Origin of the sequence: Pseudomonas sp. AP42, from assembly GCF_001728935.1 — a bacterium.
GTDB lineage: Bacteria > Pseudomonadota > Gammaproteobacteria > Pseudomonadales > Pseudomonadaceae > Aquipseudomonas > Aquipseudomonas lactis.
The window spans coordinates 1-91305 of sequence record NZ_LYSO01000014.1 but is presented as its reverse complement, the minus strand read 5'-3'; the positions used below and the strand labels follow the sequence as shown (position 1 = coordinate 91305).

The following is a 91305-nucleotide window of genomic DNA, read 5'->3' as shown; positions in this document are numbered from 1 at the left end:
CTACCCGGTCCAACGGTGTTGACTGTTAGGCCGCCTTCGCAGGCAAGCCAGCTCCCACAGTTTGATCGCGGGGTGCCAGGTAGATGGGTGTTGGCTGTGAGGTCGTCACGGGAGCAAGCTCCCTCGCCACAGGTTTAGCGTTGTGCCGAAGTTGTGTAGATACCTCTGCTGCGATGGCCATATACCAGCGCCCGATGGGTAGACTGCCAGGCCGCCTTCGCAGCCAAGCCAGCTCCCACATTTGACCCGTGGCATGTCAGTTAATAATTGTTAAGGCACATGCGCTGAAATGGAGCCGGGATTAACCGGCGCCAGGCAGGTACAATAGTGGCCCCCTTTTGTTACGGCCCTTGTCATGACTGACCCCATACGCCTCTCCAAACGCCTTATCGAACTGGTCGGTTGCTCCCGTCGGGAGGCTGAGCTGTTTATCGAAGGCGGCTGGGTCTCGGTGGACGGCGAAGTGATCGACGAGCCGCAGTTCAAGGTCACTGACGAGAAAGTCGAGCTGGACCCGGAAGCTAAAGCCACCGCGCCAGAGCCGGTGACCATCCTGCTGCACGCCCCCGCAGGCGTGGATGCTGAAACCGCCATGGCCTCGATCAGCGCCGATACCCTCTCTGAAGAACACCGCTTCGGCAAGCGTCCGCTCAAGGGCCACTTCCTGCGCCTGAGCGCCAGCGCCGACCTGCAAGCCAAGGCCAGTGGCTTGCTGGTGTTCACCCAGGACTGGAAGATTCTGCGCAAGTTGACCGCCGATGCCGCCAAGATCGAGCAGGAATACGTGGTGGAAGTCGAAGGCGACATGGTTGCCCACGGCCTCAACCGCCTGAACCACGGCCTGACCTACAAAGGCAAAGAGCTGCCTGCCGTCAAAGCCAGCTGGCAGAACGAAAACCGCCTGCGCTTTGCGATGAAAAACCCGCAACCCGGCGTCATCGCGCTGTTCTGCGAAGCGGTTGGCCTGAAAGTCATCGCCATCCGCCGCATTCGCATCGGCGGTGTGTCCATCGGCAAGGTGCCGGTGGGTCAATGGCGTTACCTGTCCGGCAAAGAGAAGTTTTAAGCCGTTCCCCTTTTCCCGACACCGCCTGATTCCGGCGGTGTCATCCGTTGAATACCAGGATTGCCCACCATGATTCACAACGACGTACTGCGCAGCGTGCGCTACATGCTCGACATCAGCGACAACAAGATGGTCGAGATCATCAAGCTCGGCGGCATGGACGTGACCAAGGACGATCTGCTGACCTACCTCAAGAAAGACGAGGAAGAAGGCTTCGTGTTCTGCCCGGATGACGTCATGGCCCACTTCCTTGATGGCCTGGTGATTTTCAAGCGCGGCAAGGACGAAAGCCGTCCACCACAGCCGATCGAAACCCCGGTGACCAACAACATCATCCTGAAAAAGCTGCGCGTGGCCTTCGAACTGAAGGAAGACGACATGCATGCCATCCTCAAGGCAGCGGAGTTCCCGGTGTCCAAGCCAGAGCTGAGCGCGCTGTTTCGCAAGTTTGGTCATACCAACTACCGCACCTGTGGCGATCAGTTGCTGCGTAACTTCCTCAAAGGCCTGACCTTGCGGGTCCGTGCCTAAGCCATGAGTTACCAAGTCTCGCCCATCGGCTTCGTACGCTCCTGCTTCAAGGAGAAGTTCGCCATCCCGCGCCAACCGCAACTGGCACCGGCTGCCCGTGGCGTGCTGGAGCTGGTGGCGCCGTTCGACCAGGGCGAGGCGGTGCAGGGGCTGGAACAGGTCAGCCATGTGTGGCTGCTGTTTCTGTTTCATCAGGCCCTGGAAGACAAACCACGCCTGAAAGTGCGCCCGCCACGCCTGGGCGGCAATACGTCCATGGGTGTGTTTGCTACCCGTGCGACCCATCGTCCCAATGGCATCGGCCAGTCGGTGGTGAAACTGGACAAGGTGGAGCCGGGGCGGCTGTGGATTTCCGGCATAGATTTGCTCGATGGCACGCCGGTGCTGGATATCAAACCGTATGTGCCGTATGCCGATAGCGTTGATGCGGCCACCAACCACATCGCCAGCGATGCGCCCGCGCTGATCGGCGTGCAATGGCTCAAGGCTGCACTGCAACAGGCGCAAGGTCACGCCCAACGCCTTGGTGAACCGTTGGTAGAGTTGATTGATCAGTGCCTGGCGCAAGATCCGCGACCGGCCTACCAAACGCCCGGCCCTGAGCGTGAATACGGTGTGCGCTTCTGGGACGTGGATGTGCGCTGGCACTACCCGGAGCCGGGGATGATTTGTGTGCTGGAAGTGGTTCCGGCGCAGTAAATCGCAGAAACGCAAAAGCCCGCGCTGCCTTCACAGGCAACGCGGGCTTTTCTTTGCAAACGCATTCAACTGTAGGAGCGAGCTTGCTCGCGAAAAACGAGCAGGCACCGCGTTCAGTCAAGATGCCAGCGTTATCGTTGGCGCCCTTCGCGAGCAAGAACTAGGCGTCCCCTCGCTCCTACAAGTGAGCCGAGGTTACTTTTCGACGAACGCGCGCTCAATCAGGTAGTCACCCGGCTCACGCATCCGTGGCGAAACCTTCAGGCCGAAGCTGTTCAACACCTCGCTGGTCTCGTCCAACATGCTTGGGCTGCCGCACAGCATGGCGCGGTCGTCCTCGGGGTTGATGGGTGGCAGGCCGATGTCGCTGAACAGCTTGCCACTGCGCATCAGGTCGGTCAGGCGGCCTTCGTTCTCGAACGGTTCGCGGGTCACGGTCGGGTAGTAGATCAACTTGTCACGCAGGGCCTCACCGAAGAACTCGTTCTGCGGCAGGTGCTCGGTGATGAATTCGCGGTAGGCGACTTCGTTGACGTAGCGCACGCCGTGGCACAGGATGACTTTTTCGAAACGCTCGTAGGTCTCTGGGTCCTGGATCACGCTCATGAATGGGGCGAGGCCAGTACCGGTGCTGAGCAGGTACAAATGCTTGCCCGGCTTCAAATCGTCAAGCACCAGGGTGCCTGTCGGTTTTTTGCTGATGATGATCTCGTCGCCTTCCTTCAGATGCTGCAACTGGGAAGTCAGCGGGCCATCGGGCACCTTGATGCTGAAGAACTCCAGATGCTCTTCCCAGTTCGGGCTGGCAATGGAGTAAGCGCGCATGAGCGGGCGGCCGTTGGGCTGTTGCAGGCCGATCATCACGAACTGACCGTTCTCGAAGCGCAGGCCCGGATCGCGGGTGCACTTGAAGCTGAACAGAGTGTCGTTCCAGTGATGAACACTGAGGACACGCTCGTGGTTCATGTTGCTCATGTACGGGGGACTCCTGGAAATGGGTCTGCGCCAAAGGTAAGGATGCGCAATTGCACAGCATTCTAATGGCGGCGACAATATCTGTTAACTGGATTATTAAGATAAGGGTTATCGGTTATATCGATATGCGATTTACTCTCCGTCAACTGCAAGTTTTCGTCGCCGTCGCCCAGCAGGAAAGCGTCTCGCGCGCTGCTGGCCTTCTGGCCTTATCTCAATCCGCCGCCAGCACCTCGATTACCGAGCTGGAGCGTCAATCCAGCTGTCAATTATTCGACCGCGCCGGCAAACGCCTGAGCCTCAACGCCCTTGGTCATCAGCTATTGCCCCAGGCGGTGGCATTGCTGGACCAGGCCAAGGAGATCGAAGACCTGCTCAACGGCAAGTCCGGCTTCGGCTCCCTGGCGGTCGGCGCCACGCTGACCATCGGCAATTACCTGGCGACACTGTTGATTGGCAGCTTCATGCAGCAACACCCCGAGAGCCAGGTAAAGCTGCATGTGCAGAACACTGCGCATATCGTGCACCAGGTGGCGCACTACGAAATTGACCTGGGTCTAATTGAAGGCGACTGCAGCCACCCCGATATCGAGGTGCAAACCTGGGTAGAAGATGAGCTGGTGGTGTTCTGCGCCCCCCAGCATCATTTGGCCAAGCGCGGCGTGGCCACCATGGACGAATTGACCCACGAAGCGTGGATCCTGCGGGAACAAGGCTCGGGCACGCGCCTGACCTTCGACCAGGCCATGCGTCATCACCGCAGCGCACTCAATATCCGCCTGGAGTTGGAGCACACTGAGGCGATCAAGCGGGCTGTGGAGTCGGGCTTGGGCATTGGCTGCATTTCGCGGCTGGCGCTGCGCGATGCGTTCCGCCGTGGCAGCCTGGTGCCGGTAGAAACCCCGGACCTGGACCTGGCGCGGCAGTTCTACTTCATCTGGCACAAACAGAAGTACCAGACCTCGGCGATGCGCGAGTTTCTCGAACTGTGCCGCGCCTTCACCGCTGGGGTGCAGCGCAGCGACGAGATCGTGCTGCCGAGTATCGCGTGATCCTTAGATAAGGATCACGGCCCATACCAGGGTGATCATGGTCAGTGCCACGAATTGCGCGGCGCTGCCCATGTCCTTGGCGTTCTTGGACAGCGGGTGACGGTCCAGGGAAATACGATCAATGGCCGCCTCTACCGCTGAGTTGAGCAATTCGACGATCAGCGCCAACAGGCACACTGCAATCAGCAACGCCCGTTCAACCCTGCTGACCTGCAGGAAAAAGCTCAGGGGGATCAGGATGACGTTCAGCAACACCAACTGGCGGAATGCCGCCTCGCCAGTGAAAGCTGCACGCAGACCATCCAGGGAATAGCCCCCTGCGTTGAAGATACGTTTGATACCGGTTTGACCCTTGAAAGGCGACATAGATGTAGGCAACTGAACCAAAGAAGTGGGGAAGCTAGATCACGCAAAGTCAAAAAAGCGTGAAGCGGCTGTAACTTAATGTTGCGAGATCGACTCAAGTTGCTGCAACAGCAACGCCGCCTGGGTGCGCGTACGCACGCCCAGCTTACGGAAAATCGCCGTAACGTGGGCCTTGATGGTCGCTTCGGACACACTCAACTCGTAGGCAATCTGCTTGTTCAACAACCCTTCGCAAACCATGGTCAATACCCGGAACTGCTGGGGCGTCAAGCTGGCCAGGCCATCGCGGGCGGCCTTGGCTTCATCGGACACATTGATTTCTTCAAACGCCTGGGGTGGCCAGGACACATCGCCGTCCAACACCGTACGCACGGCTTTCTGGATATCTTCCATCGCGCTGGACTTGGGAATGAAACCGCTGGCGCCAAACTCTTTGGAGCGCACCACCACATCGGCTTCTTCCTGGGCCGAGACCATCACCACCGGTATTTGCGGGTATTGCCCACGCAGCAGCACCAACCCGGAGAAACCGTAGGCGCCCGGCATGTTCAGGTCGAGCAACACCAGGTCCCAGTCGGATTTTTCGGTGAGGCGGGCTTCCAGTTCGGCAATGCTGGCCACTTCGACCAGACGTACATCGGGGCCAAGGCCCAAGGTTACGGCCTGATGCAGTGCGCTGCGAAACAGCGGGTGGTCATCGGCAATCAGGATTTCGTATGTGGCCATTGGTTAAATGATCCTGTTTTTTATGGGAGCCCTGATGGGTTCAGGGTTCACCAATACACGAGGCGACGGCCAGGCAGCGATCGCCACAGGGCCCGTTCAACGTCAAAAACACCTGAAACGACGTCGATAATTCACGGTTGCACCCAATCGGCGCACAGCATGCCCAGCGTAGCCTGGAGGGTCAAGCACTACGCCCGTGGGGATTTTAGCGGGTTGCGGGCTTACAGTGCCATCATGCAAACGTCGTCTGGTTATCCCGCTGGGATGTAGGGTGCAAGGCGGGTATGCACGGTGTCCGCCGCATCCAGTGGCAACTGGAACTTGGCAGCCAGGTAATGGGTGCTGAACACATCAAGGTAGGCATCCAGCACTTCGCTGGCGGCCAAATCATCGGCCAGCTCCAGGCACAGTGCCGCCACCTCGGCGGTGCAGAAATGGTCATCGCGCTTGGAGCGCCGTAGCTTGTAACGCGACAGCTGCTCGGGCGCCAGGCTCAGCACGGGTAAATGTTCCAGGTAGGGGCTTTTGCGAAACATCTTGCGCGCTTCGCTCCAGGTACCGTCCAGCAGAATGAACAGCGGGCGCTTGCCCACCTCCACGCACACTTCACTGATCACCCGTTGCGGCGCCACAAATTCACCGGGGAATACGATGTACGGCTGCCACTGCGGGTCGGCCAGCAACCTGAGCAGCTCGGGGTCGACTTCGGTGCGCGACCAGGCGAAGGCGGTGGTGTCGTGTATGACATCGGCGATCAGCCAGCCCGTGTTGCTGGGTTTCATCGGCTCTACGTCATGCATCAACAGGCACATGGCGGACTTGGCTTCTACCTGCGGCCGCCAGGCACATAGGCAGTATTCAGGAATGACCCGACAGCCGGGACAGCGCTCAGCACGCGAACCCCGATTGAGAAACGGCCTGACGGCACGCGCCAGACGCTGGGTACGCAAACGGGAGACGGCGTGGCTCATCGGGCACGCGGCGAAGAAAAGGAAATCGACACGGAACAAACTCGTGAAAAACAGAAGTCCCGCAGTTTACCAGCGATACGCCTGGCTGTAGTGGCAAGGGCTCACCTATAATTGCGCGCCACTGAACGCACAGCCCAGTGGCTGGTCTATGCACCAGTAACCGAATCAGGAGAGTTTCATGCTGCGTTCCATGCTGCGCCTTGTTGCCCCATCCGTCGCCCTTGCGCTGGCCTTGCCTATGGGCGCCCATGCGGCCTCGCTGCTGGAGGCTCAAATGAACAAGAAGCTGCAAAGCGTCGCGGCTGAAAGCAACAAAGACCTGCCCCGGGAAATCGATGAAAAAACCCTGGAAGTCGCCTACACCGTTGAAGGCATGCAGTTGATCGATCACCTCAGCGTGCTGCCTGACCGTGCCGAACAAATGCGCGCCAACCCCAAGGCTGTGTATTTCCAGCTGGGCCGCAGTGTGTGCACCAACCCAGGCTATCGCGAGCTGATGGCCAAGGGCGCAGTGATGCGCTATGAAATCACCGAGAACAAGACCAATCGCCCGGTGGCTTCGGTCAAGTTCGCAGAGTCCGATTGCCCGGCGCCAGCGAAGAAGAAAAAGTAACCTCTGCTTGACCCTCCCGCGCTGCTTCCCGGCGGCGCGCACGCTTGCTCTGCGTTTGCCACCAACGACTAAACTGCGTAATGAGCCACCAATAAGCGGTTGCCAGCCAAGGGTTTTTCGGCCCATGATCAGTTCATCCCAGATGCCCGCCCACCACAGCTTTTAATGCTGTTCTGTCATATTTTCAGGGCAAAAAAGGCCTGCCCTCCTGCGGCATGCCGCGACACAAGCAGTGTCGTGGCCCAGGCGACGTTTTCGTCGACTACCCAGGCCCTGTAAAGAAGGAGAAATTGAATGCCTTATGAATCAGATGATTTGCTGCTTCGTCATTTTGAAGAAAACGGGACCGACCTCACTCAGCAGGTCGACGCACAAATTCAGTTGATCGCCCCCAACAGCCCAAATATCCCTCTTTATCGAGACATGATCCTCACCGTCCTGCGCATGGCCCAGGACGACCGTGACCGCTGGAACGCCAAGATCACCCTGCGCGCCATCCGTGAACTGGACCATGCCTTTCGCGTTCTCGAACAATTCAAGGGCCGGCGCAAAGTCACGGTATTCGGCTCGGCGCGTACACCAGTGGAAAGCCCCCTGTATGCGCTAGCCCGAGAAGTGGGTGCGGCGTTGGCACGTTCCGACCTGATGGTCATCACCGGTGGCGGTGGCGGCATCATGGCTGCTGCCCACGAAGGCGCGGGCCTGGAGCACAGCCTGGGGTTCAATATCACCCTGCCCTTTGAACAGCACGCCAACCCGACCATTGATGGCACCGACAACCTGCTGTCATTCCACTTTTTCTTCACCCGTAAGCTGTTCTTCGTCAAAGAAGCCGACGCGCTGGTGTTGTGCCCTGGCGGTTTCGGCACCCTCGACGAGGCATTGGAAGTGCTGACCCTGATCCAGACCGGCAAAAGCCCGCTGGTGCCGGTAGTGCTACTGGATGCGCCGGGCGGTGGGTTCTGGCAAGGCGCCCTGGACTTCATCCGCAGCCAGTTGGAAGCCAATCGCTATATCCTGCCCACCGACCTCAAACTGGTCCGCCTGGTCTACAGCGCCGAAGAGGCCGTGGACGAAATCAACCAGTTCTACGCCAACTTCCACTCCACCCGCTGGCTTAAGCGTGAGTTTGTGGTGCGCATGAATCATCCCCTGAGTGAGCGCGCCCTGGCCCATATGCAACAAGCGTTTGCCAGCCTGCGGCTCAGCGGCGAGTTCCAGCAACTCGCCTACACGGGCGAAGACCATGACGAACCGAGGTTCAGCCATTTGACGCGCCTGGTGTTCAATTTCAACGGTCGCGATCAGGGGCGGCTGCGGGAGTTGGTGGATTACATCAACCTGCCGGAGAACTGGGCGCAGGCTCAGGGCAAGGCGCAGCAACGGATGACGCCAGAGACAGCGTGATTTTTTACAGGCGAAAAAAAAGGCCCACTATTTTCATAGTGGGCCTTTTGTTTTTTGGTGTTCAGTCGTCCATACCCCGACCGCTCAATAAGCGGCTGATCATGTCCATCGAAAACCCGCGATAACTCAAGAAACGACCTTGCTTGGCACGCTCCCTGGCATCAATTGGAAGGTGGCCCGCAAACTTGCGGCGCCAGGTTTCCTCCAACTGCGACTGCCAACTGATACCGCACTCACGTAGCGCGAGGTCGATATCGGCACGTTGCAGGCCACGTTGGCTCAGCTCTTCACGAATCCGCGCAGGGCCGTAACCGGAGCGCGCTCGGTAAGACACAAAGCTTTCAAGGTAACGGGCTTCCGACAACAGCCCTTCTTCCGTCAACCGGTCGAGGGCTGTTTCGATCATCTCAGGCTCTGCACCGCGCTGACGCAGCTTACGTGTCAGCTCGACTCGACCATGCTCGCGGCGAGCGAGCAGGTCCATCGCGGTGCGCCGAACGGCGACGAGTGTATCTAGTACAACAGTCATCGTTTGCTTCAGATGTCAGTGTCGGCTTCTTCCACTTCTTCAACCGGCTCACGGTTGGCAGCCGCTTTTACATCTGGCGCGGCAGTCAGCAGCTTGTCGCGGATCTGCTTCTCAAGCGTGGCAGCGATATCCGGGTTGTCCGCCAGGAACTTGGCCGAGTTGGCCTTGCCCTGACCGATCTTGCTGCCGTTGTAGGCATACCAGGCACCGGACTTCTCGACGAAACCGTGCAGCACGCCCAGGTCGATCATCTCGCCGTTCAGGTAAATACCCTTACCGTAGAGAATCTGGAACTCAGCCTGACGGAATGGCGGCGCCACCTTGTTCTTCACAACCTTGACGCGGGTTTCGCTACCAACAACCTCGTCGCCTTCCTTCACCGCGCCGGTACGGCGGATATCCAGACGGACCGAAGCGTAGAACTTCAGCGCGTTACCACCAGTGGTGGTTTCCGGGCTGCCGAACATTACGCCGATCTTCATACGGATCTGGTTGATGAAGATCACCAGGCAATTGGCGTTCTTGATGTTACCGGTGATTTTACGCAGCGCCTGGGACATCAGGCGGGCTTGCAGGCCCACGTGCATGTCGCCCATTTCGCCTTCGATTTCAGCCTTGGGCACCAGGGCAGCCACGGAGTCGACCACGATCACGTCGATGGCGTTGGAGCGCACCAGCATGTCGGTGATTTCCAGGGCTTGCTCGCCGGTGTCTGGCTGGGAAACCAGCAGGTCATCAACGTTGACGCCCAGCTTACCGGCGTATTCAGGATCCAGGGCGTGCTCGGCGTCGACGAACGCACAGGTGGCGCCCATTTTCTGCGCCTGGGCAATCACCGACAGGGTCAGGGTGGTTTTACCGGAAGATTCAGGACCGTAGATTTCAACGATACGGCCTTTTGGCAGGCCGCCAATGCCGAGCGCGATGTCCAGACCCAGAGAGCCAGTGGAAATAGCCGGGATCGCCTGACGGTCGTGATCGCCCATACGCATTACGGCACCCTTGCCGAATTGACGTTCGATCTGACCCAGGGCCGCAGCCAAGGCTTTCTTCTTGTTGTCGTCCATTAAAGTCCTCACGTAATCAATAAGGCCTGACGGCCAACACCTGTATAAGTAGACAGTATTGTTCCACAAAGATCGGTGATCGCCTACCCCTGATTGTCTATTTCTGCTGCAGCTCGTCGCAACAAGCCCTCCAGCGCGGCTTTCACCGTTTGTCGGCGGACCTCGTCGCGGTTGCCGGGGAAGTGCGCAAGCTCGGCCGTAATTTCGTCGCCCACGGCAAAGGCCAACCAAACGGTGCCCACCGGCTTGTCCGGCGAGCCGCCATCGGGGCCCGCGACACCGCTGACCGCCACGGCAAATCGGGCCAGGCTTTTTTCCTGCGCACCGCGGGCCATCGCCTCCACCACTTCCTGGCTGACGGCCCCGACTTTGGCAAACAGCTTTTCCGGCACATTCAACTGTCGGGTCTTCTGTCGGTTGGAATAGGTGACATAGCCCGCCTCGAACCAGGCCGAACTGCCCGGGATCCGCGTGATGGCTTCGGCAATACCGCCGCCGGTACAGGACTCGGCAGTGGTGACGTGGGCACTGAGCACCTGCAAACGGCGCCCCAGTTCGGCAGCCAGTTGAGTGATTTCCTTCACGGTCGTCTCCAGGAATGGGCGGGGGTTCGCCTACCCTACAGGAGCCTATCGGCCATGCAAGATACAGAGTGCATCAAGAGGCTAATGCGCGACGGCCTGCACCTGCCACACATGCACCATGCGCCGGCACACACCGACCGAGCGAAACGCACCTAGGAAACGCATAGCACTGCCTTCGCCCGCGCCCACAACTGCAAACGGTCGTCCAGGCCATTGAGGCCGCCATTGATGCGGCGGGTGATGGTGGTGAACTGGTCTTTGTCGGCGAGCTCGTTGAGACCGTTGCTTTGCCAGAACCAGGCGGCGGATTCGCAGGCCCATTGTGGCTGCTCCAGCAACTGCGGTTGTCCAAGCAAGCGATCGTCACCGAACAGCGCTTGGCTGCATGCCATGTAATTGCGGCGCCCGGTGATCTGGATCAGCCCCCTGCCCCGATACATTTGCCCATCTCCGTCCGCTTCGGGGGTGTTGCCCAACCGCGCGGCCAAGCTGCCAGTGTCGTACTTGCTCAGGTATTGATCACTGCCCAATTCGCGCACGTACTGCAACTGGGCAGACTCGTGGCCAACTTGGGCGAGGAAGGCGGCAACGCGACGGGCCGTATTGATCTGGTGTGCAGCGAAGGCCGCATTTAGAAAGGTTAAAAAAAAGCCCGCGCGAAGGCGGGCTCCAGGCATGACACCCAGAAGCTGAGCATGTGTGATGACCATGGGTTTTACTCTAAGGAAGCCTCTACACCGACAAACCGCTGGCCTGGACCGTACTCCGATAGCCACCTTTGCGTTCGCCCCTGGATTTCACCGTTTTAATCGACCAGCGCCCTTGCATGAACCCCGGCCACGACTCATCCAGCAGCAACAGGCCTTCAGCAGCCAACGAAGGATTGCCAGGGCAGACCACATCAATCTGCAACCCTTCACGCCCCACGCGGCGCATCTCTCCCTGCGCCGCTGAGCGCGCTTCGTCCTCGCTCTGGTATCGCTGTGTCACCACTTTGAAGGGAGCGACGCCCACCTGGACGACATGCTGTTTGCCGCCTGCGGCATCCCACCATGAGGTTTGCGCGCCGTTGTATTTGGCACGGCTGGTGTCGGTGAAACTGGCGCTGATGAACGCACGCTCGCCTGGACGATTGTCATGAGTAATCGACAACCGCACATCCGGCATTGCCTTGCCCGACAGTGTCTTGATCTGGCCTTTACGCCCCAGTACATACAGCTCATCGACAGGCTTGGCCACCGCATCGAAGCGCTTGGCCAAGCGCGTGAGAAAAGCCATGTCGCTTTCATTGGTCTGATCGATGTGTGCGATGGGCTCACCGTCGAGTTCAGGCGCCACACGCGGTGAAAAACCGTACCGAGTGGTCAGTTGACGAAACAGCGCACCCAGGGTTATCGGCCCATGGCTGGCGGTGCGGCGCTGTTTGAATTCGTGCTCGTCGAACGGTGCCGCCGTGGCCACCAGCACCAGTCGCAATGGGAACATCGAGGGCGTGCGCTGGGTGATCTTGAACACGCCCTTATCCACCAGGCCCGATTCCAGGTAGCCGATACGCAGGCCAATTTTGCCGCCCAGATCGGGCAGCCCTTCAAGCCCCTCGATATCGAGGGTCAACTTCAGTTGATCAGATACAAACCCCGCTGCGTCGGTGTGTTCCCATTCCAATAGCCGCTCGTTAAATAGCGCGGCATTGGTTCCGTAAAGCTCCACTACAGGTGTAAAACCGAGTGCCATAATGGCTCCTTAATCCCAGGCGGAAACCGGTCGACTTGCGACCGGTTGCGCATCCAATTCGGGCACCAGCACACTGACGCCCGCAGGCAGTACTGCGCCCTGTTCGGCCAACTCCGGATTCAAGCGCCACAACGCCTCTTCTGCGGCATCATCACTGCGCCCCAGTTGGCGGTAGAGCAACAGGTTCACCGAGTCGCCGGCAATACTTCGAACCCTACGCATTGACGAACTCCTCCAGTACCAACGACCAATTGATCACCATGGCCGTACCGTCGTCGATCACGCTGGTTTGTTTTTCACTGATCGACTTGATGGTCCATAGCCCCCAGTTACGCCCTAATCCGTCCACCAAAGGCAACGGCGTCCGCAGGGCCTGCAGGGCGCGCAATTCATCCAGGCGCGCCATGCCCTTGGCGCGCGCAGCCTTGCCGCCCAATGCCAGCGTTTCGAGCCCCTGGCCGACCTGGCTGGATTTAGGTTTGCCGGCAATGATGTCGAGACTGACCCAGCCCCCGCTGCTACCACGATCAAGCGTGTCGTAGGCGAATCCACGGGACAGCCCGAAAATAAAAGTACCCAAGACCATCTGTTGTCGCATCACACAGCTCCATCGGTGAGTGCTGCGCCGCGTCGGGTCGCCAGCAGGTTGTCCATCGACAGCGGGGTAAATTGCGCTTCGATCTGTTGCACCACGAGCGCCGCCAGTTGTTGATGGCTGGCTTGCTCAGGCGCGGTGATGGTGATTTGCGGGGCGAAGTTGATTTGGCGGTTGTCGGCTTGAGGGGCGTTGAGGTTTTTGCTGACCTCTGTGGGGGATGGCAGGCGATCACCCGTCCCCATCACTTTTTCAGCCAGCCACGCACCGACGTCGCTGCCCACGAAAGTGCCCACGGCACCACCGACTACCTTACCGATTGCGCCCCCGGCGACGCCGCCCATCACACCGCCCAACACTGTGCCGGCACCCGGAACGACCGAACCGATAACAGCTCCCGCCAGCGTGCCGACCGCACGACCAATCGCCATCCCCGCCACATCACCAACGACACCGCCGGCAACACCGCCGCCGATAGAGCCCACGCTGGTGCCAACCGCTTGACCCAGGTTTCCGGTCATCGCGCCTCGCGTCATCTCGACACCGGCCTGGGCCACCACCAAACCCAGGCCCCCCCCTTTGGCCAGCGTGCTCACCTTCGCCGCTTTGCCAGAGATGCCAGGGCCGGAAGCAGACGGGCGATTACCGTTGTGCTCGTCATTGCCCGGGGCTTTGCGCTGGCTGTCCGGCGGTGTGGTTTTATTCCCTGCTGCCGGTCCCTCTCCGAGCACTTTCCCTGCGACCTTTTCGAAAATCTTGTCCTTCACGGCACCGAAAACACCGGAAACCACCGGGATCAGCACCGCCCCCGCCAGGGTGACGGCTGCGGCAGCCTTGGGCAGGCCTTCCGCGAGCCAAGCCACGCCACTGACCAGGCCGTTCCTTGCGGTCAGCGAGGTATCCACAACGGGGGCCAACGCTGTATCAGAGGCGGTGCTCAAGCGTGTGGTACTGGCCTCGTAGGCTTGCCGACGTGCGTAAGTAGAGTCCGCACGAACCGCGGCCGAACGCAGCACCGAACCTTGGTCGCCCAGCGTCGAAGTGGCGTAGGTGGATTTTTCTGCGACCAGCGAAAAGGCCTGTTTCACGCTGTCGATCACCGGTACCAGGCTCAGAATCGTCTGGTTGCCGTCGAACAACTGCGTCGCCAGCACCGCCTGCCTTTCAGCGGGTTGCGACTTGAGCGCCTCCAGCACCGTAAGCACGGCCTGTGGGGCGTCCTGTTTCATGCCCGCCGCGAGTACTTTTGGATCAAGCTTGAGCTCTGCCCAGGCACTGCGTTGCCCTGCAGAGGCGTTGTCGCCTTTAGCCAGGACGGCGCTGATTTTTTCCAGCCCGGCACCAGCAACAGCCTTGCTGTTACCTGCGCTCAATAATGCCGCCGAAAGCGCTGCTGCCTGTTCGGGGCTCATGCCCGCAGCCTTCGCGGCAGCGCCCTGGAGTTGCACAATAGCGCCGATATCCGCCGATTCGGCCTTGAGCGATACCTGAGTGCCCAGCACGTTTGTTGCGTCGGCAAGGTCCAAGGCTTGTGCGCGATCAAGGTGCATTGACTCGCGCCAGCCGCCCATGAGTTCGCCGGCATTTTTGACGTCGATCTTGAACGCCGTCGCCATGATCGCAGCGTCGCGAGCGAACTGCTGCAGGTCTGTCCGGCGCCCAACGGGGTCGATATTGCCCGAAGCGTCCTTACGATCACTGCCGATACCGGAACGGGCGGCGGCATACTCGACCTTCGCGAGGTCGACGGCACTGGCACCACTGGCAGCCACCACCGGCTCGGACGCCATGGCAAGGTTGGCTTCACGCAATGCCTTGCGCTCATGCCGGGCAAACATCAACAGTTGATCAATATCGGTCATCGCGGCGTCCAGCGCCTGCGAGGGTGTGCGCTTGTCTGTAGCCGCGACGGTCTTCGTACCCTCTGCGTTCCCGGCAGTTTGAGCTTGCCGGGCGTCCATCACCTTGAGCAACGAGACGTTGAACAGCTCCAGCGTATCGACCAACCGTACCTGCCCGTCCGCCAGATGCTTGATCTGCAAGCTGGCATCGGCCAATGCCAATGCCAAATTCGCCGTACTCCCCGGTGCCTCCAGCGGGCTCGCCAGAGTTTGCGCCATAGGCTTGAGGCTGGCTTGTGCCCCTGCCATTGCAAGTGAGCCCTGAGTCATCACGCCTTCCTTGGCAATGGCTGACCCCGCTCCATGATTACCGTCTGCCATTGCGCTCTACTCCTGTTTAACGCCAAGACGACTGATTGCGATGTCGTAGCGGCGCATTGCTTTGCCGGCTTCCCAGTCGAGGATTTCCGCTTCGCTTACCGAGTAAACCAGCGGCACTACATCGAGGATCACTTCGATGTCGCGTTCCGAAAGAAGTCCGCCGGTTTGTTTAAAAAATCGTCAATGCGCTCCTGCAGTTCGGTCCAGTCGGGCACGGTCAGGCCGGCAAGATCGGGAATCATCAGGCCGGTGCAGTGAGCGGTGATAAACTCGGCCCGGTCTTTGTTAGTGGCGAGTTTTTTCATCACCTTGGTAGCGCGCAAGGCGGGCATTTCCAGGGTGACGCTGGTGAGAGTGCGACCGCTCGCGTCCAGCGGCAGCAGCAGGGCAACCTGTTCGCACGTCAACGACTCGCGCGGGCTATCGGTTTGCGCGAGAAAAAACGATGCAGGTCGGGTCGACATTTCGTGTACGTACTGCGCAATGCTCACGTAGTCCGGGCGCTTGAGTTGGTCGAGCTCTTTTTCCGACAGGCCGGTGGCGAGTTTCGCCAGTTCAAAGAACTGGTCGTCCTCGTCGTCACCGGCCCGGGCCAGCGCGTCTTTTTGCGCGGCGTAGAACAACGGTTTGAGTTGAACCTGCTCGATCGTCGCGCCGGTGTCGGCGGTAATCGGGGACAGCAGGACGTGCAACGGAGGCATCCAGGCCATGGGGAATTCCTTGTTGAGCGGTGTTGAAAAGTGCGAAAAATCTAAACCTGAGCACGGCCCCTGTGGGAGCTGGCTTGCCTGCGATGGCATCCACTCGATGCTCCAGGGAGACCGAGTCGCCTGCATCGCAGGCAAGCCAGCTCCCACCTTGACCGTGCTCGCTTCAGATTGCGCCGGCCCTTAAGGCATCAGCACGGCGCGGCGGGCATCGCCCAGAATGTCGACGCCGTTGAGCACGAACTTCTGAGTGCGTACGTCGATGTCGATCACAGGAATGCCATTTTCCAGACGGTTGTAGGTACGGCAGGACAGTTCCAGAGTGGTGACTGGCTTGGCGTTCATCGTCAGCGCTGTCTCGGCCAGGGACTTCAGCTTGCCGCCCACGGTGTGGTAGGTGAAATAGGTCTTGCCGTCCTGATCCTGACCGGCTTCACGCACGTTCAACAGGATGTCGTCACCCTGGGTGACGCCAAGCGCCAGCAGGACTTGGGCGCCAACACCTTGCAGTACCAGGGTTGCATTCAGCACCTTGGCGCTTTTGGCGACCTCCTCGGCGATGAAGCGCCCACCGGTCATCGGGTCCATCTCGAACTCGATTTTCGGCGGCGTAAAGGAATCGACGGTTGCCGACAACGGCAGGCCTTGAAGGGTGGCCGCAATGGCCTGTCTGACTCGGTTGGTAAACATTAGAGAACGTCCTCCAGGAACTGCTCGATGATTTCATCGCGGGCGTTGAGTTGATAAACCATGTGTTCGTTCGGCGCGTAGCGGCCGTAGTCGATGACGATGAACCAGGTGCCATTCTTGTACTTCTCGACGCTGTTCAGCTCCGGGTGCAGGTACACGCTGCCGCCGGGAATGGTTTCGTCGGCCACCAGGGTTTGCAGCCAGTCATTGATGCGCTTGACCTCCTGGTCCATGAAGGACTTGGTGAGGTTCTTGGCCATGGCTTTCTGGCCGGCCTTGACCAGCTTGCGGCTGATGGCATCTTCCAGGCCGACGTAGCTGATGAACTTGCCGGTGATGGAGCGGTTACCCAGCAGCGAGAAACCGCCGAGGATGGTGCGGGCGTAGTAGCTCACGCCGTAGCGGTTGAGCAGGTCGCCTTCGGTGGAGGTGTCGAGGATGTTGTACTCGACCACGCGGGAAACGTCCTCGGCGAAGGTCACCTGATTACCCGGGCTTTCCCACTGCTTGACCTTGGCCAGTGCGGCGATGGCCAGCGAGGATGGCGACAGGAACACATTCTTCTTCGCGGCCTTGGAGTACACCGACGGCATGTTGTGTACCAGCAGGCAACGGTCGAAGCCCAGGTCGGCACCGCCGAGTTCGCCGCTGTAGGTCACTTGGTCGGCGACGGAAGCGTCCTTGCCATCGAGCACCACACGGGCCTTGATGCGTTTACCGAACGAGGCGAACTCACCGGCTACGGCTTTGGTGCCCGTGAAGCCTGGAGCGCCGATGATGGTCAGGTCTTCAGGGACGCTGCTCAGGGCAGCCAGGCCCAGCTTGCGACCGGTGACCGGGTCGTTGCCGCCGATCACATTGTTGATCGTGTCGGCCGGGGTGGCGCCTTCTTCGACGATGACCACATAGACCGGCACCTTGACCACTTTGAGGATCTGGTACACCGCCTGGAACAAGGTGCCCGACTCGGTGCCGGTAGGGTCCAGCAGCGCCTGGGTGGTGAAGCTGTTGATGCGAAACGGCGCGTTTTTCGGGATCGACGCATGGGCATTCGGCGCAGTGCCGACCAGGCCAATGACGTTATCGCCAAGGCCACCCATGGCCTCGGGGGATTCAGTGGCATTCACAGTGATGCCGTTGTGCTCGAAGTTCAGGACTTCTGCCATGGTTATTCAGCCTTCTTGGGGGTGGAGTTGAGGACGCTGGTCAGTTCCAGACGGCCGGCGGTGCGCAGGGCGGATGCTTCGACGTCGAGCAGTTCCAGTTCCTCGCCGGCGGTGGACCAATGGCCGTTGCCGATGGGGAATGGGATGAGGACGGTGTAGGTTTGGCGGGTGGGCATGGGTGGAAATCTCCGGGTGGGAAAATGCAAAAAGCCCCTGCGGGGAGGGGCTTGGGGGAGGCGAAAAAAAAACGCTTTCGCGGTGGGGGTTACTTATCTTCTGGCAAGGGGTAGCGCGCCTTGATTTCAGCTACTTTGGCTCGCCATTCTTTTTCCTTCTCAGCCGTACCGTCGAATTGCCATTCGAGGTACATCGGGTCAGCTTCGCTGACATAGGCAGAGCGGCGGGCAGCAATAGTGCTAGCGAGCGCGGCTGCGGCCGTGGCGTTCTCGATCAGCGTCTGAGCGGCCTCATCGCTAAAGCCCAGACCTTTGAGGGTCTGCGGGCTGGCGGGTACGTTGATCAACGAGTCGCCCGCAGGGGTTACCAACTTTTCGATAAACAAAGTCATTTGATCACTCCTTAAACCTTGGCGGTATAGCGAATGTCGTTATCGTGGGAATAAGCCAAACGCTTCTCTTCGAGGGTTTTACCGAGCGCAACCTCTGCCTGAGCCAAGGAATAAGGTTTCACCGCCCAACGAACTTCCCAATCGGCGTTAACGTCATCCTTCATAGTCACTTCAGTGTCTAACTTGCTGTAATTAACAGGATAATCAAATGTTTTGGTGATGGTATAGCTCAGCCCACCCCTCAGGTACATCCCAGAAAACTGCGGAGCATTCGTTAGTTGTCCAGCGACCAAACCCAAGTACATGGGCTTGAGCCCAGTAACGGCACGTGCTGTACAAACCATGCCAAACGAAACACCTCTCACCGTTTCACGGTAAGTCTGGGAGATGCGCTTGATAGCTAGGAAGTTAGCATCACCGTTCCATATATACCCGACGCCCTCGAGTTGCAAGTTCAAGCCAGCGATGTGATAAATCCCCTCACCGAAGGGTGCTTTGTCACTGTCTCGATAAAATACCCGCGAGACGGTAATTTCTGTTTCACCCGCCTCGTTACCAGGCATAGTCCACCAAACAGGATAAAACACCTCGGTGGACAATCCAGTGAGGTCAATATCCTGTTTATAAAGCGCACGACCATTAATATCCTTAGCCTGCACACTATTACGCCAAGCAGTAAACTGACTCGAAGCGGCCTCTACCCGCGCATCAATCTTCCCAATTTGGTTGGTAACCGTCTCCGTAAGCTTGTTACATGCATCCACAACCTTCGTGATAGTCGTTTCAAGTCCCATCATCAACTCCCTGTCAGTTAATCTTTCCAGCACTTTTGTCAGTGCTACTACTTCGCTTCAAGATGCATAAGCCGAAACATCAAATCAACGTGGCGGGACATATTGCCAACCGAAGCCGCGGCCATAATCGCGATCTCCTCCGCCAACAACAGATTCAAGTTCTCACTCCCCACCACAATCGTCACGCTATCCGCCGGCAACGGCGAAACATCCAGCGTAAACTTCTGCAGCACCCGCGCCGCTGCTGCTTTATACGTCAGCAACTTCCCCGCCACGGAATACACCGCCAGCAAGGTCCCACTGGCGAGGTAAAACCCGAACTCGCCAATCTCATACTCGCCGTCGCCATCAAACAGCGCGGCCATCCTGAGTTGGCGCTCGCCCAGGTCTTCGTAATCAACGATGGCCACCCGTTGGCGCTCGTCACGCAAGGCCACTTCGCTGCCGTCGGGGTTGTAGCGGCCGGTGCCGGCGCCGATGTGGGTGATTTCGCCTTTGAGGCCCTGGTTCTTTGCCTGCAGCACTTCATCCAAACCTTTGGAGGTGAAGCGCACCAGGCGCGTGATTTCATCTGTCATGGCTGCGCCCTGAGGTCGTAATCGTTAATGGTGTAGTGCTGGGTAACCCCGGCACTGTTGAGCCGAGCCACCAGCGCCAATTCCGGCAACGCGCCGTTCAGATAGAACTCGCCGTCGCTTAAAGGCGCGTCGAGCACTTGCGTGAGCGCGAGCTGGCCTTCGGTCTCATGCACGATGGTGATCGTCGCCTGATCGCGCTCACTTTTTGCCGCGTTGATGCGGCGGATCAGCCGGTTGTGGTCGCCGCTGGACCAACTGCGCCCGATGATCGCCTGCACGTCGAAGGTGTAAGGCACGCCGAGCGGACGTTGCTGGTACCAGGCGCTGATATTGGGCGTGAAGCCCAATGACTCCACCGCGTGGCTCAGCGCCTTGGGTGTGCCGGCCTGGCGCTGGATCTGCCAGGACAAGGCTACGGTCAGGCGCTTTTCCGCTTCGCTGGCCTCGGCATCCCATTCGCTGACGCCGCGGTCGGCGGCCAGGTAAGGCAGGAATTCGCTGGGCGTGTACAGCGGGTTCATCAGCGCCGGAAACGGCGGGGTGACGCGCTCAAGCAATCTGCCGAAGCCCAGGTCCAGGGCCTTTTCCAGCGGTGAGCTGTTGGCGGGCAGCAAACTCGCTTTGGGTTCACTCATAGCGTGCGCACCTCCACCTCGACGCCCGTGCAATACGGGGCCTGGAACGCGGTACTGACAATCGGCGCCAGCGGTTCGAGGATGTGCAGTTGCGCAGCGCCGGCACTGTGGATGGCGTAGTCGATCCAGCTGGGGTCCACCCGCCCTTCCAGGCGGTGGCAGGACTCTGCGTAGTCTTGCAGCAGTTTCTGCGCCGCCACTTGGGTCAGCCCCGAGTCCGGGCCGGCGTTGATCTTGGCCACCACACGAATTTTATAGGGTTGAATCTGCGCGCCTTGGACGCTGACTAGATCGGTTTCCGGCCTTACATCTGGCCGTGCGAAATGTCGACGTACGCCGTCAAGCAAGTCGATAGATGGCGTGCCGTCGCCTTCCCTGGAAAGCACGGTGACCATGACTTCACCCGGTGCGGTGCGGCGAGCGTTGCCGTCCTTGACCTGGGCCGCGTAGCCGTCGGGGTCGAAGGTGTAGGTGACCGTGACCACACCGGGTGTCGCGCTTTGTACTTTCACTGCTGGGCGCTCGCCCAAGGTGAACACTTCGCGGCGATACTGCATGCGCGAGCCCGCCGCTGGGGCGTGGGGTGCCAGGTAGTAGCGCAGGCGGGCGTCGTCGTCGCTTTCCAAGGTGGGCGGCACCGGCGGGAACGCGGCCGGGTCGCCTGGGTCGAGTACTTGGCGTTCCAGGCCCATATCGGCCAGGCGCGCATCGAGGTTGCTGCCGGTGGCCCACCACGCCAGCATCTGCTTGATGCGGGCGTTGTATTTGCGCTCATGGGTTTGCAGACGCACGCAAAAGGCTTCCAGGGCCAGGGTCAGCAGTTCGCTTTCGTTGTCGAGGCTGACCTGGAGTTTGGCTGCGCTTTGCGGCGCGCGGGTGGCGACATAGTCGATGACAAACGCTTTGAATTCGGCCAGCAACGGTTCGAACTCATCGACCTTAATGATGGCCGGTTCCGCCAGTTGGTTCTGGCCGGGGATCAGCATGCTCATGTCACGACCTCGAAGGATTGTTGGCGGTTTTTCCAGGTGCCGGCAAACCGCAACAGCAGGCCGGCGCCTTGGCGAGTGGCGACGATGACCTGAGGGTCGAAGTCGCCGATACCGTTGTGGGTGTTGTAGAAGGCCTGCGCGGCGTGGCTCTGGGCGAGGATCAACAGGTCGTCGCCGAGGTTCTGGCCGAGCAACTGTGGGATCAGCGAGCCGTACAACGGGCGCTTTTGCCGCGTTCCGATGGGGGTGGTCAGCGCTCGGGTGGCGCGCTGCACAAATTGCAGCCAGTCGTCGACGGCCGCCCCGGTGTTCCTATCGATTCCAAGCATGGGATGTCCTTATCGGGGGCTGATGACGCGTCCTTGATGGTCCACCACCGGGCCGCTGAAGTGCGCGCCGCCGGCATCCAGCAACAGGCTGGTACCGCCGACTTGCAGGGTGATGCCCTGGGCGCTGAGGGTCAGGCTGGTGGCGCCGACTTTGACGTCAACCTGTTCGCGGGAACCGCTGAACGTGGTCGGGCCGTTGACCCAGTTGAAGGTGTGGCTGGCGTCGTCGTAGTCGCTTTGGGTGCCGTCTTGATGTCGGCGCCGGGTCAGCGTCGCCACGCTGGAGACCGGCGGGAAGCGATCACTGTTAAGGCCGAACAGGGCCACGGATTGCACACCACCCTCCCCCCCGCCGTAGTTGAGCAGCAGGCATTGCTCACCCACCGTGGGAATGCGGGTTTCGGTTTGTGCACCGGCACTGGGGTTGAAAAAGCGGATCGCCGGGGTGAGCAGGTCACCGTGGCTGACCTTGCAGGTGTTGCTGGCCGCATCGACCTGCTGGCAAATGCCGATCCGACAAAAGCTCTCGGCGCGGCGGTAGAGGTCCTCGAGCTGGGACTCCATCTCGGCCAGGCGTTCGACGATCGGTCCCAATTGCATGCGTAACAGCGCGTCGAACATGGGCTACTCCACCAGTGGCTTGTAGTGAGCCGGGTCGTCGATGTTGGAGACGTCCCAGGTGCAGGCAAATAGCGGTTGGCCTGTGGGATCGTCGAGTAACGCCGGCCCCAGATAGAGGGTTTGCGTGAAGGAAACCGTCCAGGTGTCGTAGTCCGTTTGCACGGAAGTGCGCACAGCGGGCGCAGCGACGATATTCGCCGGCAAATCGCACTGTGCCTGGGGTAGGTTCCAACGGTTATCCAGCACCAGGTCCATCAGTTGGCTGGCCAGGTCGCAGGCATCGAACGGCAATGCACCGGGGGCGACCATGGCCCTGAGTGAAATGGCCAGAACGTGGGCCTTGCGCCCTTCACGGGAGCGAATGCCCGGGCCATTGCCTTCGACCGTAACCATTACGCCGGTTTGTTCAGCATCGCCTTGAAAGTCCTGGTGACTGCCAACCTTGATGTCCGGGAAGGCCGCATGCAGCGCCGCGCCGATGGCTTGGGGCAGTTGGGATGGCTTTTCGATAAACGTCATTTTAAGTCGCGTCCTTGCAACGATTAGTGCGGGTCCTGGCCGGAGCCTTGGTTGATCCCGATGCGCTTGGCCGCCCATCGCTCATAAAGGCCGATGGCCACGTCGGCACCGGCCATGGCGGTCAGGCAACCAATGGCGCCGGCGGTCCAGATCGACATGCCGGCGGCGTAGCACAGCATCAAGGCCGACACCCCGCAGACCATGCATGCCCCGGAACGCAGGGCCAGACGGCGGATCAGCGACCAGCCACGTGCGCCCTCTTTATCGGCGCGCCACATTTCACCTGAGACCCCGCCGATCACCGCCAATACGATCACCAGCCAGATAGGCATTTCCGCTAACGCTTGCTGTTCATTTGTCATGTCACGCCTCCTGGCTGAGCAATAAATAGTCCGTATTTCATTTACAAATGCTTGGGTAGGTAGGCATTCCAAAAAGCCCGGTCGCCCGGGCTTTTCAGTAATGATGTCCTCGGACTTTCGGCGCTACTGGCGCGGTACGGTCCTTTCCTCGATGTTTTTCCGACCACGATCCCTGTCTGCCGGATAACTGCTTCTGGTGCTTTACGCTGCACACCCGGGTCAGTTGCCAACCCTCTGAACCGTTAAGGCCGGTTCATCGCTGCCTGTTGTTGAAGCGTTGAAACTAAAGAGCGTCGGCATCCTTGCCGGTGTTGCCTGGCATCCGTGCCATCGCTTCGATGGCGTCCTTGCCGATGTTGCGTGCCTTCCTTGTCTTCCTTGGCAGCATCCTTGCCGCCTCCACCAGGCCTTGTTGGCTGGCTTGAGGTGAAGAATATGCATGTATGCATATACAGTCAATGCACAGATGCATTTATTTTTGCCATGAAAATGCACGAATGCATTGGAAGCCTTGCGGGCTTGGGCTTGGCCGGTTTTCTAGGGCCGAAAAAAAACCCGCACATGGGCGGGTTTCTTCTTACGCGTGGAGGTTAGCGGGCGTACATGCCCCACCAGAAAACATGACCGAGGATACTGATCTGCTCATCCTGGATCTCCTGAAAGCTGTAATCCTCATCCGGATGTTCATCACGGTTGAAGCTGCGCAGGCGAATCCCGGAAGGCAGGCGGTAGAGCTGTTTAACCCGCAACTGGCCGTTGTGATTGATGGCATACAGGTCGCCATCGACGATGTCGCCAATGCCGCTCTTGCCGGCATTCACCCCTACCGTGGCGCCGTCGCGCAACACCGGCAACATACTGTTGCCGCGCACCGTCACGCACTTGGCCTGGTCGAACTGCACACCGTTATGCCGCAGGCTGCGCTTGCCGAACCGCAGGCTGGCCTTCTCGCTTTCCTCGATGACGAATCTTCCTGATCCAGCAGCCAATTCAACCTCGCGCAGAAAGGGGATCGACACCTCGTCATCATTAACGGGGGTGTCGTCGTCCCACAGGCTTATGTCCTTGAGTTCCGAATGCATCGGGTCGCGCCCGTCATCGCGCAAAGCGCCCACTGCTGCGCGCCCGCGCAGGTAATCAGTGCTCACGCGGAAATACTCGGCGATACGGGAGATGTGTTTATCCGACGGATCAACGATCTTGCCGCTGAGGATCCGGGACAGTGTGGATTGAGGCACGCCAGTGCGTCGGTGAAGCTCCGTGGGGGAGATCCGGTCGCGGTCCAGCAATTCTCTTAAGACGATAGAAACGTTGCGTTTTTGCATAGCGCGGATAGTGACGGGAGTTTTGGGGGTTGGCAAATGCTAATTTGCATATCTATACATAAAACGGATGCATTAAGTGACGTTTCGGCCAGTAAAGGAGCTGGAATCGCGTGATAGTCTCTACCTCACCACCGAAACAGATGGGGATGTTTAATGGAACAGACCGCATTTCCCGAAGCAGGGAGAATGACACCGGCAGAGATTGATATTTCAGAAGAAGCACTGCGCTTTGCCCGCTCAAATAAAAAATCAATTGCCAAACGGCTGACAGACAAAGCTATCTATCCATCAGAAGAGTCGCCGGTGTCCGTCTTCATGGCAGGATCACCCGGAGCAGGAAAAACCGAGGCCTCAATCGCTCTCGTGAACCTGTTCGCCGACACCCCCATCCTAAGGATCGACCCCGATGAGCTTCGCAAGGAGTTTGCAGCGTATCAGGGGGCGAACTCGTGGCTGTTTCAACCAGGCGTATCTATTTTGGTCGAAAAAATCGTCGACCTCGCATTGGATCAACGACAATCCTTCCTGCTCGATGGCACCTTTTCGAATCTAAAAATAGCTAGAAGCAATGTGGAACGCTCATTGAAAAAGGGCAGATTCGTACAGATCTTGTATGTGTATCAAAACCCCATGCTTGCTTGGGATTTCGTGAACGCTCGCGAGGAGGCCGAAGGTCGGAGAATTCGTAAAGAGCATTTCATCGAGCAGTACTTTGCGGCACGTGACGTAGTGAACGCCCTTAAGCTAGAGTACGGAGGCGACGTTCACGTGGATTTGCTCATCAAGCATATCGACAACTCTGGACGACTTTACAAAGCAGGTGTCGACAAAATTGACTACCATATTCCCGAGCAGCATACACGGGCCGATCTAGCGGCTAAGCTCGGGCCACCATCAGGAGCGCGTTGATGATATCGATCAAGCTGGGCTTGTCCAAAGGCGCAAAAAGCTCCTTTGCCGACTTTATCCGTGACGCAAAATCCGAGCAGAAAAAGCGCGTCTACAGTGAGGTTCTGACTGAAGCGACCAAGCAGCAGAATCTCGTGATGATGAAGGCAGAAGCGAAAAGAGCTTGATTGCACACCGCCTTTCGAAGCCCGGCCCTGTGCCGGGCTTTTTATTGGGTTAATTTGCTTTTTACCTAGCCGTTTGCAACCTGCGAACCCGCCACCTCGCGTGTTAACCTTGCCGCCATCGCAAAAAATGCTGGGCCAAGCGCCCCCTTTGCCCCATCACTTTCAACGAATTTGCCTATTACCCAATGAGTAAAAACACCTCCGATCTGTCCTCCCACACCCCGATGATGCAGCAGTATGGGCTTGAGCGATGTGCAGGCCACGCACCGCGTGGCTTTCGGGTCGCATCTGTCTAAAACCCTAACCTCATTTTGAAGGCTTTAGGGCCAATGAAACCGTATTAGCAACAGGTAGTATTAGACAGATAGCCACCCTCCCAGGCGTCCTGCCGACGAACACCACTCCCCAAACCAGCAACACCTCGATTACTGTACGCACATACAGTATTTGAGATTCACGCTATGAACGTAGACATGGACACCGACGATTGGCTCGGCTGCCCCACTCCGCTGGAGATGTACCAGCACCAATGCTCAATCCTCGTGGATGAGCTCGTGGAGACAGAGCGCATGCTGCGTCGAGCACGGGCGAATATCGCCGGCCTGGTGCAGATGAACGACCTGCTGATGACCGGAAAGGATCAGGCCGAGACGGCCCTGAAAGGCGCACTATCCCAAGTTGCTACCTTGAACCTGGAAAACTCAGCCCAGGGCCGCCAGTTAAACGGGTTGGCGATAATCACGGAGCAGAGAGACCACCTTCTCAGGGAAAACCAGCGATTGCTGGCAGAGCTGCGGGCACTCAAGGAGCCACAGCCCTGACGTACGCCTGGCACGCACGCAAGGCTATTATGGCGTTGTCCCCGTCATCGGTGATGCGGACAATTCGTTGCGCATGCGCTGGGTCAAGTTGGGCTCGACGGGCTGCATGAACCACACCGACGGCGCCGGGGGCGGTAGGCACGTTGCAGCTACTGGCTGAATCCTCGGCAATGAGGACTGACAGCCGGACATCAGCAGTAGCAAGCTGATCACGCAGGCGAACCTGGTTGCGTTGGGCATCGGATAATTCCTTGGTGTGTTGTTGATCCTGGAGCGCGAGCTTTTCCTCGGTGGCCAGGCGCTTATCCAGCTCAGCCGACTGCTGACGCCAGGCCTCGCCAGTGATTGCATCCAGTTCCTTCTGGTGGTGGGCGCCCTGCTCCGCGATACGCTCAGCCATCTTCTTACCCAGGCGCCAGTCCTGAACTTGCCACGCCCCGCCAAAGCCGATGGCCAGCGCCAGCAGGATTGCCAGCCCCAGGCCGATCAGCTTCTGTACGGGCGTCATCACGGCACATCCTTGAAGAAGATGTGGTGACCAAGACGCAGCGTCTGCTTGGCCTTCGCCGCCCAGGCCGGGGCCTTGGGCATTGTGGTTGCGTAGTAGTGCGTGGCGCCGCCAGTTGGATCCGGTACCGCACCAGACATCACCTGGTCAGCCGCACGTTGGGCCTGGGCGAACTGCGCGGCCGGGATCTGCTTTGCACCGCTCAGGTAGGCGTAGTTCGGATCGTTCTGGTTCCAGCAGCTGAACTGCCAGGATTTCAGGCATACACCGGCGTAGCCCTCGCCCCACCATGATTTGGCCTTGCCGTCGAACACACGGTTGCGGATGGTCCAGGCCACGGCGATCTGCCCGTCCAGCCCCTCACCGCGGGCCTCACCGAATATTGTCCGCGCCAAAATATCGCGGTCTTTCTCAGTCGCATTCATTAGATATGACTCCAGGATTTTCGGTTGACGATTTTGGAAATGGTCTGGAAGGCGACGCCGAATTCCCGGCCAATAGTGGTCAGGCTTGCACCAGTCATCCGGCGCGCCCTGATTTTCAGGACCAGGTCGTCGTTAAGTTTTGCACCGCCGTTTTTCGTGCCTGCCGGGATTGTGCCGTGGGCAATCTTGTCGCTCTCGTTTTCGGCGCGCGTCTTCCAGGACAAGTTCGAGTAATGCGTATTTCGGGGGTCGCCATCGCCGTGAGCTACCTCGTTTCGATCTCCGGATGGAGGACCGAGGAATGCCATTGCGACGAGGCGATGAGCTTCGAATGCCTTGTTCTTGCCATTGATGGTGATCTTGAAGCGCGGGTATCCAGCGTGATGCCAGCAGAACGATAGGATCTTGCCCGGAAAGGTGTGGCGACCTGGTGTGCGCCTACGCACATGGCCGTATTCGCTCACCTCGTAATCGCCAGATGCGTGACAGAGGCGCCACTCAATGGCGTCGAGGCTGACCCCGGCGGGTACAGGAATCTCCCTCATCGCCCACCCCGCAGCGTGCGCGCCAGGATGTCCCGGTCTTTCTCGGTTGCGTTCATGCTTTTCTCCAGGCGAAAAAAAACCGCACAAGGCGGTGATGGTTTCCAGATCGGCGATCAGGCCGGAACCACGGGCCACTCGATAGCGTCCGGGTAATGCTCCTGCTCGGGCACTCGGCTCAGCGCAACGCGGTACTTCTTCCAGTCTTTAAGCTGGGCAAACTCTGCATCCGTAGCCTCGTCGACGTCCACCGCATCCTGCAGCGGCGCAACGGCGTAATCCGCGACGGCACGCAGACGGATGATCTCAGCCTGGGCAGATTCTAGTGGGTCCACGACAACCGGCGGAAGCTCCGGCACTTGCTCCAGCGGAATATCGGGCACCAGGATGTGAAGCGTGACCATCGTTTTCAGATCGTAGGGTTCGCCATCCATAGTGACGGTCACGGTCAACAGGCCTTCAGCGAAAGCAATATCGACCTTTGCGGTATTCTCCGAAGGATGCAGCGAGTAGCCCCAGCCCTGGTCCAATGGCGGAAAAGGAACCATGCCCAGGGTGCCCGTGACGCAATACACCCCGACACCAGAGCGGTAGCTGTCGACTTCTGTACCGCCCAGCGAGGTCAGATCGAACTTCGCGCCGGTCTCGCCCACGATATTAATTGCTGCTCTTGCCATGATTAAATCGCCTTGAGGGTGCCATCTTGGGCACGGGTGGTATTTGTTGTGTCGTATATCTGCCGCCACCCAAGCGGGATGCCACTTGCGTTCACCTGGCGCCAGTACAGACCGGCGGCGGTCTGGTAAACGCCAGCAACGATGTCAACAGCCCAAAGGCTGTTATCCGCAAACCTTGAGCGAATCCCCACAGCATTAGGTGCGCCAGGTGCGCCCCCAGTAGTAGTGCCATCGAGATGAGAAATAAACCGGCTACCATCAAGCGCGAAAGAAGAGTTGCCCACAACAGCCGCAGAAGCAGCTACTTCCATTACATTACCTTCATTCAAGCCTACATTTCGATTGGATGCAGAGCCCAACAAAGAATTCCTGCTGTAAAGCTCTTGGGTCATAGCGTTTATCTTTACGGCGGTGCTGCGAGTAGTGTCTCCGCCTGCTCCTGTTGGCGCGGTACCAATATTGATTTCTTGTCTTGCCATCTATCTAAACTCCAAAATTTCAAACAGAGAGTTTTCCAAATACAGCCGGAAGCAGAAAGTAAAAAGGATTAGTTACACCTGTAACACTGAACCTTAAAACCGACGCAGCGAAGTCAAATCTTAGCCCCGTCGTCCTACTTTCATTATTCCCTCCCATCATTGGCATTCTTGCATTATTTATCATTAGGTAATCGCCTAGCTCATAGCTCATCGGCACCGAATACCAATTCGTCCCGATACCTTGACCGCTGGTAGTCGAGTGGGTATATGTCCAGTTCTGCACAACTCTGGTAAAGACTGCCGCCTGAGTACCAGAATCGAATATTTGCTTGCCATCCGCTGCCCACAGTCTCAACCCATAAGATGCGGTTGGCTTCGATGAAAAGGCCGCAACAAAAATAGCGCCTGAGTGAGCCTGCCCCGATGTGATACTACACCCTGTCCATGCGCCGGGTGATCCAGCCAGCAGAACCCCTAGCTGAATGAACGACCCGTTACTTTGAGGCCGAATAAAGATAAGAGGAGGCTCCGGCGTGTCAATAGCTGAAGCAAACACAATGGAAGCGCCCGCTGTATACGTGCCTTTGTGAAAAACACACAGCCTCGCATATTCGGAATCAAGAGAGACAGATCCAGCGTCATTAACCACCTCTAGACCATAACTCATCAAGCCCACCTCATAACTATTAAACGCATCGTCGCCAGGGAAATAGAATCATTCGGCCTCTGACCTAGAAAGTTTCTTACAGAAACTACTCCATTCCCCATCTCACACTCCAACTGCCTATTAGTTGATAGGCTGTCGTCATTATTATTGTTGATTGGCAGCATGAAACATACTGAATTGCTAGGACTGCAGCCAGGCACAGAAAACGTTTTTGTTGATCTACCCTCGCCCGCATATGAAACAAGTACGGACAGAACAACCCTATAAGTTGAAGTGCCCGTATCGAATTCCAGCACGCCAGATGAAGACCATATTCTCAGACCGAAACTCATTCGCTCAAATCTCCGATTTGGACGCGCTTGATATTCCCGTTGTCCCAAAATCGCAACGAGCGATTAGTCATCGTTGCTCTGCCCTGCCCAGGAACAACGCCGTTCATTTCAAACGTCCCGTCGAAGAATAACTTCCAACCCGTCTTGCCTGGGTCATAGTTGTTCGACTGGATGTAGTTACCGATCTTGGCGTTTGTTATTGTGCCGTCCTGGATGAACGCGGCCTTGATAAAGGTCTGCCCATCCTGGACCGCGAACGGTACTGAACCTGCCTGGCCGATGGCGAACCTGTCAGCGTCAATGATGAACTGCGACTGCAAGCCGCCAGGCCCATTCTCCAGGCCAAGACCGATACCGGCGTACTTGTAGAGCCCGGTGGCGGTCTCGTACTGCATCCGCACCGACCAGTTAGCCGTGACCTTGCCGTCGACCGTTTGAATTGCCGTGGTGTTGGTCTGGATAGCCAAGGTGTTGCCGTTAACCGAGTTCTTGACCGTCTCAATGCTGGACGACAATGCGCCGTAGGCATTGATTCTGGCGGTTTGCTCAGCGACCACCGCGGCGGCGTTGTTGGCCACCTTCACTTCCACTGTGTCGGTTCGCTGCCCCTGCACCAGGTCACCCTCGATCAGGGCGGACTGAACAGACCAGACGCCAACGTAGCTTTCGTCCGAACCGATCAGCGCAGTGTCATCACCCTGGAGTGGTGGATTGACCTGCAAGTAAATGCCGTCAACCCGCTGCGCCGTGGTGGTGACCTTGCCGTCTAGCGTGGTAACCGTGGCCTTGAGGGTGCTTAACCCGCTGGCCGTGGCGTTCACGCCCGTTACTGGATCGTTGACCGTGACCTTCACCGCATTGAGCTGTTGCGCCTGGGCCGTGATGTCCTGGCCATGCTGGTTGATAGTCGCCGAGTTCTGCTGAACCTGCGTTACCAGGGCATTCACCGTCTGAGTTACCATGCCGATGTCGGTCCAGTAGGTAGCGTTCGGCGGCGGACTGTTCGCCGGTACTGGGCCGTTCGCCTGATACAGGTGCTGACCCATGCGGACGATATCGTTAAGCGCGTACGCCTTCGCAGGATCGTACTCCAGCGCATCGACGATCTGGTCAATCAGCCCTTCCAGCTCATCCTTGGCCGCTTCGATGCGCCCATTGACCGAGCCAGGGCCGTTGCCGTCGATAAGGTCAATGCGCTCCTTCAGCAGCTGGCCAAGGGAGGTTTCGTCTATCTGCCCCTTGATCTGCTCAAGAATCGGCCCAGCATCAGAACTGGCTTGCCCCATCACCCCATTCACCACCGGATAGAACGGACCGATGTTGCCGGTACGGTCCACCAGGCGCGCCCAGAAGAACAGCGTTGCGCCCGCCAACAGGGACTGCATCCGGTAGTCGGCCTGCGGATATGCCAGGTCGGCCAGCTTCGTCGCGGCCGGCAGGTTATTCGCCGGGCCATACCAAAGCTCGGTACGCTGGGTATCCTCGGCGCCAGCAGGGAAGCCCCACTTGATGCTGATCCCGAACAGTTCGCTTTTGGTGGTCAGGAACGACACCGCAGGCGGCAGGCCGGTCTTTCCTTCCAGATTGGTCAGGTTGGAGTTTTTCCAGATCGACGAGATTTCAAAGGCGCTCACTGCGCGAACCCGAGCCAGGTAGGCGCCCGAGTAAATACCGGTGACGTCCACGCTCGTCGAGCCTGTACGCTGCACCTTGATCCAGTTGCCGTTGTCCTTGCGCCACTCCACGTCATAGGCGACGGCGCCAGCAACAGCGGGCCACGAGATGTTCATGGTGCTGATGGCCAGGCCCTGGTCGATGGAAATGTTCGATGTGATCGTGACGCTCGCCGGTGCCGGAACCACAGTGATCGGAATCACGCTGATTGGGCGTTCTTCCAGGCGTGCGCCGGTATCAATGCTGGAGAACTTGCTTGGCTCGTACTGCAAAGCGCTGATGTCGTAATCACCCTCTGGCGTCCGTGCGGTTCGCATCACTCTATATAGAGGGATTGCCAGGTCGTCAGCGTCGATCGCCCACTGGAGTTGTGCAGCAGGTGCCTCACTGTAGGCCACGGTCACGGTTACATTACGACCGCTCACGCTTTCCACGGTGCGTCCTTCTGCCCGCCCGCCCGGTAGATTGATCACCAGCCGGTCACCGGCCTTCGCCAGGGTGTCGCGGTCTAAGGTGATGACCTTCCCCGCCGCTGCCGCAATGCGCCCGCCGATCTCCCGGCCAGCCAGCAGCGAGTCGGCAACCGGAATGATGAAGCCAGGCAGCGGGATACGGCCTTCCATGCCGGTCCTGAAGCTGATCGTGCGGTCCTGGTTGTTGCTCAGGACTAGCCATTTTGCCCGACGCTGGGCTTCAGATGCCCGGGTGCAACCGATGGCACTGATCTCAGTCGGCTTGTCGCCCAGGCGGCGCTGTAGCGGCAGGTCTGAATAGACCGTGACGTCGGTGTCGTAGTTGTTGAGCGGGTTGTCGTAGCTGACCAGACAGCGAGTGAAGCGGGTCTTCGCCGAGGCGCTGCCGTAGGAGATCTTGCCGTCGATGACGTTGGACCGGGTGAAGACGTAATCGATGTCCTGCGCCCGAGGCATATCAGCCTGCATGACCAACTGGCCCTGGGCCCAGTACGTCATCCCGCGATAGATACCGGCGATGTCGCGCAGCAGTGACCAAGCGTCGGCCTTGCCCTGCAGGTTCATGTCGCACAGGAAGCGCGGCTCAACGCCATCAGCACCATTGGGCACCATCTGGTCGCAGTATTGCGCGATGCGGTACAGCTCCCACTTGTCCACCATCCACGGCTTGATGCGGCGGCCCAGGCCGAAACGGTCCTGGGTGCAGATCCCGTAGGTGATCCAGGCCGGGTTGTTGGTCCAGGCCTCCTTCATCGTACCGTCCCAGGCGCCAGAGTACGTGCGGGCCACTGGATCATAGTTGCTAGGCACCTGCCAGCGGCGGGCCTTGCACTTCACGGTGACGGCCGGAATATTGGTGAACTGCTCGGCGTCGAACTCGATGAACAAAAGCGCAGTGTTCGGGTAGCGGAGCTTCGCGTCGATCACCTGCGTGTAACCGGCAATGAACAGGCTGTCCGCAATCTTGTCGGTGTTCTGGTTTGGCGTAATGCGACGAACACGGATCAGCCAGCCACTTGTTGCAGGAGGCAGATCAATGCGCAGGGACCTCTCATATCGAGTAGTGGTCTTTCCCGCCAATGCGCCGACCAACACCTCCTGATAGGCACCGCCATCCGTTGCCACGTCGACTGCGTATTCAATGCGATAGCCGTTGATATTGCCTTCGCTATCCTGGCTCGCCAGTCGTGGCGTTGCCAGACGGATGCGCGCCGCCGAAAGCTGCAGGTTGGTCAGCGACTGCACCCAAGGGGTACCGCTACGTAACTCAATATTCAGCGACGTTTCATTGTCTACAGACGGAATACCTGGAATGTAGGTCTGATCTACGGAGCCGGGACGCCAATCCCACTTCACATTGGTGAAGTTGAAGTTGCCGCTCGCATCCTGGATAGGAGTGTTATCGAGGAAGATGTCGCGCGCCGTCGGGGTTCCGTCAAATTCGCCCTCGCCTATGGCGATCAGGATCTTCGCAAGGTTGGTTGAGCGCAGGCTGTCGGGCGCCTCTACCGGCGACTTAGGCTTACTCTCGCCACCTTTTGACCCGTGTATGTCCAGCTTCTGTGCTGCGCCCATGCTTTCCTCCAGGCAATAAAAAACCGCCTCTTGGGCGGCTTGTTCGCATCGTCGTGTCTATGTCTTGTCCTCGGCGTAAATCGATGCCGAGATAATTGCCCCGCCCCACCGGCGCTCACCGATGCAAATGGGAACAGGGTTGCCGCTAGCCGTGGTGTTCTTGGCCGAGCCGAACGCGTAGCTGGGCATGTTTTCTGGTGAGGCGCTTTGCTTGAGTCCGGACGCCTGGGGACTAAGCATCTGAATCACACCGCCGGCGAGTAATGCGATGCCAGTACTGAGGGTCGCACCTCCGGTAAAATAAGACGCGGCGATCAGTACAACGCCGATGATTGTTTGGAGCAGGCCGGCGCGCTTTGCGCCCTCTACCACCGGCACAATCCGAACTTCCTTGGTCCCACCCATGCCGAATTGATCCTGCCCGGCGTTCTTCCGGTTGCGGAAGATGGCGAAGCGCAGGCCGAGCCGGTCAAGTCGCCGGATCTCTGCTTCGAACCCGTCAATGGTTGACTTCAGCGCCCTGAACACCTCCCAGGTATCGCCCGAGCCAACCTGGCGCCGGTGCAGCCTGCCGAACTTCTGGGCCAGCGAGCCGGACAACTTGATAGTGGTCATCGGCGAATAAACGATGGCGCTCATCTAGCCTCCTTGTGTCGAAGAATTAAGCGGGTGCGCTGGAGCCACGGGCCGCCGTAGACGATTACCTCGGACGGCCGGCCATACAGGTGGTGCAGCACAAAGGGGCCGGGGCCGAACACGCCAGAATCTTCGCCAGGCAGCTCCGGCTCTGTCCCCAGGTATATCCCTGCGTGGTTTGGGTGGGCCGTGCGGCCGACCTCCATCACGATCATGTCGCCGCGCTGCGGGGTGTCGACCTGCTCGAAGCCGGCGGCGGCGTAGTTCGCCTCGTACAAGCTGGTGCTGTCTGCGCTCTCCCACCAGCCATCAGCCCGCTGGAAGGACTCGAACTCAAGGCCCCAGTCGCGCTGGTACCAATCCGCGCAGACCTGCCAGCAGTCCCAGGCGCCGTGTACGAACGGGCGCTTGAGCAGCGCCGTGCTGCCGGTCGGCGTGATCGTGCGCAGGTCGCCCTCAGGCCAGGACAGAATGTGCCAAGGCAAGGCCGTGGCCTCACACATCGCCAGGTCTCGCGACGACGGCCTGCTGGTGGCGTCCGGATGCGAGTGCACGATGCCGATCACCTGGCCCTCATCTTCCGCCGCGGCGTAGTCCTCCGGCTCGAGCCGGAACTCTTCGTTTGGCTCGGTGGCGATGTTCCGGCACGGGAAGTATTTCTGCGCCCTGCCCACGGCCAGTACCAGCCCGCAGCACTCTTTCGGGTACTCGGCGACCGCATGCGCCTGGATGGCAGCAAGGATGTGTTTGCGCATGGTCAGCTCCGGGCGATCAAGGACACAGCGGGGAAGCCGCCGAATGGCAATGGGTTATCCGTGCCGAAGCGCGGGTCGCAGCCCTTACCAAGGGTTCCGTCGCACTCGTCCAACTCAGGGTTGTCGGTGACTACCCCGTCCTTTGTGACGTAGGGCCCGGTGTATCCGCAATTGGGGCCTCTGTAACCCCCCGTGAGGCACCAGTGGCATAACGTAGTCATCTGCCGGCCGATCGTCTCGCCGCCGACATCACCAGGGCTGGCCAAGTCCCAACTGACCGTCTCGCCGTCCTCGTTGGTCTTCTGGTCGACATACCAGACCTCGATCGATTCCTGGGTGGGATCGGCCGTGATGTTGCCGCCTTCGAAGTTCACTGCGTCGAGGAACTCCGCCAGCGTGTTGCGGATAGTCAGCTTGAACTCGAGTAGATCCTCGAAGGCCAGGCAGAGCACGGTGATTCGCCCGTTGACGTTGCCGACCGAGAGCTTCGGGCGTACCGCAGTGCCGTCACCATTCGCCTCGCTGCCCTCGTACTGCATGGGCCAGGCGCCGTACTCTTCGCCCTTCCACCAGATCGCCTTGGCTGGCAGTTGGTCAGCGTTGCCGCCGGCGGCGATCAGTTCTGCAGGCGTGTGCGGTATCGCATGACCATGGAAACGCAGGACATCGGCGCCGTAGTCGCTGCCGTCCAGCTCGAACAGCATGACTTCGTTGCCAGGCTCAAGAGTCTGGATAGCATTGATCAGCGACATGGATTGACCTTTACGGGTGGAAGGCGCGCTCGAATGTCGCCGTCACTTTGAATACGCCCCCACCCATGGGGGTCGGGGTTGGGTTTTTGCATGTGAACAGGCCGAGCTGGCCTAGTGGCGTGGTCCACAAGAAGGCCTTGGCGCCCTTGTGACGGTCGAAGAAGGCCATCATCGCCACGGCTGAGGATGTGTTGCCGGTGTGGGTGATCGGGTAGGCATCGACTTTATTGTTGATTCCGTCCCCGACCTCTTGCTTGTAGCCGTCCCCGAACTGCGAGGTGCGCACCCGATACGTGATATCGGGCGCCTCCCCGTGCTGGGTGGGCCAGGTGAATGTCTCGATCGCCATGATGGCTCCGGGTAGAATGATTTTTTGACCAAGGAAATGGGTAATTACATGAAAATGAAACTGGCAGAAGTAAGCGTCTACGAAGACACTCCGGACATTGGGAAAACCAGCATCGGCGGGAGTGTCACAATTTCGCTAGAGATGGAAGATGGACAGGCCAGCGGAACCTTCGGGGTGACTTTCGAGCATGAGGGCGCGAAAGATCTGACCTATCGCCAGCTTGAGCAACTCGTCCTTGATAAGGTCCGGTCATCCCTGACCGAAATTTAACGGCGAATCATTGCCGCTGCTTATCTCCCGTTGATCACGCGCCACGTTGCGCCCCCGCTGGGGCTCAACGTTCTGCGTTCATTTGCTGCGATCTCAGCCCGGATCAAGGTAAGGAACTGCGGGGCCAGCTTTTGACCCATCGCAGTATCTGCGGTCGCATCAGCTTCACCATTACGATTGATGTTGATGGTGATCTCCGTCTTCGACTCGGTGTTGCCACCGCTTCCCCCACCGTCACCGCCCAGCGCGCGCACCCCAAGCTCGCCGCCGGCGGTCCTAGTCAGCGGCATGATCGCCTCCGGCCCGGCTTCGGCGAAGATGCCCGCGCCCTTAGCGAAAGCGAACATCTGCGGCTTGTCGTGAACCTGGCTGCTGAAGCTCGACAAGCTTGGCGAGTCGTAGACGCCTCCCTTGGCGTTGGCAGTGATAGCGCTGCCGATGCTTGAACCGAAACTGCCAGCGCCTGCCGCAGCACCGCCGCCACCGAAATAAGCTCCCAGGGCACTGCCAGCCAGGCTGGAAAAAATGCTGGACGCCGCTTGCCGAGTAGCGATGCGCGCCATGTCCGCCAGGATCGACTTGGTGAAGTCGGAAAACGAAAGTTTGCCGGTGACAGCAAAATTCGCGACCGCGTCCTCCATGCTGGAAAAGGCATTGGTGAACAGGCTCTTGGTCTGGCCAGCCACATCATTGGCAGACTGCAGGTAGTTCTGGAAAGCTGACGAAGCACCACTGCGCCAATCGCCTTGGGCTTCCGACATCTTGTCGTAGTTGTCGACCACGGTGTCGCGGTACTTCCTCTCCGCATCTTCCAGGCTGGCTAGGTCGCGCAAGTATTCTTCCTGGCTGTACTTGTCAGGCGCGGTCTTGCGGAGATCCAGCAGCTTCGCGCGCTCGTCGTTGAACTTGTCCGTGGTTGCGTCGAGATTCGCTTGCAGTGCTGCTTGCCGGTCACCCAGGCCCAGCCCGTTTGCTGCGCGGGAGCCGGCCGCTTCCAGTGCGGCCCGCTGTCGCTCCAGCTGATTGACGTACGCCTCCGAGGCGGCCGTCAGTTGCTCAAGGCGACCCTTCTCGCTTGTGGCGATGATCGTCAGCTGACTGTCGGCATCCTTTTGAGCTTTAACCATTCCAGTGCGAGCATCGGCGATCTTCTGGTCAAGCTGGATGCTTTGCGCCGCTGTCGTGGACTTCTTACCTTTCGCCGCCTCGAGGGCATCAATCTCAGCCTGGTACGCCGCGGTAACATCGTCCTTTTCCTGATTGATCAGGGCCGACCGTTGCTTGGCATAGTCCGACAGCGATACCACACCAGCCTTCTGCTCGGCCTCCAGCTCCTTCTGGGCATTCCGGTATTCATTGACGATGTCGGACAGATTGTTTTTTGCGTTATTGAAGCTGGTTAGGTCGACTTGAGAGCTGGCGGCCTTGGGGTCTTTGTTTTTGTCGTTGAGCCCTTTCAGCAAGGTGTCGTAAGCACCCCCTGAGAACTTTTTACCGTCAAAATCGACGCCATCCAGAAGCTTGGACTTTTGGCCCGTCCTCTCAGCGTTCTCGTAAAGCGTTCTGAATTTATCGTTAAGCTTGTCCAGCCCCGCTGTGCGCTTGTTTAGAGGGTTAATCTCATCGAGCTGCGCATCCAGTTCTTTTTGGACCTTGATAGCTTTCTGGTTTGCGTCGGTGTTCTCGCCAGTGATGATTGCCAGATTGGCACTGGCTGCTTGCTTGGCCTTGAGGCTTGCGAGTTTCCTCTCCAGCGCTTCGGTTGAGTCGGTGTCCTCCAGTCCTAGCATCGAGTCAAATGCCGTGCTTGCCTTGCCCAGCCCCGCAGATATAGCCCCCGATACTCCGCCCGCCTTGCGTGTATCAAGCACGCGCTGGGTCAGCTCTATTTGCTTCGCGAGGTCTGGAAACGCTTCCGACCGAATGTAGGAATATGCGCGTTTTGTCGCGTTTCCGATGTCATCCCAATCTCGCTCAATATCGGAGAGAGAGCCTCGATAAGCCTTGAGGCGCTCTAGAGCCGCCTCATTCAAGTTTCCACTCAGGACATCAAGTGCGCGCTGATGATCGCCTTGGTCATCAATCCCCTTGATCACTTGGTACTGATCCAGGGTAAGCAACCCATACTGGCTGCTGATTTTTCCTGCAGCCTCTGTCGCTGTATCACCGGCAGTGGCGAAAGACTTCGCGAGTTCGCCAGCGCCCTGCCCCGTGATTTCGCTGATCGCTGCCGCAGCCTCAGCCAGGTTGCGCATCTGCGTGCCGCTTGTTGCGGCGCCCGACGCAAGCGACACAACCGCTTCACGCGCGCCGGATAGATTTCCAGTGATTCGCCCGGCGCCGTCGGCCATATCCTTCAAGCTGGCAATTGTCTGGCCGGCGCCATTGGTTCCGCCATTAATTGCGGCATTGAACTCGCGCGCCTGTTTCATTGCATCAAAATAGGCGTAGCCAAGCGACCCAAGAACGGTCACCAGTAGACCGGCTGGAATTATCATCCCCGCCAGACTTCGCGCTGATTCGCCGGCACCAGCACCCAATTGTGCAATGGCTCGCGCACCGCTCCCCAGATCGCCCGACTGCAGGGCGTTGGCAAGCTGCATTACGTTCTCTTGGGCTTGGCGAGTGCCGAGCTTCAATTTGTCGAACGCAGTCTCCGTCGCGGTCAGCCCGGCACGGTCCTTACCGATCTTGGCAAGGGCATCCTGGTATCGTTCGGCATCTATCTGACCTGTTTTGTGCAGGTCGTTTAGCGCTTTCTCTTGGGCCTCCAACTTCGCCAGCTTGGCGGTCACCGGGTCAATCCCGTTTACGGTGCGTTTCAGCGCCTCAATCTGGCGGTTTTCGGCGTCAATCAGCTTCTGTTTCTGCGCCAACTCCTTGGCTTCGGCCTTCTCGATTTTGTCGTAAGCCTTACCTAGCTGATCTTGATACTTTGCCTGATCTTCGATAGTGACCAAGCCACCTTTGCGAGCGCGTTCCAACAAACCCTCTGCCCGCACCAAAGATTCAATGCTGTCGATATTGCCCGTCATCGCCTTGTCGAGCTGGCTGATAACGGTGATCTCTGCGGCGGCGCTTTCAGTCGCTTTGCGGCTTGCACCGGATCTGCGATCTATCGCGGCAGTGGACTTATCGACGCCTTGGGCTACCTCATTTTCTGCCTGAGTGATCTTCTTGCCCGTGCTGGCCAAGCCTTCACCAGTCTTGCCTAGGTCGTCGATCGCCTTCTGTGCACCTTCTGCCGAGTCGACCAATTTATCCAGGTCGTCAGCGGCCTTTGCTGCTTGCGAGGACTCAACGGCAATGCCCAGGGAGGCGAAGTTGGTGCTCATTATTTTTCTCCGGGCATAAAAAAACCCGCCGGAGCGGGTGGTGGCTGTATTGATGTTCAGCTTCGAAGCAGTCTTGCTTTTTCGGCTTGGAACTCATCTTCCGAAATAAATCCGCGCTCCTTCATGGACACAAGCTTTTCAAGGGCTTCGTATCTGTCGATTTCTGGAGCGGTGGCGCTGCTCTTCGCTTCCACAGGCTTACTTATGGCGGATGTTGACCAGACCAGCGCAACCACCCACCCTATGAGAGTCCACCCCAAAAATAAGTTAAGAAGAAATATGGAGTCCGTATTTGGGTGCTTTCTGCTTTTGCCGTTAATAGTTGGCAAGAAATAAAGCACACCACCAATAAAAAACAGCATTAGAGAGCCAACCACTCCCGATTCACTAGACATAGACCCTTCTCCTTGATCAAGAAAAGCAATCTACCATTTTCATCAGGAAGCGCCAAAGCGCCGCATGGGCGGGGTACTCGTGGGTTGGCGCCTGGCCAGGCATCCAGTGTGGATGGAATGCCAGTAACTGGGCCAGGGATTGACGTAGTAGCTTTGTGCCTCATTTCTAACCAGGGCAGGACGGAAAATGGCGATCGTAACGAAAGAAACGGCAAAGTACGTCTTCCATGAGACGCCAACTATTCTCGGCGGCGGCGACTGGAACGACCTACACCAGATCGGGAGCATAGTTCCGGCCTCTGGCATCTATCGCTGCGAGGGCTGTGGCGATGAAATCACCTCAAACAAAGGTGACAAATTCCCCCCACAAAACCACCACCAGCACCCGACAGTGTTCGGTCCTGACTTAAAATGGCGGCTAATCGTCAAAACCCAAACAAAAGCGTAAAGGATTCCCCAGTCCTTCGCCTGCAAGCCCACGGACTGGGATAGCGCCAATATCGGCGCTTTTATGACCTGGAGGTCAATGTGAACGAAGGACAAACCATCTTCCCCTATATTATCGTTACCGCGAAAGACGACTACATCCCAGTAGCGGAGAAATTCGCCTACAAAGGTGTTGAAGTGGGGTGCGGTGTCATCACCTTTTTGTCAGAGTCGGATTTTGGGACCATCTACGACGCGCTAAAAAGCGTTGGATCAAGGTATGCGCTGATCTTGGCTGATGATCTTAACTACTTCGGCGACGGCAATTTCGATAGAGCCTTCCATCACATCAACTGACCTTCGTTCTGCTTCCGGTAAAAAGAAGCTTGCCACCGACAACTTCGATTTTACCGCCCTCGGAAAGATTGTACGGGCCGCTGAGCAAGTACTCGGCGCGCCCGTCCTGAACATCAATTTCGACTGGCTCCCGATTTGGCTTATTACCCAGAATCGAGCGCCAAGCGATTACCGGGCTGAACTGATCACTCTTTTGCATACCCACTCCTGCGGCAATGCCGCGTCATGTTGATTGTCTACGTCCTGCTCTCGCTCATCACCTGCAGGGCTTCGGCCTCCATCCGCCGGAAGTCGCTGAAAATGGTTTGTCGCTGGCTGATCGGCACACCACACATCCGGATCACACCGGAGAGAACGCTGTAGTCCATGCCTGTTGCGCCGCACGCGCCTGTGCGCCACTGGGTGCTCATGGCCTCGAAGACTTTGAAGGCTTCCCAGTTGTCCGGCCAGATGCAGACCTCTGTCGCGTAGTCATCCGCGTTGAAGCCGAAGGCATCCGTGCCCTCTAGCGTTGGCTCATAGAGCGCGCGTGCAGCGCTTAGGAGTTTCCCAGGCGGGCCTCATTGAAAGCTTCGGCGTAGGCATTCAGCACGGCCTTCGGCGCTGAGTTGATCGAGTTTACGAGGATTCGCACATTTTCAGGCGTAAACTTTTCCTCGATGTCCCAGCCAACGACGACGTCAAGCAGCTGGTCCGCCTGCAGATCGATCTGAGCAGCCGTGAATGCCTTGAGGTCCATTTCTCCTACCTGTTTGCTCAGCTCGTCGTGCCGCTCGTTCCAGCCTGTGTACAGCTCGGCGAGCGCTGTGCGGTCCAGGTACTTGAACTCGAACTCCACCTTCTCGGCGCTGTAACCGGCGCGCTGGATCATCACCGGCGCCTTGAAGGTCGGCTTCTGGATCAATTTGAACTTGGCCATGAGTTCTCCAATTACGCGGCGTAGCGAATGAATTTAGCGACCACGGCGAAAACGGCGGTCACCGCCATGATGTTGTTCTTGGTCAGCGACGGCACGTTGTCGAACGAGGCGTAAGCGTTGTAGACGATGACGCCACCCGAGGCGAGGTTGATGCGCACTGCGCGCGGCTTCTTGTCGTCGTCAGCTTCCAGCAGTACCTCGTTGTGAGGTAGCGCCGGATCATCCGCCATGGTCAGCGTGAACGACAGCGGGGATTTCGACGTCGGGATTTGGTGCTCGTCGTCTTCCTCGAGAAACGAGTACGTGACGTTTTGTTGCTCGCCGCCGGACTTGTTCGATTCCGTGACCTGGCTCACAGGCACCCAGGTCAGAATCTTGCGCACCGAACCGCCGCCCGCGCCAGCGATGAAGCGCGCCGCATTGGCCGTATTAATCGACTCAAGCACGAACGAGTCGGCGGTCACGGTCTTGATGCGTGCAACCCGATTGTTCAGGCGCGCCCAGCCAGAGGTGACCTCGACAAAATCGCCAACCTCTAGGTCGTGGCCGGCCGACGAAACAACGGCTTCCGTTGCGTTGGTGATCGCGGTAAAAATGATCGGCGCGTCATACGAGGCGGCGATAGCGGCAGTCGAGCCATTGGGTAGAAAAACGGCCATTGGTGTTTCCTCTTTTCAGAAATGACAAAACCCGCTCAATAGCGGGTTCTTGGTTTGCCCAATGGGCGGAATCAGGCGGTGTCGGCTCGATATTCGAACGACACCGGCACAGTGTATGTCGGTGGGTCAGACATGCCTGGGCCAGGATCAACTGGAGACATGGTAACGACGATCACGCCCGCCTTTGTGTCGCGCGCGTACAGTGGAAACAGTGCGGTCAGCTCAGCCACAAGTGGGTTCGTCTTGGTCTTACCGGTGCCGGCCGGGGCCACAATGCTGACCTGATAAACGCCGATGAAAGCGCGGTGGTCGCCGGCAAGCGTGCTGCTCGCGGTATCCCCCGGGAGCATGAACGCCCGCAGATAAGTCTCGCCGTCGGCCGGGTCGTACTGGACGTTCTCGAACACGACCCTGATCGGCTCCATCCTGGCCTTGCTCCAGGCAATCAGCTTGGCCTCGTAAATTGAAGCGATGATGGCGTGGCTCATACCTGGTTTTTCCTGATTGCATCGTCGACAGTCTTTTGGAAGTTGGCCAAGGTGACTCGAACCATCCCGTGCGGTGCTTGTTTGCTGTGCCCATACTCAAGCGGGATTGCGTACGGCAGGTTGTTCACGATGTACGCTGTCTGCCCCGCTGTCAGGGATTGAACCTGCGCTTTGAGCACAGCGATGCTGACGTTACCGCTGACATCGATCTGATCAAGCACTCCCTCGGCCGGCGTATCAATCGAAAACTGCCAGTTCCCGCGAAACCGCCCGCCGACGTAGCCCTTACCTGCAACCAGACCGTTCACATTGAAGTTTTGATCGCGCTCTGTCTTTGTCAGGGGCTTTGCGTACTTCACGCCGCGCCGCAGCTTGCCGGCTTTGGTGAAGTTCGAGTCGTTGAGGTTGATGATCGTGTTACGCACCGCCACCTTGAAGTCGTAGTCATCGGCGGCTCGTTTGTTCGCCTGCCTGTGAATGATATTCGCAGCCCATATCTCAGGGTTGCCCACCGGCGACATACGGATAACGCTGCTTCCGATCTCTATGACGATCTCGCGGATGGTCGCGTCGATACCACCCTTCGCTCGCTCGGCGAAGTCACGAATGTTTTCGGCAAAGCTGCCGTTCATGCTCGCGTATTTGTTCGTCACGACCGCACCTGCAGTTCATACAGTATCGGCGTACCGGCCGGGTTGACCTCTTTCAACGGCGGAATGATTGACCAGGTGCGACCCTGGGCGACAACTTTGTCGAGCAGACCGGGAACCCAAGCCAGACCCTGCGCGGCGATCTTCAGCTTCTTATCGCCCTGCCTGATGAGGCTGTTGTTCTGGAATTCGATACCGGTGAAGTCGAGCAGAATGCCCTGGGCGATTTGCTCGACTGTTGCCCCCGGCGCCTCACCGCCCAGCTCCGGGTCGTACTCGCCAGGCTCCGTCTTGCTTATGGTCACAGGCTGGCCGAACTCTGCGATCATCCCCAGAGCCATCACGGCCATTTCGTCGTAAAAGGCCATGGTGGCTCCAAATGTGAAAAGCCCAGCGCGATGGCTGGGCTCTAATGGTTTAAGCTCTCAGGCGACGAGCTTCAAGCATTTTATCGGCAATTTCTCCAGCAATTTTTACTAGGTTGGACTGATAGGCATCAGCGCTTCCACCGTTAGCACTGGACCTGGCTTGCTCCAGCGCCGCAGCAAAGTAAATATCCCATGCCTGCAATTAAGTTTCAGTTTTAGCTTTTTTGGTCATGACTCTCTTCCTTTAGATGAAGTCATTACGCTACCACTATGCCCTTACAGCGAACAACCCGCGCCTCTGCAAGTAGTCAGCAAACTGAGTAGTACTCGGACGATCCGGCGCTGCCGGCAACAATCGATTGCTGGTGTTGGGGATCGCCGCGTACTGCCGCGTCACCGCCCCCTCAACACGATCGAGCAGCACCGCGCCCTTACGCCTCTCCACCGGATCGATGTCGTCCTGATGAATCTCGGCGGCGAGGGCCATCTGGCCGTACTGGATGCGCGCCGGGAGGTAGTTGTTCGGCTTGATCTCGTGATCCAGCAGCACTTCCCGGCGCGGCCAGGACAAGGCCTGCTCGCTGTTCATCTTGCGGCCTTTCCAAGTCATGCCATCCATCGCCAGGGCGGCCCGGCGCAGCAGCGCTTCCTGCTCGGGAACGCCGACGGGGATGACCGTGCCGAACTTCACGGCATACATGGCCAGGTCCTCGGCGCTCGCGTAGCTTTCGGCGTCAGGCTTGCCGGTGCCGTCCTCGATGATGAGTGTCATGCGTCAACTCGCTGGAATGGTTTGGGATTGGCGGCCGCGTCACCGGCAGCCAGCATTATCACGCCTTGGTCAGATCAGCGACGAGCTTTTCCAAGGATTCTTTCGAGGCGTTGGCACGGTACGGCACCTTCGCTTCATCGAGCTTAGCCTTCAGGTCGGCGACTTCCTTCGCCTCGGCATCCACCTGACCGGCTTTTTCGACCTGCTGGAGAAGGTCATCTACCTGCAGTTGCAGGGCTTTCACCTTCTCCACTTCACCGTCACGTTCGCGGATGAGGCTTTCAACGCCCGCATTTACCGCCTCGAACACCTGAAACAGGCGATCAGCGATCGGGCCAAGCTCGCCTTCGGGGCGAATCAGCGCTTGATCGGCGAATGACTCGACGATCAGGCCGACAGCCTCAAGCTCGGCGCGGAAGGCGTCGATATCGACACTGGAGCTGCCACCATCGATCAGCAGCACCTTCGGCACTTCCTTGACCGTCACGCCAGGGACTTCGTCTGCGGCATCCTCACGACTTTCGGTAACGCTTGCATCGACGATGCGCAAGCCATTCGCCTTGGCCAGTGCCTTCACGTCTTCCTGGTACTGGTGGAATGGGCCGGGCAGATACCAGATGTTCTTGTTGCTCATGATCTTATCCTCGCCAAGCCGGGCGCTGGGCCCGGCTCAGCTGTCGGGGTTACTTAGAGGCGTCACCGATCAAAGCCACACCAGCGGTGTGCTTGATGCTGGTGGCAGTCTTGTCCCAGTTGGTACCGGTAGCCAGTTCGGCGTCGGTTGGCGACTTGCCGCCGGTGGTGGTGTCCCAGGTGTAGCCCTTCAGCCCCAGGCCGAAGGTGTAGTCGGTCTGGAGCGTGGTTTCGATGCGCTCCTTGCCGTTGGTGGTCTGGACGTTGCTGATGATGTCGCGGCCGTCGTGGACCAGCGCAGCGCCTTGCACCAGGGACAGGATGATTTCCTTGTTCGGGGTGCCGGCCTGCATCAGCGCCGGGGCATCCGTCACCACGGAGATCTTGCCCAGAATGTCGATCACGCGGACGTTACCGGCCTGGAACAGCTGGTTCTGGTTTGCCAGGTTCTGGCCGACCAACTTGTGGTAGCTGGTGCCCTGCATCACCTGGGTGACCAGGTTCTGGCTTGCATCGCCGAACTTCGCATGAGCGTTGTTCAGGCCCGCGTAGGTGATGCCAGCGGTGGCCGACACATCGTTGACTGCAGCGGCCTGGGCGGTGATCGCTGCAACCAAGGCAGCAATCGCGGTGTTCAACTGATCCTTCAGCAGGATTTCAGCGAAGGCGCGGCTGGCGACTTCGATACCTTGCGCGGTTGGGCGCTCCAGCCAGGTCATCTGCGATGGCTCGTAGCGGATAGGACCGAAGCCGCCGGCGACTTTCACCGAAGTGTTCTTCAGTTCGGTCAGGTCGGTAGCGGCGACGGCGGCGTTCGTGCTGTAGCGATCCACGCGGCGCTGGGCGGCGGCCAGGGTCTGGAAGAACGACTCTTGAAGGAAGTCACCTGTGAAGCCGTCCGGAGACAGCACGATGGCGCCACGGCTGGCGGCGTTGAAAGCGGCGAGATACTGATCCAGCGTCTCGAGAGTCGCCGGCATGATGTATTCGTTGAAAACCTGCATTTGCGACAGGGACATGAGTTATTTCCTTACGATTTTGGGAGATCCGGGAACCGGCTCGCGATCGCGGCCTGTCGTTCCTCTTTGGTGCCGCCGATTTTTCCTTTTGCGGCCCCGCCGCCACCTCCAGCACCAGCAGCCCCGCCGCCAGATGCCTTGCTACCCGCGATCAACGGCGCGAAGGCCGTGTCGTTTGCGAATTCTGCTTTCAGCTCATCCAGCGTTGCAGCCGAGAGCTTGCCCTGCTGGTCGAGGACGACCACAACAGGCTTCCCGTCGCGCTGCTCGACGCTCAGACGGCGCTCGATGTGCGGCAACAAGGCTTTGGCGCTGCCTGGAATTGCCAGGGCAGACGCGATGTCAGTAGCGGTACGGCCAACGGTCAGATCCCGGATCTGAGTGCTCAGCGTTCCACGCTCCTGTTCCAGCATGCCGTTCAGCTCAGCTTCGCGGCGGTTGTACTTTTCAGACCAGGACTTTTCGAGCTCTTCGACGTTGCCAGACTTGCGAGCGGCTTCTTCACGCTCCAGTCTGGCCTGCTCTTCAGCATCCTTGCGAGCCTTCTCGGCGGCTTTCTTCTCGCCGAGCAGCTCTTCCACCTTCGATTTCAGGCCGGATACATCTTCTGGTTGCGGCAGGCCTTCAATACCGAGGACAAACTTGCCTTCCTTCTCGGTGTAGAGCGATTTAACGGAGTCATCGAGACCGTCAAGAGTGTCCAGCTGATATTTCAAACCCATTTGTTTGTCTCCCAGAGACGATTTGCAGGCCCTGCCCGCAGACATGAAAAAGCCGGCTCATGGCCGGCCTGGTGATTCGGTGTTAGGTTACTTGGCTTCGTGCAACTGCTGCTTGAGCGCGTAGCCCATCAGCGGCCACAGTTCCTGGGTTGCGTTCTCGATGGCGATCTTCTCGCCGATCTCGGCATTGTCGTTTGCAGACGATGCGCTGGCGGAGGGGCGCCCAGTCACCGCGAAGCCATTCACCGTGGTAAGCACGGCCCAGCGCAGGACCTGGCCAGAGGGAGAGACGTGCTTAACGATCTCCGTATGGGAGATGCTGGCTTGCAGCTCTGCGAAGCTGACACGCGGCGCAGTCAGGCCATTGGCTTGAATCTCTTGCTCGATTGCTTTGTCGTTCATGTGGATCTCCAGGTTATTTTATGCCTGCCCGCTCGAACGCCAGAGGCTCAAGAGCCTTCATCTGCACAAGGGTCAGAGGTGAAAAGTTGCGATCAAGCTGCAGTTCGGAGAATCGTTCGATACTCAGGCCACCTTCGCGGAACAGCTTGGCGCGGACCGGGCCGATGGCCTTGTCCTGAAACGCTGATGGCTGCTGCTGGAGCCAGTCGTAATAGCTGAGGTCTGCCCTCACCTGCTGGGCACCGCCGTCGCCGATGGATGCCCGAGTGGCGTCCTTGGCAAACAAGGCGCTGAAGCGAGTCACCGCCACCACCGTCGAGCGGCAGTTGATATGGATCGGAGGCCTCGGCCCTTCAGTCAGCTTGAATCGTTGCTTATCCAGCGTCCGGCATTGGCTGGTGGTCTTCGAATCCAGGGTGCTGACCCACTCCACCGACTGCACGACGTCACTGTTTTCCTTCAGCGTCTCCATGCGCGCCTGGGTGGCGACGTGCTGCACCGCCGTTCGCACGATGGCGCCGGCGTTGCGGTTCGTCGTAGCCAGGATGCCGTCGTTGTACTGGAGCGCCTTGGTGCCCCGGATATTCTTGATGATCTGGAAGTTGGTTTGGCCTTCGAAGAAGCCCTGCCTGATCGCGCCTGTGAGGCGTTGCCGCTCGGTAGCGGTGAAGCCATCAATGAACGACTTGAGCAGCTTCCCGCCGTCGGCACCGCGCACGCTGAGCGGGTTCGTGAGGATCGCCGCCCTGATCGCCGCCGCGCCTGGCACCGCCGCATCGAAGGTGACGCCCACCGGTGCCGCCCGGGTCAGGCTCGTCGCTTCAAACTCGGCCTCGTAGTTGGCGATATCCACCAAGTCGAGGTTCAACTTCTCGCTGTACCGGTCGAAGATGCCCAGCAGCAGGCTATCAACCTCGCTCAGCAGCCGCTCCAGACGCGCAACGGTGTAATCCGTCAGGTCTGCCCGGGTCAGTCGCTCGCGGATCGAACGGTCAATTTCCTTGAGGAAGGGTGCGAACTTCGCAACCTCTCCCGACTTCAACTGCTCAAGGAACACCGCGTGCCGAATGGTGGCGTCAAGGATTGCTTGGTTTGCGGCCATTCGGAATTACCTCGTCGTCATCCAGGTCAGGCCCAGTGCTTTGCGCTTCCAATTCGCCTCGGATGTCGTCGTCCGTTTTCTCCGGGTTGATCACGCCGCGATCGCGCAGGTACTGCCAGAAGTCGCCCTCAGGCAGCTTGCCGCCCTGCACTGCATTGAACAGCGCTGCCAGGATCGTCGCGTCCAGGGTGATCTGGCTGAAGTCTTGATTGAGCTTGTAGACCACTTCGCCGGGGGCGTTGACGAACTCCGCCATCCACTCAAGGCACTGGCTGTAAGCTTCGCTGACGTTGCTCACCACCAGGGAGAGGACGCTGTGTTCGGCGGCGCTGTCGTTGTCAGCCTGGGTGGCTGTCTTCACTGCACTGCCGCGCTCGATCAGTCGGGCGCCGAGCGAAACCATGTCCTGCTTCTTGGCGTCCATTGCCTCTTTGGCGACGGTGTTGGGCTGCGCCTGCCATACGCCACATGCACCATTCACGGGGAGCAACCAAGGCGCCCTCGATCCCAGGAAAATCCCGGATTTTTCGAGGTGGTCTCGCCATTGCTCATCAAGGCCAGACATCCATGGTTGGGGCTGGCCCACCAAGTACGCTGCCTCTTCATAATCCGCGCTGTTGCGGTAATGCCCGATGTTCACTTCGGCCATGTCGTACAGCGGCGAGTCGTCAATGCTGGTGTCGTTGTTCTCGCTGCCCAGGAACTGGAACGGGATGATGCGCCACGGCTGGCCTGATCCGTTCAGCGGGGCAAATGGCGCGACGGTCATTTCCGTCTTGCTGGATCCCTCTTCCCAAACCTCCTGGGTGTAAACGCCGGAAGCATCCAGGCGCAGCACGCGGTATTGGGTAACCTGCTCACTGCCAAACCCGTCGTCAGTATCGACGTCGATCTTTTCGCGCAGGACAACCAGACTCAGCAGGTGCTGGCCGCCAACCTGGCGCGTTTTCCAGTTAATTATTGATTCAGCCGGGTAGCTGGCGACGTTTGCACGGGCGCGGCCTGCCTGCTCGTCGGCCTTGCTCACGGTGCCGGCCTCAACGGCGGCGTAATCCACCAGCAGGCCGTGACGGCCGACTTCGAGCAAATGCCCGATAACCGACTGAGATTGCTGGTAAACGCTGACACCTTGCCCGTCGATGTCTTTTGTCACGTAGTCGAGGGCACCGGGAACAGTCAGCGTTGGCCATGTGCGGAACACCGCGCCCACCAGGCTGTGTTTCGTGCGGCCGGTCGCGTTGTAGAACACAGCACGCTTCTTGTACGCGTCATAGCGGTCCTTGTTGTCCTGGGACTTGTCCGAGGCATTCGGCCTGGGCAAGTAGTAATCGCCCGCGGCCTTGACCGTTTCTGAGCCCTTGCAGACGTCGCGCACCAAGCGCCAGCGGTATTTCGCCGCCGTGTACTCGGGACGGGTGAAAGTGACGTCCGTCATCGAGCGACCCCCATTTTCATTGCGGTGACCGGTTTGATGATCGGGTACTCGCGGTGGATGAAATAGCCGCCGGCATCGTTCGCGTGATCGATACCGGCGGTTTTGTCTGGCTCCCCGTTCGCGCCCCACACCTGCTGCTCCAGGCCGTCGGCATAGGTTGGGCAGGTAAACGGGTTGACCAGGTAGCGGCGCTCGCACTGCGCATTGCAGAAGACGGCGTTCATTGCGTTGATTCGGTCCTTCACAGGCGGGTTTGCCGCTGGAGCGATGACCGCGAACCCGGCCTGCTTGAGCATGGCCAGGTCGGTGATACTGGCGTTCACGGACTTGCGCGAATCGCCCGATGCATCCGGGTAGATCCTGATCTCGCAGGTCTTCTTGAAGTCGTTGCCGTCGTGCTGCCAGTACCGCTCTTTGATGCGGCGGATCATGTCGGGCGTGTCATAGCCGTCGATCAGCTCATCGACAGCCCTGGGCAACCCCTGGTCGCGCTTGACGTGGGTAATCGCCGCCATCTTGCCGACGTTGAAGTCCATCCCGATGAACAGCGGCTCGCCAGGCTGCACGGTGTCGAAACATTCGTTGAGCTTGCGGTCGTAGGCCGTGTAGATCGTGCCGGACGTCAGGTTGACGAACTGGCCTTTGAGGTACGCCATGATCAGCTGCGGCGGATACGACTCCATCAAGGAGGCGATGTAGTCATCCGGCAGATTGAGCTCGTTGTCGAAGGTGCTGGCCTGCACCAGGCCGTACATCTCCTTGAGCGACGGCTTGTCGCGCAGCTGCTTCACGAACTGCAGGAAGACGAACTTGAAGCCTTCCGGCGTCGTGGTGACGTCCACCCCATTCTTCAGCCCGGGCAGGTTGTAACGCATCCGGGCAATGATCTTGCGCCAAGCCTGCTGCGCCTTGACGGCAGTAAGCACGTCCAGCTCATCCACCAGAGCTTGGCCGATTTTGAAACCGACAATCGTCTGCGGCTTCTCCATCGACCGGCAAATCACGGTGCCGCGGTACTGCCGGCCGCTGTAGATGTGAACCTCGTGGTTCGCCTGGTTGATCTTGGTCTTCAGCCCCCAGTCGTAGGCAACCTCATCCATGGTCGGATAGAAGATGTCCCGGATCTGCGGGTATGTCGGTGCGAAGTATCCGGCGTTAACGCCCGGCCACTCCATGAAATGCTTGCTCAGTGCCGAACAGCCTACCCAGGTCTTGCCTGAGCCGAAACCGGCAACGAACGCACGGAATTTGTGGGGCAGCGTGAGGAACTGAGCCTGCGGAACGTTAAGGCTCGGCATTCGGCTTCCTCGCATCCACCACGTCGACCTGGATGCGGGTCGGGATCACCGGTTCATCGCCCGCCTCTTCTTTACGTGCCCGGTTGACGTAGATGTCACCAGTTTCTTTCGCGGCCTGCTCGAGGATCTGCATGGCCAGACCGATGTTCTTCATCGTCTCAGCCTTCTCCACGAAGCGGTTCATGGCTCGCAGGCGGAAGGCACGGTTGGCAATCGGGATATCGACAGTCTCTTCCCTGAAGCGCTTACGGCATTCTTCAAAAAACGTCTTCCACTTTTGCCCGAGGTCCCGACCGGAATACTTGGTTGGATCGTATCGCTCACACAGTTGGCGGGACACCTCGATGCCGTATTGTTCCTTGACGGCCTGGCAAACCTGACTGGGAGTATCGAAGCAGGCCAGGGCTTGGACAATAAAGGCCTTCACCTCATCTTTCAGGGCTGCCATAGATTTGTTTTCCGTCAAGGGCTGTCAAGGATTAAGCCAGCTTGAGCAGACAGGTTCCGCAGGCCCTCGCAATGTTCAATTTCCCCACCTCAGCAGGACTGTTTGCAGCATCCACCAACGCTTGAACGTCAGGGCTCGCACCGTAGCGGCGGACCACGCCGACAAACTCTTCGACGTCGTGTCCACGCATCTCAAGCTTCGGCGCCCCTTCCTTGGTGAAGGCAGGCTGGCCGTACTTATCGTTGGCGTGGGCGATGTGATAGAGCTCATGCTCCACCAGGGCGCAGAAGTCGGTGTCACTGCACTGGGCGCAGTAGTCAGCAGCCAAGGTGATGATGAAGGTCGGCACATCACCGAACCAATCACGCATCTGTTGCTCCATCCGGGCCTTCTGCCAGCCGCCGGCGCGGAACGCTACCTGTTCAGCTTGGCCCAGCACAGTGCGCCCCTGCTTATGGAAGCTCGACGATGCCCACATGACCTGTATGTCTGCATCCAGTAGGTGGGCATGGTCTTCGTTGTGAATGCAGCCGGTGTCGGCCAAGATCTCGGCCTGGAGCCATTCCCAAACCTCGGGCGCCGGGGTCAGGCGGATACCGAAGTCTGAGAGGCCGGACAAATCAAGTAATGACGCCGGGGGCATTGGCCTATCCATTGGTTGTCCTCAGTCGCCGGTGTCCAGCAGCACATCAATCAGCTTCTGCTCACCCAGGCGCATGGCACCCAGGCATTGCAGGTCGTCACACTTGGGGCCGAGGCCGAACACAGTCACCTCTCCCTTCACGCCAATCAGCGTCAGGGCGCCCACGGTGCATTCAGGATGCTCGCCGGAATCAAGGTCATCGGCGATCTTGCGCAGGGTCTTGGCGGCTTCGCGCCAGTCTTCCCGCTTGAACTCCAGAACCTTGACGGTCATTCGGTCACCATCTGATGGGTTTGTGCATGTGCATGGCCGTGTAGCAAGCTGACGACCAGGCCCTGAGGCAGTCCGGCGTCCTTGGCAGCGTCCACGGCATCAGCAATAGCCTTGTCGAGGGCACTTACCGCAGCGCTGATGTCTTGGCCCAACGGAAGCGCGTGGCGCAGGCGAGTGACGTTGCTCACGTGTTGTGCCCTTCCAGAGGCTGAGCAAAGGCGAACTTCACGCCGTCATCCGGGAAATACGTGGAATAGGTGGCGTTCTGAAGGATCACACCGTCGGCCAGCACTTCAACAGCTGCATCACCATACTTGGCGATCAAGGCAGCCTTCAGGTCATCCGCCGACAAGGTGAGCGTGATGTCGTTAAAGTGGATCAGCGTCTTCTTGATGCTCATGACAACCTCATTTCTCGCGCCACGATTTGGCGCATTCGAAAACGTGGCGCGGATTACTTGGTCCGGCGCTCGACACCACCTGGCGCCTTGTCACAGTGCAGGCAGTGCTCGCAGTTCAACGTCCGGCACAGCCAGACCTTCACCCGCCGCCAGTAGGTGACCATGAAAATGTGGCGTGCGCCGGCCAGGGCCAGGGACACATGCAATGTCAGGCCGGCACTGGTCGGGCCGAAGAAGATGTTCTGGCTGCGCGCCATGACGACGAAACCGCTGATAGCGATGGCCGAGTAGATCAGCTTCCCGAGGATGCCGTCCCTTACCTTCCCGCTCAGTACGCACCAGGCTGCCCACAGCGCGATAAGGCCACAGGCAATGGAGTTGATCAGTTCAAGATTCATGGTGGATTGCCTCCCCCGAACCGCTGGCGGATAAGCGCCCAGAGGTCAGCGGCTTTGATGGCTCGGTTGATTGCTGCCAGGAGCGAACCGCCGAACGTGCCCAGCAAGAAGCCAATCCCGGCGACGATCTTGGGCTCAGTGACATTCAGGTAAGCGCTGACCATGCTCGCCAGGTACAGCGAGCAGGCAACCCCAGTGACCAAGAACACCATCCAGGCGCGCCAGTCGGACAAGTCGTCCTTGTGCCACCAGCTCGCAACAACAGCCCCAATCAGGCCCGCAATCAACAATTCGAACCTGTCGATCTTGTCGAGCAGGCGCTGTAAATACTCCATGCGCTCGACTCCGTGGGGCATGTTTGGGAATTGAATCGGCTCACACAGCACTCCCAGCTCGGAGCAATGGGTGTGGTGGAGCCGAAAACTAGAAGGCCCCTGCATGTGCAGAGGCCCTGAATGTATGAGATTTCCTGGCGTCTATACCCACGCCGAGCTACATCGACTTAAACGGCATGAACTAAACCAAACAAAATTTCCATCCCTGAAAAGTCCAGAGGTCAGCGCTGTCGCCATTCTCGAACTGAACTCGCCACAGAGGCATTTCGTCCTCTCCGGTAAAGGTGACGTCATCGAAGTACAGTTTGCCTATCGCTTCAATACCTGACTTTGATATGACAGAAACAGGACGACCATCATCTTTCCATTCAGGAAAATCATCTCGCCAATCCATGTTCTACCCCTGTCTCGCATCGAATTATTGAGCCTCAATGTTGACACAAGCCTATACCCAAATGTCGAGGCCCTTAATAGGTGCGGGTGACCGGCGCTGAAGCCGTGGAAGGTCGCCTGTTGTTGCGGCAGGGGATTGGCTATTAAGCAGCGTTGCGACATCTCCGCTTTACGCTCCGGCGCGCCCGACCCCTCTCGTACTGCACTTCAGCTACGCCCGCATAAATTGAAGGAGCAATTACCGAGATCTGAAACAAAAGGACATTATCGGACTTTTAAATTGCACCAGAGAAGAAGGCTAGGCATTGCAGAATGCTGCCATTTAAATAGGCGCAGGCCGTAGCCACTGCCTATTACCTAACCCACTTCTCTGGTGCAACTTGAGGGTCTTTCCCCTCCTGTCCGCCAAAGACTATTACGACGTCGACGCCCTAATGCATCGATCTCGCCTTTCCTGTCTCGCGCCACCCTGTAAGCACAGTGAGGTCAAGGCGCGCGGGCTGCCGGTGTTTTTCCGTAGCGCTGCACTACCGGCTTATCAGCGTCCAGGCCTTCCGTGAGGCTGCCCTGGCTGCAGTAAAACTCAGGCAACAAAAAACCCGGCGCAGTGGCCGGGTTTTCTTGGATCAAGAGTAAGTTGCCGAAGGCAAAACTCTAACAGTGGCGATAAGGTATCACCAGCCGCACGGGAGCGCAATAGGCCCTCATGCGGCCTCGCGCATTTCGTAAATTACCGCTGCCACAGGGCTGAGTGCGCGCCGGTCCAGATCCTCGCAGCACTCGAAGATCAGCTGCAGCACGCCACCCCAATCCCGCTCCCAGTTGCACGACTCCAGGCGCACTTCGTAGACCTGCCACATCCAGGCCCTGAACTTCTCGGCGTTGGCCAGCGGGTCTTCGTTGGACGATTGCCCGCCCTGGTGCATGTGCTGGTACCGCCGTAGCACGCCCTTTACCACGAACTCCAGCTTATCGCGCTTTGCCGCCGTCATCCGTGGAGACCGGTTTTGCACCAGCAGGAATACGACCTCTTCCGCCGCCTCCCGGATATCGTCGTTTTGCTCGGCGGCGTACATGAAGTCACCGAATACGCGGATCTGCGGGTGCAGACGAGCGATTGCCGACTGGATGTGCCCAGCCAGTGCCCCGTGCACTGCGTGGTTTGCCGTAGGGCCGCGCTCGGTGTTCTGCACCACCACACCGAGCTGCACCACATCGGAGGTCTGGCCGGGAGCCGGGTTGTACTTGCAGTCATGCCAAGCCTGGCGCGCTGAGTTGATCTTCATGCTGCCTGCCCCTTCTTGAGTTCTCTGGTCTTTGCCCGGTATTCGGCGGTGATGGCTTTCAGTTGCTCTACGGTGTACTTGCGTGGCGTGTGGTCGGCTTCCAGCGCCTCGACAGCCTCCAGGCCGATGCGGGCGATCAGCCCTTCCCGGAACGCCTGCGAAACCGTTTGGCCCTTTCGGGCGTACTTGGACGAGCCGGCATTACAGCTCTTGCACTGCAACCAGATGTTGTTCGGCACCAGCCGCAGCTCGGGACGGGCACCCTTACCGAGGAAATGACCTGCGTCGAATGCCCCACCAGTCTTCCAGCCCTGCGCTGCGCGTATCTCTTCCTGGCTCAGGCCGCAGCTCATACAGCCGCTGCCGATGCTCAGCTCGTAGGTGCGTCGGTAGTCCCGCACAGCCTTCTCGGAATCCTTCATGTGGTCGCCGCGACTCTTCAGGGCCTCCTTGCGGACCTTGATGTCCTTGCGCTCGATGTCGGCCAGGGCCTTGCGGGCTTTCGGCGCGTGCCTCGGCCCGTCGATCAGAGCGCAGGCTGGACTGCACACCGCCTGGCCCATCCGCGAAGGCACGAATGAGGCCCTACACGCAGAGACGCGGCATTTTTTCGGCTTGGCCGGTTTCCGTTCGATGGTCATACAAGGAACTCCCGAGTCTCACACTGCTTTCCGGTCCTGCGGATGTATTCCTTGCGCTTCGAAACGGCCATCAGGTAGCACTGCTGGCAGGAGGCGTCAGGCGCAGCTTGCCAAATTGCCTTGGCGCGACGGACGACGTAATTGCCGCACTGACAACGGCAGGACCAGCGCCCTTTCCCTTGACCTATCCACCCAGCGACAACCAATCGGCCGAATTTTCTGCCCGCCAGATTCTCCATGCCTTCCGGAAGCGGTTTTATATCGATTGGCAGAAACGAGCAGATCTCGGTTTCCAGCCCGCGATATTCAAATGACTCACCTCGACCTATGACACGGGCCGCCGCAGCGTTTACTGGTGTTTCGTGACCCTGCCTCATCAGTAGCGCCCTCCCCAGTTGTCCTTCTGCGTCCACCGCACCTGGTGCTCGGCGCCGAAGCAATGAACCCACTCGATCAGTTCGCCGCACTGCTTCACGGTGAGCTTGCTGGTGCGCTCGTAGATGACGTCGAAGCCGTTGCCGTCTACCGCAGGTATCATCTGGGGCTGATCGCCCGTCTCGCGCAGCCAGGCGGCCGTCAGCAGGCGCTTCCAGATCAGGACATCCCACTTCTTCCCGGCGTGCTCGACCTGAGCGGCGATATCGGCCAGTGCCGCGTGCAGGGCCTTGTTCTGCTCCCCGCTGCGGTCTACTTCGGTGATGGCCAGCTTCTTTGGCTTGGCCAGGTCCAGGCCGGCGATGTAGCCCATGGCCTTGTTGCGGTCTGATTCGTTGCGGATCTGGAGGCTGGTCATGCTGCAGCCTCCGCCAAAGGCTCGCCGATGCGCCGGGCCAATAGATGGTCACGCGAGATAAAGGCGTCGACGACGAAGCCGCCAAGGTCGATCGCCAGCGGAATGCCCTCGCCCTTCCCGCGCGCCACGTAATACTTGCGGTCCTCGCGCCCTTGAACCGGGTCAAGGACGAAGTAGTTCTCGTCGGTGACCTCGATCAGGATTTGGTGGTTGCCGCCCTCAATGTTGAGCGATGGAGACGTACAAAGATAAACACCCTGATCGGCCAGCGGCGGGCAGTCCAGGCTGAAGAAAGCCGTGTATTCAACGCTCAGGCGCTCCAGCATCTGCCGCAAGGTCAGATCGCCGTCGCGATAAGGCTGATGCATATCTTCGATGACCTCCTGCGCCGGGCGCCCAACGATCATTGCCAGGCATGTCGACACGCAGCTGTACGGGCACGGTTGCATTTGGTGAGTGATGATCGGGCTCATGACCGCTCTCCCTGGCCAAGGTCGGCGGCCTCTTCTTCCCACGGAAAAGGGCTGTACGACTCAAAGTCAGTCTCCCAGTGAGCCGGCTCCGTCATGCCCACGTTGTCGTAATGCGCCTGGCAGTGCCCGCATCTGAAAACGTAAAGGCCCGATCCCTTCTCGAAATAGTCCTCCCGATATTCAAGGATTTCCGCTTGGATCAAGGCCAGCTGCTCGACTGTGATTTGGCCGCTGATAGCGCTGATGAATGGATCGTCGCCTTCGCTGTTAAAGACCTCGATCCAGACCGACTCTTCGCCATTGCGCCAAGCGTTGGCGTCGTACTGGCTCTGCTCAAGATCGTCACGCAGCGCCTCGTTCTCAGCCTTCAGCTGAGCATTCACCCGCTCGTAGGCTTCGTAGCCGGTCTTGAGGCCGGCGATTTCTGCCTTCAGCTCAGCGATAACTGCCGACTTGGTATCGCGAGTGGCTTCTACGTCACGCTTGCCACGCCACAGTTCTGCTCGCTCGCTCTCAAGCCGCTCGTTCTCGACGATCATGGCCAGGACTGAGAAAGGGTTGGCGGCGGCAATGAACTTGGTGTTCTCAGGCTGAGCGCAATCAGCGACTGATCGCCACGTCTCAACGTAGGTAGTCCCCTCCTCCACGCGGGCCGGGCACACATAGGAGCCGTCATAGCTCCAAGGGCCTGGCGTTGCAGCCTCGGCCAGCCGCTTAAGTTCGGTGTAGTCAGTCATGGAAAGTGTCCTCAGGCTCAAAATCGGCAAGGTGGGCAAGGAATTCTTCTTGTTCCTTGACTTGCTTTTTCAGCAGCGCCGCGTGGGAGGCTTTCCAAGCCCACCATGCGAAATGGAGGGTGCTGGTGCTGTAGGTGTCGTCACGTCGGCTCAGGTACACCGCCAGCACGGGCTCTTTAGCTTCCAAAGCAACGGCGGTCTCAAACTCTTCACGCATCTTGTCGGTCATGTCCGTTGCTCCGTGGTCTTCTTGCCGAACTTGGCCAGCAGCTGGGCGCGGGCGGACTTGCCGTCGGCCGGGATTCCCTGCTGAATAATTTTTGCCTGGACCTGCTGGTCGGCCAGCTCATTGGCGAGTTCGAAGTCGGTCTTTTGGCTGTCGTGGCCGATACCAGTGAGGATCTTGCCGTCCAGCGGCTGGCCTTCCTGAGCGCGGCGGATCACCACGGCGTAGTTGTGGTCGAAGCGCTGGCGCAGGCCCTTGTCTTCCTGCTTGGCGGCGCGCAGGTCGAACAGGCCGGTGGCAATGGCCGCGATCTTCACGCCTTCGTGGCTGTAGGTCTCCATCAGCGCCTCCATCCACGCACCGGCGACCGAGGGCATGCCGAAGTCTTCCGGGCCGGGCACGCACATAGCGATGAACTCCCCAACGCTCGGAGCGAAAGGCTTCTTGAGCTTGCGGCACTTCTGGATGCCGAACTCGATCTGTTCCAGGGTGCGGATGCCCTCGTCGGCGAACTCTTTGATCCACTCAGCCTTGGCGGCGTCGAGTGCTTCGGTAGACGGCCATGCCTGGCGCCACGCAGGAAAGATCCCGCGAAGGCGACGGAACAGGTCATTTACCACTTCGGCAGTCTGCGGAGTCACCTGGAGCGGCTGAGCGTGAACGGCTGGCGGCAGGTTGCCCATGGTCGCCATCAGCTGGCTGGCTGGCTTCATGGGCTCACCACAAGGCCTTCGGCCCAGGCATTGCTGTCGAAGTCAGGCTCACTGCTCTGGCGTGGCGTGAACTGCCTGATGTTCGACGCTGCTGCACGATTGCGATCGTTGAGCACCCACTTGACCAGCATCTGCACCCACTCGGCTTGGGTGTTCACCTGGCCGCGAGGTTCGTAGTGAGCAGTGAATGCGCGCCGCGCCTCTTCGGTGAACAGGTCCAGCGCCACGCCAGAGTGAACCGAGTAGGTTTTCAGAAGCTTGTGATCAGGATTCCAGTCGAGGGTCATTTCGCTGGGCATGCGAGGGTCAACCGACTCACGCACAGATAGAGGTTCTTTATTCTTCTCTTTCTCTTCTTTAGGTAACGCACTTTTAACGTTGGCAGCGTTACCTTTTGCGTTACCTGACTTATGTCCGGCAACCCTGCGAGCCGTCAAAGCCCTGTTTTTAGCGGTCTTCCCGTTATGACGGTCGAAATGAGGGAGGCTGATAACACCCTCGCACTCAACCATCCAATCGACCAGTTTCATGTAGTCGCAGAACTCGTTAACGCCAACGAGACGATCAAGTAACTTTTTAGTAACGCTCGGAGCGTTACCATTTTCTGTCTGCTGATCGAACCAGCCCCAGACGCGCATAAGCTTGCCAACTACCGCATCTGGATCGATACCAGCCCACTCTGCGATCTGGCAAACCTCTGGCTTGTCCAGGGTGCACAGTTCGAATTTTATCCAATCACCGGCCATTACTTGGCTCCTTTGCCGACAAGGCCGGCCAATTCGAGGAAGCGATCCACGTACCAGTGAGGCTGCGTCTCGCGGGGGCATTGAGGGCTGGTGAGGTTCTTGCCGTAGGCCAGGCCTTTCTCGGTCACGGACCAGAAATCGACCATTTCCTGCTTGGAGTTTTTGCGCTGGAGCAGCGTCAGGAAGCCGTGAGCCTTGAGTGCAAGGTTGAAAGCGCGGGCGGTGCTGGCGATGGCGTGATCTTTGATCAGGGCGGTGATTGCCTTGGTAGGCATCGAAGAGCCGCCAGCGGCGTCAGGCGCAGCGTCCACGGCGTAGCCTGGGAGGAATTTGGCATCCAGGCCGTTGTTGGCGGCGATCTGCGCAAGCATCATCATTTTGCTGGAGGGGGCCGGCTTCAGCAGGCGATCGAAGCATTCCAGAATGGCGAGTTCGCCAATGACCTTGGAGTTGTTCGTCACCTGGGCGGTGTAAGAACCGGTCTTTCGAATGGTCGGCAGGACCTGGCCCACCACCCACTCTTCGAACTGCTCAGCAGCCGGAAGCTTGGACTTCATCACCAGGCGGTACAGATCGCGTTCAGGGATGATTTGGACTGCACGGACCTGACCTCCCATTTCGGTATGGCAGGTACTGACCGCTTTGCAGTGAACATTGATCGCCTTTGACGTATTCGAGTAGCCGAGGGCTTCAGCGATGTCCTTGGCGATGAACCAGGGCTCGCCGTGGCCGTCGTCAATTACGCGGACAGGGAAGCCGTGGAAGTCGAAAGGAGTCACTGGTTTAATCCGCGCCACGTTTTCAGATGTAGCAAAACGTGGCGCGAGATTGTTGGGGCTATTGATCGATTCTGTGTGTTGGTGCATGATTCGCTCCAGTTGTTTACCGCTGTAGAAAAAGCCACCCTCGTCCGGTGGCTTTTTTGTGTTTTAAATTCAGGCCGCCTTCACGGACTGCTTGAACACTTCCAGGCTGACGATTACTTCCTCAGCCTCCTTGAGCAGTTCGGATTTCTCGCGAGTGCAAACCCGGCCATCGGCCTGGGCGTCGAACGCAAGTCGCGTAACGTCTGCCAGGTCGGCGTGCAAGCGCAGAAGCGCGGAGTTGAGGTTGATACCCTCGGGCTTGTCCTTCGGCACCAGGTCGAAGCCGAAAGCCTCGGCCCATGCCTTCAGCGGGCGGAAGTCCTGAGTGAACTTCATAATCCGGTGCAGCTCCTGGACGTTCAGCTTGTGGCTGTCATAGTCCGGGTTCGCTTTCTGGGAAAGCAGTGTCTTCGAAGAGAAGCTGGCACCCTCTGCAATCCGCCCTGCCCCGTGGTCGTCCACAACGTCATAGATCGCCTTCATCAATTCCTGCATGTAACACCTCGAAATTCTTTACGTGGCGCCCTGCAGGTGCAGAGGCGATCATTTGCTCAATGGAACTGCGGACAGGGATGTCAGGCGGCGGTTTTCTTGGCGCCTTGGGCGTCCAGCTCCTTGAAAACCTCCGGCCTGGCAATGCGCAGAAACATCATTCGCGCCCTTGGAATGCCGTGCTTCCTCCAGTCGCTTACAGATGGAGGTCGTACTTCACACAGCTCGGCGACACGGAAAGTGCCGCCGAGAGCGTCGATAATTTCATTTGGGTTCATGCCTGATTTCTCCGGCTATTCGCATAGGTACGGATATTAGGCATACCTTTTATTTAGGTCAATAGGAATACCTTAGATGCCTGGTGTTAGGCTCCCCTAATGAGGACACTTCAAGAACGGTTAAAACTGGCGATGGCCGGCCCGCCAAAAGTTACGCAGGCCGCCCTGGCTCGCGCTTGCGGCATTCGCGCGCCGTCTGTAAACGACTGGATTTCAGGGAAAACCAAGACGATAGAGGGGCAGAATCTTTTGATCGCTGCCGACTATCTGAAAGTGATGCCGATGTGGCTGGCTACTGGAAAGGGGCCGATGCGCAAGGGGTCGGATGGTGGGGCGCAGCCTGCGAGCAAGGAGAGCAATGTCGTGCCGATCGAATCTCGCCGAAAGTCGCAGGATTCCAGCTTCATCACGATCCCACAACTTGACGTGGCTGGTTCGATGGGGCCTGGAAGAGTGCCGCCCGATCACATCGAAGTGATCAGGGATATTACCGTTCATCTCGACTGGCTGAAGACGCAGGGCTTGTCGTATTCCAAGCTAGAGAACCTGGCCATCATTGATGGCGACGGTGACAGCATGGAGGGCACGTTCCGTAACGGTGACGCCCTGCTGGTGGATCGCGGAATAACCGAAATACGTACCGACGCGATCTACGTCTTCACGCTGGAGGGCGAGCTTTTCATCAAGAGGCTCCAACGCCTGACCGGCGGATCTCTGCGCATGATTTCAGATAACCCGGTGTACCCGGCAATCATGATCGAGGGCGATATGCTCGCCAAGGTGCATATCCAGGCTCGTGTTCTGCTTGTCTGGAATGCTCGCAAGCTATAACGACCACAAGGAGGTGGTGAATGGGCATGAGATTTCAAAAGCGGATTCAAATACTCCCCTGGGTTTGGCTAAACATCAGCAAGTCCGGTTTCAGCTTTTCGTTTGGTCCACCAGGGCTGAGCGTCAACAATAGCAAGAAGGGAGTGAGGGTCACTGCCGGCCTTCCAGGGACAGGCCTATCAGCTAGCCATCTGATCAACGGCGAGCCCGCCAACGAGCAGGAGCATGAGCGAGCCGTGGCGGAGGTCCTCGCGAGCGCCGATCAAACAATAGCTGATCTAGATATTCTTCTTTCTGAATGCAGATTCGCTGGCTGGCTGGAAAACTACCTGGATCCTGACAGCTACGCTGCCGACCCTATGTACGGCAGAGCGGTTATTGCAGCCCTAACAGGAAAACACCTGAGTGCCGCTTTTGTTGCTCGCCATCTGAACGTGGGCATTGCTCGCGGCAAGAAGCTCGTCGAGCTGATGGAGGCTGACGGAATTGTTACAGAAGAGCCTGGCTCAATCACCCCCAAATCGCCCCTGGACATAGTCGCACTCAAAGAAGCGTTCGATAGATACGAGCTTGAATCAGGCGAATGGCAGTCTGCACGCTGACCAAGGAGGTCCCATGCCCCTCACCAAGCCCAACCAGCAACTGCGCCGCGACCTGAAACAGGCTGCGGCCCTGCTCAAGTGGTCAGGCGTGGATCTGATGAAGATGGCAATACGATTGTCTGAGGCAGGATTTGAGGCTGATGCCAGAGAGCTGCTGACGATCATCGGAAGTTTTCCGGATGCCGAGGACAAGCTGGCGGGTTATGCGGATGAGGTGAAGGCGGGAAGGATTGTGCGGGCCAAGTAAGCTTTACCTGACAGCTTTGCAAGCAGGATAGCCTGATAAATATTCACTGGAACGGAATATCTAAATTGTCTGATAAGCCAATCGATCAGCCTTACAATCACGTTTTTGGCAGCATAAAAACCCCCAAGGATTTTCTATCTATCCCAGGATACCTGTCTCAAGTCGACTTCTCGAATGAGTCCACAAGACGCCTTCATGAAATGATCGACGGGTATGATTTTGCCAAAATAGACGAATACCCATGCGGAATAAAGGGGTGCGCAACAAAGCATCAACACGGGTATTTGGTTGTAACTACTGATGGAATAATCACAAACATTGGTAACAGGTGCGGTAAAAAATATTTAGATCTTGATTTTACCAGAGTTAAGAAATCATATTTGGCCAAGAGGAAAGCTTCAAATAATTTAGAGTCTCTTAAAAAGATTAGGTCTGAGTACGCATCAATAAAGCAAACTATTGATCGATTGCGCAATTCATTCGAGAAATTCTCAGAGAGCCAAAAGATCCTCTATCGCAGTGTTCAAACACAATTGTGGCAAGCAATGCATATGGGGCGCCAAGGATCCAGAGACATCAGGCGCACTAGGCGTATGAGCAAGAGAGAGGCGTCTATTCATTACGCGCAAACAAACACACATAGCAAAGACTATGAAGGTCGCAGACCGAGTATTGACGAAGTGGTGGGTAGGCTTGATGGGCTGTCCGTATTCAAGGAGGAACCTTTAGAGCTTCTAAAATCTGAAATCTCCGCGCCCCTGACTGCGTTAATGTCTATTTCTGATTTTAGTTTTGACTTTCTATCAGAAAAGGATTTAGAGAATCATTCGAGGTCCGCAAACAAGGCCATAAGACAGTTAAATAAAGCTGATGCATTAGAGGATCAAGGTTATCGTTTTTACAACCCAGAAAACCTTGCTCTATTGGAACTTATGGGCGCTGATAAAAGCACTCTTTTAGAGGCCATCAATAAAGTATCCTTACTTATGGAAAACTCATCGAGCGCATCTGACTAACTTTGATTGTGCATAGTCCGCTTCCTTGAACGTCAGCCGCAGATTCGGGAATTTCCATCCAGTATGTTGCAAGATGATCACTCAAAGTCTCGTCGAATTGCAAAAAGCAATTGCCTGGCTCATACCACTCAGCTACACGGTAGCCATCACAGTCGTTGAAGACCAAGCAGAGCTGACCATCAGGAGGCGCTATCAAATCGGTTCGCTTAAAGTGAAAAGAGACTAGGTCATCCATCTTAAATTCCTCTCAGGAATCAATTTTAAGAAATGCATTACCGAAAAGAATACACCATAGCCAGGCCCGGCGCCGGGCTTCTTGTATCTGGCGAGCCCCCTAATCTGCTATCTTGGCGCCCTCTGATAGCAATGGAAGCATCGAAGAATGAATTCATGGAAGGCTCTGGGGGTTGCCCTGCTAGCATCGGTCAGCACACAGGCCGTATCAGGTGATGACGTCAACCCTATCGCTGCAGGGATATTTATCACAATCTCCGCGCCAACCATTTTAATTGGTGCAACCACGTCTCTCACGACCGACCCGCCTAAGATCTTCAAGTCAGCCAAGACCGACGCTCTGGCGTTCATTGGTTCGGAAGGCGAAATAAGGGGCGCTCAATTTGAGCAAGCCTCCCAATACTATCGCGCAACCTACGCCCCGCCGTTGATGTCGGACACGCAACTGGCCCTGGCAATCGCAACCTCCCTCTGACAGCGACTCTCAAGCCGTCCCTAGCGCCGGGCTTCTTGTTTCTAGTAAGCGTACTCTCACGGCCTATCGATCAGCGGCCATGCCGTCCCATGCGGCTATGGCCTAAAATCAGGTTGAGCTATGGAGGGACCGCCTATGGATATGCCGAAAAACGCTGAAGATATCCGAGCGCTGCTACTCAGCCAGCACCCAGATCTGAAAGATGACCTTGCGAAGATTTCAGACCTTGATCTGCTGCAGTGCTTGATCTGCGCCTACGAATGCGCGACCGACATCAAGCAAGCCGACCTAGCGGAGATCGAGAGGCTTCTGGACGATGTCGCAAGGACGCTGTTCTCTCCCGTGCCGCACTGACCTCCCCAAGCCCGGCTGTATCTGTCCTCTCCCGTCTGAATCCGCAGCCCGCCACTGAGCGGGCTTTTTCATGCCTAACGAAAAATAATTAGGCATACCTATTGACTAGAAAAGAAGGAATGCCTAATGTTCACTCCATCGCAGGGTGTAAGCGGGGTTATCCGGGGTTATCCGGGAAAGCCTGAGCTGCGAAGGGCCTCAGGGCCTACCCAGCTCTTTAGTCACACAGCTTCACCCTTGCCGGATCACCACCGGCCCAGATTCAAAGGCAGCGATGAACCGGCCTCAACGGTTCAGAGGGTTGGCAACTGACCCGGGCGTGCAGCGTAAAGCGCCAAGAACAGTTATCCAGCGGGAGAACAAGCCGAAAGGCCCGCGGCTGGAAGAACATTTGATTCAAGCCGGTGACTGCCGCCAGTAGCGGGTCACGGCGAACAGATTTCCTCGATGACCTTGGCGACAGGGTCATCCGGAAAATCAACGGAGTAGACGAAATGCCGAAGTTCGGATGCGCAAACAACCAGCAAGCCGCCGACAAGGAATGCCGCAAACAATGCCGATTGGCTAAGCAGAGCGGTTGCACGGTTCCTTACAGTCTGTCTCGAATGATCGAAGCCAAGGTGCCGCTGTCGACCATCCGTGCAGTGTCCCGATAGAAGGAGAAGCACATGCCCAAGTACATGCTCGACTACATCCGGCTTTGCCGGGAATGCAGCCTGGATCTGCGCACGATCGGCAACATGCTCAACATCGTGATCCCATCACTGCAGCGCGAAGCGGTAGCGATTCGGGGCGCAGTGAGCGAATTTTCCGGGGAATTCCATGAGCTTGAGCAAGACGCTGAACTGCTGGAGTCAGCAATACGCGCCGGACTCCAGCGCTGTTCGCCTCAGCCACACCAGCAAGAGCTGTTCGCAGCATGACGGTCCTTTTCACTGATGCCCATCCAGAGCGGTGGGCATTGGGAAAACAACCGAACGGAGCAAAACCATGACACGCAACGATTACGAAGAAATTGAAGCATATGCAACGGTAGCGATGATGGGGCTATTGTCCGCAGGTGGGGCTGGATCACCTCCGCAGGTTGCTCGCGATGCATTTGAAATTGCTGAGGAAATGCAAAAAGAACGCGTAAAGCGCTTGGGAGACAAGCCTCCTTACGACTGCTGAATCATCCTCCTGCGCATTCACGGAGTGCGCAGCGGGATGCGGATGCACGCCCAGGCTGATGGGCTGGTTTGAAAACTAACAGTTCCGAGAGTGAACGCTGACCGGCTAAGTACTATTTTATGCCCGCGCGGTACCGGCTCGTAATAACTGGCATTGCGGTAGCCGAAAGGCGCTGACCGCGGCATGACTCTCAACCCGGAGATCAGCACCGGGCATCTGCATCACCCTTTCAATAGGTGGCCACTGCCTTCCCAGTGAGCGAACAACGGAGGGATTCATCATGGACTAGCCAATAGCTGCCCGACGCCTCATGCGCCCGGCAGGCTTGTACGTAAAGAGGGAAAAGCCCGGTTTCGACTGGGCTTTTTTACGCGACAAAGAAAACAACGGAGCAAGCCATGGACGTCAAATCGAACGAAGAAGTGCGCGAAGAACTGCTGGTTAAAGCGATGGATAGCCTCAAGACCCATGCCAAGGAAGTGATCGACGGGATTATGGGCGACCTCTACTGCGATTACTTGCCGCATGTAGTCACCGACACCGATTCAAACATCGGCAATCGGGTTACCGGCGTCATCAGGAACTTGATTGCCGGGAAGTTTGAGAAGGTCGGCGGCTCAATGGTCAAGGTCAGCGATAACTACCAGGCCGAGCACTTCATCAGCTTCAGCAGTTGGGACGCCATGGTGAAGCCGCTGTGCGATCTGATGGGACAGGAGATTGTCGGCGCCCGCATCAAACAGCTTGAGCACGAAGTTGCATCGCTCAATCAGCAACTCGAAAGCGCCTGGCGCCGCTGATTCCGCCTAACCCCAAACACTGGAGGTCGCCATGTACGAGCAATTCGACAAGCTCATTGATGTGCTCGGAAAGGCCGGCCACCTGGCCTACCTGAAAAGGGAGCGCGCCCGAATTCAAAATGATGCGCGGCCCAAATGCGGCAACTGCCACTTTTGGATGAAGTCTCGCGAGTGTCCGGCAGAGAAAAACGTGAACGGACAGAGTCGCGGCCCATCGTGCGAAGGCATCGCTTGCCAGAAGTTTCAGCCGTGCCCGCGAATGCAGGAAACGTTCACGAAGCTCCTTTCTGACAAAGAAGCCGAAATCAACTCAGTCACCATTTAACCCGCCACCCTGGAGGCGACCATGAACGCAGCATTGAAGATATGCCAAGAGCGTTACGACGCTCAGTTGCCTCCAGAGGTAAGCGAGAGCGACGAGGTGACTGACTGGCTTGAGCATTCGGCGGAGCGCCTGGTGTGCGGCGTCGACATCAAGTGGAAGCGCCGCTACGGCCAGCCGCAGGTCGTGACGTTCGACCGGTTCTGCACGGTGCTGCAGGGTCACCTAAACCAGCGCCAGATAGACGGTCTGGATCAGCGCGATTCGTTTGCCCGACTGCTGCTGTCGGCAATGCTCGGCAGCCAGAGCGATGCCCGGGCCCACGCCGCCGACCTGCTGGGCCAGCAACGGCCCATTGAAGCGGTCGAGAAGATCGCCGTAGCGCTGCTGCGGCCCTACGCCGAAGACGCTGTAGCAGCGGAACGGGAAGAGGCAGAAGACGACGTGGATGCGGGCCTATGAGCCCGCACATCCTTATCGATGAAGCGCTCGAGGCCCTGGAGCATCCCGCCAGCGAGCCGGGTGCCCAGCGCGTTGTCCTGAACATGATCACCAACATGCTCACCGGCAGCGCAATCACCACCGAAGAATTCAACCACTACTGCCAGCGCCTGCTGAAAATCACCAGGCAGCGCAAGGAGGCCGCATGAACAGCATGACCCTGGCTTTCACCCATAAGTCCTGGCTCGGCGCCCTGTCGCTGGCCTACGACGCCGGTATCGAAAATGTCCACGCTTGGAGCCGTCGGGCCTGCTTGTGCGGTGAGTGGACTGTCGCTTATGAGGTGAAGGCATGAGCAATCGCGTGCACTTAAAGCCTCGCATCAAGATTGTGGATGGCGCCTGGGAAGCAATACCACCAATTGCCGTACACGTGCCGAATCTCGTTGAGCTCGCCGAGCAGTTTTGCGCGGAAAAGAATATGGATCTGGAGGTTTGGTGTGCATGCCGGAGTGAAAAAGGCATGCCAAACGCTGACGGTGGTTTCTACTGCAATCGCGGCCATGGTGGTGCATACCACTGCGCACCATGACCACCCACCAGCGCACCCGGCGCCTACTCATCTGGCGCGGCTCCTTCTCTGCCCTCACCGTCTGCACGTTCCTGATGTTGCTCAGCGCCCTCGCTGATCGAATCACTCAATAACCAACACCTTCAATCGCTGCGAGCATCGCGGCAGGGAGTCACCGTGTCCGCAGTAATTAAACACGCCGAGCACATGCCGGCGCTCTCCGAGGATGCGCTTGTCGAGGTGCTGAGCGGGAGCTTGTACCCAGGCGCCGCGCATAACTCTGTCGTGATGGTGCTGGCGTACTGCAAGGCGGCTCAACTTGATCCGATGCTTAAGCCGGTGCACATCGTCCCGATTTACCAGAAGGGCCGAGGCATGGTCGATGTGGTGATGCCTGGTATTGGCCTGTACCGCATTCAGGCAGCGCGCACAGGGCAATACGCCGGGATCAGCGATCCCGAATACGGGCCGTCTATCACTGCGAAGCTGGCCGGTGTCGACGTAACTTACCCGGAGTGGTGCCGGGTCACCGTCAAGCGCCAAATGTCGAACGGGCTTGTTGCCGAGTTCACCGCCAACGAGCGTTGGCTCGAAAACTACGCGACTGCGAGCAAGGACAGCGCTGCGCCCAACTCCATGTGGAAGCGCCGCGCATTTGCACAGCTTGCCAAGTGCGCCGAAGCACAAGCCTTGCGCAAAGCATTCCCTGAAGTCGGGTCCGCCCCTACCGCTGATGAGATGGAAGGAAAGTCGTTCGAGGAGGCCGCCAAAGACGTCTCGCCGGCGCGGCCGGCTCCACCAGAACCAGACGCCAAGCCTGCCTATCCCGACGAACTGCTGGCTGAAAACATCGAAAAGTGGCAGCCGCTGATCGACGCCGGCCGTACCAGTCCTGAGCACATTATTTCCAATGTCATCAGCAAGTACTCATTGCGCGATGACCAGATCGAAACCATCACCAACCTCAAAGCCCTCGATGGAGACGCAGCATGAAAATTCACAACGTAGCTCAAGGCTCTGCCGAGTGGCTTGCCCTCCGCGCCCAGTTCCGCACCGCCTCCGAAGCCCCAGCAATGATGGGCGCGTCAAAGTACCAAACCCGGACCGATCTGCTGGCAGCTAAAAAGACCGGCATCACGCCGGACATCACGCCCTCCCAGCAGTTTATCTTCGACAAAGGCCACGCAACCGAAGCCATGGCCCGCCCACTGACTGAAGCGTTGATCGGCGAAGAGCTATATCCAATCGTTGCCACCGAGGGCAACCTGCTGGCCTCCATGGATGGCGCCACAATGCTCGGCGAGACCCTGTTCGAGCACAAACTGTGGAATGAGTCGGTCGTGGCCCAGGTGAAGGCTGGCGACCTAGCTCCGCACTACTACTGGCAGCTTGAGCAGCAACTGCTGGTGAGCGGCGCTGAGCGGGTCATCTTTGTTTGCTCGGACGGCACGCCGGAGAACTTCGTGCACATGGAGTACCGGCCTGTCGCCGGGCGCGCGGCCCAGTTGATCGAAGGCTGGAAACAGTTCGAGGCAGACCTGGCCAACTTCGAGATGGCCGACGCTCCTTCAATCGTCGTCGGCAAGGCACCTGATGAGCTGCCAGCCCTACGCATCGAGCTGACCGGCATGGTCACCGCCAGCAACCTAAAAGTGTTTGAAAATTCGGCACTGGCGGTCATCGACTCGGTGAAAACCACGCTCTCCACCGACCAGGACTTCGCCGACGCCAAGAAGGCAGTCAAGTGGTGCGGTGACGTCGAAGAGGCTGTCGCTGCCGCCAAGAAGCAGGCCCTGTCGCAGACCCAAAGCATCGACGAGCTGTTTTCCTCGCTGGATCGCATCAGTGCCCATGCCCGCGAGACTCGCCTGAAGGTCGACAAGCTGGTGAAGGCTCAAGAACTACTGGTGAAGACCAACATCAAGCAAAAAGCCGAACTGGCGCTGGCGGATCACATCGCTGCAATCAACAAGACGCTGGGCAAAGTCACGCTGCCTCATGTCGTTTCGGACTTCGCCGGCGCCATGAAGAACAAGCGCACTATCGCCAGCCTTCAGGACGCAGTTGATACCGAACTGGCCCGGGCGAAGATTGACGCTAGTCAGGCCGCGGACAGCATTCGCTTGAACCTGACCAGTCTGGCGGAGCTCGCCGTTGATTACGCCTTCCTGTTCAACGACGTGCAGCAGCTGGTGACCAAGGCCAATGATGACCTGGTGACGCTGATCAAATTCCGAATATCCGAACACCAGAAGACGGAGCAGGCAAAGGCCGACGCGAAGCGCATCGCCGAAGAGCAGGAAGCCCAGCGACTGACAGCCATCAAGCCAGAGCCAGTCGTGGAGAAAGTGGCGGCGCCCGAGCCAGTCCGCGCCACGCCAAATCAGACAGCGGCACCCGTCGGACAGACCACAAAGCCTGTGGCGAGCCACACCGTGGAGCAGGTAGCGCTGCAGGCCAATGTGACGGACTTCGAGGCCCTGGTGAAAGCCGTGGCATATGGTCAGGCGCCGATCACCGTTCTCCTGGTCAACTGGGAAGCGCTCGACGCGATGGTCGCAGCGCAGGGTGCAAACTTCAGCATGGCCGGGGTGACACTCGCCAAGGCGGCAGCATGATCAGCAACCACCTCAACATGGTTGAGCAGCAGCGTCAGCACGCCGACTCAATATCGGAGCGCTCGGCGCAGTTCCTGGCGGCCGGCGGAACGATCTACCTGGGCGAAAGCCCGGCGATTAACCCGCCACCGCCGAAGCGCTCCACCAAGATCGATCCCGAAACCATCCTCAAGCGCCGCAAGCCGACTATCACAGCGGCTGAACGTAGGGCGCTGCGCAAACTCGCGGAGGCCCTATGAGCAAGCGCAAGCCGCACAACCTCAAAGCCCGCATTGACCGTTCATGCCGGTCGCTGCTGGCCACCAACCACGTCGCGGTGGTTAACATCGACCCCGGCGGCCGCCAAGGCATGATCAATTACAAGTCGCTCAAGAACATCGCGCCGGGGAAGATTGGGCAGGCCGTGTGCGGCATCCCTCACCGATGGACGATCTACATGAGCGCAATGTGCATTGACGCTCGCGGCGACCGCTACAGCAAGTCGGTGGAACTGGCGCCAGAGGGGGTCTACGTGTCGGATCACCTGGAAGACGTGATCGAGCATTGCTACATGAAGCTACGCGCCGAGGCCAACCAAAGCCAGATGGTGGCCTCCGGCTGGATCGCCATCCCCGACACCCTGTCGCTGGACGAGGAACACGCCGCGCGAATCTTCGAAGCGGTCGGTGCTTGGCGCCAGGTCAAGGTCGATTCATGCGCCGCATAGCCCGCATCCAGCAACGCAAACGTCAAACCTGGCTCGCACTACCGGCCAGCGGAATAGAAGAGGTAGGCCATGGCCAAGACTGTGCAGGAGCGCTCGGCGAAAACCGCCAGGAAGCGCGTGGCACTTGCCGAAGAGGAATTGAGGCTCAGGGTTCGGCCCGGCACCCGACAGGCGCTGGCCGACCTGATGGAGTGGTCAGGCATTACTGAGCAGGGCGAGGCGATGACGCTGATGATTCATCACCTGCATGCGATGGGCGCCGCGAAGTGCCAGCCACTGCTGAATCCCCCGCGCCACGAAATCGAGATATCGCAAAACGTGGCGCGGGAATTCCGCAATAAAAGCCTGCTCGCCATCCAGAAAGACCCGGGCGACGAGATCATAGAGCCTGACCAAGCGCTAGAGCCCTTTTTTTAGCCTGCCCGAAACATACTGCAAGTGGCCGGCCTTCTGCATTTCTGCCCAGTTATCGAAGTCAGTATTTGCCGTGATGAACGCATCCCATTGGTCATCGGGTATTGCCGCAAAATCATCAGGACCATCGATTTTGAAGCCGGACGCCGCAAAAAGAGATTCGAGGTCATCAAACTTGCTGTGAGCTGATACGAACTCAGGATTCAGCACATCAACCATCTTTACTTGATGCTTGCCTTCCAATTCCTTTGCATTCTTGATTAATCGGTCGAGTCCGCTGCGATCAATTTTTATTGGCATTTTCGTTTCTCTCCTTGTTCCGACTCCATGCCGGAACAGAACAAATACCCCATACAAAATCAAAACGCCACCACACCTTTGTTGCGGCCGGTAACGGAGGGCGGCGCCTGACTGGAGATAATCCGATGCAAATTCAACGTGAAGGTTGCGTGTCGTTCGGCGAGGCGCGCCTGGCTGTGTGGGAGGAAGGTATTCCTCGCGAATGGGACGCCAAGGTCATCTGGGAGCGCAAGTTCAAGCGCGAAGTGTTCAAGCGGATCATTCAAACGCTCAATCGAATCGGTTGGACCGTCGGCGAGCAGACCCACATCTTCACCGATAACAATTCACGTCATTGCGTGAAGGGCAACCTGCAAGCCGACCTTAAGATCAGAGGGCGCAGCATCGAGCTGGGGTTTTTCCAGTCCGTGAATACACCGGATCGCGCAGACCATGGCGGCCGGTACCAAAGCGACAAAGAAAAGCACATGCCGTACCTGGCTCGCCTGGAAATGCAGCGTACCCGCACCCGCATTCGTGACTATTTGTGCAACGTCTTCACGGGCTACACGTTCAAGGCGTCAGATCGGAAGTGCGGTTTAGGCGGCATGACCAGCATCGAGTGGATCAATGCCGACTATGTAAGCAAGCGCCGCTTCGGTCCGCCAGACATTCCCGCTGCCGATTACAACTCGGTATCAGGCGACAAGAAAACCATTCAGCATGGCTCGCAGGTTTGGACGACTGACCGCAAAGGCCGCTGGTACCAGGGCACCGCGTTCGTAAACATCAACAACATGTGGTGGGTGGCTTACGGAAAATACGGATACACCAACAAGGCGTGCTTTGAGCTCTTTGTTGACCGGCCGGCGGACATCAGGACCAAGAAAAACGAGCGGGCCCGCCGCCAGCGCTTGGAAGACATGATCGCCAGAGCAGTGGCCGGGATGAACTATCAGCGGGCCGAGGTTCTGCGCAAGGTTCTTTTTCCTGAGCCTGAGCCGCTGTTCATGATTCTTAACGTGAAAGACGGGGTGTATTTCCGGCCCAACTACAGCGGATACACCAGTGACACGATCAGGGCTGGCAAGTACACCCGTGCGGAGCTGAAACCTTATCTGGGTGACGCTGACGAAAAAGACGACCTGAAGGCCGTGCCGATTTCTCAAGCTGCCTGATCCGGCTCCATGCCGGTCACCCGTAATACCCCATATCACTGAACAGCGCCAGACGTACGCCGCCTAACTACCCCACTCCACCGCCCGGGCATGGCCCGGCAAGGTGCTTTCCATGATCCGCCAATACCGATTCAGCGAGCTAATGGCTCGACTGACCAATGAAGAGTGGACGGTCATGCAGGATGACCGAGGCAATTTTGTGTTTATGCCGGCTGCCTACAGAGGCCGTCGGTTGTGATTTCTGATTATTTGGAGGCGGGTCATGAGTGAAGTTAAAGAGCATTCAGTAATTTATCTGTCGCCATCGGATGACCCGGAGCGCGAATGGTGTCAGGACGATGTTTGGGAGGAATCAGTCCGCTACAACCTTGGCGCCGACTTCGACCGGGTAACCGCCGAGCGTGACGCGGCGCTGGCCGAATTGGCGCAAGCCAACAAAAAGATCGACAAGGCTTGGAATCGGACGTCAGCTCTTGATCACAAGGGCTTTATACCTGGCGCCCTGGATGCATGGAAACGACCGGTTCCTCAGCACCTGCCATACGATTTTTCCGGCAACCCAGGGGCGAGCGCTACGCAATATTGCAATGGCTGGAATGATTGCGGCGGCTACTGGTCAGCTCACGCATCAGAACTGCAACAGCGCGAAAAAGCCCTGCAAGCCCTGCTGACCGCAGCGGATGAGCGGGCGGATGTGCAATCGCTGGCGCTGCTTGAGGCTGTGGCTGCATGTGACTTGGCTATGTCCGCAATTGATGACGACGAGCGCGGCGCCAACTTCGTTCAGATCATTTCGGCGATAAAGGCTAAGGCCGCACTCAAGCCAGCAGAGGGTGGTGGCGATGAGTAAGCGTAACCCCGAAGCCAGGCGCATATTTGACCCACTGGAGGGCTCCACACACTACGAGGCCGACTCGCATAGTGGAAACGTGACGCTGTGCGGGCGAACCGACTGGCTTGATCAATCGGAGCGAGGGCGCGAGACCGACCGCCTCGTAGATTGCGTGGCCTGCGTGCGTATTGTCGAGTTCATTCATTCGCACAACTTCAAAGGGACGAACTGCGTATGAAAGCCCAACTCCCCGCCTACTGCTGGTGCCTGCTGGCACTGGCACAACTGATTTGCTGAGGTATTTATGACAGCAATTACTGATCACGACATCGCGTTTGCCCAGGCCGTAGTCGCCCTGGCGCGCCAGCACGGCATGACCGGCATCGACATGGGCTTTCGCCAGAACTTCGACCTGTCGCAGCAGACTGGGTGTTATTGCAGTAAGCGAATCACATGGACTGAAGGTCGCCATGGTGATGCCGCGCCGATCAAGTTCCGCACTGAGGCAGAAGCATCAGTACCCGAAAAGGTAGCCAAGCCATGACCACCAACCAAACGATTGACGGCGTGCCGCGTGATGATCTCGAACTTGTCTTGTTGCACGGGCATTCAACCCATGAATCAGACCAGGCATGGGATAGGCTGCGTGCCCTGCTAGAAACGCCACCGCGTTGCCCAGTTTGCGGATACACCGAGCAGGATTGCCGAGAGCAGATGGACCATTACTTGTGTGGGTCGCCCGAACCTGCGCCAGCCAACAAGCCAGCCGCCCAGCCCCAGGGCGTGCCGGTGGCGTGGCTGAACGTTGCGACCGGTCACGTCACAACCAGCGCCGTCGTGGTGATGGATTGGGATGATGAAAAGGAACAGGTTCAATCGCTCTACGCCGACCAGCCCGCGCCGGTAGCGGTGGTACTGCCTGAGCGCAAGAGCGTGAACACCCACAACAGTCACGACTGGGATGAAGGCCATACCGATGGCTGGAAAGCCTACGACGCCGAGCTGAAACGCCTCAACCCCTCTCTGTAACCCCTCCCCCTTCAAAGTCAGCCGCTATAGCGGCAAGGATACCTATGCGCCTGAAGAAAGCTGAGCGCGAGCAAGTGCGCTTGAAGTACGGCGGGCACTGCGCCTATTGCGGCGTGCTGCTGGGTGACCGGTGGCACGCCGACCATCTCGCCCCAGTAGTGCGTGAACTGCTGTCCAAGCAGACCGCCGCCGGCACCTGGAAGCTGGTATCGGGCAAGCCACTGCGACCCGAGCATGACGTGCTGGAGAACATGATGCCGGCCTGCGCACCCTGCAACATCAGCAAGGGCGGCCAAACCCTGGAAGGCTGGCGCAGCTGGATCGCAAGGCACGTCGACTCTCTGAACAATTACACCCCCATATACCGCCTTGCCAAGGCATACGGCCTGATCGCCGAGACCGGCTCGCCGGTGGTGTTCCACTTCGAAAAGGTGACCCCATGACCGCAATCAAAGAACGCCCCATCCTATTCTCGGCGCCGATGGTGCGCGCCATCCTGGAAGGCCGGAAGACGGTAACGCGGCGGGCCTTGAATGCCCATTCGCTGAAGAACATCGGCTACGGCGTTCAGCTCGGCGAGTGCCACGAACTGCCTACGGAAGGCTCGTTGCACCCGAACAGCGTTGATTACTACAACGACTTTTGCCCGTTCGGCCAGCCCGGCGATCGGCTGTGGGTCCGCGAGACGTTCGGCCTGCAAGTCCGACATTACGGCGGCGGCGCCGGCGAGCACATCGTTTATCGCGCCACCAAACCTGACGCCATTTACTGCAAGTCGGCAGAGGGCCAGGAGTACCCAGTCAAATGGAAGCCAAGCATCCACATGCCAAGGCACTCCAGCCGCATCCTTCTGGAGATCACCGACGTGCGAGTTGAGCGGCTGCACGACATCAGCGACGACCAGGCAAAGGCTGAGGGCTGCTTCTTCACCGACTACGGCCAGCAGTGTGCTCATGGCGGCACCGGCTGGAAAGACATAGGCATCTGTCCGGCGGTGGCCGGCCACCAGCAGCGCACAGGCTGGGCCTGGGACAAAACTACCAGCCATGAGGAATGCCTCGGGAGTCCGCGCTGGGCGTTCGCCAATCTGTGGAACTCCACCGGCGGCGAATGGGACGCCAACCCGTGGGTCTGGGTCGTCGAGTTCAAGCAGGTGACGCCATGAAGCTCACAGAAAAGCAACAGAGCGTCTTCGACGAGCTGCGCAAGATCGGGCGCCAAAACGCCTATCGATATCGTGATAAGCAAGCGGATTTGCACCAGGAGGACCTTAGGAAGATCGCCATTGGTGACAAGGCCTGCGTGTTCGGAATGGGTGGGCTGAGCTATCAGGTAGCGCACCGCCTGGGCACCTCTGCGCCGTCAGTGCTGAGCATCTTCAAGGCTCTTCGCCGCAAGGGCCTGGTGATTCGCGAAGAGAGTTATCCCAATTATCAGCGTGCGCGCTACTGGTGGCCGGTTGGTCTGGCTGCCGAACTCGCCGCAGAACTGAAGGCTGAAGACGGGGTGACGCCATGATCGCCACCCTCTGGTTCGCCTACGTCTTCATCTACAAGGTGAATAAGCCATGACGCAGACAGTGCAGGAAAAGTTCGAAGCGTGGCATTTGACCCGGTTTCCGGGAGCAAGCCTGTCGAAACGGACAAATGGTGAGTACATCAATCTTTACGTCGGCATGTGCTGGATTGGTTGGAGCGCATCCCGCGAGACTCTGTTGGTGGACATGCCTGCCGTCGAGGCCTGGGACAACGACGGGCGTCTTGGCCGTGAAAAGGACGAAGCCGCCGACCGCGCCACAGGTCTAGTGCCGGTGATTGATGTGCGCAATGCACTTACTGAGCACGGCATCGCCATCAAAGCAACAGCCTAACCCCAATCCCCCTACATGCCTGCCGGTGAGCGGCGGGCGAGGTATTCCTATGTCAGCAGTAAAGCGTTTCCACGAAGCAGCCAACGACGCCCTGGTCAAACTCAGCGAGTACTGCCTGCCAGGCGCCAAGCTGGCCTTGATCATTGTCACCCCGGGCGAGCCGGAGCGAGACATCATCCTGGAGGACCAGGGCCTGGATAGAAACGACGTGGTCAGCGCGCTGCGCCGGCGCGGCCTGAGCATCGACGGCGACAACGCCTACAAGCGCGACCTCTGTGATGCGATTGTCGGGACACTGGCTTTCGGCGCCCAGGACAGATGCCCACCGCCCGAAGGTCATTGGGCATGGCGGTTCTGGGACATGGGCCGGGAGTCTTCAGCCAACACAGAAGAGCTTGTCTCAGCGCTGGACCTCGTATCTGGCTGCCTGATGGACGCGCTGGCCGGGCGTGATTTGCCGCCATCCAAGGTCGGCCGCGCCATCGCGACATCAGCCGAGCTGCTCGCCAAGCAAACGGTTTAACCCATCACCACCTTCTGCCGCCCAGCGCGGCAAGGACACCCCATGTTCGCTATGAAACTCACCCTGATACTGCTGGGCGCTTTTCTGTACCTGGTAGGAACACTCGGCTGGTTCTTCTGGGCAGGGCCTTACCTTCTGGCCACCGGCTCCACCGAGGCACTGCTCTACGCCTTCGCCGGCACATGCGCCTGGCTGCTGATCACCTTTGGCCTGGCAATCCACATCATCAAGACAGCGCGGCCCACGGTGGGCGGGAGGTAGGAATGTTTTTGACAGCAGAGGAAGTTGCCGACCTGACCGGCTACAAGAAGCCAGGGGCACAGATAAAGTGGCTGACCGCAGAACGATACGGGTTCGCGGTAGGTGGTGATGGTCACCCGAAGGTGCTGCGCCAAGTTGTCATCGGGCGACTGGGTGGTATTCAATCAAGGAAGGGGCCGGAGTTGCGGCTGTGCTGAGGTGAGATAGATGCGACCGCGCAAGAAGGACCGGCACCTGCCAGCGTGCATGTACCAGAAGCACGGCGCCTACTACTTAGTCCGCAAGGGCAAGTGGTTGCGCCTTGGCACGGATTTTCAGGCGTCTCTCGCTGAGTACGCCATGCTTCTGGACAAGCGCAGCATGGGCGGAATGCCCAAACTGATCGACGACGCGCTGGAACACATGCGCACCAGGACAAAGCCGCCGCTGAAGCCGAACACGCTCAAGCAGTACGAGGCGGTTTGCGAGCGGCTGAAGGAGACCTTCGCCGACTTCGAGCCGCGCGAGGTGCTTCAACGCCACGTCGTGGCGCTCAAGTTGCACATGGCGGACACGCCGAACATGTCGAATCGGGTGATCTCGGTACTGCGGGCGGTGTTCACCTATGCACTGGAGCAGCAGATCGTCGACTCGAATCCGTGCATCGGCGTACGGCGGCACCTAGAACACAAGCGAGACAGGTACATCACCCATGGCGAGTTCCAGGCGATCTGCGCCAACTCAAGCGACAACATGCGCGTCATCTACGAGATGTGCTACCTGACCGGCCAGCGCATCGGTGATGTGCTGTCCATCCGATTGGCCGACATCAGCGCCGAAGGCATTGCATTCAAGCAGGAGAAGACGAACGCAAGGCTGCTGGTGCAAATGACTCCAGACCTGGAAGACCTGATCGCGCGCGCAAAGGCGCTGCCTAGGAAGATCCGTGGGCTCACGCTGTTCTGTTCCCCGCGCGGCGGCAAGCCAGTGCACTACAGCTCGGTGAAAGATGCCTTCGCAATCAGTTGCAGGAAGGCCGGCGTTGAAGATGCAAGCCTCCATGACCTGCGCGCCAAGTCTCTTTCCGACACGGACGACCAGGGCAACGACGCACAGAAGCTCGGTGGCCATACCGATGCAAAGATGACGCAACGTTATCTGCGCCTGCGTAAAATCAACGTGGGCCTGCCGCCGACAATGCCGAAAAAATCCCTGTAGTATTAGACAGATGTACTTTGTCAAATAGACAGGAAGAGCTGAACGCCCCGTATGACAGACCTTTCAAGCCACACCCCGATGATGCAGCAGTACTGGCGCCTGAAAAACCAGCACCCTGATCAGTTGATGTTCTATCGCATGGGCGACTTCTACGAGATCTTCTATGAAGACGCGAAGAAGGCCGCCAAGCTGCTGGACATCACCCTGACCGCGCGCGGGCAGTCGGCGGGGCAGTCGATTCCGATGTGTGGGATTCCTTATCACTCGCTGGAAGGCTACCTGGTCAAGCTGGTGAAGCTGGGCGAGTCGGTGGTGATCTGTGAGCAGATCGGCGACCCGGCCACGAGTAAAGGGCCGGTGGAACGTCAGGTGGTGCGCATTATTACGCCGGGTACGGTGAGTGATGAGGCGTTGCTGGATGAGCGTCGCGATAACCTGATTGCGGCGGTGTTGGGCGATGAGCGTTTGTTTGGCCTGTCGGTGCTGGATATCACCAGCGGCAATTTCAGCGTGCTGGAGATCAAGGGCTGGGAGAACCTGCTGGCGGAGCTGGAGCGGATCAATCCGGTGGAGTTGTTGATTCCGGATGATTGGCCCAAGGACTTGCCGGCAGAGAAACGTCGTGGGACCAAGCGTCGTGCGCCGTGGGATTTTGAGCGCGATTCGGCGCTGAAAAGTCTTTGCCAGCAGTTCTCGGTGCAGGACCTTAAAGGCTTTGGTTGCGAGACGCTGACCCTGGCCATCGGCGCCGCAGGCTGCTTGCTCAGCTACGCCAAGGAAACCCAGCGTACTGCCCTGCCACATTTGCGCAGCCTGCGCCATGAGCGTCTGGACGATACCGTGGTGCTCGATGGCGCCAGCCGTCGCAACCTGGAGCTGGATACCAACCTGGCCGGTGGGCGTGATAACACTCTGCAATCGGTGGTGGACCGTTGCCAGACTGCCATGGGCAGCCGTTTGCTGACCCGTTGGTTAAACCGTCCGCTACGGGATTTGACGGTGCTGCAAGCGCGCCAGTCTTCCATTACCTGCCTGCTGGACGGCTACCGCTTTGAAAAATTGCAGCCGCAACTGAAAGAGATTGGCGATATCGAGCGCATCCTGGCACGGATCGGCCTGCGCAATGCGCGGCCCCGTGACTTGGCGCGCTTGCGTGATGCCCTGAGCGCCCTGCCACAGTTGCAAGTGGCAATGACCGAACTGGACACACCGCACCTGCAACAGCTTGCAGTCACCGCCGGCACTTACCCGGACCTCGCAGCGCTGCTAGAAAAGGCCATCATCGACAACCCACCGGCGATCATTCGTGACGGCGGCGTATTGAAAACCGGCTACGACAGCGAGTTGGATGAGCTGCAATCGCTGAGCGAAAACGCCGGGCAGTTCCTGATCGACCTGGAAGCCCGCGAAAAAGCCCGCACCGGCCTGGCTAACCTGAAAGTCGGCTACAACCGCGTGCATGGCTACTTTATTGAGCTGCCGAGCAAACAGGCCGAGTCGGCGCCTATCGATTATCAACGTCGCCAGACCCTCAAAGGCGCCGAGCGTTTTATCACCCCCGAGCTCAAAGCGTTCGAAGACAAGGCGCTGTCGGCCAAAAGCCGCGCCCTGGCGCGGGAAAAGATGCTCTACGAAGCCTTGCTCGAGGACTTGATCAGCCGCCTGGCGCCGTTGCAAGACACCGCCGCCGCCCTGGCGGAACTGGATGTACTGAGCAACCTCGCCGAACGTGCGCTGAACCTCGACCTCAATTGCCCACGGTTTGTCAGCGAACCGTGCATGCGCATCGTGCAAGGCCGTCACCCGGTAGTGGAGCAAGTGCTGACCACGCCTTTCGTCGCCAACGACCTGTCACTGGACGACGATACTCGCATGCTGGTGATCACCGGTCCGAACATGGGCGGTAAATCCACCTACATGCGCCAGACCGCGTTGATCGTGTTGTTGGCGCATATCGGCAGCTTCGTACCGGCAGCCAGTTGCGAATTATCCTTGGTGGACCGTATTTTCACACGGATCGGCTCCAGCGATGACCTGGCCGGTGGCCGTTCGACCTTTATGGTGGAAATGAGCGAGACCGCCAACATCCTGCACAACGCCACCGAACGCAGCCTGGTGCTGATGGACGAAGTGGGCCGCGGCACCAGCACCTTCGACGGCCTGTCCCTGGCCTGGGCGGCGGCTGAACGCTTGGCGCATTTGCGTGCGTACTCGCTGTTTGCCACGCACTACTTCGAGCTGACGGTGCTGCCGGAAAGCGAGCCGCTGGTGGCCAACGTGCATCTCAATGCCACCGAGCACAACGAGCGCATCGTGTTCCTGCACCATGTGCTGCCAGGGCCGGCAAGTCAGAGCTACGGCCTGGCCGTGGCGCAGTTGGCCGGTGTGCCGAACGAGGTGATCACCCGTGCCCGTGAGCACCTAAGCCGCCTGGAAACCACGGCGCTGCCCCATGAAACGGTAGTCGCCAGCCCGGCCAAGGCCAGCAAGAAACCTGCCGCGCCGCATCAGAGCGATATGTTCGCCAGCCTGCCCCATCCGGTGCTGGATGAGCTGGCAAAGCTTGACCTGGATGACTTGACGCCGCGTAAAGCGCTCGAAATGTTATATGCACTGAAGACTCGGATATAACGCAGACGCTTGCAAGCTGATAGAATCTCGCGCGGTTTGGGATGCTGCGGGCTTTTAGCCTGGTCCGCAGACTATCGCTCTCAAACCTCGCGAACCCCACCATAAGGGGTTTCGCTGCCGCCGCCTGAGGAGAAAATTAGAAATGACCTTCGTCGTCACCGACAACTGCATCAAGTGCAAGTACACCGACTGCGTAGAAGTCTGTCCGGTGGACTGCTTCTACGAAGGCCCGAATTTCCTGGTTATCCACCCGGATGAGTGCATCGACTGCGCCCTGTGTGAACCAGAATGCCCGGCCGTCGCGATTTTCTCCGAGGACGAAGTGCCTGCGGGCATGGAGCAGTTCATTCAATTGAACGTCGAGCTGGCCGAAGTGTGGCCAAACATCACCGAGCGCAAAGATCCGATGCCGGATGCCGCTGAATGGGATGGCAAGCCCAACAAAATTGAGCAACTAGAGCGCTAAAGCGCCGCTGCCCAACAAAAAAAGGCCCCTTGAGGGCCTTTTTTGCGTTCGGGTGCCTGCGTTTACTTTTCTTCAGGCAAAAAAAGGGGCGGTATGACCCGCCCACATTTTTTCCCTAGTCCCTGTATTCCTTTTCATCATCCTGATGAATCGCATCCTGCGACGTTCCTTCAAACCATCGTTCCTTGATGGCTGTGCCAATCCGTGGACACAGGGCTGATGTTAGAGCGTTCCGAGGGAAGTTCAACGCGATGCCCTCAGCGGTCTGACAAACTCTACCGCTCTCACTCGCGAAAATAATCGTTATATTTCAATAAGATAGATAATAGCTTCGTCATTTCAAGACGTACGCAACCGCCAAAAAAACCAAACACTTACGAAAAAGTAAGCGAATGCTTACACGCGCATTACGCAAAGTAGCAACAAGCCCTATTGGCGCCCCACCTGTAGGAGCGAGCTCGCTCGCGAAAAACCCGAGAGCACCACTGGTCGTCAGGCTTTTCGCGTATCCGTTACAGCCTAATCAATCGTCGCTCACGGTAATGGTCGGCATCCCCGGCGCCGCCGCTTCCTGCAATACAATCCGCGCACCCACATGACGGGCCAACTCCTGATAGATCATCGCGATCTGCCCATCAGCCTCGGCCGCGACGGTAGGTTTGCCACCATCGGCCTGCTCACGAATCTCCATCGCCAATGGCAAAGATGCCAACAGTTCAACGCCATACTGAGTAGCGAGCTTCTCGCCCCCGCCCTCACCGAACAGATGCTCGGCATGCCCGCAGTTGGAACAGATATGCACCGCCATGTTTTCCACAACGCCCAGCACCGGGATGTTGACCTTGCGGAACATCTCCACACCTTTGCGGGCATCCAGCAGCGCCAAGTCCTGAGGCGTGGTGACAATCACCGCACCGGCCACCGGGACTTTCTGCGCCAGGGTCAGTTGGATATCACCGGTGCCTGGCGGCATGTCGATCACCAGGTAGTCAAGGTCGCCCCACGCCGTTTGTGTGACCAGTTGCAGCAACGCACCCGAGACCATCGGCCCGCGCCAGACCATCGGCGTGTTGTCATCGGTGAGAAACGCCATGGACATCACTTCCACACCCAGCGACTCGATGGGCACAAACCATTTCTGATCCTTGACCTTCGGCCGTGTGCCTTCGGCGATGCCGAACATCACGCCCTGGCTTGGGCCGTAGATATCGGCGTCGAGAATCCCCACCCGCGCGCCTTCACGGGCCAGGGCCAAAGCCAGGTTGGCCGCAGTGGTGGATTTGCCCACGCCGCCCTTTCCAGAGGCTACCGCCACCACGTTCTTGACGTTGGCCAGGCCCGGGATCTGCGCCTGGGCCTTGTGCGGGGCGATCACGCACTGGATCTCGACCTTGGCCGATCCCACGCCATCAATGCCTTCAATGGCCATTTGCAGCATCTGCGCCCAACCGCGCTTGAACAAACCTGCGGCATAACCCAGTTGCATCTGTACCGACACCTGGTCGCCCTGGACCTCGATGTTGCGCACACAACCGGCACTGACCGGGTCCTGGTTCAAATAGGGGTCGGTGTACTGGCGAAGAACGGCTTCCACCGCTGCGCGATTGACGGCGCTCATGGGCTACTCCCGAAAAAAGACTGACTGAAACAGGCGGCTATCCTAACCGTTCCGACGGTTGAACGGCACGCTTTCGAGGTTCCGGAAGATTCTGAAACAGCGTCACGGGGTGAAATAAATTTCCCGGCGCTTTATAGTGGCCGACCTCCGTTTCATCAAGTAGCCGAGCCCCATGTCCGAGCCACGCAAGATCCTCGTCACCAGCGCCCTGCCCTATGCCAATGGTTCCATCCATCTTGGCCATATGCTTGAGTACATCCAGACCGATATGTGGGTGCGCTTCCAGAAGCATCGCGGCAATCAATGCATTTATGTCTGCGCGGACGACGCCCACGGTTCGGCCATCATGCTGCGCGCCGAAAAGGAAGGCATCACCCCGGAACAACTGATCGCCAATGTGCAGGCTGAACACAGCGCCGACTTTGCCGAGTTCCTGGTGGACTTCGACAACTTCCACTCGACTCACTCCGACGAAAACCGCGAGCTGTCGAGCCAGATCTACCTGCGGTTGAAAGAAGCCGGGCACATCGACCAACGTTCGGTGACCCAGTATTTCGACCCGGAAAAGAAAATGTTCCTGGCCGACCGCTTCATCAAGGGCACCTGCCCGAAATGCGGCACCGAAGACCAGTACGGCGACAACTGCGAAAAATGCGGCGCGACCTACGCACCGACTGACTTGAAGGATCCCAAATCAGCGATCTCCGGCGCCACGCCGGTGCTCAAGGACTCGCAGCACTTCTTCTTCAAGCTGCCGGATTTCCAGCAAATGCTGCAAACCTGGACGCGCAGCGGCACCTTGCAGGACGCCGTGGCCAACAAACTCTCCGAATGGCTCGACAGTGGCCTGCAGCAGTGGGACATCTCCCGCGACGCGCCGTACTTCGGCTTCGAAATTCCGGGCGAGCCGGGCAAGTACTTCTATGTGTGGCTGGACGCGCCGATAGGCTACATGGCCAGCTTCAAGAACCTGTGCGATCGCACCCCAGAGTTGGACTTCGACGCGTTCTGGGGCAAGGACTCCACCGCCGAGCTGTACCACTTCATCGGCAAGGACATCGTCAACTTCCACGCGCTGTTCTGGCCGGCAATGCTTGAAGGCTCGGGCTACCGCAAGCCGACAGGCATCGCCGTACACGGCTACCTGACGGTCAACGGCCAGAAAATGTCCAAGTCCCGTGGCACCTTTATCAAGGCGCGCACCTACCTGGACCACCTGTCGCCGGAATACCTGCGCTATTACTACGCGTCCAAGCTGGGCCGTGGTGTGGACGACCTGGACCTGAACCTGGAAGACTTCGTACAGAAGGTCAACTCGGACCTGGTGGGCAAAGTCGTCAACATCGCCAGCCGTTGTGCCGGGTTTATCCACAAGGGCAACGCCGGTGTACTGGTAGCCGAGAACGCCGCACCGGAGTTGACCGACGCCTTCCTGGCCGCCGCACCGAGCATCGCCGACGCTTATGAAGCCCGCGACTTTGCCCGTGCCATGCGCGAGATCATGGGCCTGGCCGACCGTGCCAACGCCTGGATCGCCGACAAGGCACCGTGGTCGCTGAACAAGCAGGAAGGCAAGGAGGCTGAAGTCCAGGCGATCTGCGCCACCGGCGTCAACCTGTTCCGTCAGTTGGTGATCTTCCTCAAGCCGGTGCTGCCGTTGCTGGCCGCCGATGCCGAGGCGTTCCTCAATGTGGCGCCGTTGAGCTGGAACGATCACACCACCTTGCTCGGTAATCATCAGTTGAACGCGTTCAAGCCCTTGATGACCCGTATTGACCCGGTGAAAGTCCAGGCCATGACCGACGCTTCGAAAGAAGATCTGGTGGCCAGCCAGACCGATACCGGCCAATCTGCGCCGGCGGGTAATGGCGAGCTGGCCAAGGACCCGATTTCCCCGGAAATCGATTTCGACGCCTTTGCCGCCGTGGATTTGCGCGTGGCACTGATCATCAAAGCCGAAGCCGTGGAAGGTGCCGACAAGCTGCTGCGCCTGACGCTGGATATCGGCGACGAACAGCGCAACGTGTTTTCCGGCATCAAGAGCGCTTACCCGGACCCGTCCAAGCTCGATGGCCGCCTGACCATGATGATCGCCAACCTCAAGCCACGGAAAATGAAGTTCGGCATTTCCGAAGGCATGGTGATGGCAGCCGGCCCTGGCGGCGAAGAAATCTACCTGCTGAGCCCGGACAGCGGCGCCAAGCCGGGTCAACGCATCAAGTAACCTCTGCAAAATGCCCCGCTGTCGCTACGGCGGGGCCTCTCAGCTTGCCCTTCTCCCTGGGCCGGGCGTCAACGCTATGATCACAGCATGAACCTCATTCAACGTATCGACGCGCTGCTGCCGCAGACTCAATGCGGCAAGTGCGGGCACCCGGGTTGCAAACCTTACGCAGAAGGCATCGCTAAAGGCGAAGCCATCAACAAGTGCCCGCCCGGTGGGCAGGAAACCATTGCCGGGCTTGCGCAACTGCTGCGCCTGCCAGTACTGGACCTGGACACCCGCCGTGGAGAAGCGCCCGCCCAGGTCGCCTATATCCGCGAGGCCGAATGCATTGGTTGCACCAAATGCATCCAGGCTTGCCCGGTGGACGCCATTGTGGGCGCCGCCAAGCTGATGCACACCGTGATTGTCGATGAGTGCACCGGTTGCGACCTGTGTGTTGCGCCCTGCCCTGTTGACTGCATCGAGATGCGTCCGCTCGCTGAGGTTTTGCCTATCGTCGGTGACTTGGCCAGCAATGATGATGAACGGCGTGCACGCGACCTCAAACGCGACAGGGCGCGGCGGCGCTTCGAGCAACGTAACGCCCGCCTGCAACGTGAAGAGGCTTGCAAGCTCGCCGAACGCGTGGCACGAGCCAAGCGCACAGCGCCGATGGAGGTAGCCCCGGTCAATAACCCTCAGGCCGCTCAGGACGCCGCGATCAAGCAGGCCAAAACCAACGTCGCCATGAGTCGCGCTCAGTTGCACAAATCCTTGAAAGCGTTTGGGCATCCGCCGACCTTTGAGCAGCAGTCGCAATTGATTATGCTGCAGCGACAGTTCGAGGCATCCGAGCAGGCGCTTGCCGTGCTGGAGGCCAACAGCTCACCACAGCCACCAAAGACGGCCGCTAAAAGCGCCGAGTTCAAGCGCGCAAAGATCCAGTTGGCCATGCGCCGGGCTGCGTTGAAAAAGGCTCAGGATCAGCAAGCTGACGCGCATGAAATCGCAACCTTGAAAACCGCCTTGAACGCCGCCGAGCAAACGCTGCAGGATGCCGAGGCCAACGGCTGACCCACTGCACTGTGTATTGCTAACATCACGCCGACCGCCTGCAAGGAAACGCCTGCCCCTATGAACGCCGCAAAACGCTTGGAAATTTTCCGCAGGTTTCACGAAGACAATCCGGAACCGAAAACCGAACTGGCCTACTCCTCACCGTTTGAATTGCTGATTGCGGTGATCCTTTCGGCTCAATCCACGGACGTCGGCGTCAACAAGGCCACGGCCAAGCTGTACCCCATAGCCAATACACCCGCCGCGATTTATGCCCTGGGTGTGGAAGGCCTGTCCGAATACATCAAGACCATCGGCTTATATAACAGCAAGGCCAAGAACGTGATCGAGACGTGCCGCCTGTTGCTGGAGCTGCATGGGGGTGAGGTGCCGCAAACCCGCGAAGCCCTGGAAGCCTTGCCAGGCGTGGGCCGCAAAACGGCGAACGTGGTGCTCAATACGGCATTCCGGCAGTTGACTATGGCGGTGGACACGCACATTTTCCGCGTCAGCAACCGAACCGGCATTGCCCGGGGCAAGAATGTGGTTGAGGTGGAAAAACAATTGATGAAGTTCGTGCCCAAGCCCTACTTGCTCGACTCCCATCATTGGCTGATCCTGCACGGACGCTACGTTTGCCAGGCCCGCAAGCCGCGCTGTGGCAGTTGCCGTATCGAAGATTTGTGCGAATACAAGGACAAGACCTCCGACGATTGAGCGATCATTGGTTTTTGTGATCAGGCGATTGAAAAAATCTTTTTTACCCGTCCGCGGATTATCGCTATAAGGAGCCCCAACGGCAGTCTTAGCCTGGAGTTGACCTTATGAGCGCTGGCAGCAAAGAAGACCTGGAAGTGGAAGACGACCTCGTTGCGTCGGATGACGATGAGGTGGTAGAAACACCTGTGCCAGAGGTGGCCAAGACCAATTTGAGCAAACGCCGCACTATCGACAATCTTCTGGAAGAGCGACGCTTGCAAAAACAGCTGGCCGATTACGACTTCGATTTCTGATCGAGCCGTTGACGGCCGGAAGCCTCCCTGACGGAGGCTTTTTTCTGCCGGTTACACGGGTATTCAAGGGGTGCAATATCCTCCTAAACCAGGCCGTTGCGCTGGGCCAGTTCGATCAGGTCCACAAGGGATCGGGCATTGAGCTTGAGCAGCAAGCGCGTCTTGTAGGTACTGACGGTTTTGTTGCTCAGGAACATGCCATCGGCAATCTCCTTGTTGGTTTTGCCACGGGCCAGTTGCTGTAGCACCATCATCTCCCGCCCCGATAAACGTTCGACCATGTCGGCTTCGCTGGCATTGCCCATGGTTGAGCGTACCGAATTGAGCGCCTGGTTCGGGAAATAGCTATAGCCGGAAAGCACCGCCTTGATGGCACTGAGCAACTCTGTCAGATCCTGCTGCTTGCACACATAGCCGGCGGCCCCCGCCTGCATGCAGCGCATGGAAAAATGGCCGGGGGCCTGGGACGTCAGCACCAGCACCTTGAACGAGACGGCTTGCTTGGTCGAAGCCAGCCGGCAAATAACTTCCAGGCCGTCGAGCTTGGGGATTCCGATATCCAGTATCACAATATCCGGCATATGTTCCCGTGCAAGTTGCAACGCATCGACACCGTTATCGGTCTCGGCAACGACCTCATAACCATGACGCTCCATTAGCATGCGCACAGCAAGACGAATGACGGGATGATCATCCACGATCAGCACTTTATTCATGAGAAAGTCCAATTTCGCTGTTCGAATTATTTAGAGCAAACACAATAGCCTAGTCGATTACTAGTTGGCATAGCATTCCCCCCCGAACGAGAGCAGGCAGAGACCCAACCCACAAGAAGATAGGAATTAACCTACAAAAAATCGCCAACTTAGATGCATAGAGCTTTATGGTTGCTTTCAGACCTTTCTCGACGCGTACATATTTTGAGTGAAATATCGTGCCCATCAGCCCCTGAAAGTAAACGTGCCGCACAAGACTTTCAGGAAATGCCCCTTGCTTGTCGCCATGACGCGCACAAACCAACCCGGAACAACCGTTCCCATTAGTTCCATTTAACATATTTCAGCACTTCCATAATTCCTACAGAAAATTCAACAATTCACATATCCGTTGCAACTACATGAGTGAATTTTCTGTCAGACATAGTTCCTCCCCAGATGTAAAAAATCATTCAAACTTAAAAACAAATGACAAAAACGGAAAATAATTGCGCAAGTTACGAAAAAATCCTTAAACACAGGCTAAACAATAAACAGTTCTGCTTTTAAAGCGCCCATAAAAACCCAGGCAAAAAAAATGGCCCCTTGCGCAAGGGGCCATTTTTCACAACAGGCGCACGACTCAGAACAACGAGCGGCCCTTGTTGGCAGCAATGCGCATGCGCAGTGCGTTCAACTTGATGAAGCCTGCCGCGTCCGCCTGATTGTAGGCCCCGCCGTCTTCTTCGAAGGTGGCGATGTTGGAGTCGAACAGCGACTCATCGGACTTGCGGCCGGTGACGATCACGTTGCCCTTGTACAGCTTCAGGCGTACGACACCATTCACGTGAGCCTGGGAGGCGTCGATCATCTGTTGCAGCATCAGACGCTCCGGGCTCCACCAGTAACCGGTGTAGATCAGGCTGGCGTACTTGGGCATCAGCTCGTCTTTGAGGTGAGCGACTTCGCGGTCCAGGGTGATGGATTCGATGGCGCGGTGGGCGCGCAACATGATGGTGCCGCCTGGGGTTTCGTAGCAACCACGGGACTTCATGCCCACGTAACGGTTCTCGACGATGTCGAGACGGCCGATACCATGCTGGCCGCCGATACGGTTCAAGGTCGCCAGTACGGTGGCCGGGGTCATTTCAACGCCGTCCAGCGCGACGATATCGCCGTTGCGGTAAGTCAGTTCCAGGTACTGCGCCTTGTCTGGAGCGTTCTCCGGGGAGACGGTCCATTTCCACATGTCTTCTTCGTGCTCGGTCCAGGTGTCTTCCAGCACGCCGCCTTCATAGGAAATGTGCAGCAGGTTGGCGTCCATCGAGTACGGCGACTTCTTCTTGCCATGACGCTCGATCGGGATGGCGTGCTTTTCAGCGTAATCCATCAGCTTTTCGCGGGACAGCAGGTCCCACTCACGCCACGGCGCAATGACTTTCACGCCTGGCTTGAGTGCGTAGGCACCCAGTTCGAAACGGACCTGGTCGTTGCCCTTGCCGGTGGCACCATGGGAAATGGCGTCGGCACCGGTTTCGTTGGCGATCTCGATCAGGCGCTTGGCGATCAATGGACGTGCGATGGAGGTACCCAGCAGGTACTCACCTTCATAGACAGTGTTGGCGCGAAACATCGGGAAGACGAAATCGCGGACGAACTCTTCGCGCAGGTCGTCAATGTAGATCTCTTTCACGCCCATGGCTTGCGCCTTGGCACGTGCAGGTTCGACCTCTTCACCCTGACCCAGGTCAGCGGTGAAGGTCACCACTTCACAGTTATAAGTATCCTGCAGCCACTTGAGGATCACCGAAGTGTCCAGGCCGCCGGAATACGCGAGAACGACCTTGTTTACGTCGGCCATGCCATCACTCCACGGGGTTGTACGGAAAGGCGACGATTCTACCGATCAAAACCGCGAAATTACAGGGGCGCGACAGCAAATGAAGATAAAGCGACAGATTATGTCGAGTGGGCGACCGATGGTCGCCTCTTATAAGCATAGGTATCTACACAACCTTGTAGCGCTCAACGGTAACCACGATGCGAAGCGAGCCGCTGTTGATCTGCTTGTGATCTTGCTCTGGCTTTTGATCTTA

127 protein-coding genes and 1 pseudogene are annotated in these 91305 nt (G+C 58.3%); 49 read left to right on the top strand and 79 right to left on the bottom strand.

Annotated features, from left to right (window positions below; translation table 11 throughout):
* Positions 1-355 precede the first annotated feature (355 nt).
* The 3 genes from A7K61_RS08290 (at position 356) to tsaA (ending at position 2296) form a co-directional block, all read left to right on the top strand.
* Positions 356-1066, top strand: coding sequence for an rRNA pseudouridine synthase (locus A7K61_RS08290; RefSeq protein ID WP_003189059.1), 711 nt, complete (start codon positions 356-358; stop codon positions 1064-1066).
* Positions 1067-1135: 69 nt separating this feature from the next.
* Positions 1136-1597 (top strand): DUF1456 family protein, encoded by a 462-nt coding sequence (locus A7K61_RS08285; protein ID WP_017529765.1) that lies wholly within the window; start codon positions 1136-1138, stop codon positions 1595-1597.
* Between the two features lie 3 nt (positions 1598-1600).
* Positions 1601-2296, top strand: a complete 696-nt coding sequence (gene tsaA, locus A7K61_RS08280) for a tRNA (N6-threonylcarbamoyladenosine(37)-N6)-methyltransferase TrmO (protein WP_047712715.1) — start codon at positions 1601-1603, stop codon at positions 2294-2296.
* A 195-nt stretch (positions 2297-2491) separates the two neighbouring features.
* Here the strand turns inward: tsaA and fpr are convergent, their stop codons facing one another.
* A complete protein-coding gene (fpr, locus tag A7K61_RS08275; RefSeq protein WP_003189055.1) occupies positions 2492-3271 on the bottom strand; it encodes a ferredoxin-NADP reductase in 780 nt (259 codons plus the stop codon).
* A 125-nt stretch (positions 3272-3396) separates the two neighbouring features.
* On the opposite strand from fpr, the gene A7K61_RS08270 reads away from it, so the two are divergent.
* Positions 3397-4323: a LysR family transcriptional regulator gene (locus A7K61_RS08270; protein ID WP_003189054.1), complete on the top strand. Its 927-nt coding sequence runs from the start codon at positions 3397-3399 to the stop codon at positions 4321-4323.
* 3 nt (positions 4324-4326) lie between these two features.
* On the opposite strand, the gene A7K61_RS08265 is transcribed toward A7K61_RS08270, so the two are convergent.
* From A7K61_RS08265 to A7K61_RS08255, 3 genes are all read right to left on the bottom strand, one after another.
* Positions 4327-4689, bottom strand: coding sequence for a diacylglycerol kinase (locus A7K61_RS08265; RefSeq protein WP_003189051.1), 363 nt, complete (start codon positions 4687-4689; stop codon positions 4327-4329).
* Between the two features lie 75 nt (positions 4690-4764).
* Positions 4765-5415, bottom strand: a complete 651-nt coding sequence (erdR, locus tag A7K61_RS08260) for a response regulator transcription factor ErdR (RefSeq protein ID WP_003189050.1) — start codon at positions 5413-5415, stop codon at positions 4765-4767.
* Between the two features lie 251 nt (positions 5416-5666).
* Complete coding sequence (locus tag A7K61_RS08255) at positions 5667-6386, bottom strand: tRNA-uridine aminocarboxypropyltransferase (RefSeq protein WP_069557389.1); 720 nt, start codon at positions 6384-6386, stop codon at positions 5667-5669.
* A gap of 178 nt (positions 6387-6564) precedes the next feature.
* Between A7K61_RS08255 and A7K61_RS08250 the strand changes: the two genes are divergently transcribed.
* Positions 6565-6999, top strand: a complete 435-nt coding sequence (locus A7K61_RS08250) for a PA3611 family quorum-sensing-regulated virulence factor (protein ID WP_044272210.1) — start codon at positions 6565-6567, stop codon at positions 6997-6999.
* Between the two features lie 294 nt (positions 7000-7293).
* The gene (locus tag A7K61_RS08245; RefSeq protein WP_047712713.1) at positions 7294-8406 is read left to right on the top strand and encodes a TIGR00730 family Rossman fold protein; all 1113 of its coding nucleotides are present in this window, start codon (positions 7294-7296) and stop codon (positions 8404-8406) included.
* 61 nt (positions 8407-8467) lie between these two features.
* On the opposite strand, the gene recX is transcribed toward A7K61_RS08245, so the two are convergent.
* The 23 genes from recX to A7K61_RS08140 form a co-directional block, all read right to left on the bottom strand.
* A complete protein-coding gene (gene recX / locus A7K61_RS08240; protein WP_044272206.1) occupies positions 8468-8935 on the bottom strand; it encodes a recombination regulator RecX in 468 nt (155 codons plus the stop codon).
* Between the two features lie 8 nt (positions 8936-8943).
* On the bottom strand, positions 8944-10002 hold the full coding sequence (gene recA / locus A7K61_RS08235; protein ID WP_003189042.1) for a recombinase RecA: 1059 nt from the start codon (positions 10000-10002) through the stop codon (positions 8944-8946).
* 83 nt (positions 10003-10085) lie between these two features.
* Positions 10086-10586 (bottom strand): CinA family protein, encoded by a 501-nt coding sequence (locus A7K61_RS08230; protein ID WP_003189041.1) that lies wholly within the window; start codon positions 10584-10586, stop codon positions 10086-10088.
* 152 nt (positions 10587-10738) lie between these two features.
* Positions 10739-11296, bottom strand: a complete 558-nt coding sequence (locus A7K61_RS08225) for a glycoside hydrolase family 19 protein (RefSeq protein ID WP_044272204.1) — start codon at positions 11294-11296, stop codon at positions 10739-10741.
* Positions 11297-11318: 22 nt separating this feature from the next.
* Entirely contained in the window at positions 11319-12320 is a 1002-nt protein-coding gene (locus A7K61_RS08220) for a contractile injection system protein, VgrG/Pvc8 family (RefSeq protein ID WP_044272202.1), read from the bottom strand.
* A 9-nt stretch (positions 12321-12329) separates the two neighbouring features.
* A complete protein-coding gene (locus A7K61_RS08215) occupies positions 12330-12542 on the bottom strand; it encodes a tail protein X (protein WP_044272200.1) in 213 nt (70 codons plus the stop codon).
* A complete protein-coding gene (locus A7K61_RS08210; RefSeq protein ID WP_044272198.1) occupies positions 12535-12918 on the bottom strand; it encodes a phage tail protein in 384 nt (127 codons plus the stop codon). The genes A7K61_RS08215 and A7K61_RS08210 overlap by 8 nt, the downstream gene beginning before the upstream one ends.
* Positions 12918-15137, bottom strand: a complete 2220-nt coding sequence (locus A7K61_RS08205) for a phage tail tape measure protein (protein ID WP_069557388.1) — start codon at positions 15135-15137, stop codon at positions 12918-12920. Before A7K61_RS08205 ends, A7K61_RS08210 begins: the two co-directional genes overlap by 1 nt.
* Before the next feature lie 6 nt (positions 15138-15143).
* Positions 15144-15269 carry a hypothetical protein gene (locus A7K61_RS33600; RefSeq protein WP_020301160.1) on the bottom strand — a complete coding sequence of 42 codons (126 nt, stop codon included), beginning with the start codon at positions 15267-15269 and terminating at the stop codon, positions 15144-15146.
* Complete coding sequence (locus A7K61_RS08200) at positions 15266-15847, bottom strand: phage tail assembly protein (RefSeq protein WP_069557387.1); 582 nt, start codon at positions 15845-15847, stop codon at positions 15266-15268. Before A7K61_RS08200 ends, A7K61_RS33600 begins: the two co-directional genes overlap by 4 nt.
* A 180-nt stretch (positions 15848-16027) precedes the next feature.
* Positions 16028-16534 carry a phage major tail tube protein gene (locus A7K61_RS08195; protein ID WP_044272192.1) on the bottom strand — a complete coding sequence of 169 codons (507 nt, stop codon included), beginning with the start codon at positions 16532-16534 and terminating at the stop codon, positions 16028-16030.
* Positions 16534-17700, bottom strand: coding sequence for a tail protein (locus A7K61_RS08190; protein ID WP_032877508.1), 1167 nt, complete (start codon positions 17698-17700; stop codon positions 16534-16536). Before A7K61_RS08190 ends, A7K61_RS08195 begins: the two co-directional genes overlap by 1 nt.
* A gap of 2 nt (positions 17701-17702) precedes the next feature.
* Positions 17703-17876 (bottom strand): hypothetical protein, encoded by a 174-nt coding sequence (locus A7K61_RS33110; RefSeq protein WP_003189022.1) that lies wholly within the window; start codon positions 17874-17876, stop codon positions 17703-17705.
* Between the two features lie 89 nt (positions 17877-17965).
* Positions 17966-18268, bottom strand: coding sequence for a hypothetical protein (locus A7K61_RS08185; protein WP_083263063.1), 303 nt, complete (start codon positions 18266-18268; stop codon positions 17966-17968).
* An 11-nt stretch (positions 18269-18279) separates the two neighbouring features.
* The gene (locus A7K61_RS08180) at positions 18280-19062 is read right to left on the bottom strand and encodes a phage tail protein (RefSeq protein WP_069557386.1); all 783 of its coding nucleotides are present in this window, start codon (positions 19060-19062) and stop codon (positions 18280-18282) included.
* A 47-nt stretch (positions 19063-19109) separates the two neighbouring features.
* Positions 19110-19640, bottom strand: coding sequence for a phage tail protein (locus A7K61_RS08175; protein ID WP_069557385.1), 531 nt, complete (start codon positions 19638-19640; stop codon positions 19110-19112).
* A complete protein-coding gene (locus A7K61_RS08170) occupies positions 19637-20275 on the bottom strand; it encodes a phage tail protein I (protein ID WP_069557384.1) in 639 nt (212 codons plus the stop codon). Before A7K61_RS08170 ends, A7K61_RS08175 begins: the two co-directional genes overlap by 4 nt.
* The gene (locus tag A7K61_RS08165; RefSeq protein WP_047712706.1) at positions 20272-21267 is read right to left on the bottom strand and encodes a baseplate J/gp47 family protein; all 996 of its coding nucleotides are present in this window, start codon (positions 21265-21267) and stop codon (positions 20272-20274) included. Before A7K61_RS08165 ends, A7K61_RS08170 begins: the two co-directional genes overlap by 4 nt.
* Complete coding sequence (locus A7K61_RS08160; RefSeq protein ID WP_044272184.1) at positions 21264-21596, bottom strand: phage baseplate protein; 333 nt, start codon at positions 21594-21596, stop codon at positions 21264-21266. The genes A7K61_RS08165 and A7K61_RS08160 overlap by 4 nt, the downstream gene beginning before the upstream one ends.
* A gap of 9 nt (positions 21597-21605) precedes the next feature.
* Complete coding sequence (locus A7K61_RS08155) at positions 21606-22217, bottom strand: phage baseplate assembly protein V (RefSeq protein WP_047712705.1); 612 nt, start codon at positions 22215-22217, stop codon at positions 21606-21608.
* 3 nt (positions 22218-22220) lie between these two features.
* A complete protein-coding gene (locus tag A7K61_RS08150) occupies positions 22221-22736 on the bottom strand; it encodes a hypothetical protein (RefSeq protein WP_069557383.1) in 516 nt (171 codons plus the stop codon).
* 23 nt (positions 22737-22759) lie between these two features.
* The gene (locus tag A7K61_RS08145; RefSeq protein WP_003189007.1) at positions 22760-23098 is read right to left on the bottom strand and encodes a phage holin family protein; all 339 of its coding nucleotides are present in this window, start codon (positions 23096-23098) and stop codon (positions 22760-22762) included.
* Positions 23099-23688: 590 nt separating this feature from the next.
* Entirely contained in the window at positions 23689-24432 is a 744-nt protein-coding gene (locus tag A7K61_RS08140; protein ID WP_169855582.1) for an XRE family transcriptional regulator, read from the bottom strand.
* Positions 24433-24609: 177 nt separating this feature from the next.
* On the opposite strand from A7K61_RS08140, the gene A7K61_RS08135 reads away from it, so the two are divergent.
* The 3 genes from A7K61_RS08135 (at position 24610) to A7K61_RS08130 (ending at position 26320) form a co-directional block, all read left to right on the top strand.
* On the top strand, positions 24610-25332 hold the full coding sequence (locus tag A7K61_RS08135) for a zeta toxin family protein (RefSeq protein WP_069557382.1): 723 nt from the start codon (positions 24610-24612) through the stop codon (positions 25330-25332).
* On the top strand, positions 25332-25499 hold the full coding sequence (locus A7K61_RS33105) for a hypothetical protein (RefSeq protein ID WP_005785379.1): 168 nt from the start codon (positions 25332-25334) through the stop codon (positions 25497-25499). Before A7K61_RS08135 ends, A7K61_RS33105 begins: the two co-directional genes overlap by 1 nt.
* A 461-nt stretch (positions 25500-25960) precedes the next feature.
* A complete protein-coding gene (locus A7K61_RS08130; RefSeq protein ID WP_069557381.1) occupies positions 25961-26320 on the top strand; it encodes a hypothetical protein in 360 nt (119 codons plus the stop codon).
* Here A7K61_RS08130 and A7K61_RS08125 read toward each other — a convergent pair.
* The 11 genes from A7K61_RS08125 to A7K61_RS08080 form a co-directional block, all read right to left on the bottom strand.
* A complete protein-coding gene (locus A7K61_RS08125) occupies positions 26301-26828 on the bottom strand; it encodes a lysis system i-spanin subunit Rz (RefSeq protein ID WP_069557380.1) in 528 nt (175 codons plus the stop codon). The genes A7K61_RS08130 and A7K61_RS08125 overlap by 20 nt on opposite strands.
* Positions 26828-27253, bottom strand: a complete 426-nt coding sequence (locus A7K61_RS08120) for a cell wall hydrolase (RefSeq protein ID WP_069557379.1) — start codon at positions 27251-27253, stop codon at positions 26828-26830. Before A7K61_RS08120 ends, A7K61_RS08125 begins: the two co-directional genes overlap by 1 nt.
* Positions 27253-27933 (bottom strand): HNH endonuclease, encoded by a 681-nt coding sequence (locus A7K61_RS08115; RefSeq protein ID WP_069557378.1) that lies wholly within the window; start codon positions 27931-27933, stop codon positions 27253-27255. The genes A7K61_RS08120 and A7K61_RS08115 overlap by 1 nt, the downstream gene beginning before the upstream one ends.
* Positions 27912-28472, bottom strand: a complete 561-nt coding sequence (locus A7K61_RS34050) for a tail fiber assembly protein (RefSeq protein ID WP_069557377.1) — start codon at positions 28470-28472, stop codon at positions 27912-27914. The genes A7K61_RS08115 and A7K61_RS34050 overlap by 22 nt, the downstream gene beginning before the upstream one ends.
* 2 nt (positions 28473-28474) lie before the next feature.
* Entirely contained in the window at positions 28475-28951 is a 477-nt protein-coding gene (locus tag A7K61_RS32285; RefSeq protein WP_139129472.1) for a hypothetical protein, read from the bottom strand.
* A gap of 19 nt (positions 28952-28970) precedes the next feature.
* A complete protein-coding gene (locus A7K61_RS32280) occupies positions 28971-29618 on the bottom strand; it encodes a hypothetical protein (protein WP_139129471.1) in 648 nt (215 codons plus the stop codon).
* 328 nt (positions 29619-29946) lie between these two features.
* Entirely contained in the window at positions 29947-33672 is a 3726-nt protein-coding gene (locus A7K61_RS08100; protein ID WP_069557375.1) for a DUF1983 domain-containing protein, read from the bottom strand.
* Between the two features lie 57 nt (positions 33673-33729).
* Positions 33730-34311 carry a tail assembly protein gene (locus A7K61_RS08095; RefSeq protein WP_069557374.1) on the bottom strand — a complete coding sequence of 194 codons (582 nt, stop codon included), beginning with the start codon at positions 34309-34311 and terminating at the stop codon, positions 33730-33732.
* Positions 34308-35063, bottom strand: a complete 756-nt coding sequence (locus tag A7K61_RS08090; protein WP_069557373.1) for a C40 family peptidase — start codon at positions 35061-35063, stop codon at positions 34308-34310. Before A7K61_RS08090 ends, A7K61_RS08095 begins: the two co-directional genes overlap by 4 nt.
* A 2-nt stretch (positions 35064-35065) precedes the next feature.
* A complete protein-coding gene (locus tag A7K61_RS08085) occupies positions 35066-35815 on the bottom strand; it encodes a phage minor tail protein L (RefSeq protein ID WP_069557372.1) in 750 nt (249 codons plus the stop codon).
* Positions 35816-35825: 10 nt separating this feature from the next.
* Positions 35826-36164 carry a phage tail protein gene (locus A7K61_RS08080; RefSeq protein ID WP_069557371.1) on the bottom strand — a complete coding sequence of 113 codons (339 nt, stop codon included), beginning with the start codon at positions 36162-36164 and terminating at the stop codon, positions 35826-35828.
* A 48-nt stretch (positions 36165-36212) separates the two neighbouring features.
* On the opposite strand from A7K61_RS08080, the gene A7K61_RS08075 reads away from it, so the two are divergent.
* Entirely contained in the window at positions 36213-36434 is a 222-nt protein-coding gene (locus tag A7K61_RS08075) for a hypothetical protein (RefSeq protein ID WP_069557370.1), read from the top strand.
* A gap of 20 nt (positions 36435-36454) precedes the next feature.
* Here the strand turns inward: A7K61_RS08075 and A7K61_RS08070 are convergent, their stop codons facing one another.
* Both A7K61_RS08070 and A7K61_RS08065 read right to left on the bottom strand, forming a co-directional pair.
* A complete protein-coding gene (locus A7K61_RS08070; RefSeq protein WP_069557369.1) occupies positions 36455-39769 on the bottom strand; it encodes a phage tail tape measure protein in 3315 nt (1104 codons plus the stop codon).
* Positions 39770-39825: 56 nt separating this feature from the next.
* Positions 39826-40164, bottom strand: a complete 339-nt coding sequence (locus A7K61_RS08065; RefSeq protein WP_069557368.1) for a superinfection immunity protein — start codon at positions 40162-40164, stop codon at positions 39826-39828.
* 187 nt (positions 40165-40351) lie between these two features.
* Here A7K61_RS08065 and A7K61_RS08060 point away from each other — a divergent pair, with 187 nt between their 5' ends.
* Complete coding sequence (locus A7K61_RS08060; RefSeq protein WP_069557367.1) at positions 40352-40612, top strand: protein L; 261 nt, start codon at positions 40352-40354, stop codon at positions 40610-40612.
* A gap of 80 nt (positions 40613-40692) precedes the next feature.
* Positions 40693-40947 (top strand): hypothetical protein, encoded by a 255-nt coding sequence (locus A7K61_RS08055; protein WP_069557366.1) that lies wholly within the window; start codon positions 40693-40695, stop codon positions 40945-40947.
* Here A7K61_RS08055 and A7K61_RS08050 read toward each other — a convergent pair.
* From A7K61_RS08050 to A7K61_RS07880, 34 genes and pseudogenes are all read right to left on the bottom strand, one after another.
* Positions 40940-41146: a hypothetical protein gene (locus A7K61_RS08050; protein ID WP_069557365.1), complete on the bottom strand. Its 207-nt coding sequence runs from the start codon at positions 41144-41146 to the stop codon at positions 40940-40942. The two genes, A7K61_RS08055 and A7K61_RS08050, sit on opposite strands and share 8 nt — an antisense overlap.
* A 37-nt stretch (positions 41147-41183) precedes the next feature.
* Positions 41184-41438, bottom strand: a pseudogene (locus A7K61_RS08045) (DUF1799 domain-containing protein); the annotation flags it as partial.
* Between the two features lie 47 nt (positions 41439-41485).
* Complete coding sequence (locus A7K61_RS08040) at positions 41486-41866, bottom strand: phage tail assembly chaperone (RefSeq protein WP_069557363.1); 381 nt, start codon at positions 41864-41866, stop codon at positions 41486-41488.
* A gap of 11 nt (positions 41867-41877) precedes the next feature.
* The gene (locus A7K61_RS08035; RefSeq protein WP_069557362.1) at positions 41878-42525 is read right to left on the bottom strand and encodes a phage tail protein; all 648 of its coding nucleotides are present in this window, start codon (positions 42523-42525) and stop codon (positions 41878-41880) included.
* 71 nt (positions 42526-42596) lie between these two features.
* Positions 42597-43013 carry a phage tail terminator-like protein gene (locus A7K61_RS08030; RefSeq protein ID WP_069557361.1) on the bottom strand — a complete coding sequence of 139 codons (417 nt, stop codon included), beginning with the start codon at positions 43011-43013 and terminating at the stop codon, positions 42597-42599.
* A complete protein-coding gene (locus A7K61_RS08025) occupies positions 43010-43645 on the bottom strand; it encodes a hypothetical protein (protein WP_069557391.1) in 636 nt (211 codons plus the stop codon). Before A7K61_RS08025 ends, A7K61_RS08030 begins: the two co-directional genes overlap by 4 nt.
* Positions 43646-43662: 17 nt before the next feature.
* Entirely contained in the window at positions 43663-44031 is a 369-nt protein-coding gene (locus tag A7K61_RS08020; protein WP_069557360.1) for a hypothetical protein, read from the bottom strand.
* A gap of 268 nt (positions 44032-44299) precedes the next feature.
* Positions 44300-44803 (bottom strand): DnaT-like ssDNA-binding protein, encoded by a 504-nt coding sequence (locus A7K61_RS08015; RefSeq protein WP_069557359.1) that lies wholly within the window; start codon positions 44801-44803, stop codon positions 44300-44302.
* Positions 44804-44861: 58 nt separating this feature from the next.
* On the bottom strand, positions 44862-45437 hold the full coding sequence (locus A7K61_RS08010) for a hypothetical protein (protein ID WP_069557358.1): 576 nt from the start codon (positions 45435-45437) through the stop codon (positions 44862-44864).
* Between the two features lie 49 nt (positions 45438-45486).
* Positions 45487-46455 carry a major capsid protein gene (locus A7K61_RS08005; RefSeq protein ID WP_069557357.1) on the bottom strand — a complete coding sequence of 323 codons (969 nt, stop codon included), beginning with the start codon at positions 46453-46455 and terminating at the stop codon, positions 45487-45489.
* Positions 46456-46466: 11 nt separating this feature from the next.
* Positions 46467-47177, bottom strand: coding sequence for a hypothetical protein (locus tag A7K61_RS08000; protein ID WP_069557356.1), 711 nt, complete (start codon positions 47175-47177; stop codon positions 46467-46469).
* Between the two features lie 87 nt (positions 47178-47264).
* Positions 47265-47579 carry a Gp49 family protein gene (locus A7K61_RS07995; RefSeq protein WP_069557355.1) on the bottom strand — a complete coding sequence of 105 codons (315 nt, stop codon included), beginning with the start codon at positions 47577-47579 and terminating at the stop codon, positions 47265-47267.
* A 13-nt stretch (positions 47580-47592) separates the two neighbouring features.
* Positions 47593-48681, bottom strand: coding sequence for a minor capsid protein (locus A7K61_RS07990; RefSeq protein WP_069557354.1), 1089 nt, complete (start codon positions 48679-48681; stop codon positions 47593-47595).
* Positions 48656-50116 carry a DUF4055 domain-containing protein gene (locus A7K61_RS07985; RefSeq protein ID WP_069557353.1) on the bottom strand — a complete coding sequence of 487 codons (1461 nt, stop codon included), beginning with the start codon at positions 50114-50116 and terminating at the stop codon, positions 48656-48658. Before A7K61_RS07985 ends, A7K61_RS07990 begins: the two co-directional genes overlap by 26 nt.
* A complete protein-coding gene (locus tag A7K61_RS07980) occupies positions 50113-51414 on the bottom strand; it encodes a terminase large subunit domain-containing protein (protein WP_069557352.1) in 1302 nt (433 codons plus the stop codon). The genes A7K61_RS07985 and A7K61_RS07980 overlap by 4 nt, the downstream gene beginning before the upstream one ends.
* Positions 51401-51862 carry a DUF2280 domain-containing protein gene (locus A7K61_RS07975; protein WP_034135924.1) on the bottom strand — a complete coding sequence of 154 codons (462 nt, stop codon included), beginning with the start codon at positions 51860-51862 and terminating at the stop codon, positions 51401-51403. The genes A7K61_RS07980 and A7K61_RS07975 overlap by 14 nt, the downstream gene beginning before the upstream one ends.
* A gap of 31 nt (positions 51863-51893) precedes the next feature.
* Positions 51894-52517, bottom strand: coding sequence for a putative metallopeptidase (locus A7K61_RS07970; protein WP_069557351.1), 624 nt, complete (start codon positions 52515-52517; stop codon positions 51894-51896).
* A 9-nt stretch (positions 52518-52526) separates the two neighbouring features.
* Positions 52527-52778, bottom strand: coding sequence for a hypothetical protein (locus A7K61_RS07965; protein WP_069557350.1), 252 nt, complete (start codon positions 52776-52778; stop codon positions 52527-52529).
* The gene (locus A7K61_RS07960; protein WP_069557349.1) at positions 52775-52966 is read right to left on the bottom strand and encodes a hypothetical protein; all 192 of its coding nucleotides are present in this window, start codon (positions 52964-52966) and stop codon (positions 52775-52777) included. Before A7K61_RS07960 ends, A7K61_RS07965 begins: the two co-directional genes overlap by 4 nt.
* Positions 52963-53178: a hypothetical protein gene (locus A7K61_RS07955; RefSeq protein WP_069557348.1), complete on the bottom strand. Its 216-nt coding sequence runs from the start codon at positions 53176-53178 to the stop codon at positions 52963-52965. The genes A7K61_RS07960 and A7K61_RS07955 overlap by 4 nt, the downstream gene beginning before the upstream one ends.
* Positions 53179-53231: 53 nt before the next feature.
* Entirely contained in the window at positions 53232-53576 is a 345-nt protein-coding gene (locus A7K61_RS07950) for a hypothetical protein (RefSeq protein ID WP_069557347.1), read from the bottom strand.
* Complete coding sequence (locus A7K61_RS07945; RefSeq protein WP_069557346.1) at positions 53573-53911, bottom strand: MFS transporter; 339 nt, start codon at positions 53909-53911, stop codon at positions 53573-53575. Before A7K61_RS07945 ends, A7K61_RS07950 begins: the two co-directional genes overlap by 4 nt.
* A 181-nt stretch (positions 53912-54092) precedes the next feature.
* Positions 54093-54305 carry a hypothetical protein gene (locus A7K61_RS07940; protein ID WP_069557345.1) on the bottom strand — a complete coding sequence of 71 codons (213 nt, stop codon included), beginning with the start codon at positions 54303-54305 and terminating at the stop codon, positions 54093-54095.
* 703 nt (positions 54306-55008) lie between these two features.
* Positions 55009-55590, bottom strand: a complete 582-nt coding sequence (locus tag A7K61_RS07935; protein ID WP_069557344.1) for a hypothetical protein — start codon at positions 55588-55590, stop codon at positions 55009-55011.
* Positions 55587-56231 carry a recombination protein NinG gene (locus A7K61_RS07930; protein WP_069557343.1) on the bottom strand — a complete coding sequence of 215 codons (645 nt, stop codon included), beginning with the start codon at positions 56229-56231 and terminating at the stop codon, positions 55587-55589. Before A7K61_RS07930 ends, A7K61_RS07935 begins: the two co-directional genes overlap by 4 nt.
* 376 nt (positions 56232-56607) lie before the next feature.
* A complete protein-coding gene (locus A7K61_RS07920) occupies positions 56608-57024 on the bottom strand; it encodes a recombination protein NinB (RefSeq protein WP_069557341.1) in 417 nt (138 codons plus the stop codon).
* Entirely contained in the window at positions 57021-57497 is a 477-nt protein-coding gene (locus A7K61_RS07915; protein WP_069557340.1) for a hypothetical protein, read from the bottom strand. The genes A7K61_RS07920 and A7K61_RS07915 overlap by 4 nt, the downstream gene beginning before the upstream one ends.
* Positions 57494-58234: a hypothetical protein gene (locus tag A7K61_RS07910; RefSeq protein WP_069557339.1), complete on the bottom strand. Its 741-nt coding sequence runs from the start codon at positions 58232-58234 to the stop codon at positions 57494-57496. The genes A7K61_RS07915 and A7K61_RS07910 overlap by 4 nt, the downstream gene beginning before the upstream one ends.
* Positions 58227-58463, bottom strand: a complete 237-nt coding sequence (locus A7K61_RS07905) for a hypothetical protein (protein WP_069557338.1) — start codon at positions 58461-58463, stop codon at positions 58227-58229. The genes A7K61_RS07910 and A7K61_RS07905 overlap by 8 nt, the downstream gene beginning before the upstream one ends.
* Positions 58460-59173 (bottom strand): replication protein P, encoded by a 714-nt coding sequence (locus A7K61_RS07900; RefSeq protein ID WP_069557337.1) that lies wholly within the window; start codon positions 59171-59173, stop codon positions 58460-58462. The genes A7K61_RS07905 and A7K61_RS07900 overlap by 4 nt, the downstream gene beginning before the upstream one ends.
* Positions 59170-59919 (bottom strand): DnaT-like ssDNA-binding domain-containing protein, encoded by a 750-nt coding sequence (locus tag A7K61_RS07895; protein WP_069557336.1) that lies wholly within the window; start codon positions 59917-59919, stop codon positions 59170-59172. The genes A7K61_RS07900 and A7K61_RS07895 overlap by 4 nt, the downstream gene beginning before the upstream one ends.
* Positions 59919-60785, bottom strand: a complete 867-nt coding sequence (locus A7K61_RS07890; protein ID WP_069557335.1) for a Bro-N domain-containing protein — start codon at positions 60783-60785, stop codon at positions 59919-59921. The genes A7K61_RS07895 and A7K61_RS07890 overlap by 1 nt, the downstream gene beginning before the upstream one ends.
* Before the next feature lie 69 nt (positions 60786-60854).
* Positions 60855-61280, bottom strand: coding sequence for a phage regulatory CII family protein (locus A7K61_RS07885; protein WP_069557334.1), 426 nt, complete (start codon positions 61278-61280; stop codon positions 60855-60857).
* 80 nt (positions 61281-61360) lie between these two features.
* Positions 61361-61555 (bottom strand): hypothetical protein, encoded by a 195-nt coding sequence (locus A7K61_RS07880; RefSeq protein WP_069557333.1) that lies wholly within the window; start codon positions 61553-61555, stop codon positions 61361-61363.
* Between the two features lie 99 nt (positions 61556-61654).
* Between A7K61_RS07880 and A7K61_RS07875 the strand changes: the two genes are divergently transcribed.
* From A7K61_RS07875 to A7K61_RS33095, 14 genes are all read left to right on the top strand, one after another.
* Complete coding sequence (locus A7K61_RS07875) at positions 61655-62386, top strand: S24 family peptidase (RefSeq protein ID WP_010566446.1); 732 nt, start codon at positions 61655-61657, stop codon at positions 62384-62386.
* A 20-nt stretch (positions 62387-62406) separates the two neighbouring features.
* On the top strand, positions 62407-62988 hold the full coding sequence (locus A7K61_RS07870) for a DUF4236 domain-containing protein (protein WP_069557332.1): 582 nt from the start codon (positions 62407-62409) through the stop codon (positions 62986-62988).
* 13 nt (positions 62989-63001) lie between these two features.
* Positions 63002-63235 carry a hypothetical protein gene (locus A7K61_RS07865; RefSeq protein ID WP_069557331.1) on the top strand — a complete coding sequence of 78 codons (234 nt, stop codon included), beginning with the start codon at positions 63002-63004 and terminating at the stop codon, positions 63233-63235.
* Positions 63236-63300: 65 nt separating this feature from the next.
* Positions 63301-64251: a hypothetical protein gene (locus tag A7K61_RS07860; RefSeq protein WP_139129470.1), complete on the top strand. Its 951-nt coding sequence runs from the start codon at positions 63301-63303 to the stop codon at positions 64249-64251.
* 382 nt (positions 64252-64633) lie between these two features.
* Complete coding sequence (locus A7K61_RS07855) at positions 64634-64960, top strand: DUF2388 domain-containing protein (RefSeq protein ID WP_069557329.1); 327 nt, start codon at positions 64634-64636, stop codon at positions 64958-64960.
* Positions 64961-65095: 135 nt separating this feature from the next.
* Positions 65096-65314 (top strand): hypothetical protein, encoded by a 219-nt coding sequence (locus A7K61_RS07850; RefSeq protein WP_069557328.1) that lies wholly within the window; start codon positions 65096-65098, stop codon positions 65312-65314.
* A gap of 494 nt (positions 65315-65808) precedes the next feature.
* A complete protein-coding gene (locus tag A7K61_RS33100) occupies positions 65809-65970 on the top strand; it encodes a hypothetical protein (protein ID WP_169902420.1) in 162 nt (53 codons plus the stop codon).
* 12 nt (positions 65971-65982) lie between these two features.
* On the top strand, positions 65983-66237 hold the full coding sequence (locus tag A7K61_RS07845; RefSeq protein ID WP_069557327.1) for a hypothetical protein: 255 nt from the start codon (positions 65983-65985) through the stop codon (positions 66235-66237).
* A gap of 67 nt (positions 66238-66304) precedes the next feature.
* Positions 66305-66484, top strand: coding sequence for a hypothetical protein (locus tag A7K61_RS31090; RefSeq protein ID WP_083263062.1), 180 nt, complete (start codon positions 66305-66307; stop codon positions 66482-66484).
* A 398-nt stretch (positions 66485-66882) separates the two neighbouring features.
* On the top strand, positions 66883-67284 hold the full coding sequence (locus A7K61_RS07840) for a hypothetical protein (RefSeq protein ID WP_069557326.1): 402 nt from the start codon (positions 66883-66885) through the stop codon (positions 67282-67284).
* A 31-nt stretch (positions 67285-67315) separates the two neighbouring features.
* Complete coding sequence (locus A7K61_RS07835; protein WP_069557325.1) at positions 67316-67609, top strand: hypothetical protein; 294 nt, start codon at positions 67316-67318, stop codon at positions 67607-67609.
* A 21-nt stretch (positions 67610-67630) separates the two neighbouring features.
* Positions 67631-68068 (top strand): hypothetical protein, encoded by a 438-nt coding sequence (locus A7K61_RS07830; RefSeq protein ID WP_069557324.1) that lies wholly within the window; start codon positions 67631-67633, stop codon positions 68066-68068.
* Positions 68065-68256, top strand: a complete 192-nt coding sequence (locus tag A7K61_RS07825; RefSeq protein ID WP_069557323.1) for a hypothetical protein — start codon at positions 68065-68067, stop codon at positions 68254-68256. Before A7K61_RS07830 ends, A7K61_RS07825 begins: the two co-directional genes overlap by 4 nt.
* Complete coding sequence (locus A7K61_RS33095) at positions 68253-68402, top strand: hypothetical protein (protein WP_010566434.1); 150 nt, start codon at positions 68253-68255, stop codon at positions 68400-68402. Before A7K61_RS07825 ends, A7K61_RS33095 begins: the two co-directional genes overlap by 4 nt.
* Positions 68403-68416: 14 nt before the next feature.
* On the opposite strand, the gene A7K61_RS07820 is transcribed toward A7K61_RS33095, so the two are convergent.
* Positions 68417-68611 (bottom strand): hypothetical protein, encoded by a 195-nt coding sequence (locus tag A7K61_RS07820; RefSeq protein ID WP_069557322.1) that lies wholly within the window; start codon positions 68609-68611, stop codon positions 68417-68419.
* 213 nt (positions 68612-68824) lie between these two features.
* Between A7K61_RS07820 and bet the strand changes: the two genes are divergently transcribed.
* From bet to A7K61_RS07795, 5 genes are all read left to right on the top strand, one after another.
* Positions 68825-69610 (top strand): phage recombination protein Bet, encoded by a 786-nt coding sequence (gene bet, locus A7K61_RS07815; RefSeq protein ID WP_371914720.1) that lies wholly within the window; start codon positions 68825-68827, stop codon positions 69608-69610.
* Positions 69607-71235: a YqaJ viral recombinase family protein gene (locus A7K61_RS07810; RefSeq protein ID WP_069557321.1), complete on the top strand. Its 1629-nt coding sequence runs from the start codon at positions 69607-69609 to the stop codon at positions 71233-71235. The genes bet and A7K61_RS07810 overlap by 4 nt, the downstream gene beginning before the upstream one ends.
* Positions 71232-71474, top strand: coding sequence for a hypothetical protein (locus A7K61_RS07805; protein ID WP_069557320.1), 243 nt, complete (start codon positions 71232-71234; stop codon positions 71472-71474). The genes A7K61_RS07810 and A7K61_RS07805 overlap by 4 nt, the downstream gene beginning before the upstream one ends.
* Positions 71471-71941, top strand: a complete 471-nt coding sequence (locus A7K61_RS07800; protein ID WP_069557319.1) for a hypothetical protein — start codon at positions 71471-71473, stop codon at positions 71939-71941. The genes A7K61_RS07805 and A7K61_RS07800 overlap by 4 nt, the downstream gene beginning before the upstream one ends.
* 69 nt (positions 71942-72010) lie before the next feature.
* Entirely contained in the window at positions 72011-72358 is a 348-nt protein-coding gene (locus A7K61_RS07795) for a hypothetical protein (RefSeq protein ID WP_069557318.1), read from the top strand.
* Here the strand turns inward: A7K61_RS07795 and A7K61_RS07790 are convergent.
* Positions 72341-72655 (bottom strand): hypothetical protein, encoded by a 315-nt coding sequence (locus tag A7K61_RS07790; RefSeq protein WP_069557317.1) that lies wholly within the window; start codon positions 72653-72655, stop codon positions 72341-72343. The two genes, A7K61_RS07795 and A7K61_RS07790, sit on opposite strands and share 18 nt — an antisense overlap.
* Positions 72656-72780: 125 nt before the next feature.
* Between A7K61_RS07790 and A7K61_RS07785 the strand changes: the two genes are divergently transcribed.
* From A7K61_RS07785 to fdxA, 14 genes are all read left to right on the top strand, one after another.
* Positions 72781-73812 carry a hypothetical protein gene (locus A7K61_RS07785; RefSeq protein ID WP_069557316.1) on the top strand — a complete coding sequence of 344 codons (1032 nt, stop codon included), beginning with the start codon at positions 72781-72783 and terminating at the stop codon, positions 73810-73812.
* Positions 73813-74074: 262 nt separating this feature from the next.
* Positions 74075-74662 carry a hypothetical protein gene (locus A7K61_RS07780; RefSeq protein ID WP_069557315.1) on the top strand — a complete coding sequence of 196 codons (588 nt, stop codon included), beginning with the start codon at positions 74075-74077 and terminating at the stop codon, positions 74660-74662.
* 286 nt (positions 74663-74948) lie between these two features.
* Positions 74949-75188, top strand: a complete 240-nt coding sequence (locus tag A7K61_RS07775; RefSeq protein WP_069557314.1) for a hypothetical protein — start codon at positions 74949-74951, stop codon at positions 75186-75188.
* Positions 75185-75673: a hypothetical protein gene (locus A7K61_RS32275; protein WP_139129469.1), complete on the top strand. Its 489-nt coding sequence runs from the start codon at positions 75185-75187 to the stop codon at positions 75671-75673. Before A7K61_RS07775 ends, A7K61_RS32275 begins: the two co-directional genes overlap by 4 nt.
* Before the next feature lie 44 nt (positions 75674-75717).
* Entirely contained in the window at positions 75718-76116 is a 399-nt protein-coding gene (locus tag A7K61_RS07765) for an HNH endonuclease (protein WP_069557312.1), read from the top strand.
* Positions 76113-76838, top strand: a complete 726-nt coding sequence (locus A7K61_RS07760) for a hypothetical protein (protein ID WP_069557311.1) — start codon at positions 76113-76115, stop codon at positions 76836-76838. Before A7K61_RS07765 ends, A7K61_RS07760 begins: the two co-directional genes overlap by 4 nt.
* Positions 76835-77191: a hypothetical protein gene (locus A7K61_RS07755; protein WP_069557310.1), complete on the top strand. Its 357-nt coding sequence runs from the start codon at positions 76835-76837 to the stop codon at positions 77189-77191. Before A7K61_RS07760 ends, A7K61_RS07755 begins: the two co-directional genes overlap by 4 nt.
* A gap of 49 nt (positions 77192-77240) precedes the next feature.
* Positions 77241-77543 carry a hypothetical protein gene (locus A7K61_RS07750; RefSeq protein WP_069557309.1) on the top strand — a complete coding sequence of 101 codons (303 nt, stop codon included), beginning with the start codon at positions 77241-77243 and terminating at the stop codon, positions 77541-77543.
* 49 nt (positions 77544-77592) lie between these two features.
* The gene (locus A7K61_RS07745) at positions 77593-78066 is read left to right on the top strand and encodes a hypothetical protein (protein ID WP_069557308.1); all 474 of its coding nucleotides are present in this window, start codon (positions 77593-77595) and stop codon (positions 78064-78066) included.
* 42 nt (positions 78067-78108) lie between these two features.
* Positions 78109-78327 (top strand): hypothetical protein, encoded by a 219-nt coding sequence (locus A7K61_RS07740; RefSeq protein WP_069557307.1) that lies wholly within the window; start codon positions 78109-78111, stop codon positions 78325-78327.
* A 2-nt stretch (positions 78328-78329) separates the two neighbouring features.
* A complete protein-coding gene (locus tag A7K61_RS07735; protein ID WP_005785292.1) occupies positions 78330-78524 on the top strand; it encodes a DUF4224 domain-containing protein in 195 nt (64 codons plus the stop codon).
* Between the two features lie 10 nt (positions 78525-78534).
* The gene (locus A7K61_RS07730) at positions 78535-79524 is read left to right on the top strand and encodes a tyrosine-type recombinase/integrase (protein WP_069557306.1); all 990 of its coding nucleotides are present in this window, start codon (positions 78535-78537) and stop codon (positions 79522-79524) included.
* Between the two features lie 51 nt (positions 79525-79575).
* Positions 79576-82155 (top strand): DNA mismatch repair protein MutS, encoded by a 2580-nt coding sequence (mutS, locus tag A7K61_RS07725; RefSeq protein WP_069557305.1) that lies wholly within the window; start codon positions 79576-79578, stop codon positions 82153-82155.
* A 142-nt stretch (positions 82156-82297) separates the two neighbouring features.
* On the top strand, positions 82298-82621 hold the full coding sequence (gene fdxA, locus A7K61_RS07720) for a ferredoxin FdxA (RefSeq protein WP_003172109.1): 324 nt from the start codon (positions 82298-82300) through the stop codon (positions 82619-82621).
* A gap of 523 nt (positions 82622-83144) precedes the next feature.
* Here the strand turns inward: fdxA and apbC are convergent.
* Positions 83145-84239 carry an iron-sulfur cluster carrier protein ApbC gene (gene apbC / locus A7K61_RS07715; RefSeq protein WP_044272168.1) on the bottom strand — a complete coding sequence of 365 codons (1095 nt, stop codon included), beginning with the start codon at positions 84237-84239 and terminating at the stop codon, positions 83145-83147.
* Positions 84240-84411: 172 nt separating this feature from the next.
* Here apbC and metG point away from each other — a divergent pair, with 172 nt between their 5' ends.
* The 4 genes from metG to A7K61_RS07695 all read left to right on the top strand — a co-directional run bounded on the left by metG (position 84412) and on the right by A7K61_RS07695 (position 88514).
* A complete protein-coding gene (gene metG, locus A7K61_RS07710; RefSeq protein ID WP_032893312.1) occupies positions 84412-86463 on the top strand; it encodes a methionine--tRNA ligase in 2052 nt (683 codons plus the stop codon).
* Between the two features lie 87 nt (positions 86464-86550).
* Positions 86551-87519 (top strand): electron transport complex subunit RsxB, encoded by a 969-nt coding sequence (gene rsxB, locus A7K61_RS07705; protein WP_069557304.1) that lies wholly within the window; start codon positions 86551-86553, stop codon positions 87517-87519.
* Positions 87520-87579: 60 nt separating this feature from the next.
* Positions 87580-88218 carry an endonuclease III gene (gene nth, locus A7K61_RS07700; RefSeq protein ID WP_044272162.1) on the top strand — a complete coding sequence of 213 codons (639 nt, stop codon included), beginning with the start codon at positions 87580-87582 and terminating at the stop codon, positions 88216-88218.
* Positions 88219-88325: 107 nt separating this feature from the next.
* Positions 88326-88514, top strand: a complete 189-nt coding sequence (locus tag A7K61_RS07695; RefSeq protein WP_044272159.1) for a PA3496 family putative envelope integrity protein — start codon at positions 88326-88328, stop codon at positions 88512-88514.
* An 83-nt stretch (positions 88515-88597) separates the two neighbouring features.
* Here A7K61_RS07695 and A7K61_RS07690 read toward each other — a convergent pair whose 3' ends face one another.
* Together A7K61_RS07690 and A7K61_RS07685 are read right to left on the bottom strand one after the other, a co-directional pair.
* Positions 88598-89230 (bottom strand): response regulator transcription factor, encoded by a 633-nt coding sequence (locus tag A7K61_RS07690; protein ID WP_003188986.1) that lies wholly within the window; start codon positions 89228-89230, stop codon positions 88598-88600.
* A 622-nt stretch (positions 89231-89852) separates the two neighbouring features.
* On the bottom strand, positions 89853-91070 hold the full coding sequence (locus tag A7K61_RS07685; protein ID WP_003188984.1) for an argininosuccinate synthase: 1218 nt from the start codon (positions 91068-91070) through the stop codon (positions 89853-89855).
* Positions 91071-91305: the final 235 nt, after the last annotated feature.

Bases quoted from the DNA above. Each gene is read 5' to 3' on its own strand.
- A7K61_RS08290 (WP_003189059.1), top strand. From the start codon at position 356: ATGACTGACCCCATACGCCTCTCCAAACGCCTTATCGAACTGGTCGGT.
- A7K61_RS08285 (WP_017529765.1), top strand. From the start codon at position 1,136: ATGATTCACAACGACGTACTGCGCAGCGTGCGCTACATGCTCGACATC.
- tsaA (WP_047712715.1), top strand. From the start codon at position 1,601: ATGAGTTACCAAGTCTCGCCCATCGGCTTCGTACGCTCCTGCTTCAAG.
- fpr (WP_003189055.1), bottom strand. From the start codon at position 3,271: ATGAGCAACATGAACCACGAGCGTGTCCTCAGTGTTCATCACTGGAAC.
- A7K61_RS08270 (WP_003189054.1), top strand. From the start codon at position 3,397: ATGCGATTTACTCTCCGTCAACTGCAAGTTTTCGTCGCCGTCGCCCAG.
- A7K61_RS08265 (WP_003189051.1), bottom strand. From the start codon at position 4,689: ATGTCGCCTTTCAAGGGTCAAACCGGTATCAAACGTATCTTCAACGCA.
- erdR (WP_003189050.1), bottom strand. From the start codon at position 5,415: ATGGCCACATACGAAATCCTGATTGCCGATGACCACCCGCTGTTTCGC.
- A7K61_RS08255 (WP_069557389.1), bottom strand. From the start codon at position 6,386: ATGAGCCACGCCGTCTCCCGTTTGCGTACCCAGCGTCTGGCGCGTGCC.
- A7K61_RS08250 (WP_044272210.1), top strand. From the start codon at position 6,565: ATGCTGCGTTCCATGCTGCGCCTTGTTGCCCCATCCGTCGCCCTTGCG.
- A7K61_RS08245 (WP_047712713.1), top strand. From the start codon at position 7,294: ATGCCTTATGAATCAGATGATTTGCTGCTTCGTCATTTTGAAGAAAAC.
- recX (WP_044272206.1), bottom strand. From the start codon at position 8,935: ATGACTGTTGTACTAGATACACTCGTCGCCGTTCGGCGCACCGCGATG.
- recA (WP_003189042.1), bottom strand. From the start codon at position 10,002: ATGGACGACAACAAGAAGAAAGCCTTGGCTGCGGCCCTGGGTCAGATC.
- A7K61_RS08225 (WP_044272204.1), bottom strand. From the start codon at position 11,296: ATGGTCATCACACATGCTCAGCTTCTGGGTGTCATGCCTGGAGCCCGC.
- A7K61_RS08220 (WP_044272202.1), bottom strand. From the start codon at position 12,320: ATGGCACTCGGTTTTACACCTGTAGTGGAGCTTTACGGAACCAATGCC.
- A7K61_RS08215 (WP_044272200.1), bottom strand. From the start codon at position 12,542: ATGCGTAGGGTTCGAAGTATTGCCGGCGACTCGGTGAACCTGTTGCTC.
- A7K61_RS08210 (WP_044272198.1), bottom strand. From the start codon at position 12,918: ATGCGACAACAGATGGTCTTGGGTACTTTTATTTTCGGGCTGTCCCGT.
- A7K61_RS08205 (WP_069557388.1), bottom strand. From the start codon at position 15,137: ATGGCAGACGGTAATCATGGAGCGGGGTCAGCCATTGCCAAGGAAGGC.
- A7K61_RS08200 (WP_069557387.1), bottom strand. From the start codon at position 15,847: ATGGCCTGGATGCCTCCGTTGCACGTCCTGCTGTCCCCGATTACCGCC.
- A7K61_RS08195 (WP_044272192.1), bottom strand. From the start codon at position 16,534: ATGTTTACCAACCGAGTCAGACAGGCCATTGCGGCCACCCTTCAAGGC.
- A7K61_RS08190 (WP_032877508.1), bottom strand. From the start codon at position 17,700: ATGGCAGAAGTCCTGAACTTCGAGCACAACGGCATCACTGTGAATGCC.
- A7K61_RS33110 (WP_003189022.1), bottom strand. From the start codon at position 17,876: ATGCCCACCCGCCAAACCTACACCGTCCTCATCCCATTCCCCATCGGC.
- A7K61_RS08185 (WP_083263063.1), bottom strand. From the start codon at position 18,268: ATGACTTTGTTTATCGAAAAGTTGGTAACCCCTGCGGGCGACTCGTTG.
- A7K61_RS08180 (WP_069557386.1), bottom strand. From the start codon at position 19,062: ATGGGACTTGAAACGACTATCACGAAGGTTGTGGATGCATGTAACAAG.
- A7K61_RS08175 (WP_069557385.1), bottom strand. From the start codon at position 19,640: ATGACAGATGAAATCACGCGCCTGGTGCGCTTCACCTCCAAAGGTTTG.
- A7K61_RS08170 (WP_069557384.1), bottom strand. From the start codon at position 20,275: ATGAGTGAACCCAAAGCGAGTTTGCTGCCCGCCAACAGCTCACCGCTG.
- A7K61_RS08165 (WP_047712706.1), bottom strand. From the start codon at position 21,267: ATGAGCATGCTGATCCCCGGCCAGAACCAACTGGCGGAACCGGCCATC.
- A7K61_RS08160 (WP_044272184.1), bottom strand. From the start codon at position 21,596: ATGCTTGGAATCGATAGGAACACCGGGGCGGCCGTCGACGACTGGCTG.
- A7K61_RS08155 (WP_047712705.1), bottom strand. From the start codon at position 22,217: ATGTTCGACGCGCTGTTACGCATGCAATTGGGACCGATCGTCGAACGC.
- A7K61_RS08150 (WP_069557383.1), bottom strand. From the start codon at position 22,736: ATGACGTTTATCGAAAAGCCATCCCAACTGCCCCAAGCCATCGGCGCG.
- A7K61_RS08145 (WP_003189007.1), bottom strand. From the start codon at position 23,098: ATGACAAATGAACAGCAAGCGTTAGCGGAAATGCCTATCTGGCTGGTG.
- A7K61_RS08135 (WP_069557382.1), top strand. From the start codon at position 24,610: ATGACACCGGCAGAGATTGATATTTCAGAAGAAGCACTGCGCTTTGCC.
- A7K61_RS33105 (WP_005785379.1), top strand. From the start codon at position 25,332: ATGATATCGATCAAGCTGGGCTTGTCCAAAGGCGCAAAAAGCTCCTTT.
- A7K61_RS08130 (WP_069557381.1), top strand. From the start codon at position 25,961: ATGAACGTAGACATGGACACCGACGATTGGCTCGGCTGCCCCACTCCG.
- A7K61_RS08125 (WP_069557380.1), bottom strand. From the start codon at position 26,828: ATGACGCCCGTACAGAAGCTGATCGGCCTGGGGCTGGCAATCCTGCTG.
- A7K61_RS08120 (WP_069557379.1), bottom strand. From the start codon at position 27,253: ATGAATGCGACTGAGAAAGACCGCGATATTTTGGCGCGGACAATATTC.
- A7K61_RS34050 (WP_069557377.1), bottom strand. From the start codon at position 28,472: ATGGCAAGAGCAGCAATTAATATCGTGGGCGAGACCGGCGCGAAGTTC.
- A7K61_RS32285 (WP_139129472.1), bottom strand. From the start codon at position 28,951: ATGGCAAGACAAGAAATCAATATTGGTACCGCGCCAACAGGAGCAGGC.
- A7K61_RS32280 (WP_139129471.1), bottom strand. From the start codon at position 29,618: ATGAGTTATGGTCTAGAGGTGGTTAATGACGCTGGATCTGTCTCTCTT.
- A7K61_RS08100 (WP_069557375.1), bottom strand. From the start codon at position 33,672: ATGGGCGCAGCACAGAAGCTGGACATACACGGGTCAAAAGGTGGCGAG.
- A7K61_RS08095 (WP_069557374.1), bottom strand. From the start codon at position 34,311: ATGAGCGCCATCGTTTATTCGCCGATGACCACTATCAAGTTGTCCGGC.
- A7K61_RS08090 (WP_069557373.1), bottom strand. From the start codon at position 35,063: ATGCGCAAACACATCCTTGCTGCCATCCAGGCGCATGCGGTCGCCGAG.
- A7K61_RS08085 (WP_069557372.1), bottom strand. From the start codon at position 35,815: ATGTCGCTGATCAATGCTATCCAGACTCTTGAGCCTGGCAACGAAGTC.
- A7K61_RS08080 (WP_069557371.1), bottom strand. From the start codon at position 36,164: ATGGCGATCGAGACATTCACCTGGCCCACCCAGCACGGGGAGGCGCCC.
- A7K61_RS08075 (WP_069557370.1), top strand. From the start codon at position 36,213: ATGAAAATGAAACTGGCAGAAGTAAGCGTCTACGAAGACACTCCGGAC.
- A7K61_RS08070 (WP_069557369.1), bottom strand. From the start codon at position 39,769: ATGAGCACCAACTTCGCCTCCCTGGGCATTGCCGTTGAGTCCTCGCAA.
- A7K61_RS08065 (WP_069557368.1), bottom strand. From the start codon at position 40,164: ATGTCTAGTGAATCGGGAGTGGTTGGCTCTCTAATGCTGTTTTTTATT.
- A7K61_RS08060 (WP_069557367.1), top strand. From the start codon at position 40,352: ATGGCGATCGTAACGAAAGAAACGGCAAAGTACGTCTTCCATGAGACG.
- A7K61_RS08050 (WP_069557365.1), bottom strand. From the start codon at position 41,146: ATGCAAAAGAGTGATCAGTTCAGCCCGGTAATCGCTTGGCGCTCGATT.
- A7K61_RS08040 (WP_069557363.1), bottom strand. From the start codon at position 41,866: ATGGCCAAGTTCAAATTGATCCAGAAGCCGACCTTCAAGGCGCCGGTG.
- A7K61_RS08035 (WP_069557362.1), bottom strand. From the start codon at position 42,525: ATGGCCGTTTTTCTACCCAATGGCTCGACTGCCGCTATCGCCGCCTCG.
- A7K61_RS08030 (WP_069557361.1), bottom strand. From the start codon at position 43,013: ATGAGCCACGCCATCATCGCTTCAATTTACGAGGCCAAGCTGATTGCC.
- A7K61_RS08025 (WP_069557391.1), bottom strand. From the start codon at position 43,645: ATGAACGGCAGCTTTGCCGAAAACATTCGTGACTTCGCCGAGCGAGCG.
- A7K61_RS08020 (WP_069557360.1), bottom strand. From the start codon at position 44,031: ATGGCCTTTTACGACGAAATGGCCGTGATGGCTCTGGGGATGATCGCA.
- A7K61_RS08015 (WP_069557359.1), bottom strand. From the start codon at position 44,803: ATGACACTCATCATCGAGGACGGCACCGGCAAGCCTGACGCCGAAAGC.
- A7K61_RS08010 (WP_069557358.1), bottom strand. From the start codon at position 45,437: ATGAGCAACAAGAACATCTGGTATCTGCCCGGCCCATTCCACCAGTAC.
- A7K61_RS08005 (WP_069557357.1), bottom strand. From the start codon at position 46,455: ATGTCCCTGTCGCAAATGCAGGTTTTCAACGAATACATCATGCCGGCG.
- A7K61_RS08000 (WP_069557356.1), bottom strand. From the start codon at position 47,177: ATGGGTTTGAAATATCAGCTGGACACTCTTGACGGTCTCGATGACTCC.
- A7K61_RS07995 (WP_069557355.1), bottom strand. From the start codon at position 47,579: ATGAACGACAAAGCAATCGAGCAAGAGATTCAAGCCAATGGCCTGACT.
- A7K61_RS07990 (WP_069557354.1), bottom strand. From the start codon at position 48,681: ATGGCCGCAAACCAAGCAATCCTTGACGCCACCATTCGGCACGCGGTG.
- A7K61_RS07985 (WP_069557353.1), bottom strand. From the start codon at position 50,116: ATGACGGACGTCACTTTCACCCGTCCCGAGTACACGGCGGCGAAATAC.
- A7K61_RS07980 (WP_069557352.1), bottom strand. From the start codon at position 51,414: ATGCCGAGCCTTAACGTTCCGCAGGCTCAGTTCCTCACGCTGCCCCAC.
- A7K61_RS07975 (WP_034135924.1), bottom strand. From the start codon at position 51,862: ATGGCAGCCCTGAAAGATGAGGTGAAGGCCTTTATTGTCCAAGCCCTG.
- A7K61_RS07970 (WP_069557351.1), bottom strand. From the start codon at position 52,517: ATGGATAGGCCAATGCCCCCGGCGTCATTACTTGATTTGTCCGGCCTC.
- A7K61_RS07965 (WP_069557350.1), bottom strand. From the start codon at position 52,778: ATGACCGTCAAGGTTCTGGAGTTCAAGCGGGAAGACTGGCGCGAAGCC.
- A7K61_RS07955 (WP_069557348.1), bottom strand. From the start codon at position 53,178: ATGAGCATCAAGAAGACGCTGATCCACTTTAACGACATCACGCTCACC.
- A7K61_RS07950 (WP_069557347.1), bottom strand. From the start codon at position 53,576: ATGAATCTTGAACTGATCAACTCCATTGCCTGTGGCCTTATCGCGCTG.
- A7K61_RS07945 (WP_069557346.1), bottom strand. From the start codon at position 53,911: ATGGAGTATTTACAGCGCCTGCTCGACAAGATCGACAGGTTCGAATTG.
- A7K61_RS07940 (WP_069557345.1), bottom strand. From the start codon at position 54,305: ATGGATTGGCGAGATGATTTTCCTGAATGGAAAGATGATGGTCGTCCT.
- A7K61_RS07935 (WP_069557344.1), bottom strand. From the start codon at position 55,590: ATGAAGATCAACTCAGCGCGCCAGGCTTGGCATGACTGCAAGTACAAC.
- A7K61_RS07930 (WP_069557343.1), bottom strand. From the start codon at position 56,231: ATGACCATCGAACGGAAACCGGCCAAGCCGAAAAAATGCCGCGTCTCT.
- A7K61_RS07920 (WP_069557341.1), bottom strand. From the start codon at position 57,024: ATGACCAGCCTCCAGATCCGCAACGAATCAGACCGCAACAAGGCCATG.
- A7K61_RS07915 (WP_069557340.1), bottom strand. From the start codon at position 57,497: ATGAGCCCGATCATCACTCACCAAATGCAACCGTGCCCGTACAGCTGC.
- A7K61_RS07910 (WP_069557339.1), bottom strand. From the start codon at position 58,234: ATGACTGACTACACCGAACTTAAGCGGCTGGCCGAGGCTGCAACGCCA.
- A7K61_RS07905 (WP_069557338.1), bottom strand. From the start codon at position 58,463: ATGACCGACAAGATGCGTGAAGAGTTTGAGACCGCCGTTGCTTTGGAA.
- A7K61_RS07900 (WP_069557337.1), bottom strand. From the start codon at position 59,173: ATGAAGCCAGCCAGCCAGCTGATGGCGACCATGGGCAACCTGCCGCCA.
- A7K61_RS07895 (WP_069557336.1), bottom strand. From the start codon at position 59,919: ATGGCCGGTGATTGGATAAAATTCGAACTGTGCACCCTGGACAAGCCA.
- A7K61_RS07890 (WP_069557335.1), bottom strand. From the start codon at position 60,785: ATGCACCAACACACAGAATCGATCAATAGCCCCAACAATCTCGCGCCA.
- A7K61_RS07885 (WP_069557334.1), bottom strand. From the start codon at position 61,280: ATGCAGGAATTGATGAAGGCGATCTATGACGTTGTGGACGACCACGGG.
- A7K61_RS07880 (WP_069557333.1), bottom strand. From the start codon at position 61,555: ATGAACCCAAATGAAATTATCGACGCTCTCGGCGGCACTTTCCGTGTC.
- A7K61_RS07875 (WP_010566446.1), top strand. From the start codon at position 61,655: ATGAGGACACTTCAAGAACGGTTAAAACTGGCGATGGCCGGCCCGCCA.
- A7K61_RS07870 (WP_069557332.1), top strand. From the start codon at position 62,407: ATGGGCATGAGATTTCAAAAGCGGATTCAAATACTCCCCTGGGTTTGG.
- A7K61_RS07865 (WP_069557331.1), top strand. From the start codon at position 63,002: ATGCCCCTCACCAAGCCCAACCAGCAACTGCGCCGCGACCTGAAACAG.
- A7K61_RS07855 (WP_069557329.1), top strand. From the start codon at position 64,634: ATGAATTCATGGAAGGCTCTGGGGGTTGCCCTGCTAGCATCGGTCAGC.
- A7K61_RS07850 (WP_069557328.1), top strand. From the start codon at position 65,096: ATGGATATGCCGAAAAACGCTGAAGATATCCGAGCGCTGCTACTCAGC.
- A7K61_RS33100 (WP_169902420.1), top strand. From the start codon at position 65,809: ATGCCGAAGTTCGGATGCGCAAACAACCAGCAAGCCGCCGACAAGGAA.
- A7K61_RS07845 (WP_069557327.1), top strand. From the start codon at position 65,983: ATGCCCAAGTACATGCTCGACTACATCCGGCTTTGCCGGGAATGCAGC.
- A7K61_RS31090 (WP_083263062.1), top strand. From the start codon at position 66,305: ATGACACGCAACGATTACGAAGAAATTGAAGCATATGCAACGGTAGCG.
- A7K61_RS07840 (WP_069557326.1), top strand. From the start codon at position 66,883: ATGGACGTCAAATCGAACGAAGAAGTGCGCGAAGAACTGCTGGTTAAA.
- A7K61_RS07835 (WP_069557325.1), top strand. From the start codon at position 67,316: ATGTACGAGCAATTCGACAAGCTCATTGATGTGCTCGGAAAGGCCGGC.
- A7K61_RS07830 (WP_069557324.1), top strand. From the start codon at position 67,631: ATGAACGCAGCATTGAAGATATGCCAAGAGCGTTACGACGCTCAGTTG.
- A7K61_RS07825 (WP_069557323.1), top strand. From the start codon at position 68,065: ATGAGCCCGCACATCCTTATCGATGAAGCGCTCGAGGCCCTGGAGCAT.
- A7K61_RS33095 (WP_010566434.1), top strand. From the start codon at position 68,253: ATGAACAGCATGACCCTGGCTTTCACCCATAAGTCCTGGCTCGGCGCC.
- A7K61_RS07820 (WP_069557322.1), bottom strand. From the start codon at position 68,611: ATGGCCGCGATTGCAGTAGAAACCACCGTCAGCGTTTGGCATGCCTTT.
- bet (WP_371914720.1), top strand. From the start codon at position 68,825: ATGCCGGCGCTCTCCGAGGATGCGCTTGTCGAGGTGCTGAGCGGGAGC.
- A7K61_RS07810 (WP_069557321.1), top strand. From the start codon at position 69,607: ATGAAAATTCACAACGTAGCTCAAGGCTCTGCCGAGTGGCTTGCCCTC.
- A7K61_RS07805 (WP_069557320.1), top strand. From the start codon at position 71,232: ATGATCAGCAACCACCTCAACATGGTTGAGCAGCAGCGTCAGCACGCC.
- A7K61_RS07800 (WP_069557319.1), top strand. From the start codon at position 71,471: ATGAGCAAGCGCAAGCCGCACAACCTCAAAGCCCGCATTGACCGTTCA.
- A7K61_RS07795 (WP_069557318.1), top strand. From the start codon at position 72,011: ATGGCCAAGACTGTGCAGGAGCGCTCGGCGAAAACCGCCAGGAAGCGC.
- A7K61_RS07790 (WP_069557317.1), bottom strand. From the start codon at position 72,655: ATGCCAATAAAAATTGATCGCAGCGGACTCGACCGATTAATCAAGAAT.
- A7K61_RS07785 (WP_069557316.1), top strand. From the start codon at position 72,781: ATGCAAATTCAACGTGAAGGTTGCGTGTCGTTCGGCGAGGCGCGCCTG.
- A7K61_RS07780 (WP_069557315.1), top strand. From the start codon at position 74,075: ATGAGTGAAGTTAAAGAGCATTCAGTAATTTATCTGTCGCCATCGGAT.
- A7K61_RS07775 (WP_069557314.1), top strand. From the start codon at position 74,949: ATGACAGCAATTACTGATCACGACATCGCGTTTGCCCAGGCCGTAGTC.
- A7K61_RS32275 (WP_139129469.1), top strand. From the start codon at position 75,185: ATGACCACCAACCAAACGATTGACGGCGTGCCGCGTGATGATCTCGAA.
- A7K61_RS07765 (WP_069557312.1), top strand. From the start codon at position 75,718: ATGCGCCTGAAGAAAGCTGAGCGCGAGCAAGTGCGCTTGAAGTACGGC.
- A7K61_RS07760 (WP_069557311.1), top strand. From the start codon at position 76,113: ATGACCGCAATCAAAGAACGCCCCATCCTATTCTCGGCGCCGATGGTG.
- A7K61_RS07755 (WP_069557310.1), top strand. From the start codon at position 76,835: ATGAAGCTCACAGAAAAGCAACAGAGCGTCTTCGACGAGCTGCGCAAG.
- A7K61_RS07750 (WP_069557309.1), top strand. From the start codon at position 77,241: ATGACGCAGACAGTGCAGGAAAAGTTCGAAGCGTGGCATTTGACCCGG.
- A7K61_RS07745 (WP_069557308.1), top strand. From the start codon at position 77,593: ATGTCAGCAGTAAAGCGTTTCCACGAAGCAGCCAACGACGCCCTGGTC.
- A7K61_RS07740 (WP_069557307.1), top strand. From the start codon at position 78,109: ATGTTCGCTATGAAACTCACCCTGATACTGCTGGGCGCTTTTCTGTAC.
- A7K61_RS07735 (WP_005785292.1), top strand. From the start codon at position 78,330: ATGTTTTTGACAGCAGAGGAAGTTGCCGACCTGACCGGCTACAAGAAG.
- A7K61_RS07730 (WP_069557306.1), top strand. From the start codon at position 78,535: ATGCGACCGCGCAAGAAGGACCGGCACCTGCCAGCGTGCATGTACCAG.
- mutS (WP_069557305.1), top strand. From the start codon at position 79,576: ATGACAGACCTTTCAAGCCACACCCCGATGATGCAGCAGTACTGGCGC.
- fdxA (WP_003172109.1), top strand. From the start codon at position 82,298: ATGACCTTCGTCGTCACCGACAACTGCATCAAGTGCAAGTACACCGAC.
- apbC (WP_044272168.1), bottom strand. From the start codon at position 84,239: ATGAGCGCCGTCAATCGCGCAGCGGTGGAAGCCGTTCTTCGCCAGTAC.
- metG (WP_032893312.1), top strand. From the start codon at position 84,412: ATGTCCGAGCCACGCAAGATCCTCGTCACCAGCGCCCTGCCCTATGCC.
- rsxB (WP_069557304.1), top strand. From the start codon at position 86,551: ATGAACCTCATTCAACGTATCGACGCGCTGCTGCCGCAGACTCAATGC.
- nth (WP_044272162.1), top strand. From the start codon at position 87,580: ATGAACGCCGCAAAACGCTTGGAAATTTTCCGCAGGTTTCACGAAGAC.
- A7K61_RS07695 (WP_044272159.1), top strand. From the start codon at position 88,326: ATGAGCGCTGGCAGCAAAGAAGACCTGGAAGTGGAAGACGACCTCGTT.
- A7K61_RS07690 (WP_003188986.1), bottom strand. From the start codon at position 89,230: ATGAATAAAGTGCTGATCGTGGATGATCATCCCGTCATTCGTCTTGCT.
- A7K61_RS07685 (WP_003188984.1), bottom strand. From the start codon at position 91,070: ATGGCCGACGTAAACAAGGTCGTTCTCGCGTATTCCGGCGGCCTGGAC.